Origin of the sequence: Sphingomonas adhaesiva, assembly GCF_036946305.1 — a bacterium.
Classification (GTDB): Bacteria; Pseudomonadota; Alphaproteobacteria; order Sphingomonadales; family Sphingomonadaceae; genus Sphingomonas; species Sphingomonas adhaesiva_B.
Genome location: NZ_JAQIJJ010000004.1, coordinates 404,097 through 516,053 on the forward strand (window position 1 = coordinate 404,097; position 111,957 = coordinate 516,053).

The 111,957-nt window shown below is 69.1% G+C and carries 110 protein-coding genes and 4 pseudogenes (2 of these 114 running past the window's edge); 49 read left to right on the forward strand and 65 right to left on the reverse strand.

All coding sequences use genetic code 11. The annotated features are described in order from the left end of the window. A protein-coding gene (locus PGN14_RS08260; protein WP_335299011.1) for an NAD(P)H-dependent flavin oxidoreductase crosses the window boundary here: on the reverse strand, window positions 1-43 show its start. It extends 956 nt beyond the left edge of the window; only the first 43 of its 999 coding nucleotides appear in the window; it begins with the start codon at window positions 41-43; its stop codon lies off the left edge, out of view. Between the two features lie 167 nt (window positions 44-210). Then, entirely contained in the window at window positions 211-1,572 is a 1,362-nt protein-coding gene (locus tag PGN14_RS08265) for an acyl-CoA dehydrogenase family protein (RefSeq protein ID WP_335299012.1), read from the reverse strand. Between the two features lie 69 nt (window positions 1,573-1,641). Between PGN14_RS08265 and PGN14_RS08270 the strand changes: the two genes are divergently transcribed. The 5 genes from PGN14_RS08270 to PGN14_RS08290 all read left to right on the forward strand — a co-directional run bounded on the left by PGN14_RS08270 (window position 1,642) and on the right by PGN14_RS08290 (window position 5,339). After that, window positions 1,642-2,658, forward strand: coding sequence for a phosphotransferase family protein (locus PGN14_RS08270; RefSeq protein WP_335299013.1), 1,017 nt, complete (start codon window positions 1,642-1,644; stop codon window positions 2,656-2,658). Continuing rightward, window positions 2,652-2,996 (forward strand): DUF6285 domain-containing protein, encoded by a 345-nt coding sequence (locus PGN14_RS08275; protein WP_335299014.1) that lies wholly within the window; start codon window positions 2,652-2,654, stop codon window positions 2,994-2,996. The genes PGN14_RS08270 and PGN14_RS08275 overlap by 7 nt, the downstream gene beginning before the upstream one ends. Window positions 2,997-3,080: 84 nt before the next feature. Then, complete coding sequence (locus PGN14_RS08280) at window positions 3,081-3,470, forward strand: PilZ domain-containing protein (protein WP_335299015.1); 390 nt, start codon at window positions 3,081-3,083, stop codon at window positions 3,468-3,470. A 186-nt stretch (window positions 3,471-3,656) separates the two neighbouring features. Then, a complete protein-coding gene (locus PGN14_RS08285) occupies window positions 3,657-4,778 on the forward strand; it encodes a CaiB/BaiF CoA transferase family protein (protein WP_335299016.1) in 1,122 nt (373 codons plus the stop codon). 15 nt (window positions 4,779-4,793) lie between these two features. Then, window positions 4,794-5,339 carry a (2Fe-2S)-binding protein gene (locus PGN14_RS08290; RefSeq protein ID WP_335299017.1) on the forward strand — a complete coding sequence of 182 codons (546 nt, stop codon included), beginning with the start codon at window positions 4,794-4,796 and terminating at the stop codon, window positions 5,337-5,339. A 54-nt stretch (window positions 5,340-5,393) separates the two neighbouring features. Here PGN14_RS08290 and PGN14_RS08295 read toward each other — a convergent pair whose 3' ends face one another. After that, entirely contained in the window at window positions 5,394-6,668 is a 1,275-nt protein-coding gene (locus PGN14_RS08295) for an MFS transporter (RefSeq protein ID WP_335299018.1), read from the reverse strand. Window positions 6,669-6,768: 100 nt separating this feature from the next. Here PGN14_RS08295 and PGN14_RS08300 point away from each other — a divergent pair, with 100 nt between their 5' ends. Then, the gene (locus PGN14_RS08300; protein WP_335299019.1) at window positions 6,769-9,906 is read left to right on the forward strand and encodes an acetyl-CoA carboxylase family protein; all 3,138 of its coding nucleotides are present in this window, start codon (window positions 6,769-6,771) and stop codon (window positions 9,904-9,906) included. Window positions 9,907-9,917: 11 nt separating this feature from the next. After that, complete coding sequence (locus tag PGN14_RS08305) at window positions 9,918-10,553, forward strand: glutathione S-transferase family protein (RefSeq protein ID WP_335299020.1); 636 nt, start codon at window positions 9,918-9,920, stop codon at window positions 10,551-10,553. A gap of 72 nt (window positions 10,554-10,625) precedes the next feature. On the opposite strand, the gene PGN14_RS08310 is transcribed toward PGN14_RS08305, so the two are convergent. The 5 genes from PGN14_RS08310 to pgsA form a co-directional block, all read right to left on the reverse strand. Further along, complete coding sequence (locus tag PGN14_RS08310) at window positions 10,626-11,348, reverse strand: gamma-glutamyl-gamma-aminobutyrate hydrolase family protein (RefSeq protein ID WP_335299021.1); 723 nt, start codon at window positions 11,346-11,348, stop codon at window positions 10,626-10,628. 1 nt (window position 11,349) lies between these two features. Beyond that, on the reverse strand, window positions 11,350-12,321 hold the full coding sequence (gene epsC / locus PGN14_RS08315) for a serine O-acetyltransferase EpsC (protein WP_335299022.1): 972 nt from the start codon (window positions 12,319-12,321) through the stop codon (window positions 11,350-11,352). Between the two features lie 79 nt (window positions 12,322-12,400). Then, window positions 12,401-12,838: a molybdenum cofactor biosynthesis protein MoaE gene (locus PGN14_RS08320; RefSeq protein ID WP_335299023.1), complete on the reverse strand. Its 438-nt coding sequence runs from the start codon at window positions 12,836-12,838 to the stop codon at window positions 12,401-12,403. After that, complete coding sequence (gene moaD, locus PGN14_RS08325) at window positions 12,835-13,086, reverse strand: molybdopterin converting factor subunit 1 (protein ID WP_335299024.1); 252 nt, start codon at window positions 13,084-13,086, stop codon at window positions 12,835-12,837. Before moaD ends, PGN14_RS08320 begins: the two co-directional genes overlap by 4 nt. A gap of 158 nt (window positions 13,087-13,244) precedes the next feature. Continuing rightward, window positions 13,245-13,811 (reverse strand): CDP-diacylglycerol--glycerol-3-phosphate 3-phosphatidyltransferase, encoded by a 567-nt coding sequence (gene pgsA / locus PGN14_RS08330; RefSeq protein WP_335299025.1) that lies wholly within the window; start codon window positions 13,809-13,811, stop codon window positions 13,245-13,247. A 125-nt stretch (window positions 13,812-13,936) separates the two neighbouring features. On the opposite strand from pgsA, the gene PGN14_RS08335 reads away from it, so the two are divergent. Then, window positions 13,937-15,232: an MFS transporter gene (locus PGN14_RS08335; protein ID WP_335299026.1), complete on the forward strand. Its 1,296-nt coding sequence runs from the start codon at window positions 13,937-13,939 to the stop codon at window positions 15,230-15,232. Window positions 15,233-15,239: 7 nt separating this feature from the next. Here the strand turns inward: PGN14_RS08335 and PGN14_RS08340 are convergent, their stop codons facing one another. Further along, window positions 15,240-15,410 carry a hypothetical protein gene (locus PGN14_RS08340; protein ID WP_335299027.1) on the reverse strand — a complete coding sequence of 57 codons (171 nt, stop codon included), beginning with the start codon at window positions 15,408-15,410 and terminating at the stop codon, window positions 15,240-15,242. A 92-nt stretch (window positions 15,411-15,502) separates the two neighbouring features. On the opposite strand from PGN14_RS08340, the gene PGN14_RS08345 reads away from it, so the two are divergent. Continuing rightward, complete coding sequence (locus PGN14_RS08345; protein ID WP_335299028.1) at window positions 15,503-16,027, forward strand: gamma carbonic anhydrase family protein; 525 nt, start codon at window positions 15,503-15,505, stop codon at window positions 16,025-16,027. 156 nt (window positions 16,028-16,183) lie between these two features. Then, window positions 16,184-17,158, forward strand: a complete 975-nt coding sequence (locus PGN14_RS08350) for an NAD(P)H-dependent flavin oxidoreductase (protein ID WP_335299029.1) — start codon at window positions 16,184-16,186, stop codon at window positions 17,156-17,158. A 110-nt stretch (window positions 17,159-17,268) separates the two neighbouring features. Here the strand turns inward: PGN14_RS08350 and PGN14_RS08355 are convergent, their stop codons facing one another. Together PGN14_RS08355 and PGN14_RS08360 are read right to left on the reverse strand one after the other, a co-directional pair. Beyond that, window positions 17,269-17,730: a DUF1465 family protein gene (locus PGN14_RS08355; protein ID WP_335299030.1), complete on the reverse strand. Its 462-nt coding sequence runs from the start codon at window positions 17,728-17,730 to the stop codon at window positions 17,269-17,271. Window positions 17,731-17,825: 95 nt separating this feature from the next. Beyond that, a complete protein-coding gene (locus tag PGN14_RS08360; protein ID WP_443019482.1) occupies window positions 17,826-18,035 on the reverse strand; it encodes a YdcH family protein in 210 nt (69 codons plus the stop codon). A 202-nt stretch (window positions 18,036-18,237) separates the two neighbouring features. On the opposite strand from PGN14_RS08360, the gene PGN14_RS08365 reads away from it, so the two are divergent. Continuing rightward, window positions 18,238-18,396: a YdcH family protein gene (locus PGN14_RS08365; RefSeq protein WP_335299031.1), complete on the forward strand. Its 159-nt coding sequence runs from the start codon at window positions 18,238-18,240 to the stop codon at window positions 18,394-18,396. 56 nt (window positions 18,397-18,452) lie between these two features. On the opposite strand, the gene PGN14_RS08370 is transcribed toward PGN14_RS08365, so the two are convergent. The 6 genes from PGN14_RS08370 to PGN14_RS08395 are packed head-to-tail and all read right to left on the reverse strand — an operon-like array spanning window position 18,453 to window position 23,005. Then, entirely contained in the window at window positions 18,453-19,562 is a 1,110-nt protein-coding gene (locus PGN14_RS08370; RefSeq protein WP_335299032.1) for a membrane dipeptidase, read from the reverse strand. Continuing rightward, entirely contained in the window at window positions 19,559-20,131 is a 573-nt protein-coding gene (locus PGN14_RS08375) for a nucleotidyltransferase family protein (protein WP_335299033.1), read from the reverse strand. The genes PGN14_RS08370 and PGN14_RS08375 overlap by 4 nt, the downstream gene beginning before the upstream one ends. 3 nt (window positions 20,132-20,134) lie before the next feature. After that, entirely contained in the window at window positions 20,135-21,547 is a 1,413-nt protein-coding gene (locus tag PGN14_RS08380) for a coniferyl aldehyde dehydrogenase (RefSeq protein WP_335299034.1), read from the reverse strand. A gap of 30 nt (window positions 21,548-21,577) precedes the next feature. Then, window positions 21,578-22,015 carry a hypothetical protein gene (locus tag PGN14_RS08385; RefSeq protein WP_335299035.1) on the reverse strand — a complete coding sequence of 146 codons (438 nt, stop codon included), beginning with the start codon at window positions 22,013-22,015 and terminating at the stop codon, window positions 21,578-21,580. After that, window positions 22,012-22,764 carry a prepilin peptidase gene (locus PGN14_RS08390; protein ID WP_335299036.1) on the reverse strand — a complete coding sequence of 251 codons (753 nt, stop codon included), beginning with the start codon at window positions 22,762-22,764 and terminating at the stop codon, window positions 22,012-22,014. The genes PGN14_RS08385 and PGN14_RS08390 overlap by 4 nt, the downstream gene beginning before the upstream one ends. Beyond that, window positions 22,757-23,005 carry a hypothetical protein gene (locus PGN14_RS08395; RefSeq protein WP_335299037.1) on the reverse strand — a complete coding sequence of 83 codons (249 nt, stop codon included), beginning with the start codon at window positions 23,003-23,005 and terminating at the stop codon, window positions 22,757-22,759. The genes PGN14_RS08390 and PGN14_RS08395 overlap by 8 nt, the downstream gene beginning before the upstream one ends. Window positions 23,006-23,124: 119 nt before the next feature. Between PGN14_RS08395 and PGN14_RS08400 the strand changes: the two genes are divergently transcribed. Continuing rightward, complete coding sequence (locus tag PGN14_RS08400) at window positions 23,125-24,312, forward strand: thiolase family protein (protein ID WP_335299038.1); 1,188 nt, start codon at window positions 23,125-23,127, stop codon at window positions 24,310-24,312. Between the two features lie 226 nt (window positions 24,313-24,538). On the opposite strand, the gene PGN14_RS08405 is transcribed toward PGN14_RS08400, so the two are convergent. Further along, on the reverse strand, window positions 24,539-26,638 hold the full coding sequence (locus tag PGN14_RS08405; RefSeq protein WP_335299039.1) for a prolyl oligopeptidase family serine peptidase: 2,100 nt from the start codon (window positions 26,636-26,638) through the stop codon (window positions 24,539-24,541). Window positions 26,639-26,691: 53 nt separating this feature from the next. Here PGN14_RS08405 and ppk2 point away from each other — a divergent pair, with 53 nt between their 5' ends. Next, entirely contained in the window at window positions 26,692-27,441 is a 750-nt protein-coding gene (gene ppk2 / locus PGN14_RS08410; RefSeq protein WP_335299040.1) for a polyphosphate kinase 2, read from the forward strand. Window positions 27,442-27,540: 99 nt separating this feature from the next. Here ppk2 and nadA read toward each other — a convergent pair whose 3' ends face one another. From nadA to leuC, 11 genes are all read right to left on the reverse strand, one after another. Further along, a complete protein-coding gene (nadA, locus tag PGN14_RS08415) occupies window positions 27,541-28,539 on the reverse strand; it encodes a quinolinate synthase NadA (RefSeq protein WP_335299041.1) in 999 nt (332 codons plus the stop codon). A gap of 194 nt (window positions 28,540-28,733) precedes the next feature. After that, window positions 28,734-29,444 (reverse strand): DUF4230 domain-containing protein, encoded by a 711-nt coding sequence (locus PGN14_RS08420; protein WP_335299043.1) that lies wholly within the window; start codon window positions 29,442-29,444, stop codon window positions 28,734-28,736. Beyond that, on the reverse strand, window positions 29,441-30,301 hold the full coding sequence (locus tag PGN14_RS08425; protein ID WP_335299044.1) for an MBL fold metallo-hydrolase: 861 nt from the start codon (window positions 30,299-30,301) through the stop codon (window positions 29,441-29,443). Before PGN14_RS08425 ends, PGN14_RS08420 begins: the two co-directional genes overlap by 4 nt. Before the next feature lie 126 nt (window positions 30,302-30,427). After that, the gene (locus PGN14_RS08430) at window positions 30,428-32,128 is read right to left on the reverse strand and encodes a M56 family metallopeptidase (RefSeq protein ID WP_335299045.1); all 1,701 of its coding nucleotides are present in this window, start codon (window positions 32,126-32,128) and stop codon (window positions 30,428-30,430) included. Then, window positions 32,125-32,493, reverse strand: coding sequence for a BlaI/MecI/CopY family transcriptional regulator (locus tag PGN14_RS08435; RefSeq protein WP_335299199.1), 369 nt, complete (start codon window positions 32,491-32,493; stop codon window positions 32,125-32,127). Before PGN14_RS08435 ends, PGN14_RS08430 begins: the two co-directional genes overlap by 4 nt. A gap of 419 nt (window positions 32,494-32,912) precedes the next feature. Then, a complete protein-coding gene (gene grxD / locus PGN14_RS08440) occupies window positions 32,913-33,242 on the reverse strand; it encodes a Grx4 family monothiol glutaredoxin (protein ID WP_335299046.1) in 330 nt (109 codons plus the stop codon). Between the two features lie 27 nt (window positions 33,243-33,269). Continuing rightward, window positions 33,270-33,503: a BolA/IbaG family iron-sulfur metabolism protein gene (locus tag PGN14_RS08445; protein WP_335299047.1), complete on the reverse strand. Its 234-nt coding sequence runs from the start codon at window positions 33,501-33,503 to the stop codon at window positions 33,270-33,272. 5 nt (window positions 33,504-33,508) lie between these two features. Further along, a complete protein-coding gene (locus PGN14_RS08450; protein WP_335299048.1) occupies window positions 33,509-33,832 on the reverse strand; it encodes a DUF1476 domain-containing protein in 324 nt (107 codons plus the stop codon). Between the two features lie 153 nt (window positions 33,833-33,985). Next, window positions 33,986-34,987, reverse strand: coding sequence for an NADPH:quinone oxidoreductase family protein (locus PGN14_RS08455; protein WP_335299049.1), 1,002 nt, complete (start codon window positions 34,985-34,987; stop codon window positions 33,986-33,988). Further along, window positions 34,950-35,579, reverse strand: coding sequence for a 3-isopropylmalate dehydratase small subunit (leuD, locus tag PGN14_RS08460; RefSeq protein ID WP_335299050.1), 630 nt, complete (start codon window positions 35,577-35,579; stop codon window positions 34,950-34,952). The genes PGN14_RS08455 and leuD overlap by 38 nt, the downstream gene beginning before the upstream one ends. Before the next feature lie 126 nt (window positions 35,580-35,705). After that, window positions 35,706-37,136, reverse strand: a complete 1,431-nt coding sequence (gene leuC, locus PGN14_RS08465) for a 3-isopropylmalate dehydratase large subunit (RefSeq protein ID WP_335299051.1) — start codon at window positions 37,134-37,136, stop codon at window positions 35,706-35,708. A gap of 165 nt (window positions 37,137-37,301) precedes the next feature. On the opposite strand from leuC, the gene PGN14_RS08470 reads away from it, so the two are divergent. After that, window positions 37,302-38,579 carry an MFS transporter gene (locus PGN14_RS08470; protein WP_335299052.1) on the forward strand — a complete coding sequence of 426 codons (1,278 nt, stop codon included), beginning with the start codon at window positions 37,302-37,304 and terminating at the stop codon, window positions 38,577-38,579. 91 nt (window positions 38,580-38,670) lie between these two features. Here PGN14_RS08470 and PGN14_RS08475 read toward each other — a convergent pair whose 3' ends face one another. The 6 genes from PGN14_RS08475 to PGN14_RS08500 all read right to left on the reverse strand — a co-directional run bounded on the left by PGN14_RS08475 (window position 38,671) and on the right by PGN14_RS08500 (window position 43,747). After that, window positions 38,671-39,399 (reverse strand): glutathione S-transferase family protein, encoded by a 729-nt coding sequence (locus tag PGN14_RS08475; RefSeq protein WP_335299053.1) that lies wholly within the window; start codon window positions 39,397-39,399, stop codon window positions 38,671-38,673. Continuing rightward, window positions 39,396-40,031: a CoA transferase subunit B gene (locus PGN14_RS08480; protein WP_335299054.1), complete on the reverse strand. Its 636-nt coding sequence runs from the start codon at window positions 40,029-40,031 to the stop codon at window positions 39,396-39,398. Before PGN14_RS08480 ends, PGN14_RS08475 begins: the two co-directional genes overlap by 4 nt. Beyond that, entirely contained in the window at window positions 40,032-40,958 is a 927-nt protein-coding gene (locus PGN14_RS08485) for an HAD family acid phosphatase (protein WP_335299055.1), read from the reverse strand. Window positions 40,959-41,089: 131 nt separating this feature from the next. Further along, the gene (locus tag PGN14_RS08490; protein WP_335299056.1) at window positions 41,090-41,809 is read right to left on the reverse strand and encodes a CoA transferase subunit A; all 720 of its coding nucleotides are present in this window, start codon (window positions 41,807-41,809) and stop codon (window positions 41,090-41,092) included. 214 nt (window positions 41,810-42,023) lie between these two features. Beyond that, entirely contained in the window at window positions 42,024-42,674 is a 651-nt protein-coding gene (locus tag PGN14_RS08495) for an HAD-IA family hydrolase (RefSeq protein ID WP_335299057.1), read from the reverse strand. Between the two features lie 152 nt (window positions 42,675-42,826). Continuing rightward, complete coding sequence (locus tag PGN14_RS08500; protein ID WP_335299200.1) at window positions 42,827-43,747, reverse strand: SMP-30/gluconolactonase/LRE family protein; 921 nt, start codon at window positions 43,745-43,747, stop codon at window positions 42,827-42,829. Between the two features lie 87 nt (window positions 43,748-43,834). Between PGN14_RS08500 and PGN14_RS08505 the strand changes: the two genes are divergently transcribed. Further along, window positions 43,835-45,481, forward strand: coding sequence for a thiamine pyrophosphate-binding protein (locus PGN14_RS08505; protein WP_335299058.1), 1,647 nt, complete (start codon window positions 43,835-43,837; stop codon window positions 45,479-45,481). A gap of 190 nt (window positions 45,482-45,671) precedes the next feature. Here PGN14_RS08505 and PGN14_RS08510 read toward each other — a convergent pair whose 3' ends face one another. Together PGN14_RS08510 and thiS are read right to left on the reverse strand one after the other, a co-directional pair. Then, a complete protein-coding gene (locus PGN14_RS08510) occupies window positions 45,672-45,854 on the reverse strand; it encodes a CsbD family protein (protein WP_335299059.1) in 183 nt (60 codons plus the stop codon). A 91-nt stretch (window positions 45,855-45,945) separates the two neighbouring features. Then, window positions 45,946-46,938 carry a sulfur carrier protein ThiS gene (gene thiS / locus PGN14_RS08515; protein ID WP_335299060.1) on the reverse strand — a complete coding sequence of 331 codons (993 nt, stop codon included), beginning with the start codon at window positions 46,936-46,938 and terminating at the stop codon, window positions 45,946-45,948. A gap of 84 nt (window positions 46,939-47,022) precedes the next feature. Between thiS and aroQ the strand changes: the two genes are divergently transcribed. The 12 genes from aroQ to bfr all read left to right on the forward strand — a co-directional run bounded on the left by aroQ (window position 47,023) and on the right by bfr (window position 58,927). Beyond that, a complete protein-coding gene (aroQ, locus tag PGN14_RS08520) occupies window positions 47,023-47,457 on the forward strand; it encodes a type II 3-dehydroquinate dehydratase (RefSeq protein WP_335299201.1) in 435 nt (144 codons plus the stop codon). A gap of 35 nt (window positions 47,458-47,492) precedes the next feature. Then, entirely contained in the window at window positions 47,493-47,978 is a 486-nt protein-coding gene (gene accB / locus PGN14_RS08525) for an acetyl-CoA carboxylase biotin carboxyl carrier protein (RefSeq protein ID WP_335299061.1), read from the forward strand. Window position 47,979: 1 nt separating this feature from the next. Continuing rightward, on the forward strand, window positions 47,980-49,341 hold the full coding sequence (gene accC / locus PGN14_RS08530) for an acetyl-CoA carboxylase biotin carboxylase subunit (RefSeq protein WP_335299062.1): 1,362 nt from the start codon (window positions 47,980-47,982) through the stop codon (window positions 49,339-49,341). Window positions 49,342-49,547: 206 nt separating this feature from the next. After that, window positions 49,548-50,606 carry a DNA-methyltransferase gene (locus tag PGN14_RS08535; protein WP_335299063.1) on the forward strand — a complete coding sequence of 353 codons (1,059 nt, stop codon included), beginning with the start codon at window positions 49,548-49,550 and terminating at the stop codon, window positions 50,604-50,606. After that, the gene (locus PGN14_RS08540; RefSeq protein WP_335299064.1) at window positions 50,606-51,490 is read left to right on the forward strand and encodes a NotI family restriction endonuclease; all 885 of its coding nucleotides are present in this window, start codon (window positions 50,606-50,608) and stop codon (window positions 51,488-51,490) included. The genes PGN14_RS08535 and PGN14_RS08540 overlap by 1 nt, the downstream gene beginning before the upstream one ends. Window positions 51,491-51,569: 79 nt before the next feature. Continuing rightward, window positions 51,570-51,890, forward strand: a complete 321-nt coding sequence (locus PGN14_RS08545; protein WP_335299065.1) for an arsenate reductase family protein — start codon at window positions 51,570-51,572, stop codon at window positions 51,888-51,890. Then, window positions 51,887-53,311, forward strand: coding sequence for a phospholipase D-like domain-containing protein (locus PGN14_RS08550; RefSeq protein ID WP_335299066.1), 1,425 nt, complete (start codon window positions 51,887-51,889; stop codon window positions 53,309-53,311). Before PGN14_RS08545 ends, PGN14_RS08550 begins: the two co-directional genes overlap by 4 nt. A gap of 168 nt (window positions 53,312-53,479) precedes the next feature. After that, window positions 53,480-55,690 (forward strand): phosphoribosylformylglycinamidine synthase subunit PurL, encoded by a 2,211-nt coding sequence (purL, locus tag PGN14_RS08555; RefSeq protein ID WP_335299067.1) that lies wholly within the window; start codon window positions 53,480-53,482, stop codon window positions 55,688-55,690. A 181-nt stretch (window positions 55,691-55,871) separates the two neighbouring features. Further along, window positions 55,872-56,663 (forward strand): enoyl-CoA hydratase/isomerase family protein, encoded by a 792-nt coding sequence (locus PGN14_RS08560; RefSeq protein ID WP_335299068.1) that lies wholly within the window; start codon window positions 55,872-55,874, stop codon window positions 56,661-56,663. A 199-nt stretch (window positions 56,664-56,862) separates the two neighbouring features. Then, window positions 56,863-58,086 (forward strand): DUF418 domain-containing protein, encoded by a 1,224-nt coding sequence (locus PGN14_RS08565; protein ID WP_335299069.1) that lies wholly within the window; start codon window positions 56,863-56,865, stop codon window positions 58,084-58,086. 75 nt (window positions 58,087-58,161) lie between these two features. Next, entirely contained in the window at window positions 58,162-58,332 is a 171-nt protein-coding gene (locus tag PGN14_RS08570; RefSeq protein ID WP_335299202.1) for a (2Fe-2S)-binding protein, read from the forward strand. A 100-nt stretch (window positions 58,333-58,432) separates the two neighbouring features. Continuing rightward, window positions 58,433-58,927: a bacterioferritin gene (gene bfr, locus PGN14_RS08575; protein WP_335299070.1), complete on the forward strand. Its 495-nt coding sequence runs from the start codon at window positions 58,433-58,435 to the stop codon at window positions 58,925-58,927. A gap of 201 nt (window positions 58,928-59,128) precedes the next feature. Here the strand turns inward: bfr and PGN14_RS08580 are convergent, their stop codons facing one another. The 9 genes from PGN14_RS08580 to PGN14_RS08620 all read right to left on the reverse strand — a co-directional run bounded on the left by PGN14_RS08580 (window position 59,129) and on the right by PGN14_RS08620 (window position 66,469). Beyond that, window positions 59,129-59,539 carry an Hpt domain-containing protein gene (locus PGN14_RS08580; RefSeq protein WP_335299071.1) on the reverse strand — a complete coding sequence of 137 codons (411 nt, stop codon included), beginning with the start codon at window positions 59,537-59,539 and terminating at the stop codon, window positions 59,129-59,131. An 80-nt stretch (window positions 59,540-59,619) separates the two neighbouring features. Further along, complete coding sequence (gene der / locus PGN14_RS08585) at window positions 59,620-60,987, reverse strand: ribosome biogenesis GTPase Der (protein WP_335299072.1); 1,368 nt, start codon at window positions 60,985-60,987, stop codon at window positions 59,620-59,622. Between the two features lie 265 nt (window positions 60,988-61,252). Further along, the gene (locus PGN14_RS08590) at window positions 61,253-62,587 is read right to left on the reverse strand and encodes a PQQ-binding-like beta-propeller repeat protein (RefSeq protein WP_335299073.1); all 1,335 of its coding nucleotides are present in this window, start codon (window positions 62,585-62,587) and stop codon (window positions 61,253-61,255) included. Further along, complete coding sequence (locus tag PGN14_RS08595; RefSeq protein WP_335299074.1) at window positions 62,584-63,297, reverse strand: tetratricopeptide repeat protein; 714 nt, start codon at window positions 63,295-63,297, stop codon at window positions 62,584-62,586. Before PGN14_RS08595 ends, PGN14_RS08590 begins: the two co-directional genes overlap by 4 nt. Window positions 63,298-63,378: 81 nt before the next feature. Further along, entirely contained in the window at window positions 63,379-64,257 is an 879-nt protein-coding gene (gene panB / locus PGN14_RS08600; RefSeq protein WP_335299075.1) for a 3-methyl-2-oxobutanoate hydroxymethyltransferase, read from the reverse strand. 23 nt (window positions 64,258-64,280) lie between these two features. After that, the gene (locus PGN14_RS08605) at window positions 64,281-64,700 is read right to left on the reverse strand and encodes a hypothetical protein (RefSeq protein WP_335299076.1); all 420 of its coding nucleotides are present in this window, start codon (window positions 64,698-64,700) and stop codon (window positions 64,281-64,283) included. A 158-nt stretch (window positions 64,701-64,858) separates the two neighbouring features. Next, on the reverse strand, window positions 64,859-65,206 hold the full coding sequence (locus PGN14_RS08610; protein WP_335299077.1) for an ArsC family reductase: 348 nt from the start codon (window positions 65,204-65,206) through the stop codon (window positions 64,859-64,861). Continuing rightward, the gene (gene bla / locus PGN14_RS08615; RefSeq protein WP_335299078.1) at window positions 65,203-66,048 is read right to left on the reverse strand and encodes a subclass B3 metallo-beta-lactamase; all 846 of its coding nucleotides are present in this window, start codon (window positions 66,046-66,048) and stop codon (window positions 65,203-65,205) included. The genes PGN14_RS08610 and bla overlap by 4 nt, the downstream gene beginning before the upstream one ends. A 43-nt stretch (window positions 66,049-66,091) precedes the next feature. Continuing rightward, complete coding sequence (locus PGN14_RS08620; protein WP_335299079.1) at window positions 66,092-66,469, reverse strand: (deoxy)nucleoside triphosphate pyrophosphohydrolase; 378 nt, start codon at window positions 66,467-66,469, stop codon at window positions 66,092-66,094. Between the two features lie 39 nt (window positions 66,470-66,508). Here PGN14_RS08620 and PGN14_RS08625 point away from each other — a divergent pair, with 39 nt between their 5' ends. Further along, window positions 66,509-66,700 (forward strand): Flp family type IVb pilin, encoded by a 192-nt coding sequence (locus tag PGN14_RS08625; protein WP_335299080.1) that lies wholly within the window; start codon window positions 66,509-66,511, stop codon window positions 66,698-66,700. Window positions 66,701-66,835: 135 nt separating this feature from the next. Then, window positions 66,836-67,003 (forward strand): Flp family type IVb pilin, encoded by a 168-nt coding sequence (locus PGN14_RS08630; protein ID WP_335299081.1) that lies wholly within the window; start codon window positions 66,836-66,838, stop codon window positions 67,001-67,003. 228 nt (window positions 67,004-67,231) lie between these two features. Here PGN14_RS08630 and PGN14_RS08635 read toward each other — a convergent pair whose 3' ends face one another. From PGN14_RS08635 to PGN14_RS08650, 4 genes are all read right to left on the reverse strand, one after another. Next, the gene (locus tag PGN14_RS08635) at window positions 67,232-68,182 is read right to left on the reverse strand and encodes an acetyl-CoA carboxylase carboxyltransferase subunit alpha (protein ID WP_335299082.1); all 951 of its coding nucleotides are present in this window, start codon (window positions 68,180-68,182) and stop codon (window positions 67,232-67,234) included. A gap of 9 nt (window positions 68,183-68,191) precedes the next feature. Further along, on the reverse strand, window positions 68,192-69,112 hold the full coding sequence (locus PGN14_RS08640) for a tyrosine recombinase (RefSeq protein ID WP_335299083.1): 921 nt from the start codon (window positions 69,110-69,112) through the stop codon (window positions 68,192-68,194). Between the two features lie 112 nt (window positions 69,113-69,224). Continuing rightward, a complete protein-coding gene (locus PGN14_RS08645) occupies window positions 69,225-71,006 on the reverse strand; it encodes a hypothetical protein (protein WP_335299084.1) in 1,782 nt (593 codons plus the stop codon). Then, the gene (locus PGN14_RS08650; RefSeq protein WP_335299085.1) at window positions 70,987-71,124 is read right to left on the reverse strand and encodes a hypothetical protein; all 138 of its coding nucleotides are present in this window, start codon (window positions 71,122-71,124) and stop codon (window positions 70,987-70,989) included. Before PGN14_RS08650 ends, PGN14_RS08645 begins: the two co-directional genes overlap by 20 nt. A gap of 95 nt (window positions 71,125-71,219) precedes the next feature. Between PGN14_RS08650 and PGN14_RS08655 the strand changes: the two genes are divergently transcribed. From PGN14_RS08655 to PGN14_RS08665, 3 genes are all read left to right on the forward strand, one after another. After that, window positions 71,220-71,774 carry a shikimate kinase gene (locus tag PGN14_RS08655; protein ID WP_443019483.1) on the forward strand — a complete coding sequence of 185 codons (555 nt, stop codon included), beginning with the start codon at window positions 71,220-71,222 and terminating at the stop codon, window positions 71,772-71,774. Beyond that, window positions 71,771-72,859 carry a 3-dehydroquinate synthase gene (gene aroB / locus PGN14_RS08660; RefSeq protein WP_335299087.1) on the forward strand — a complete coding sequence of 363 codons (1,089 nt, stop codon included), beginning with the start codon at window positions 71,771-71,773 and terminating at the stop codon, window positions 72,857-72,859. The genes PGN14_RS08655 and aroB overlap by 4 nt, the downstream gene beginning before the upstream one ends. A gap of 171 nt (window positions 72,860-73,030) precedes the next feature. Continuing rightward, window positions 73,031-73,855, forward strand: coding sequence for an alpha/beta fold hydrolase (locus PGN14_RS08665; protein ID WP_335299088.1), 825 nt, complete (start codon window positions 73,031-73,033; stop codon window positions 73,853-73,855). Between the two features lie 95 nt (window positions 73,856-73,950). Here PGN14_RS08665 and serB read toward each other — a convergent pair whose 3' ends face one another. Continuing rightward, window positions 73,951-74,832, reverse strand: a complete 882-nt coding sequence (gene serB / locus PGN14_RS08670) for a phosphoserine phosphatase SerB (protein ID WP_335299089.1) — start codon at window positions 74,830-74,832, stop codon at window positions 73,951-73,953. On the opposite strand from serB, the gene miaA reads away from it, so the two are divergent. The 6 genes from miaA (at window position 74,831) to PGN14_RS08700 (ending at window position 81,312) form a co-directional block, all read left to right on the forward strand. After that, a complete protein-coding gene (gene miaA, locus PGN14_RS08675; protein WP_335299203.1) occupies window positions 74,831-75,745 on the forward strand; it encodes a tRNA (adenosine(37)-N6)-dimethylallyltransferase MiaA in 915 nt (304 codons plus the stop codon). The genes serB and miaA overlap by 2 nt on opposite strands. A gap of 79 nt (window positions 75,746-75,824) precedes the next feature. Further along, entirely contained in the window at window positions 75,825-77,585 is a 1,761-nt protein-coding gene (gene ilvB, locus PGN14_RS08680) for a biosynthetic-type acetolactate synthase large subunit (protein ID WP_335299090.1), read from the forward strand. 139 nt (window positions 77,586-77,724) lie between these two features. Next, window positions 77,725-78,240, forward strand: a complete 516-nt coding sequence (ilvN, locus tag PGN14_RS08685; RefSeq protein WP_335299091.1) for an acetolactate synthase small subunit — start codon at window positions 77,725-77,727, stop codon at window positions 78,238-78,240. Window positions 78,241-78,415: 175 nt separating this feature from the next. Beyond that, the gene (ilvC, locus tag PGN14_RS08690) at window positions 78,416-79,435 is read left to right on the forward strand and encodes a ketol-acid reductoisomerase (RefSeq protein ID WP_335299092.1); all 1,020 of its coding nucleotides are present in this window, start codon (window positions 78,416-78,418) and stop codon (window positions 79,433-79,435) included. A gap of 390 nt (window positions 79,436-79,825) precedes the next feature. Further along, window positions 79,826-80,605 carry a hypothetical protein gene (locus PGN14_RS08695; RefSeq protein ID WP_335299093.1) on the forward strand — a complete coding sequence of 260 codons (780 nt, stop codon included), beginning with the start codon at window positions 79,826-79,828 and terminating at the stop codon, window positions 80,603-80,605. A gap of 92 nt (window positions 80,606-80,697) precedes the next feature. Further along, a complete protein-coding gene (locus PGN14_RS08700; RefSeq protein WP_335299094.1) occupies window positions 80,698-81,312 on the forward strand; it encodes a YceI family protein in 615 nt (204 codons plus the stop codon). Window positions 81,313-81,445: 133 nt separating this feature from the next. On the opposite strand, the gene PGN14_RS08705 is transcribed toward PGN14_RS08700, so the two are convergent. After that, a complete protein-coding gene (locus PGN14_RS08705; protein WP_335299095.1) occupies window positions 81,446-81,835 on the reverse strand; it encodes a BLUF domain-containing protein in 390 nt (129 codons plus the stop codon). A 287-nt stretch (window positions 81,836-82,122) separates the two neighbouring features. On the opposite strand from PGN14_RS08705, the pseudogene leuA reads away from it, so the two are divergent. Together leuA and PGN14_RS08715 are read left to right on the forward strand one after the other, a co-directional pair. Beyond that, window positions 82,123-83,782 (forward strand): annotated as a pseudogene (gene leuA, locus PGN14_RS08710) (2-isopropylmalate synthase). Continuing rightward, window positions 83,779-84,444: an HAD-IA family hydrolase gene (locus PGN14_RS08715; RefSeq protein WP_335299096.1), complete on the forward strand. Its 666-nt coding sequence runs from the start codon at window positions 83,779-83,781 to the stop codon at window positions 84,442-84,444. The pseudogene leuA and the gene PGN14_RS08715 overlap by 4 nt, the downstream one beginning before the upstream one ends. On the opposite strand, the gene PGN14_RS08720 is transcribed toward PGN14_RS08715, so the two are convergent. The 4 genes from PGN14_RS08720 to PGN14_RS08735 all read right to left on the reverse strand — a co-directional run bounded on the left by PGN14_RS08720 (window position 84,384) and on the right by PGN14_RS08735 (window position 86,519). Beyond that, the gene (locus PGN14_RS08720; protein WP_335299210.1) at window positions 84,384-84,977 is read right to left on the reverse strand and encodes a hypothetical protein; all 594 of its coding nucleotides are present in this window, start codon (window positions 84,975-84,977) and stop codon (window positions 84,384-84,386) included. The two genes, PGN14_RS08715 and PGN14_RS08720, sit on opposite strands and share 61 nt — an antisense overlap. Before the next feature lie 76 nt (window positions 84,978-85,053). Continuing rightward, on the reverse strand, window positions 85,054-85,494 hold the full coding sequence (locus PGN14_RS08725; protein WP_335299097.1) for a DUF1178 family protein: 441 nt from the start codon (window positions 85,492-85,494) through the stop codon (window positions 85,054-85,056). A gap of 7 nt (window positions 85,495-85,501) precedes the next feature. Further along, a complete protein-coding gene (gene grxC / locus PGN14_RS08730; protein ID WP_335299098.1) occupies window positions 85,502-85,759 on the reverse strand; it encodes a glutaredoxin 3 in 258 nt (85 codons plus the stop codon). 31 nt (window positions 85,760-85,790) lie between these two features. Next, entirely contained in the window at window positions 85,791-86,519 is a 729-nt protein-coding gene (locus PGN14_RS08735) for a double zinc ribbon domain-containing protein (protein ID WP_443019484.1), read from the reverse strand. Window positions 86,520-86,568: 49 nt separating this feature from the next. Between PGN14_RS08735 and PGN14_RS08740 the strand changes: the two genes are divergently transcribed. Continuing rightward, window positions 86,569-87,432, forward strand: coding sequence for a class I SAM-dependent methyltransferase (locus tag PGN14_RS08740; RefSeq protein ID WP_335299099.1), 864 nt, complete (start codon window positions 86,569-86,571; stop codon window positions 87,430-87,432). On the opposite strand, the gene PGN14_RS08745 is transcribed toward PGN14_RS08740, so the two are convergent. The 7 genes and pseudogenes from PGN14_RS08745 to PGN14_RS08780 form a co-directional block, all read right to left on the reverse strand. After that, window positions 87,429-87,815: a response regulator gene (locus tag PGN14_RS08745; RefSeq protein ID WP_335299100.1), complete on the reverse strand. Its 387-nt coding sequence runs from the start codon at window positions 87,813-87,815 to the stop codon at window positions 87,429-87,431. The two genes, PGN14_RS08740 and PGN14_RS08745, sit on opposite strands and share 4 nt — an antisense overlap. A gap of 66 nt (window positions 87,816-87,881) precedes the next feature. Next, on the reverse strand, window positions 87,882-89,597 hold the full coding sequence (locus PGN14_RS08750; protein ID WP_335299101.1) for a sensor histidine kinase: 1,716 nt from the start codon (window positions 89,595-89,597) through the stop codon (window positions 87,882-87,884). Window positions 89,598-89,790: 193 nt separating this feature from the next. After that, a pseudogene (locus tag PGN14_RS16860) lies at window positions 89,791-89,970 on the reverse strand (hypothetical protein); the annotation flags it as partial. 310 nt (window positions 89,971-90,280) lie between these two features. Next, window positions 90,281-91,576 carry an EAL domain-containing protein gene (locus PGN14_RS08760; RefSeq protein ID WP_335299103.1) on the reverse strand — a complete coding sequence of 432 codons (1,296 nt, stop codon included), beginning with the start codon at window positions 91,574-91,576 and terminating at the stop codon, window positions 90,281-90,283. Between the two features lie 395 nt (window positions 91,577-91,971). Beyond that, window positions 91,972-93,442, reverse strand: a pseudogene (locus PGN14_RS16865) (flavin-containing monooxygenase). Window positions 93,443-93,516: 74 nt separating this feature from the next. Beyond that, window positions 93,517-97,748, reverse strand: a pseudogene (locus PGN14_RS08775) (translocation/assembly module TamB domain-containing protein). Then, window positions 97,748-99,859, reverse strand: a complete 2,112-nt coding sequence (locus PGN14_RS08780) for an autotransporter assembly complex protein TamA (RefSeq protein ID WP_335299205.1) — start codon at window positions 99,857-99,859, stop codon at window positions 97,748-97,750. The pseudogene PGN14_RS08775 and the gene PGN14_RS08780 overlap by 1 nt, the downstream one beginning before the upstream one ends. A gap of 230 nt (window positions 99,860-100,089) precedes the next feature. On the opposite strand from PGN14_RS08780, the gene PGN14_RS08785 reads away from it, so the two are divergent. From PGN14_RS08785 to PGN14_RS08810, 6 genes are all read left to right on the forward strand, one after another. Beyond that, on the forward strand, window positions 100,090-101,256 hold the full coding sequence (locus PGN14_RS08785; protein ID WP_335299106.1) for an acyl-CoA dehydrogenase family protein: 1,167 nt from the start codon (window positions 100,090-100,092) through the stop codon (window positions 101,254-101,256). Then, window positions 101,253-102,026: an enoyl-CoA hydratase/isomerase family protein gene (locus PGN14_RS08790; RefSeq protein ID WP_335299107.1), complete on the forward strand. Its 774-nt coding sequence runs from the start codon at window positions 101,253-101,255 to the stop codon at window positions 102,024-102,026. The genes PGN14_RS08785 and PGN14_RS08790 overlap by 4 nt, the downstream gene beginning before the upstream one ends. A gap of 159 nt (window positions 102,027-102,185) precedes the next feature. After that, window positions 102,186-103,415, forward strand: coding sequence for an efflux RND transporter periplasmic adaptor subunit (locus PGN14_RS08795; protein ID WP_335299108.1), 1,230 nt, complete (start codon window positions 102,186-102,188; stop codon window positions 103,413-103,415). An 8-nt stretch (window positions 103,416-103,423) separates the two neighbouring features. Then, the gene (locus tag PGN14_RS08800; protein WP_335299109.1) at window positions 103,424-106,723 is read left to right on the forward strand and encodes a multidrug efflux RND transporter permease subunit; all 3,300 of its coding nucleotides are present in this window, start codon (window positions 103,424-103,426) and stop codon (window positions 106,721-106,723) included. After that, complete coding sequence (locus PGN14_RS08805) at window positions 106,720-108,252, forward strand: efflux transporter outer membrane subunit (protein ID WP_335299110.1); 1,533 nt, start codon at window positions 106,720-106,722, stop codon at window positions 108,250-108,252. The genes PGN14_RS08800 and PGN14_RS08805 overlap by 4 nt, the downstream gene beginning before the upstream one ends. Window positions 108,253-108,313: 61 nt before the next feature. Next, complete coding sequence (locus PGN14_RS08810; RefSeq protein WP_335299111.1) at window positions 108,314-108,814, forward strand: GNAT family N-acetyltransferase; 501 nt, start codon at window positions 108,314-108,316, stop codon at window positions 108,812-108,814. Between the two features lie 242 nt (window positions 108,815-109,056). On the opposite strand, the gene PGN14_RS08815 is transcribed toward PGN14_RS08810, so the two are convergent. Both PGN14_RS08815 and PGN14_RS08820 read right to left on the reverse strand, forming a co-directional pair. Then, window positions 109,057-109,884: a hypothetical protein gene (locus PGN14_RS08815; RefSeq protein ID WP_335299112.1), complete on the reverse strand. Its 828-nt coding sequence runs from the start codon at window positions 109,882-109,884 to the stop codon at window positions 109,057-109,059. Continuing rightward, entirely contained in the window at window positions 109,830-111,080 is a 1,251-nt protein-coding gene (locus tag PGN14_RS08820) for a TIGR04063 family PEP-CTERM/XrtA system glycosyltransferase (RefSeq protein WP_335299113.1), read from the reverse strand. Before PGN14_RS08820 ends, PGN14_RS08815 begins: the two co-directional genes overlap by 55 nt. An 83-nt stretch (window positions 111,081-111,163) precedes the next feature. On the opposite strand from PGN14_RS08820, the gene PGN14_RS08825 reads away from it, so the two are divergent. Together PGN14_RS08825 and PGN14_RS08830 are read left to right on the forward strand one after the other, a co-directional pair. Then, complete coding sequence (locus tag PGN14_RS08825) at window positions 111,164-111,304, forward strand: hypothetical protein (protein ID WP_335299114.1); 141 nt, start codon at window positions 111,164-111,166, stop codon at window positions 111,302-111,304. Beyond that, window positions 111,297-111,957 carry the 5' end (the start) of a putative O-glycosylation ligase, exosortase A system-associated gene (locus PGN14_RS08830; protein ID WP_335299115.1) on the forward strand. Its footprint extends 698 nt past the window's final position, so 661 of the gene's 1,359 nt are visible here — the first part of the coding sequence; it begins with the start codon at window positions 111,297-111,299; its stop codon lies off the right edge, out of view. Before PGN14_RS08825 ends, PGN14_RS08830 begins: the two co-directional genes overlap by 8 nt.

Genomic DNA, 111,957 nt, shown 5'->3' on the forward strand with positions numbered 1-111,957 from the left:
ATTCCACCCCGAACGCCTCGGTGAACCGCGTCTTCAGCATCATCCCTCTCCCGCCGATTGGCTGTACGTAACGTTTGTTATGCTGGGTTGGGGCGGGCCGCAAGTCCCCCCACGACCGTCACCCCGGGCTTGACCCGGGGTCCCGCTTCTTCTGCAACGTCGACGAGAAGCGGGACCCCGGCTCAAGGCCGGGGTGACGGGTGAAGAATTTCACCCCAGCGCCTGCCACCCCGACCGAGGCCGGATCTGCGACTCCACGCGATAGTCCACGTCGCTCCAGTCCAGCTCGGCGAACGCCTTTCGCTTCGGCCCCATATAGCCGAACAGGAACGCCGCCACCTTGCGCATCTGGATCTCCTCCGCACCCTCGGTGATGCGATAGCGGCGGTGGTGGCGATAGATGTGCTCGAACGGCTTGTGCCGCGAATAACCGATCCCGCCATGCACCTGCATCGCGCGGTCCGCGGCCTCGCAGCAGAGGCGATTGCCCCAGTAATTGCACATGCTGACCTTGTCGGAGAGGCGCTTCTCCACCTCCGGGTGCGGCATCTGGTCCATTTCCCACGCGGTCTTGCGGATCAGCAGCCGCAGCATCTCGGCCTGCGTCGCCAGCTCCACCAGCGGGAACTGGATCGCCTGGTTGCGCGCCAGATCCTCGCCGAACGGCTTGCGCTGCCGCGCGTACCGCACCGCTTCCTCGATGCAATAGACCGCCGCGCCCAGCGACCCTGCCGCCTGGCGGATGCGATTCTCGTGGACGAAGCTCTGCGCCAGCGGCAGCCCGTTCTCCGGCTCGCCGAAGATCGCGGTGTCGGGCACCCAGACGTTGCGAAACGCGACGCGCGGATGGTCGGTCGGCATGTTGAAGGTCCAGAGATATTCCTCCACCTCCACGCCGGGCGCATCGGCGGGCACCAGGAAACAGGTGATGCCGCGCGCCGCGCCATCCTCCCCGCTGGTGCGCACGAACAGGGCGCAATGCGTCGCCGCATGCATGCCCGTCGTCCACATCTTCTCGCCGTTGATGCGCCAGCCGGCGACGCCGTCCTTCTCCTCGCGCACGCCCCGCGTCTCCATATGCGTCGCGTCGGAGCCATGGTCCGGCTCGGTCAGGCCGAAGGTGATCCGCTTCGTCCCGTCCAGCATCCCGCCCAGGAACTCGGCCTTCTGCGCCTCGGTCCCGAAATCGTCGAACATCTTGGCGAAGGGGTTGTTGGCGACGATCGAATGCTCGTTTTGCAGATCGTTGTGCAGCCCCAGCCCCTTGCCGGCGAGATATTCGCGGATCACGCACATCCACAGGTTCGATCCGCCCTTGCCGCCGAACTTCGGCAGCATCGCGAAGCGCAGATGCCCCGCCTTGTCCGCACGCCGCCGCGCCTCGCGCAGCAATTCCTCCCATTCGTGCCGCGGCAGCCCGCCCTTCTCGAAATCGGTGCGCGCATATTCGCGGCGATGGTCGAAGAAGCGGATGTTGTCGTCGGCATCCTCCAGCGGCTTGATCTCCGCCTCGATGAAGCGGTCCAGCTCCGCCAGATAGTCCTTCAGCTCCTGCGGCAATGCGAAATCCATGGCGCCTCTCCGATCTAAGTCGATTCTTTTAACTTGCGTAGCGCGGGTCGGCGCGATTTACATCCCCCCATGACGGAGAGGCTGAACGAAACCGAGGCGGGGCGTCGGCTGGGCGCGATCGCCCGCACGCTGGCGCCGGGCGCGACCCGCGTGGAGGGCGTCACGCGGCTGACCGGCGGCGCGAGCATGGAGACATGGTCGTTCGACGCGATCGGCGAGGCCACGTCCGTCCCGCTGATCCTGCGCCGCCGCGCCGGCGCGATGGAGGACGCCACCCGCACCAAGCCGCCGCTGGCGCGCGAGGCGCAGGTGATCGGCGCCGCTGTCGCCGCGGGCGTCCCCGCGCCCGACGTGATCCGCGTGTGCGAGGACGGCGACGATCTGGGCGAGGCCTATGTCATGCGCCGCCTGTCGGGTGAGACATTGGGCAAGCGCATCGCCACCGACCCGGCGTTCGCGCCGGCGCGCGCGAAGCTGGCGCGGCAATGCGGCGCGGCGCTCGCGCGCATCCACGCCACCCCGCCGCCACCCGGTCTCGATACCGCCGATGCCGCGCAGACGCTGGCGGGGTATGAGGCGACGTGGCGCGCGTCCGGCGCGGTCCGCCCCACGATCGAGGCCGCGTTCCGCTGGCTCGAGCGCCGCCTGCCCGTCGAGCGCGTCGCGCCGCGCCTGGTCCATGGCGACTTCCGCAACGGCAACATCATGGTCGATGCCGATGACGGGCTGGTCGCGGTGCTCGACTGGGAACTCGCGCATCTCGGCGACCCGGCGGAGGACATCGGCTGGATCTGCACCAACAGCTGGCGCTTCGGCCAGCCGCAAAAGCGCGTCGGCGGATTCGGCGATCTCGACGACCTCCTCGCCGGCTATGTCGAGGCGGGCGGCGCGCCGATCGACCCGGCGCGGATCGATTTCTGGCAGATGGTCGGCAGCCTGAAATGGGGCGTCATGACGACGCAGATGCACGCCAGCTTCGCCGCCGATCCCGCCGCCGGGCCGGAGCGCGGCGTCATCGGCCGCCGCCTGTCGGAAACCGAGGCGGACATCGTCGCCATCATCGAACGGAGCGCGGCGTCATGCTGACCCATCCCACCGCGCAGGCACTGGTCGCCGGCGTCGCCGCCTGGCTGCCGGTCGACGGAAAGGCCGGCGCGTTCGCGATGCGCGTCGCGCGCAACGCGCTGGAGATCGCCGCGCGCGACCTGTCGCTCGGCCCCGCGGCCGACGCGCGTGCCGCGGATCGCCTGCGCGCGCTGCTGGGCGAGGACGGCGGCACGCGCGACTCGCTCGACGCCGCGCTGGTGGCGGCACTGCGCGACGGCCGCATCGCCCCCGACGACCCCGCGCTGGTCGCGCACCTGCGCGCCTGCGCGCTCGACGCGCTCGCGATCGACCAGCCGAAATACGCCCACGAACTCTGACTCCTTCCCCTCCCTTTCAAGGGAGGAGGAGCAAAAACGCCCCCGTTTACCGTCCGTTGACCCGATCCACGCTACCCCGCGCGCATGTCGAGCGCCCCCGTCCGTGAGCCCCGCAGCAGCGTCATCCTTTACGCCTGCATCGAAAAGGGACCGGAACCGGCCGAATGCCGCGTGCGCAACCTGTCGGCGTCCGGCGCCTGCCTCGACAACAATGCCGGGCTTGTGCAGGGCGACATCGTCACCGTCACGATGGGTGCGCTGCGTCCGCTCTCGGCCGAGGTGATGTGGGCCAATCCGCGGCTCGCCGGGCTGCATTTCGACAAGCTGATCGACCTTGCCGCCGCCCGCCGCCCGCGCGCGCGCGCGGGTGCCCCCGCGGTCGCGGCCCCCGCGGCGGTGCCCGTGCCACGCCCCGGGACGACGCCGTCCGCCGGCTGGATTCAACACATCCACGATCCGTACCGGCGTAGCTGACAAAAGCCCCTCTCCTTTAGGGGAGGGGTTTGGGGTGGGGCAGTCACGAGCGGCAGTCTCGGTGAGACCTCCCCCCACCCCAACCCCTCCCCTGAAGGGGAGGGGCTTACCTCTCCATAACTTTTGTTGTGCTCGCCCGCCGGGCGCGATAGGCATCGCGCAGACGAGGAAAACGGGAGAGTGGATGTGGGCACGGGACCGCTGGACGGCCTTCGCGTGGTGGAATTCGCCGGGATCGGTCCGGGGCCGTTCGCGGGGATGATGCTGGCCGATCACGGTGCGGAGGTGATCCGCATCGATCGCGGTCGCCCGGGGCTCAGCTTCTCCGCCGACGCGCGCGACCCGCTGCTGCGCAACCGCCGTTCCGTGTCGCTCGACCTCAAGAACCCCGCCTCGATCGAGGCGGTGCGCCGCATCGTCAAGGATGCCGACGCGATCATCGAGGGGTTCCGCCCCGGCGTGATGGAGCGGCTCGGCCTCGGCCCCGACGTGCTGATCGGCGACAATCCGAAACTGGTCTATGGCCGCATGACCGGCTGGGGCCAGACCGGGCCGATGGCGCCCGAGCCGGGGCATGACATCAACTATATCGCCATCTCCGGCGTCCTCCACGCGCTGGGCCGTGCGGGCGAGAAGCCGACGCCGCCGATCAACCTCGCGGGCGATTTCGGCGGTGGCGGCATGTTCCTGGTCTTCGGGATGCTCGCCGCCCTCCTCCATGCGCAGCGCACCGGCGAGGGTCAGGTGGTCGACGCCGCGATGACCGAGGGGTCGTCGGTGCTGATGAGCATGATGTGGGGCTTTCGCGCGATGGGGCGGTGGAGCGACGATCGCGGCACCAACCTGCTCGACACGGCCGCGCATTTCTACGACACCTACGAAACCGCGGACGGCAAATACGTCTCGCTGGGCGCGATCGAGCCGCAATTCTACGCCGAGTTCCGCAAGGTCGTCGGCCTCGACGACGCGAAATGGGATGCGCAGATGGACGCGCGCCAATGGCCCGCGCTGAAGGAAGAGGTCACCGCGCTGTTCAAAGGCAAGACGCGCGACGAATGGGTGGCGCTGTTCAAGGGCCACGACATCTGCTTCGCCCCCGTGCTGGGGTTCGAGGAGGCGCTGGCCGATCCGCACAATGTCGCCCGCGGCGCCTTCGTCAATGCCGGCGGCGTCGACCAGCCCGCCCCCGCCCCGCGCTATTCGGTCAGCGCCACGGTCACGCCGAAGATGGCCGGCGAGCGCGAGGATGCCGCGGTGCTGCGCCACCTCGGCTTTTCCGACACGGAGGTCGCAGCACTCGGCTTCTGACGCTAGAACGGTCGCATGACCCGCCTGACCGTCAACAACGAGGCCGTCCAGTATCTGATGGCCCCCGACACCCCGTTGCTATGGGCGTTGCGCGATGCCAGCAACCTGACGGGGGCCAAATACGGCTGCGGCAGCGGATCGTGCGGGGCGTGTACCGTCCATGTCGACGGACGCGCGGTGCGCTCGTGCCAGATGCCCCTGTCCAGCGTCGAGGGCACGTTCGTCACCACGATCGAGGGGCTGTCGCGCGAGCGCACGCACCCGGTGCAGCTCGCGCTGATCGCCGACAACGTGCCGCAATGCGGCTTCTGCATCCCCGGCATCGTGATGGCGGCGGCGGCACTGCTGAAACGGGATCCCTCGCCATCGGAGGAGGCGGTCGCCGCCGCGATCACCAACATCTGCCGCTGCGGCATCTATCCGCGGCTGGTCGATTCGATCCTGCGCGCCGGCCGCGCGATCCGGGGCGAGGAGACGATCCCCGCCGGCCCGCGCCCCGGCATCGACCCCGCCGACGCCGCCCGACTGGTTCCCGCGCTGGACGCCGGCACGCGCCGCTGAGGCTCCGCTTCCGTCGTCACCCCGGACGTCATCCGGCATGACGGCGAGGTCACCTCAATCCTCCACGATCCGGCTGTTGGCGCGCGTGTCCTTCATCCGCAGGTACACGATCAGCGACACGCCGATCATCGCGGTGACATACCAGTAGAAGCCCTGCTCCCACCCTGCCTTCTTGAACTGCAATGCCACCGCCTCCGCGGTCCCGCCGAAGATCGCATTCGCCACCGCATAGGGGAAGGCGACACCCAGCGCGCGGACGTGCGCGGGGAACAGCTCCGCCTTCACCACCGCGTTGATCGATGTATAGCCGGTCACGATCACGAGCGCCCCCAGCACGATCAGGAACGCCGCCGTCGCGCTCGACGTCCGCTCCAGCGTGGAGAAGATCGGATAGGTCAGCAGCACGCCCGCGACCCCGAACGCCACCATCAGCGGCTTGCGCCCGACCCGGTCGGACAGCGCCCCCGCCAGCGGTTGCAGGCACATGAAAACGAACAGCGTGCCCGCGCTGATCCAGCTCGCCGTCTCGCGCGTGAAGCCCGCGGTATTGGCCAGGAACTTCTGCATGTAGATCGAATAGGCATAGAAGGCGAGCGTGCCCCCCGCGGTCAGCAGCAGCACGGTGACGAACTCGCGCGGGTGATGGCGCAGCAGCGCGGTCAGGCTCGACCTGGGCGTTGCGTCGCCCGCCTTCTGCGCATTGGCGAAACTCTCCGTCTCGGCCAGCCGCCGCCTGAGCCAGAACACGCCCACCGCCAGCACGCCACCGATGAAGAACGGGATACGCCAGCCCCACGCATCCAGCGCCACCTCACTCATCGTCGCCTGCAGGATCAGCAGCACGCCCAGCGCGGTCAATTGCCCCGCGATCAGCGTGACGTACTGGAACGACGAGAAAAAACCGCGATGGTGCTTCCCCGCCATCTCCGACAGATAGGTGGCGCTCGCGCCATATTCGCCGCCTACCGACAACCCCTGCATCAACCGCGCGAGGATCAGCAGCGCGGGCGCCAGCCACCCGATCGTCTCGCGCGTCGGCGTCACCGCGATCAGCAGCGAACCCGCGCACATCAGCGTCACCGACAGCGTCAGCCCCGCCTTGCGCCCCTTGCGATCGGCATAGATCCCCATGATCCACCCGCCGATCGGCCGCATCACGAAGCCGACCGCGAAGACGATCGCGGTGTTCAGCAACTGCGTCGTCCGGTCCTCCGCAGGGAAGAAATGCGGCGCGAAGTACAAGGTGAACGCCGAATAGGCGTACCAGTCGTACCATTCGACCAGATTGCCCGCCGATCCGCCCAGAATCGACTTCAGCCGGTGGTTCATGCTGCCCCCCTTCGCGATGCGCCGCGACGGTAGCGCGCCGGAAAGGGCTTGCCCATCCGTGTCGCGTGCCGCGATGATGCGGAAAAACGAAGGAGACAGGATGCACCGGCTGCTGATCGCCAACCGCGGCGAAATCGCGATCCGCATCGCGCGCACCGCCGCCACTTTGGGGATCGCCACCGTCGCGGTCCATGCCGCGGACGAGGCCGACGCGCTCCATACCGCAATCGCCGATGCCGTCGTCGCGCTGCCCGGCAGCGGTCCCGCCGCCTATCTCGACATTGCCGCAATGGTCGCCGCCGCGCGCGCCGCGGGGTGCGACGCGGTCCATCCCGGCTATGGCTTCCTCAGCGAAAGCGCCGCCTTCGCCACCGCCTGTGCCAAAGCGGGCATCACCTTCATCGGCCCCGCCCCCGCCGCACTCGCACTGTTCGGCGACAAGGCCGCGGCCAAGGCGCAGGCGCGCGCCGCGAACGTCCCGGTGCTGGAGGAAGGCGCCGCCGCGCTCGCGGAGGGTGCGGTGGTGGTGAAGGCGGTCGCAGGCGGTGGCGGGCGCGGCATCCGCATCGTCCGCGACGCCGCCGCGCTCGATGCCGCCATCGCTGCGGCGACGCGCGAGGCGCAGGCCGCGTTCGGCGACGGCGCGGTCATCGTCGAGCGTCATCTGGCGAACGCGCGCCATATCGAGGTGCAACTGGCCGGCGACGCGCACGGCCATGTCGCCGCACTCGGCACGCGCGATTGCTCGCTCCAGCGCCGCCACCAGAAGTTCGTCGAGATCGCGCCGGCGCAGGCGCTCGCCCCCGGCCTCGCCGACCGGCTGGGCGATGCCGCCTGCCGCCTGCTCGCGGGCACCGGCTATGTCGGCCTGGCCACCGCCGAATTCCTGGTCGACGGCGAGCATTTCTACTTCCTGGAGGTGAACCCCCGCCTTCAGGTCGAGCATACCGTGACCGAGGAAGTGACCGGCCTCGATCTGGTCGCGCTCCAGCTACGGCTGGCGCAGGGCGAGGCGCTTCCGCCGGTGCCGCCGTCGCACGGCGTCGCGATCCAGTTGCGCATCACCGCGGAGACGCTGGCGCCCGACGGCTCGGTCCATCCCGCCGCCGGCACCGTCACCCTTTATGCCGCCCCCGGCGGGCGCGGCGTGCGCGTCGATGGCGCGGTGGCGGGCGGCAGCGCGATCGACCCGCGGTTCGATTCGCTGGTCGCCAAGCTGGTGGTGCGCGGTGACGACTGGAACGATGCGCTCGCCCGCGCGCGGCTGGCCGCGCGCGAATGCGCGATCGACGGCGTCGCCACCAACCTGCCGCTGCTGTGCGCGGTGCTGGCGCGCGACGAGGTCGCCGGGCACCGCATCGACACCGGCTGGTTCGACCGCACGATCGCCGACTTCGCCACCCACGCCGCACCGCCACCCGCCGCTGACGCGAGCGCCGCCACCGCACCGCTGTCGGGCGTGCTGGTCGATGTCGCGGTCGCGGTCGGCGACCGGGTCGCCGCCGGCGCGGAGGTCGCCACGATCGAGGCGCTCAAGATGCAGCATGCGGTGCTCGCCCCCGTTGCCGGCATCGTTCGCGCGCTGCCGGGCACGCGCGGGCAGGTGGTGGCGCAGGGCACGCCCATCGTCCTGCTCGACCCGATCGAGGAGGACGGCAGCGCCGCCGCCACCGCCGCCGTGCTCGACCCTGACACGATCCGCGCCGATCTGGCCGAAGCCATCGCCGCGCATGCCCACGGCCTCGACGCCACCCGCGCCGATCGCGTCGCGCGCCGCCATGCCGCCGGACAGCGCACCGCGCGCGAGAACCTGGCCGACCTGTTCGATCCCGACAGTTTCGTCGAATATGGCGCGCTCGCCATCGCCGCGCAGCGCCGCCGCCGCTCGCTCGACGATCTGGTCGCCAACACGCCGCACGACGGGCTGGTCGGCGGGGTCGGCACCGTCAATGCCGGAACGTTCGGCGCCGACGCCACCGCCTGCCTCGGCCTCGCCTACGATTATATGGTGCTGGCCGGCACGCAGGGGCACAACAACCACCGCAAGACCGACCGCATGCTGATGGTCGCGGAGGCGCAGAAACTCCCCATCGTCTTCTATACCGAGGGCGGCGGCGGGCGCCCCGGCGATGTCGATGCGCTGGGCGTCTCCGGCCTCGACACGCCGACCTTCCGCAGCTTCGCCGCATTGTCCGGCATGGCGCCGCGGATCGGCATCACCACCGGCTTCTCCTTCGCGGGCAATGCCGTCCTCTACGGCTGTTGCGACATCACCATCGCCACGCGCGACGCGCATCTCGGCATGGGCGGCCCCGCGATGATCGAGGGCGGCGGGCTGGGCGTCTTCGCCCCGACCGAGGTCGGCCCGGCGGCGGTGCAATGGGCCAATGGCGTCATCGACCTGTTGGTCGAGGATGAGGCGGAGGCGACCGCACAGGCCAAGGCGCTGCTCGGCCTCTTCCAGGGCCGCCTCCCCGACGTGACCTACCCGGACCAGCGCCTGCTGCGCCACGTCATCCCCGAGAACCGCCTGCGCGTGTTCGACGTCCGTGCCGCGATCACCGGGCTGGTCGATACCGGCACCTTCATCGAGCTGCGCGGCGGGTTCGCCCCCGGCATGGTCACCGGCCTCGCGCGCGTCGACGGGCGCGCGGTCGGCGTGCTCGCCAACGACTGCCGCCACCTCTCGGGCGCGATCGACAGCGACGGCGCGGACAAGGCTGCGCGCTTCATGCAGCTGTGCGACGCGTTAGGCTGGCCGATCGTCTCGCTGTGCGACACGCCCGGCTTCATGGTCGGCCCCGATGCGGAAAGGACCGCGCCGATCCGCCACGGCGCGCGCATGTTCCTCGCCGCCGCGCAATTGTCGGTGCCGGTCTTCTGCGTCGTGCTGCGCAAGGCATACGGGTTGGGCGCGCAGGCGATGGCGGGCGGGTCGCTTCAGGCTAACGGCTTCACCGTCTCCTGGCCGACCGGCGAGTTCGGCGGCATGGGCCTCGAAGGCGCCGTCCGGCTGGGCTATCGCAAGGAACTGGAGGCGATCGACGACAGGGACGCGCGCGAGGCACGTTACCGCGAGCTGGTCGCGCACAGCTACGATCGCGGCAAGGCGATCTCGATCGCGCGCGTGCTGGAGATCGACGCGGTGATCGACCCCGCCGAGACGCGCGCCTGGCTGACGCGTGGCCTGTCCGCATCGCCCGCGCGCCGCTCCGCGCGCTTCATCGACAGCTGGTAGAGGCTTCCCCCATGATCGAACTCTGGCATTGCGCCGACGCGCGCTCCTTCCGGCCGCTCTGGGCGCTGGAGGAACTGGGCGTTCCGTATCGCCTCCACCTCCTCCCCTTCCCGCCGCGCGTCCGCCAGCCCGACTATCTGGAACAGAATCCGCTCGGCACCATCCCGCTATTGGTCGACGGCGCGACGCGGATGACCGAATCCGCGGCGATCTGCGACTATCTCGCGCACCGTCACGGCCCCACGCCTCTCGCGGTCGCGCCGGACGAGGCGGATTATGGCGCGTATCTCGACTGGCTCCACCGCGGCGAGGCGACGCTCACCTTCCCGCAAACATTGGTGCTGCGCTATCGCCTGCTGGAGCCGGAAGAACGCCGCTTGCCCCAGGTCGCCGACGATTACGCGCGCTGGTTCCTGTCGCGGCTGCGCTCGGTCGATGCGGCGCTGGCGGACGGACGTGCGTATTTGTGTGAAGATCGCTTCACGATGGCCGATATATCCGTCGGTTACGCACTACTGCTGGCACGAACGCTGAAGCTGGACGGCGACTTTTCGCCGGCGATCGCCGCCTATTGGCAGCGCCTGTCCGCCCGCTATCGCTACAAGGCCGCCCGCGCCGCGCAGAAAAACCCGTCACCCCGGCCTTGAGCCGGGGTCCCGCTTTCGCGGCGTCGTGGAAGAAGAAGCGGGACCCCGGCTCAAGGCCGGGGTGACGGGGATCTATTCCCCTCGCAACGCCGTCCCCACCAATCCAAAGAACCGCTGGCTCGCCGCACTCGCCGCCACATCCCATTCTGGATGCCATTGCACCGCCAGCACATCCGCGCCGCACGGCCGTGCGGCGATCGCCTCGATCACGCCGTCGTCCGCCGCGCGCGCCTCGATCGTCAACCCGCCGCCCAGCCGGTCGATCGCCTGCTCGTGTACCGAATTGACCGTCAGCCGCCGCTCGCCGGTCGCGCGTGCCAGCACGCCACCGTCGGACAGCCGCACCTCGTGCCGGTGATCGAACAGCGTCTCGTAATCATGATGCTGCCACCCACCGTTCAGATGGCTGGAACAGCATCGCGCCAGCGAGCCGCCGAACAGCACGTTGATCTCCTGCAATCCGCGGCAGATGCCGAACACCGGCTTCCCCGCCTCGATCATCGCGCCTGCCAGCGTCAGCGCCACCTCGTCGCGCGCGGGGTCCAGCGCCGCCTCCTCCGCTGTCCCGCCATAGCGCGCCGGCGCCACGTTGGAGCGCGATCCCGTCAGCAACACGCCGTCCAGCACCCCCGTCAGCGCCGTCGCATCGCTCGCCTCGATCACCGCCGGCACCAGCAGCACCGTCGCGCCGGCCCATTGCGCCAGCGGCGCCACGAACCGCGTCGCGACCGACTGGATCGGCCGCTGCGCCACCTCGTTGCAGCACAGCACGCCGATCACCGGCCTGCGCGCCACGTCAGGCGTCCAGCAGCGCGGCGCGCACCTCGGCGCCCTCGCCGCGCGGCAGGATCCGCGCCTCCGGCTGCACCACCGTCGCGCCCGCCGCGACATCCTCCAGCAGCCAGACATTGCCGCCGATCACCGCGCCCGCGCCGATCGTGACGCGCCCCAAGATCGTCGACCCGGCATAGATCACCACGTCATCCTCCACGATCGGATGCCGCGCGAAACGGTCGCGCGGCCCCGGCGCGGCATCCGCCAGCGGCGTCCGCGCGCCCAGCGTGACATGCTGGTACAATCGCACCCGCGCGCCGACGATCGCGGTTTCCCCGATCACCACGCCGGTGCCATGGTCGATGAAGAACGCCTCGCCGATCGTCGCGCCCGGGTGGATGTCCACCCCCGTGCGCTCATTGGCCAGTTCCGACACCAGCCGCGCCGCAATCGGCGCGCCCAGCGCGTAGAGCCGGTGCGCGATGCGATGATGCAGGCTGGCGATCGCGCCCGGATAGCAGACCAGGATCTCGTCCACGCTGCGCGCCGCGGGATCGCCCAGGAATGCGGCCTCGACATCGCTGTCGATCAGCCGGCGGATCTCGCCCAGCTCGGCGACGAACAGCCGCACGATCGTCGCCGCCTGATCGCGCTCGAACCCTGCGCCCCGCGCCTCCGCCTCCCAATAGCCCAGCTCCGCCGCGACCTCGCGCTCCAAGATCGTCGCCGCGGCCAGCAGCTTGGCGGCGACGAACCCGTCCTCCTCGCCCTCGCTTCCACGAAACTGCCCCAGCCGCCGCGGATAGAGCGCTGCCGACACCAGCTCCACCGCCGCCTCGACCGCGCCGCGCACCGGGAAGCTGGCGGGGCGGCGCCCGGCGTCGTGGCGCGCGCGCCAGTCGGACCGCGCCTGCCGCAACGACTCCACCGCGCCGCCGATCGCGGACGGCGGCGGCGCGGACCAGCCCTGTGCATCAACCAACGTCGGGATCATCGCTCACCTCCACCGGCGGCGATCATATCCCACTACATCGCTGGGGTATGAAAGAATTGCTTGGCGTGCGAATAGCCGGTCAGTCGCCCCACTTCCGCGCCGCCGCATCGTCATGCGCGCGCGCCTCGACCCAGCGCGTCGCATCGCCCACCGTCTCGCGCTTCCAGAACGGCGCATCGGTCTTCAACCGGTCGATCAGATAGGCGCACGCCTCCAGCGCGGCGGCACGATGCACCGACACGGTGCCCACGAACACGATCCGCTCGCCCGGGCGCATCGCGCCGACGCGATGCACGATCGTCGCCGCGGTCAGCCCCCAGCGCGCCCGCGCCGCCTCGGCGAGCCGCACCAGCGCGGCCTCGGTCGCGCCGGGATAATGTTCCAGTTCCAGCACGCTGACCCCGTCGTCGGCGCGCACCAGCCCGGTGAAGGTCGCGACCGCGCCGCCGTCCGCCTCCAGCGCCGCCATCTCCGCGGTGCTGTCGATCGGGGCGGCGAAAACCAGCACGCGAATCATCCGCCCGTCACCGGCGGAAAGATCGCCACCTCGCGCGCGCCCGCGATCGCGGTGTCGAGCGGCACGAACGCCTGATCGACCGCCGCGCGCAGCTTCTGGCGATCGACGAAGGCGGCGGCGTGGCCATCGCTCTGCGCGGCGAGCCAGTCGACCAGCGCGGCCACCGTCGTCACGTCCGCGGGCGGCGACACCTCCTCTTCCGCAACCCCGACACGCTCGCGCACCCAGGCGAAATAGAGAATTTTCACGGTGTCGATCTGCCTTTTCTCAACGCCCCCGCCCCACGTGCCGTCACCCCGGGCTTGACCCGGGGTCCCGCTTCTTCTCACACCGGCCGTAGGCAGCGGGACCCCGGGTCAAGCCCGGGGTGACGGGAACATACGGCGGTCATGCCCCACGAAACCCCTCAATCCATATGCTTCAGCCCGACGCGCAGATAGTCCCAACCCGTCACCACCGTCAGCGCCGCCGCGCCCCACAGGCTGGCGAGGCCGATCAGCTTGATCCACGCCTCCTCCGGCAGCGCGCCCGACAGGATCAGCGCGCCGAGCGAGACGAGTTGCAGCGTCGTCTTCCACTTCGCCAGCTTCGACACCGGCAGCGACACCTGCAACCCGGCCAGGAATTCGCGCAGCCCGCTGACCGCGATCTCGCGCAGCAGGATCACCAGCGCGGCGATGATATGGATGCCGGTGATCGCCGCGACATCGTCGTGCCGCGTGCCGACCAGCATCAGGATCACCGCCGCGACCATGATCTTGTCCGCGATCGGGTCCAGGAAGACGCCCAGCTTCGACACGGTGCCCTGCGCACGTGCCAGATAGCCATCGAAATAATCGGTGATCCCCATCAGGCAGTAGAGCGCGAAAGCCACGCCGAACCCCGCCCGCCAGCTGGGCCACCACAGGAACGCCACCAGCAGCGGCACCATGACGATCCGCGACAGCGTCAGCAGGTTGGGCAGCGACAACATGGACCGGGAGGTGGACCGCCCACGCGCGCGGCGCAAGCCAAGGCCAGCAAAAATCAACGTTTGGATCGCGCGGGCGCACCCGCTATGCCGCCCGCGGGAACAACAACGGGGGCCGGTCCGGCGTCATGATAAATGCCCTCGGGCTCCTGAAACGGCGACGATTCCTGCCGCTTTTCACCACCCAGTTCCTCGGCGCGTTCAACGACAATCTCTTCAAGACCGCGATGGTCCTGTTCGCCACCTATGAGATCTTCGCCGACGAAACGCAGGAAAGCTTCTTCAACGCGCTCGCCGCCGCGCTCTTCATCCTGCCCTTCTTCCTGCTGTCCGCGCTGGCGGGCCAACTCGCCGACAGCATGGACAAGGCGCGCATCATCCGCATCGTGAAGACCGCGGAGATCGGCATCATGGCGCTGGGCGCGGCCGGGCTGATGCTGGCGCGCGCGGGCGTGCCGACGCTGCCGGTGGTGCTGATGCTCGCCGCGGTCGTGGGGCTGGGCATCCACTCCACCTTCTTCGGCCCGATCAAATACGCCATCCTGCCACAGCATCTGGACGAGGACGACGTACTGGGCGGCACCGGGCTGGTGGAGGCGGGCACGTACCTCTCCATCCTGCTCGGCACGATCGTCGCCGGCTTCATCTATCATTCGACCACCCTGGTCGCGGCGCTGACCTTCCTGGTCGCGGTGGCGGGGTGGCTGACGGCGCGCGCGGTGCCCCCGGCGCCGCGGCTGGGGCCGAAGCTGGCGCTCGACTGGAACCCGGTGCGCGCCTCGTGGCGGCTGGTGTCGGGGACGATGCACATCCCGCGGCTGTTCCTCGCGATCTGCGCGATCAGCTTCTTCTGGACGATCGGCTCGGTCCTGATCATCATCTTCCCGCCGCTGGTGAAGAACGTGCTGACCGCCGACGCCAGCGTCGCCAGCCTGGTGCTGGCAGTGTTCTCGATCGGGGTCGCGATCGGCTCGGTCGTCATCAACCTGTTGCTGCGCGGGCAGATCTCCGCGCGCTTCTCGCCCGCCTCGGTGATCGCGATGGGCGTCGCGGTGCTCGGCTTCCGCTTCGCCGTGCAGGGGTGGGAGCCGGCACCCGCCGGGCGCCTCTACGACATGGCCGCCTTCGTGACGCAGCCGCACGCGATCGTCGTGCTGGCGGCGCTGCTGGGGGTGGCGGTGTTCGGCGGGATGTTCGTGGTGCCGCTCTACGCCTTCCTCACCACCACCGTGACGAAGGACCAGACCGCGCGCACCGTCGCCGCCAACAACGTGGTCAATGCGGGTGCGATGACGATCGGGTCGGTGGCGGTGGCCGGGATCACCGCGATGGGGGTGACGCCGTCGCAGATGCTGCTGCTGGTGGTCGCGATGTGCGGCGTGTCGGCGCTGATCGCGCAGCGCCTCCACCGCGCCTGCGACTGACGGCGGCTTACGCGATCAGCGTGTAGAAGCAGATGAAGAACGCGAAAAAGCTCAGCACGAACAATTTCCAGTCCTGATCGTCGCGCCGCGCCGGCGCCTCCACGCGCGGCGGCGGCGGCAGCGACCGGCGGAACGGATGCCCGGCGGCTTCATGGGTCAGGACGAGTCGGCGTTGCATGGCGGCGATCTTAACGTTTCATTGACCATTTGGCCCATGTCGCCGAACAGTTAACGGACATCCCGCAACGGGACGATCCCGAGGAGAGACACATGCCGCTCTACGCCTTCAAGGGGAAGCGCCCCACCCGCCATCCCAGTGCCTGGGTCGCGCCCAGCGCCGACGTGGTCGGCGACGTGGTGCTGGGCGAGGATGTCGGCGTGTGGTTCGGCGCGGTGATCCGCGGCGACAACACCACTATCCCGATCGGCGCGCGCAGCAACGTGCAGGAAGGCGCGATGCTCCATTCCGACCCCGGCAGCCCGCTGACCGTGGGCGAGGATTGCACCATCGGCCATCACGCGATCCTGCACGGCTGCACGATCGGCAACCGCGTACTGATCGGCATGGGGGCCACGATCCTCAACAATGCGGTGATCCCCGACGACTGCCTCGTCGGTGCCGGTGCCCTGGTGACCGAGGGCAAGACCTTCCCCCCGCGCAGCCTCATCATCGGCAGCCCGGCGAAGGCGGTGCGCCAGTTGGACGACGCCGCGGTGGCAGGGCTGAAGGTGTCGGCCGCGCACTATGTCCACAACGCCCGCCAGGCAGCGGAAGGCTTGGTAGAAGTAGAGTAAGCCCTCTCCCCTCCGGGGAGAGGGTTGGGTGAGGGGCCGCCCCAAGCGCTGCTCTCGGTGAGACCCCGCCCCCTCACTCCGACCCTCTCCCCGCAGGGGAGAGGGAGGCGCTTGCACCTCTTGCCTCGTTCAACCCCAATCGACATAACCCGCGTTATGTCGATTCCGCCCGTCCTCTCCCGCCTGCGCCTCCCCGTCATCGGGTCACCGCTGTTCATCATCTCCGGCCCGGAACTGGTGATCGCGCAATGCAAGGCCGGGATCGTCGGCTCCTTCCCCGCGCTCAACGCGCGGCCGCAGACGCTGCTCGACGAGTGGCTGCACCGCATCACCGAGGAACTGGCGGCGCACAACCGCCAGCATCCCGACCGCCCCGCCGCCCCCTTCGCGGTCAACCAGATCGTCCACAAGTCGAACGACCGGCTGGAGCAGGATCTCGCCACCTGCGAGAAGTGGCAGGTGCCGATCACGATCACCTCGCTCGGCGCGCGCGAGGAACTGAACCAGGCGGTGCACGGCTGGGGCGGCATCACGCTGCACGACATCATCGACGATCGCTTCGCGCGCAAGGCGGTGGAAAAGGGCGCGGACGGCCTCATCGCGGTCGCCGCGGGCGCGGGCGGCCATGCCGGGCGCACCTCGCCCTTCGCGCTGATCCAGGAAATCCGCCAGTGGTTCGACGGCCCGCTCGCGCTGTCCGGCTCGATCGCCAGCGGCGCGGCGGTGCTGTCGGCGCAGGCGATGGGCGCCGACTTCGCCTATATCGGCTCCGCCTTCATCGCGACGGAGGAGGCCAACGCCGATCCGCGCTACAAGCAGGGCATCGTCGACAGCCGCGCCGCCGACATCGTCTATTCGGACCTCTTCACCGGCGTCCACGGCAATTACCTGCGCGGCTCGATCGTCGCCGCGGGGCTCGACCCCGACAATCTGCCCAAGGGCGATTACAAGACGATGGACTTCGGCAGCGGCGGCAACGACGGCACGGTCAAGGCCAAGGCGTGGCGCGACATCTGGGGATCGGGCCAGGGCATCGGCGTGGTCGATCAGGTCGAACCCGTCGCCGCGCGCATCGACCGCATGGAACGCGAGTATCAGGCGGCGAAGGACCGGCTGCGGCTGGTGGCCTGACCTCTACCGTCATGCCGGGCTTGACCCGGCATCCATGGTTCCACGAACGCTGACGCCATTGCGTTCACCGCACGATGGACCCCGGGTCAAGCCCGGGGTGACGCACACGATCAGAACGACGTCGCCAGCCGGTCCAGCATCGTCCGCGCCGGGCTGACCATCGGTGCCTGCATCTCCTGCGCCTCATCCAGCCGCGCGACGCGGCGGTGGAGGTCGATGCTCGCCAGGATCATGCCGCGCGCCTGCCCGGGCAACGTGTCCAGCACCGCCGTCTCGCTGACCGGGGCGCTGCCCAGCCGCCGCTGCTCCTGCAACGCCTGCCCCAGCGTCAGCTCGCCCGCGATCACCGCGCGCTGCGTCAGCAGCCAGGCGATGACGTGCATCAGCCGCGTCGTCACCTTCAGCGATTCGCAACTGAACGCGACGCGATCCATCGGCGACAGCGCCTCGCGCTCGGCACGGCCGCCCTCGTCGAAATAGCTGCGCGCTTCGTCCGCCAGCAACATCGCCTCCATGTAGAAGGAATCGATCAGCCGGCGGTGCATCCGCGGGTCGGTCAGGAACTCAGCCATGCCCGCGCTCTGCCACGAACGCCGCACGCCGGCCAAGCCAAGTATATGCTGAACGCGGGTCCGTTCGTCTCATTTCGCCCCACCCATGCCGCCGGTCAGGCGATGATATCGGGGATCAACTGGTCTTCCAGCGCGGAAATCTCGTCGCGCAGCCGCAGCTTTCGCTTCTTCAGCCGCATCATCTGCAACTGGTCGCGCGTCGCACTGCCCCCCAGCGCGACGATCGCGGCATCCAGATCGCGATGCTCGACGCGCAACAGGTTGAGCCGTGCCATCGCCTCGGCCTCGTCCAGCGTATCGTCCATCGCGTCCCCCACCAGCGCCCGAATTTCCCCTTAGCGCAGCCGGGGCGACGGCTGTCATCCTCTTTTCGCCCGTCATCCCCTTTTCGCATGTCGTCGCACCTCTGCCGCGACCGGTCGAAAGCGACGAAAAGCCGCGCGACTTATCGGGCGTTTCGTGGTTCACTGTTCGACCCTTGGTTCAACCACGAAGGAGGTAACTGCCATGCAGACCGCGCACATCTCGGCTCTTGAGGCCAAGCATGCGACCCTCGACCAGCGCATCGCCGCCGAGTCGCAGCGTCCCATGCCGGACAATGTGGTGCTCGCGGACCTGAAGAAGCAGAAACTGAGGCTGAAGGAGGAGATCGCTTCCTGCCACTAGGCGCTCACGCCTGATGGCGAAGCGGCCCGGCGGAACCCTCCGCCGGGCTTTTTCGATTATCCCAGCACGTCGGTGAGCACGCGGCGCCAGTTGCCGCCCATGATGCGGTCGATCTCGGACGGCTTGAACCCCGCGGCTTCCAGCGTGGAGGCGATCCGCGCCATACGGTCGATCCGGTTGAATTCGGGGATCACCACATGTTCCGGGGTCCATTCGAAACCGGGCACCCCACGCTGGCGCATCGCGCGCCACCAGTCGAGATATCCCTCCACCCCGCGACGGTTGTCGTTGCCCAGCTTCACGAGGTTCGCCTCGCCCGCCATCGGGAAGTCGTTGGCGATGCCGACCGCGTCGATCCCGCCGACCTTGATGACGTGCCGCAGTTGCGCGACATAATGCGCCGGCGTCGGCACGGAATCGCGCGTCAGCCAGAAGCTCATCATGAACACCCCCATCATCCCGCCCCGCTCGGCGATGGCGCGGATCACGCTGTCGGGCGCCGCACGAGGATGGTCGACGATCGCGCGCGCGGACCCATGCGACAGGATGATCGGCGTCGTGCTGCGCCTTGCGGCCTCCAGCATCGTCGGCACCGATCCGTGCGAGACGTCGGGCAGCAAGCGCAGCCGGTTCATCTCCGACAGCCCCTCGATGCCCAGCGGCGTCAGTCCCGTCTGCCGCGGCTCGATCGCACCGCCCGCGAACGGCGTGTCGTTGTGATGCGTGAACTGCAGCACGCGCAGCCCTTTGGCGTGGAAGGCCGACAGCCGCGACAGATCAGTCTCGATCATCTCGGTCGACTGGAATTGCAGGAAGGTCGCGCATCCCGGCCGCGTGCCGATATCGCTCCCGCGCAGCGCCACCCACGCCGGACCCGGCGATCGTAGCCGGGCGACCGCCTCATCGATCGCGGTCATGCTGGACGCATAGGTTCGCACGTAGCGCGGCGTCCCGTCGGCCGCCTTGACGGTTTCGACACGGGATACGTCGGCGATCATCGCCGACAGCCCCGCCGCCCGCACGTCGTCCAGATTGTCGGGAAGGAAGCTGAGCCCGTCGATCCACAGCGGCGGGCGTGGCGTCCCGGCCCGTGGCGCTCCCACCGCCGCCGAGGCGAGCGCCGCCCCAGCGCCGGCGAGGAAGGCACGCCTGCTGGTATTGGTCATGATTCGATGCTCCCCGATGCTTCGATCCGCAGCAGAGGATAGCGCACCAGCCAGCGCTTCGTCGCTACCCTCTCATCGAAGATCGCGCGCTTTTCCGCCGCGAAGTGCGGGGTCGGGCGCAGTACCGGCGCGAACAGATCGTCGAGCCCCAGCGGCGCGTTTACGCCGATCGCGCCATCCGCCTCCAGACGCACCGCGACCGCGGTCGCCGTCTCCGGCCAGGCGCGCATCGCCGCCGCGACGTCGGCATAGGGCGCATCACCGTTGCGCGCGTGCATCCGTGCCTGGTTCTTGACCGACCAGTCGTATCCCGGCAGCCGCCCGCGCAGCGCCCGCTCCCACGCGCGGTCCACCACCGCATCGGCGCGCGACGGGTCGTGCCACAGCACGTCGACATCGCCCCCGGGTAGCATCGGCGGGCGCCCGTGCAGCCGGTCCCATATCGCATCGCGCACGAACCCTGCGCCGATCCAGCCATCGCGCAGCGCCAGCGCGCGCACCGCCGACAGCGCCGCCATGCGCGCGTCGTCCGCCGCCAACAGCGCGGTGAGCGCCGCGAGATGACGCATCGCCTATCGCTTCATCTGCCCGGCCACCGCGCGGCGCGTGGCGGCGCCATAGGGCGGCTTCAGCCCCGCCAGCTTCGCCACGTCGATCTTCGGCTGGCGGTACACCGCCTTGGCGTGGCTGAAGGTCTTGAATCCGTCGACGCCGTGATATGCCCCCATCCCCGACGGCCCCACGCCGCCGAACGGCAAATCCTCCATCGACACGTGGAAGATCACATCGTTGATCGTCGCCCCGCCGGAGATGGTGCGGTCAAGCACGCGGCGCTGCTCGCCCGCATCCTGCCCGAAATAATAGACCGCGAGCGGCCGGTCGCGCGCATTCACCGTCTCGATCGCGGCATCCACCCCGCCGGTGTAACGGCGGATCGGCAGGACCGGGCCAAAGATCTCCTCCTGCATCAGCGTCATGTCGTCGGTCACGTCGCGCACGATATGCAACGGCATCTTGCGGCTGTTCGACGCGGCGAAATCCTCCCCCGCGGGATTCACCGTCTCGATCGTCGCGCCCTTGGCGCGCGCATCCTCGATCCAGTCGGTCAGCCGCTGATGGTGCCGGTCGTTGATGATCGCGGTATAGTCCGGATTGGACAGCAGGGTCGGGTACATCGCCGTCGCCGCGGTCTTCAGCCCCTCGACCACCGCGCCCTCCTGCTCGGCGGGCACCAGCATGTAATCGGGCGCGAGGCAGATCTGCCCGGCGTTGAGCATCTTGCCCAGCGCCACGCGCTCGGTGGTGCGTGCGATATCGGCGCCCGTGCCGACGATCACCGGCGACTTGCCGCCCAGCTCCAGCGTGACGGGCACCAGATGGTCGGCGGCGGCATGCAGGATGTGCTTCGCGATCCCCGTCGCGCCGGTGAAGATCAGGTGATCGAACGGCAGCCCCGCAAACGCCTTGCCCACCTCCGGCCCGCCAGTGACGAACGCCAGTTCGTCGGGCGAGAAATAGCGTGCCGCCACCTCCTCGAACACTGCGGAGGTCGCGGGTGTGAACTCGCTGGTCTTCACCATGGCGCGATTGCCCGCGGCGAAGATGCCCGCCAGCGGCGACATGACGAGGTTCACCGGGAAATTCCACGGCGCGATCACCCCCACCACGCCTTTGGGCTGATATTCGACCGCCGCCTTCGCCCCCAGCAGCCCCAGCGGGAACTGCACCTTGCGCCTTTCGGTCCTGGCCCAGCGGTCGACATGCTTCATCGCATGCGTGATCGGCGCGATCGACCCGCCGATGTCGGTCAGCATCGACTGGTCGCGGCTGCGATGTCCGAAATCCTCGCTCAGCGCGTCGCAGAAGCGGTCGGCATGATCGGCGATCATCGCCGCGGCGCGGCGCAGGCGGTCCTTGCGGACGGACAGCGGCTCGGGCAGCGCCGCCATGAATGCGGTGCGCTGTGCCTCCAGTATCTGCTTCATCGCCCTCTCCTGTTGATGCCCTCTTGTCCGTCAGTTCGTACAGCCCACCAGCCCCGCCATCGGCACCACGATCGTGTCGCGCCCGGTGCGATCGATGCGCAGCGTCGCGGTCGGCACCGCCGCCCCCTGGCCCAGCGTGGCGCGCTGCTCCACGCGCATGTCCAGCGTCGCGCTGACGTCGCCGGCCGCAAAGCGCGCGTCGGGCGTGAAGCCCAGCGTCGCGGCGCGCCCGCTTGCGCCGTCGACGCGGGGATAATCGGCGATCGTACCGTCCAGCGCGATGCGCAGGCTGCCGGGATCGGCGGTCACCATCGCGGCCAGCACGCGCGTTTCGCCGGTGGTGAACAGATAGGCCGCGCACCCCTTAGTCGGCAGCGCCTGCTGCGGCAGCGCCCCCAGCGGCAACCCGTCGATGGAGGCGGGAGTCACGACAGCCTGGAGCAAGGCCAGGAGGAGCGCGATCGTCATGCCACCTGCAATATCATGACCAGCCACGCCGGGTAAGCCGCGATCGCCATCAGCGTGCCGAGCGGCAGCGCCTCGTCGCGCGCCACCGCCTGGCCGCGCACCCGCCGCCACGCGATCCAGCCCAGCCCGACCATCCCCGCGACCAGCAGCGCCGCGGGCAGCATCCGCCATCCCAGCCACAGACCGATCGCGCCGAACAGCTTGGGATCGCCACCGCCCATCCCGTCCACCCCGCGCCATGCGCGATAGCCCGCGGCCACCAGCCACAGCAGCGCGAAGCCACCGACGCCGCCGATCGCGCGTGCCGCCACGTCGGGCGGCGCGACCATCGCCGCCGCCGCCCCGGCCAGCGCCAGCGCCGCCGTCAGTTCGTCGGGCAGCCAGAAATCGCGCGCGTCCATCACCGCCAGCGTCAGCAGCAGCCAGCCGAACACCGCGCCCGCCACACCGACGATATCGGGCGCGGCCAGCGCACTCGCCGCGCCGATCGCCGCGCAGCCCGCCTCCATCGCCGGATGCCGCAGGTCGATCCGCGCCCCGCACGCGCGGCATCGCCCCCGCGCCGCGCCCCAGCTGACCAGCGGCACCAGGTCGCGCGCGCGCAGCGTCCGCCCGCACCCGTCGCATGCCGACCGCCCGCGGAGCACCGAGCGTTCCTGTGGCCAGCGTACCGCGATCGTCGCCAGAAAGCTGCCCGCGATCGCGCCCAGCACCGCCAGCACGACCGCCGCCGGCGCGGCGTCAGTCACGACGCCGGATCAGGTAGCGATAGACGCCGAACGAATTGATCCCCAGCAACACGGCGTTCTGCACCCCCAGTGGCTCGTCCTGCGACAGCACAGCGCCCGTGATCCACGCGATCGAGGACGTGACGAAGATCGCCATGCCCCAGCCGGTGACCCGGCGCCCCGAATCCAGCGATACCATGAAGGCGGCGGCGATCCCGCTCAAGGCGGCATACCATTTCAGCGTCTCGATCAGCGTCTGCATAGGTGCCGTCGTAGCGGCATCGCGGCACGCCCGCGTTGACGCGCGTCACGTTGTATTACGGTTCGCCAGGGTTTATGTGCACCGCAACATCGCAAGAGTGTCGAGAGGAACCTTCCGTCATGGCCACCGATCCCGTCGTCATCCTGTCCTATGCCCGCACGCCGATGGGCGCGATGCAGGGATCGCTGGCCGACGTGTCCGCGACCGATCTGGGCGCCACCGCGGTGAAGGCGGCGGTCGAGCGGGCCGGGGTCGATGGCGGCGATGTCGAGCGGATTTACATGGGCTGCGTGCTCCCCGCCGGCCTGGGCCAGGCGCCCGCGCGCCAGGCGGCGATCAAGGCGGGCCTGCCCAAGTCGGTGCAGGCGACCACCGTCAACAAGGTCTGCGGCTCGGGCATGCAGACGGTCATCATGGGCGCAGAGGCGATCGCCGCCGGGTCCGCCGACCTGATCGTCGCGGGCGGGATGGAGAGCATGACCAACGCGCCCTATCTGCTCAAGAAGCATCGCTCCGGCGCGCGCATCGGCCATGACACCGCCTATGACCATATGTTCCTCGACGGGCTGGAGGACGCATACGAGGCGGGCCGCGCGATGGGCACCTTCGCGCAGGACACGGCGAACGACTATCAGCTGACCCGTCAGGCGCAGGACGATTATTCGATCGAGTCGCTGCGCCGCGCGCAGGACGCGATCAAGACCGGCGCCTTCGCGGACGAGATCGTCCCCGTCACCGTCAAGACGCGCAAGGGCGACGTGACGGTCGACACCGACGAGGCGCCCGGCAAGGGCATGCCCGACAAGATCCCGACGCTGAAGCCTGCCTTCGCCAAGGACGGCACGATCACCGCGGCGACCAGCAGCTCGATCAGCGACGGCGCCGCCGCCTTGGTGCTGACGCGCGAGAGCGTCGCCACCGCCAAGGGGCAGAAGCCGGTCGCGCGCATCGTCGCGCATGCCGCGCACGCGCAGGAGCCGTCCGCCTTCACCACCGCGCCGGTGGGCGCGATCCAGTCGCTGCTGAAGAAGGCCGGCTGGACGATCGACGACGTCGACCTGTTCGAGATCAACGAGGCGTTCGCCTGCGTCGCGATGTTCGCGATGCAGGACCTCGGCATTCCGCACGACAAGATCAACGTCCACGGCGGCGCCACCGCGCTGGGCCACCCGATCGGCGCATCGGGCGCGCGCATCGTCACCACGCTGATCGGCGCGCTCAAGCACCACGGCAAGAAGCGCGGCATCGCCTCGCTGTGCATCGGCGGCGGCGAGGCCACCGCGCTGGCGGTCGAACTGGTCGACTGATCGCCATATCGTCACCCCGGGCTTGACCCGGGGTCCCGCTTCTTCCTCGACGATCGCGTAAAGCGGGATCCCGGCTCAGGGCGAGACCTTTATGCCGGACTTGTTCCGGCATCTACTGTGCCGCGTACTCACAAGCCGTTGTGTTCGCCGAAGAGTGGACCCCGGAACAAGTCCGGGGTGACGGACCTCTTTGAGGTGGACGAAGCCACTTTTGCAAAGGCCCGGCTCAGGGGCGGGCTGACGGGAGGCCCATCAATTCCTTGCGCAGGAACGCGTTCAGGATCGCCGCACGGCGCGCGTCCTCGGCATGGTCGGCGCCGACCGAATGGCCGCCCTCCAGATATTCGCGATAATAAACGCGATTGCCGTTCGCCTTCAGCAGCGCCGCCAGCTTGCGCGCATGCCCCGGATGCACGCGATCGTCCTTCGTCGACAGATAGAAGAACACCGGCGGATAGGCGACGCCCGGCTTCACGTTCTGATACGGCGAATAGCGGCTGATGAACGCCCAGTCCGCGGGCTTGTCTGGATCGCCATATTCGTCGATCCACGACGCGCCGGCGGACAGGTGCGAATAGCGCTTCATGTCCTCCAGCGGCGATCCCGCGATCACCGCGCCGTACAAATCGGGGCGCTGCTGCATCGCCACGCCCACCAGCAGCCCGCCGTTGGACCGGCCGGAGATGGCGATCCGCTTCTTTTCCGACACGCCGGTGCGCACCAGATCCTCGGCGACCGCGTGCAGATCGTCGAACACGTTCTGCCGCTTTTCGCGCAGCCCCGCCTGGTGCCAGCGCGGGCCATATTCGCCCCCGCCCCGCAGGTTGGCGAGCACATAGGCGCCGCCTTCCTCGACCCAGAACAACCCCAGCGGCCCGGCGCGATACGGCTGATCGGTCAGATAGGTCGGCGTCTGCGCGTTGCGAAAGCCGCCATAGGCATGGATCAGCGCCGGCCGCGCGCCCGTCACCCCCTTCCGGGTGACCAGGAAATAGGGGATGCGCGTGCCGTCCTTCGAGGTCGCGAACCGCTGCACCACGTCGAACGTTGCCGCATCGAACCGTGCCGGCAGCGATTGCACCGCGCGCGGCGGCTGCTTCGTGTCGATCCAGTACAATGTCGGCGGCGTCAGCATCCCCTCCACCGTCACGAACGCCGCGTTGCGCGCCCCCGCCGCCTTGTCCAGATGCACCGTGCTGTTCGCCGGAAGCGCGACCGGCGTCGACGCCCAGCGCCCGTCCGCGCCCCGACGCAGCGCCAGCAGCCTGCCCGACACGTCGTCCAGCACCTTGACCCACAGCGCGTCGTCGCTGGCGGCCACTTCCTCGATCGCCTGCGTCGCGCCCGGCGCCATCACCAGTTCGCCCGCGGGTTTGCGGCCCGCGGCGATGTCGCGCAACGACCACGCCACCAGCGAGCCGACCGGGAAATCGCCGACCGCGCGGTTCAGCCGCGCGACGGCGCGGCCGCCGATCACCGCCTGCACATCGGCTCCCTGCGGCAAGCCCAGCGGCACCAGCCGCCCGTCGGGCATCACCAGCGACCGGTCGCGATCGAAGAACGACCGCCCCACTGTCACCATCGGCCAGCGCCGCTCGGCATCGACGAACCCGGCGACGTCCACCTCCACCGCCGACGCCGGCGATTCATGCACCGTCCGCGCCGCCGACAGCGGGGTGCCGCGCGTCCACAGCTTCGCGATCCGCGGGTAGCCCGACGTGGTCAGCGATCCCCGACCCCAGTCGGTCGCGACCAGCAGCGTGTCGCGCGTCACCCAGGTCGCGTCGCCCTTCGCCGCGGGCAGCACGAACCCGTCCTCGACGAACCGTCCGCTCGCCAGGTCGAACTCGCGGACCACCTGCGCATCGGTGCCCCCCGGGCTCAGCCGCACCAGACAGCGCGCATAGTCCGGCTCCAGGCAGCTGGCGCCGTGCCATACCCAGCTCTTGCCCTCCGCCTTGCCCAGCGCGTCGACGTCGATCAGCGTGCGCCACTGCGGCTTGCCCGCGGCATAGCCGTCGAGCGCGGCGACACGCCACAGCCCGCGCGGATGCGCCGCGTCGCGCCACAGGTTCAGCACGCGGTCGCCCAGCACGTCGTCGGGTTGCGCGATCTGCGCCGCATCGTCCAGGATCGCCTTTGCCCGCGCGCGATCCTGCTCGAACCGGGGCGTCCGGGTCAGCGCCGCCTCGGTTTCCGCATTCCACGCGCCCACCTGTTGCAGCGCGCGCTGCCCCTCCACCGCCTCCAGCCAGAGGTACGGATCGGCCGCCGGGGCAGCGGCCAGTATGACGGGAAGGAACGCGAGCGATATGAAGGCTTTCATCCCGCAGCGACTAGCCCCCGCGATCGGGGGCGGCAACCCGGACGGAGACGTGCATGGCCCATGACAGCGACGACGACGACGACACGCTCCAGCTGGGGCTGGTGCGGATGCAGGCGGCGATGGCGAAGAGCGGCGAGCGCGCCATCGTGGTGCTGGAGGGGCGCGACGCCGCCGGCAAGGATGGCACGATCAAGGCGATCACGAAGCATCTGTCGGTGCGCAACACCCGCGTCGTGGCGCTGCCCAAGCCCAACGATCGCGAGCGCACGCAATGGTATCTGCAACGCTACGTCGCGCATCTGCCCGCGGCGGGCGAACTCGTGATCTTCAACCGCAGCTGGTACAATCGCGCCGGGGTGGAGGTGGTCAACGGCTTCTCCACCGCAACGGAACAGGCGCAATTCCTGCGCGACGTGCCCGATTTCGAGCGCATGCTGATCGAAAGCGGCATCCGGCTGGTCAAGCTATGGCTCGATATCGACCGCGACGAACAGGCCAAACGACTGGAAAAGCGCCGCACCGATCCGCTGAAGGCGCTCAAGGTATCCGACCTAGACCTCGTCGCGCAGGACAAATGGAAGGGCTATTCCGCCGCGCGCGACACGATGCTGGCGCGCACCTCCACCCCCGTGGCGCCCTGGACCTGCGTCTTGGCCGACCACAAGAAGCGCGCCCGCCGCGCCGTCATCCGCCACCTGCTCCACGCGCTCGCCCCGGAAAAGATCGCCGCCGACATCCCCGCGCCCGACCCGGACGTGCTGTTCGGCTATGATCCGACGACGGCGGACCGGCTGGCGAAATAGGCCGCGGTCATCCTCACCTTCCGGCGCTTCGCACCTCCCTCTCTCTCCCCGCGAGAGAGGGCGGGAAGCCCGTCGGCGAAGCCGGGTGGAAAAGGCCTGTCAGTCTCCCGTCACCTTTGCCGGCCCGAGATCGCCCTGCCCCACACTGCCGCCGGCCATCGCCAGCATCGCGTCGAGGCTCTTCTTCGCGCGCAGGCGGAGGTCTTCCTCGATCTCGATCCGCGGCGTCAGGTCGCGCAGCGCGACGTACAATTTCTCCATCGTGTTGAGCGCCATATACGGGCAGATGTTGCAGTTGCAGTTCCCATCCGCGCCCGGCGCGCCGATGAACGTCTTGCCCGGCAGCGCCTTTTCCATCTGGTGGATGATGTGCGGCTCGGTCGCGACGATCAGCGTGTCACCCGGCATCGCCATCGCGAATTCCAGGATGCCGCGCGTCGATCCGACGTAATCGGCATGATCCAGGATCACCGCCGGGCATTCCGGATGCGCCGCCACCGGCGCGCCGGGATGCTGCGCCTTCAGCTTCAGCAGTTCGGTCTCGCTGAACGCCTCGTGGACGATGCACACGCCGGGCCACAGGATCAGGTCGCGCCCGGTCTTGCGCGCCAGATAGCCGCCCAGATTGCGGTCGGGACCGAAGATGATCTTCTGGTCGGCCGGGATCTGGCTCAGGATCTTCTCCGCGGAGGAGGAGGTGACGATGACGTCCGACAGCCCCTTCACCGCGGCGGAGCAGTTGATGTAGGTCAGCGCGATCGCATCGGGATGCTGCGCGCGGAACGCCGCGAACTGCTCCGGCGGGCAGCTGTCCTCCAGTGAGCAGCCGGCATCCATGTCGGGCAGGATCACCGTCTTCTCGGGCGACAGGATCTTCGCCGTCTCCGCCATGAAGCGCACGCCGCAGAAAGCGATCACGTCCGCGTCGGTCGCCTGCGCCTTGCGGCTGAGGTCCAGACTGTCGCCGACGAAATCGGCCAGGTCCTGGATCTCTGGCTTCTGATAATAATGCGCCAGAATCACCGCGTTGCGCTCCTTGCGCAGGCGATCGATCTCGGCACGCAGGTCGAGGCCCTTGAGGCTGGTCGGCTGTTCCATGTCCGTCAGATGGCCCGCATCGGCGGCGGGATCAAGCCGCGCTTGGGGCTGATCGATATTCATCCAAGAAGCCGTTCGTGCTGAGGAGAGGCTGAGCCTGTCGAAGCCTCGTCTCGAAGCACATGCCCTTCGAGACGCCGTTTCGACAAGCTCAACGGCTCCTCAGGGCGAACGGAAGTGAATGTCGATACGTCCTACCGCGCATTCCCCATCGCGTCCTGCCCCAGCACTTCCTGTAACGAGCGCGTCAGGTCCCATTGCGTGTCGTCGCCGCGCCGCGGCTCGCCCGCGAAGCGCACCTTGACCGTCACCGGCAGTCCCGCGGCCGACAGCGTCCCCGCGAACAGCCGCTCCAGCGCGGTGCGACCATTCTCGCGCGCCTTGGCGATATTCTGCGGCTCGCGCGCCTTGGCGGCGACCACCTGCGTCGCGGTCTGCGACACGCGCTTCTGCATCTGCGCCATCGCGTCGCGCCCCACGAACAGCCCGGAGGTCTGGTCGACCGTCACATTCGCCTCGTCGACGTTCGGGTGGCCCACCGTCACGTCGGGCACCTCGACCAGCAGCATGCGCGCCTTCGCATCGTAGCGGAAGTCGCCGGGATCCAGCGGGCGCAGGTCGACGAAATAATCGACCTCATAGGGCGCCTTCACCACGCGCGACGCCTTCAGCCAGCCCCACCAGCGGCTGCTCCCCGCGGTCGCCTGCACCGTTCCCGACAGGCGGCTGACGCGCAGGTCGCTGCTGCCGTACAGCCGACCCGCGACGACGCGCGCGACCGCCAGCCCATTGTCGTCGGTCGCGACGGTATAGTCCTGCGTATAGCGGCGATAGCCGATCAGCGCGGCGATCACGATCACCACCGCCAGCGCCACCGCGAGCGCGGTGCGGCCGACGCCGGTCAAGCGATCACCCGCCAGTCGTCGCCCGCCGCGGCCACCAACTCGCGCCGCTCCAGATCGATCAGATGCGCCAGCACCGACCGTTCCGCCGCGCCGAACAGCCGCGGGTCCAGCCCGACGTACATCTTGCTCACCATCGCCGGGATCGCGCGCGGCGCCTCGGCCAGCAGCCGCAGGATCTGCCCCTCGCGTTGGCGGCGATGCCCCAACATCCCGCGCACCAGCCGCTCCGGCCGGTCGATCTCCAGACCGTGGCCCGGATAGAAGACGCGATCCTCGCGCCCCATCAGCTTCTCCAGACTGGCCATGTAGTCGGTCATGTCGCCATCGGGCGGCGAGACGACGCTGGTCGACCAGCCCATGACATGATCGCCGGAGAACAGCGCGCGCGTCTCCGGCAATGCAAAGGCGAGATGGTTCTTCGTATGCCCCGGCGTCGTGATCGCCTGCAACGTCCAGCCCGCGCCGCCGAGGCTGTCGCCCTCCGCCAGGACGCGATCGGGGGCGTAATCCGGATCGAACGCATCGTCGGCGCGCGGCCCTTCGTCCATCAGCGCGAAGGGCGCCGCGCCGACGATCGGCGCGCCCGTCTCCGCGCGCAGCCGGATTGCACCGGGCGAATGGTCGCGATGATGATGGGTGATGACGATCGCCACCACCGGCCGCCCCGCGACCACGCGCAGCAGCGTGTCGTGATGCGCGGCATCGGCCGGGCCGGGATCGATGATCGCCACGTCGCGCTCGCCGACGACATGCGTCTGGGTGCCGGTATAGGTATAAGGCGACGCATTGGGCGCGAGCACCCGCGTCACCAGCGGCTCCAGCGTCATTGGCACGCCGGTGGGAATGTCCTCTGCCATCCATCCCGACATGGCGAAGCGCCCCATGGGGCGCAAGGGTCAGGTTGCCCTCCGTCCTGGCGGACCCGTCTTGACGCCGGCCGTGCACCGGGTTGCCCCGGGGGTCATGCACGGCCGGCGGAAGGCTCAGTCGTCCTGCGACGACCGCGCCTTCATCTCGTCGATCGAGCGATCGATCCCGTTCAGCGCCCGGCGACGCTGGTCATCGGTGAAACCACGGCTGACCAGCACGCTTTCCCGCGCACGACGGAGCGAGGCCAACGACACCTGCTGCGCGTCCATCGCCCTGGCCGCGGCATCCTTCGCCATCGCCTCGATCCGGTTGGTGCACACGATCGTGACGCGGCGCTCGCCCTGCTGGGTGTTGATGACGGTCTGGCGCAGGCTGCGGCCCTCGCCGTCGCCGCAGGGGCGCTGCACCACCGTCGGCGTCCGCGCGACCATCGTCCGCACCTCGCGGGCCTGACGCTCGGCGTCGCGAGCCTCACGCTCCACGTCGCGCGTCTGGCGCTCCACATCGCGCGTCTGGCGCTCGATCTCGCGGGCGTGGCGTTCCATGTCGCGGGCGAACGCCGCGCTGTCCCATGCCGGCGGTGCCGGCGGGGCGGGCGGCGCCGGCGGTGCGGCACCCTCCGGCGGCAGCGGCGGGGCGGGCGGCACCGGCAGCGGATGCGCGGCGAGATAGCGCTCCGCCGCCGCGCCTTCATAGGTGTGCGTCATACCGTCCTTCACCACCGTGATCCGGTGGTGCTTGCCCCCGGACGCGACCGGCGGCGCGGCCGGCGCCTGGGGCGGCTGCGGCAGCGCAGGCGCGGCGGGCACCGCCGGCGCCGCGATCGTGCGCAGCGCCGCGACCGGCTTCAGTGCGGCGATATCGACCCCCGTCGTCTCCTCCACGGTGGTGCGCACCCGCTCCGCGGCCTGCGTGCCCGACGCGGTCGCCCCCAGCGCGGTCAGCGCCAGCACCGCGATCGCGCCGCCTCCGGCCGCCACGCGACGACGCGACGCCCCCTTGTTGCCCAGCATCCTCAATCTCCCCTTCAGATCCTCGACGGTGTTCAGGTGGCATGCCGGCGACACCGCGCGGCCATGCGCCGCCTTCACGATCGCGCAGCCATAGGCATGGCGCGCCTCCGCCCCGCAGCGCGCCAGTACGTGCGCGTCATTGGCCAGTTCCTGATCGGCACGGAACGCGCGAAAGGCGATCCAGGCGAGCGGGTTGAACCAGTGCAGCGCCAGCATCGCCAGCGCGACCCAATTGGCGATCAGGTCGCCGCGCGCATGATGCCCCAGTTCGTGTTCCAGCGTCAGCGCGCGCTCGTCCGCATCGAAGCGCGCCGCGAAATCGCGCGGAAAGGCGACGACGCGATCCAGCACCCCGAACGCCAGCGGCCCGCTCGCCGCCGCGCTCTGCACGATCGTGACCGACTTCACGCGGTCCACCGCCACGCCATGGTGCAGCACGCGCCAGCGGAACCGCCAATAGCCCACGATCTGCCACGCCAGCAGCGCGAACGCGCCCGCGCCCCACAGCAGCAGCGCCGCCTCCGCCCAGCCGATCGGCGCCCCCGCCTCCGCGACCGGGGGCAGCGTCACCACCGGCACCCCCAGCGAGATCGTCAGCGGCTCCGGCACGGGCAGCACCGGCAGCGCCTCGCCGCGCCATCCGGCGGGCAGCGGGGGCAGCGCCATCCGCGCCACCGGGATCGCCCATAAGGCATAGGCGACCTGCGCCCCGAACGCGCGCCGCACCGGCACCCGCACCACCAGCACCGCCGCCATCAGCAATGCCGAGGCAAGGATCGCCTCCACCAGCAGCGCGCTCATTGTTTCAGCGCCTTCAACAGCGCCTCGATCTCGGAAATGTCCTGATCGGTCAGTGCGTCGCGTTCGGCCAGATGCGCGACCAGCGGGGTCAGCTTGCCGCCGAACAGCCGGTCGATCAGCCGCCGCGATTCGCCCGCGACATAATCCTCGCGCGCGACCGCGGGACGATAGAGGTAGCGTCGCCCGTCGACGTCATGCGCCACCGCCTGCTTGGCGAGCAGCCGCCCGAGCAGCGTCTTGACGGTCGCGGCACTCCAGCCGCGCGCGGGATCGACGCGCTCCGCCACGTCCTGTGCGGTCAGCGGGCTGTCGTCCCACAGGACCTCCATCACCGCATGTTCGGCATCGCTGATCCGTTCCGCCACGACTCGACCCTCCATCAACTACGCCTGTAATCGTATCGATTACGTCCGTAGTCAATGGCCGTTTTCAACGGGGTGTCGGTCTTCCTTACAACCTGTCGGCGGCGCCGGGCGGGGTTAACCATCGCGATCCCCGGCGGTGCGCGGTTCGCCGCGTCTGGCACGCGCCCTGCTACATGATGGGGGCACCGAGCGTGGACACGCTTCAGCCGGGCGGGGTGTCGCTCTTCGATCTCGCGACCCCCGCCCGCACCCGGTGCTTTTCCCAAATTTTCCGTCACCCCGGACTTGATCCGGGGTCCCGCTTTCTCCGCCCACGTCGCTGAAGAAGCGGGACCCCGGATCAAGTCCGGGGTGACGACACACAACAAAAACGGCGCGCCCTGTCGGACGCGCCGCCGTCAAAAACCCTGCGAAAGCGATTACTTCGCGGTCGCGAACAGCTCCGCCAGCTCGCCGGATTCGTACATCTCCATCATGATGTCTGAACCGCCGACGAACTCGCCGTTGACGTACAGCTGCGGGATCGTCGGCCAGTCGGAATAGGCCTTGATCCCCTGTCGCACGCCCTGATCCTGTAGCACGTCGACGCTCTCGAACTCGGCGCCCAGCCGCTCCAGGATCGCGACCGCGCGGCTGGAGAAGCCGCATTGCGGGAACAGCGGCGTGCCCTTCATGAACAGCACCACATTGTTGTTCTTCACCACCGCATCGATGCGGGCGTGGGCCCCGTCCAGGCTATCGTCGGTCATCGTCTTGTCCTCGGAAATCATGCGCCGTTATTTCGGGACGGCGGTGGTCAACTGCAAGGCGTGGAGCACGCCCCCCATCCGCCCCCCCAGCGCGGCATAGACCGCCTGATGCTGCTTCACGCGCGGCATCCCCGCAAAGGAAGCGGCGGTGACGCGTGCCGCCCAATGATCGTTGTCGCCCGCCAGATCGGTCATCTCGACCTCGGCATCCGGGATGCCGGCCTTGATGAGCGCCACGATCTCGTCGCCCGCCATCGGCATCGCCGCTACTCCGACTGCATCAGTTGGCGGCGCGCCTCGACGGTCTTCTCGTCGAGCGCCTGGCGCACCTGCGCCTCGTCCACGTCCAGCCCCGCGGCGGTCAGGTCGCCGAACAGCTTGCGCACCACATCCTCGTCGCCGGCCTCCTCGAAGTCCGCCTGCACCACCGCCTTGGCATAGGCGTCGGTTTCCGCCGGTGTCAGCCCCATCAGCTCCGCCGCCCATTGCGCGGTCAGCCGGTTACGGCGCGCGGTGATGCGGAACGCGACCTCCTCGTCGCGCGCGAACTTGGCTTCGAAGGCGCGTTCCCGGTCCTCGAACGTGGTCATGGTGGCTCCCGTTGTCCTGTTGGCCCCGGGCTTAGAGCCACTCCGTCCGCCAAGCAACAACCCGTCACCCCGGGCTCGACCCGGGGTCCCGCTTCTTCGCCCTCGGTCGTCGAGAAGCGGGACCCCGGCTCAAGGCCGGGGTGACGAGGAAGGCTATTCCGCGACCCGCACCACCAGCTTCCCGATCGCGCCGCGTGCCGCCATCTTGGCGATCGCGTCGCCGCCCTTCTCGAACGCGAACACCTCGGTCACGCGCGGGGCGATCTTGCCTGCCTGCCACAGGTCGAACAGCTGCTGGATGTTGGCGCGGTTCTTCTCCGGCTCGCGCGCGGCATAGGCGCCCCAGAACACGCCGCACACGTCGCAGCTCTTCAGCAGCGTCAGGTTCAGCGGCAGCTTGGGGATGCCGGCGGGGAAGCCGACCACCAGATAGCGCCCTTCCCACCCGATCGAGCGCAGCGCCGGCTCGGCATAATCGCCGCCGACCGCGTCATAGACCAGCTGGAACCCGGCCTTGCCGCCCTTTTCCTTGAACTGGTCGGCCAGCGCCTTGCTCTCGTCCTTCGAAAACGGTGCGCGGCCATAGATGATGACGTCGTCGGCGCCCGCGTCGCGCACCGCCTGCGCCTTCTCATCGCTCGACACCGCACCGACCACGCGCGCACCGAACGCCTTGCCCAGCTCGACCGCGGCCAGGCCGACGCCGCCCGCGGCGCCCAGCACCAGCAGGCTGTCGCCTTCCTTGATGTGCCCGCGATCGACCAGCGCATGGATCGTCGTGCCATAGGTAAGCAGCATCGACGCGCCTTCCTCGAACGAGCGCGCGTCGGGGATCGGGTAGATGTTGTCGGCCTTCGCGACCAGCTTCTCGACCAGCGCGCCGTTGCCGCTGTTGCCCATCACGCGGTCGCCGACCTTGAAGCGGGTGACGCCCTCGCCCACGCTGTCGACCACGCCGGAGAATTCGCCGCCCGGCGCGAACGGGCGCGGCGGCTTGAACTGGTACTTGTCCTCGATCATCAGCACGTCGGGATAGTTGATCGCGCACGCCTTGACCGCGACCAGCACCTCGCCCGCGCCTGCCACCGGATCGGGCAGGTCGCCGATCTCCAGAGTTTCAGGTCCGCCCGGCGCCCTCGACAGCAAGCCCTTCATATCCGCTCTCTCCCTTGATCCAGGGCCGCTCGCTATCGAGCCGCTCCTCGAATTTCGAAATCGCGGTATCCTTTGCCAGCGTCAGGCCGACTTCGTCCAGCCCCTCCATCAGGCAGCGCCGGCGGAACGGGTCGAGTTCGAAGGCGAAGCGGTCCTGGAACGGGGTGGTCACCGTCATCGTCTCCAGGTCGACGGTGACGGGCTGGTCCTGCGCGGCTTCCAGCAGGCGATCGACCTGCTCCTGCGGCAGGACGACGGGGACGATGCCGTTCTTGAACGCATTGCCCGAGAAGATGTCGGAGAAGCTGGGCGCGATCACCGCCTTCACGCCCATGTCGGCCAGCGCCCAGGCGGCATGTTCGCGGCTGGAGCCGCAGCCGAAATTGTCGCCCGCGATCAGGATCGGCGCACCGGCGTAGCGCGGATCGTCGAAGATGTTGCCCGGCTGCGCGCGCACCGTCTCGAACGCGCCCTTGCCCAGCCCCGATCGCTTGATCGTCTTCAGCCAGTGCGCGGGAATGATGACGTCGGTATCGATATTCTTGGCACCCCAGGGATAGGCGGTGCCCGATACCTCGCGAACCGGCTCCATCGCGTCAGCGCGCCGGGCGGCTGGCGGGCAGTGTGGGGCGCGCGATCGCGGCATAGGCCGCGACCCCGCTCAGCACCGATCCCGCGATCAGGAACACCAGAACCTTCTTCATCGTCCGTCCCCTCTTCAACCCATCAGATCGCGCACGTCGGCCAGCCGCCCCGTGACCGCCGCCGCCGCCGCCATGGCCGGCGACAACAGATGAGTGCGCGCACCAGGCCCCTGTCGCCCGACAAAATTCCTGTTGCTGGTCGAAGCGCAACGCTCGCCCGCGGGCACCTTGTCCGGGTTCATCGCCAGACACATCGAGCATCCCGGCTCGCGCCATTCAAACCCGGCCTGCACGAAGATGCGGTCCAGCCCCTCGGCCTCCGCCTGCCGCTTCACCAGACCGGAGCCGGGAACGACCATCGCGCGCACGCCGTCGGCGACATGCCGCCCCCCCGCCACGGCGGCGGCAGCGCGCAGATCCTCGATCCGGCTGTTGGTGCAGCTGCCGATGAAGACGTGCTGGACCGGCACGTCCTGCATCCGCGTGCCCGGCGTCAGCCCCATATAGTCGAGCGACTTGCGCGCCGCCTCTCGCTTCGACGGATCGGCGAAGCTGTCCGGCTCCGGCACCACGCCGGTGATCGCGACGACATCCTCCGGGCTGGTGCCCCAGGTCAGCGCCGGGGCGATATCCGCCGCGTCGAGCACCACCGTCCTGTCGTAGCGCGCGCCCGCATCGCTCGGCAGCGTCCGCCACCACGCAACCGCCTTGTCCCAGTCCGCGCCCGTCGGCGCCATCGGACGGCCCTTGAGATAGGCGAAGGTCGTCTCGTCGGGCGCGATCATGCCGGCACGCGCGCCGGCCTCGATCGACATGTTGGCGACCGTCAGCCGCCCCTCGACCGACAGGTTGCGGATCACCTCGCCGGTGAACTCGATGACATGGCCGGTGCCGCCCGCCGCGCCGATCCTGCCGATGATCGCCAGCACCACGTCCTTGGCGCTGACGCCATAGCCCAACGTGCCATCGACGCGGACCTCCATCGTCTTCGACGGCGACAGGATCAGCGTCTGCGTGGCGAGCACATGCTCCACCTCGCTGGTGCCGATCCCGAACGCCAGCGCGCCCAGCGCGCCGTGCGCGCTGGTGTGGCTGTCGCCGCAGACCATCGTCGTCCCCGGCAGCGTGAAGCCCTGCTCCGGCCCCACGACATGGACGATCCCCTGCCGCGCCGACAGCGCGTCGATATAGGGGACGCCGAACTCCGCGACATTGGTGCGCAGCGCGCCCAGCTGCTCCGCGCTCTCGCGGTCCGCGATCGGCAGCTCGCGCCCCGCCGCATCGACGCGCGCGGTGGTCGGCAAATTGTGGTCGGGTACCGCCAGCGTCAGGTCGGGACGGCGCACGCGGCGGCCGGCGGCACGAAGCCCCTCGAACGCCTGCGGGCTGGTGACCTCATGGACCAGATGGCGGTCGATATAGATCAGGCAGGAACCATCGTCGCGACGCTCCACGACATGGGCGTCCCAGACCTTCTCGTACAATGTGCGCGGTGCCGTCGACATGATGGCCCGCGTTAACCCACTTGAGCGCCGCCGCGAACCCGAAAAAACGCATTATTCGTGCGTGCCGGCGCGATCCGGCTGATCGAAAGCGCGCGTTGGGGCACCAATGTTGCTGATCGACGTTAACGCCGCCGACGCCGCGTTCGCGTCGACCGGAGGATCGCCATGGCCACGCTCGCCCCCGCCCCGCCGTTGCGCCCGCGGCCCACCCCGGCCCCACCGATGGGCGGCGCCGGGCGCGCGCTGGACTGGCTCAACTTCTTCCTTGCCGACGTGCGCGACGGGCTGGGGCCGTATCTCGCCATCTATCTCGTCTCCGTGCGCGGCCCGACGCAGGGCTGGAACGAGGCGACGACGGGATTGGTGATGACGATCGCCGGCCTCGCGGGGCTCGCCGCCACCGCGCCGGCGGGCGCGCTGGTCGACCGGTTGCGGGCCAAGCGCGCACTGCTGGTGGTCGCCGCGCTGCTGGTGACGGTCGCGTCGCTGGCGCTGCCGTTCGTCTCCGGCTTCACCGCGGTCGCCGCGACCCAGGCGCTGGCCGCGATCGCGGGTGCGGCCTTCGCGCCCGCGATCACCGGCATCACGCTGGGCATCGTCGGCGCGCGCGCGTTCACCGCGCGCGTGGGGCGCAACGAGGCGTTCAACCATGCCGGCAATGCCGTCTCCGCAGGGCTGGCGGGGCTGCTGGCGTGGAAGCTGGGGCCGCAGGTGGTGTTCTGGCTGATGGCGCTGCTCGCCGCCGCCTCGATCGCCGCGACGCTGGCGATCCCCGGCGACCGGATCGACCATGACGTCGCGCGCGGGCTGTGCGCCGAGGACGAGGATCCCGATTGCGACGCCGCGCCGCAATCGATGTGGCACGTCCTGCGCCACACCCGCGGGCTGTCGATCTTCGCCGCGGCGGCCTTCACCTTCCACCTCGCCAATGCCGCGATGCTGCCCTCGGTCGGGCAATTGCTCGCGCACCGCGTCGGCGGCGGCGCGGCGACCTCGCTGATGTCCGCCTGTATCGTCGGCGCGCAGCTGGTGATGGTGCCGGTCGCGATCCTGGTCGGGGGCCACGCCGACCGCTGGGGACACAAGCCGATCTTCCTCGCTGCCTTCGCGGTGCTGGCGGCGCGTGGGCTTCTCTACACGCTGTCGGATGCCGCGCCGTGGCTGCTGGTGGTCCAGCTGCTCGACGGCGTCGGCGCGGGGATCTTCGGCGCGCTCTTCCCGGTCGTGGTCGCGTCGCTGACGCGCGGCAGCGGGCGGTTCAACGTGGCGCAGGGCGCGGTGGCGACGGTGCAGGGGCTGGGCGGCGCGCTCAGCGCGTCATTGGCGGGATGGCTGATCGTGACCGGCGGGTACGATCTCGCCTTCCTGACGCTGGCGGTGATCGCGGGCGCGGGGCTGGCGCTGTATGTGGTGGCGATGCCGGAGACGGCAGATCGCCCATGACGTTCGCGCGTCCGTCATGCCGGACTTGATCCGGCATCCATGGCACCGCAAGTGCTGAAGCGGCAAGGTACGCGGTAAGCTGGACCCCGGGTCAAGCCCGGGGTGACGACGTAGCCCCGTGTTCGTCAGCGGAACTCACCGCCCGATCGTCGCGCGTCACCGTGCCATAGGCCGTGACCTCCGCCTCATGCCCGTCCTCGCGGAACGTCTCCGCCAGCGCGGCGCGTTCCCATTCCTGCATCGCCGGATGCACCAGCACCGTCTCCACCCAGCGCGCGCCGGCCGCGCCGACGTCGATCCCCCAGGTCCGCACCCGGAACGCCACCGGCGCATAGAAGGCGTCGACCGCGCCGAACGCCTCGCCTGCCAACCACGGGCCACCGAACCGTGCCAGCCCATCGGCCCACAATTCGGCCAGCCGTGCCACGTCGCGCGCCAGCGCCTCCGACCCGCGCGTCGCGGTCACCCGTTGCCCGACCGTCATCGTCCGCTCGCGCCGCAGCGCGCCGAACCCGCCGTGCATCTCCGCCACCGCGCACATCGCCCAGGCGCGCGCCGCCTCGTCCGCCGGCCACACGCCGTCGTGACGCTCGGCGAGATACAGCGCGATCCCCAGCGAATCCCAGATCGTCCGCTCGCCATCCAGCAGCACCGGCACCTGCCCGGTCGGCGAAAAGGCGCGAAACGCGGCATGATTGTCGAGCGTCGCGAACGGCTCGACGCGATCCTCGAACGGGATGCCCAGCGCACGCATCAGCAGCCACGGGCGCAGCGACCAGCTGGAATAGTTCCGGTTGGCGGTGACCAGCGTATAGCTCATGACTCGTAACGTGCGGTCGTCTTCGCCTTCACCTCGTCCGCGGTGACGCCGGGCGCCAGCTCGACCAGCCGGAACGGCGACCGGTGATCCGGCCGCTGGAACACCGCCAGGTCGGTGACGATCATGTCGACCACGTTCTTGCCGGTCAGCGGCAGCGTGCAGGCGGGGATGAACTTCGGCGTGCCGTCCTTCGCGACATGCTCCATCACGACGATGATCTTCCTGACGCCCGCGACCAGGTCCATCGCGCCGCCCATCCCCTTGATCATCTTGCCGGGGATCATCCAGTTGGCGATGTCGCCATTCTCCGCCACCTCCATCGCGCCCAGCACGGTCAGGTCGATATGCCCGCCGCGGATCATCGCGAAGCTCTGCTCGCTGCCGAAATAGGCGCTCTGCGGCAGCTCGCTGATCGTCTGTTTCCCGGCGTTGATCAGGTCCGGATCGACCTCGTCCTCATAGGGGAACGGGCCGATGCCCAGCATGCCGTTCTCCGACTGGAGCGTCACCGTCATGCCGTCGGGGATGTTGTTCGCCACCAGCGTCGGGATGCCAATGCCCAGGTTGACGTAATAGCCGTCGCGCAGCTCCTTCGCCGCGCGCGCCGCCATCCCGTTGCGATCCCAGCTCATTCACTTCGCTCCTTCGGCCGGGGCGTCGTCGCGCCAGCGCTTGTCCTGCGGAAAGGTATCGTCCCATCCGGTGCCCAGCCCGGTGCCATAGACGGGGTTGGGCAGCACGAACCATCCCGCGCCCCATTTGCCGCGTAGCGCCGCGACGCTGGGCAGCATCCGCCGCCCCAGCGCCGGGGCCGGGCCGGGCGGATTGAACAGGTCGGCGAAATCGCCCAGCTGGTCGCCGACCAGCGCCAGCACGCAATAGCGCGCCGCGATCGCCTGCCGCCGGCCGTCCTTGCCCGACTTGCCGTCCGCATCACCCTTCAGGAACAACGTCTCGCCGTGGCGGAACGCGCCCAGTCCGGCATCGGCGAGCGCGCGCGCGCTATCCTCCGCATACGCGGCGGAGCGGTTGGTGTTGACGACCATCGTCACCCCCATGGCCCGCAGCGTGCGGAACGCCGCTACCGCGCCGGGGACCGCGACCACCTTGTCCGCGCCCCCCGTCTCCCACCGCTCCCACCGCTTGCCGTCATAGGGCGCGCCGGTGCGGGCGTCGTTATATTCATAGCCGAGGTTCAGGACCGCGGTCTCGTCCATGTCGAGCACCACCGCCGGCGGCAGGGTGCCGCACGGCAGCGTGTCCGCCACCGCCGCGGTCGCGCCGGGCGCCAACACCACCGATCGCGGCCAGCGCGGCAACGTTCCCTCGCCACGCTGATGCGGCAGCCGCCCGCGTGCGTCGCGCGCCTTGTCCAGCGTGGCGCGGACGTAGGCGGTCAGCCCGTTATACGTCTGCTCGCTCAACGCCGCGGCTTCGGCGGAGCCGTAGAGATAGGCCATGCCGGGGGGGACGACGTCGCTGGCGGGCGCGGGCGGCGCGGGCTGTACCGGCGGTGACGCATTCGTCGCGCACCCCGCCAGCAACAGGAGCGCCCCCAAAGCCCCCCTCCCTCTCAGGGAGGGGTTGGGGGTGGGTAGAGGCCGGGTGGTACGGACCAGCTGGGCAGCGCGGCGCGGTGTCGCCCGGCCTCCACCCACCCCCCGCCCCTCCCTGACAGGGAGGGGAGTGGTCACGCCGCCACCCGCGGGCGCGTCATGCGGAACTCGATCTTCTTGTCATAGGGCGCGCCGACGATCATGCGCTTCACATAGATGCCGGGCAGATGGATGTGGTCGGGGTCCAGCGTGCCGACCGGCACCACTTCCTCCACCTCCGCGACGCACACCTTGCCCGCGGTCGCCATCGGCTGGTTGAAGTTGCGCGCGGTCTTGCGGAAGATCAGGTTGCCGCTCTCGTCCGCCTTCCATCCCTTGATGATCGACACGTCGGCGCGAATACCGTGTTCGAGGATATAGTCCTCCGGGCCATTTGGGCCGTCGAAGGTCTTCACCTCCTTGCCCTCGGCCACCAACGTACCGACGCCGGTCTTCGTATAGAAGCCGGGGATCCCCGCGCCGCCCGCCCGGCAGCGCTCGGCGAGCGTCCCCTGCGGGCAGAATTCCACCTCCAGCTCGCCGGAAAGATACTGCCGCTCGAACTCCTTGTTCTCGCCGACATAGCTGGAGATCATCTTCCTGACCTGCCGGGTGCGCAACAGCTTGCCCAGCCCCTCGCCGTCCACGCCGGCATTGTTGCTGGCGATCGTCAGCTCCTTCGTCCCGGCCGCCTGGATCGCGTCGATCAGCCGCTCCGGAATGCCGCACAGCCCGAACCCGCCGGCGCAGATCGTCATCCCGTCGAACAGCAGCCCGTCCAGCGCGGCGGCCGCGTCGGAATAGAGCTTCTTCATGCGCGTGACCCTCTTTCGATGATGGCGGTGGACTAGCCGGGGTGCGGGAGGTGGGCAAGCGAGGGCGGAGAGGTTTTAGCCCCTCTCCGTTCGTGCTGAGGAGGCATTGAGCTTGTCGAAATGCCGTCTCGAAGCACATGCCCTTCGAGACGAGGCTTCGACAAGCTCAGCCTCTCCTCAGGGCGAACGGACGAGGTAGGTACGAGACGAGGGATCAAAAATGCCCGGCGTCGATCTCCAGCGCCTCGCACAAGGCATCCAGCGCAGGCCCCTCGCCGGTCACCTTGATCGCGATCATCCCCAGCTCCGCCGCCGGCTTGCAGTTGATGCCGAGGTCGTCGAGATACACGCACCGCTCCGCCGCACGATCCAGCGTCTCGCACATCATGCGATAGATGCGCGGATCGGGCTTGCGGATACCGACCTTGCTCGATTCGATGACATGGTCGAACTTCGCCAGCACCTGGCCGACCAATGCCGCCTTCTCCGCGGTGCGCGACATGCCCGCCCCCTCGCCCGCGGGCACGTTGTTGGTGATGCAGCCCAGGCGGTAGCCATTGGCCTTCAACCAGTCGAGCGCATGCACCATCCGCGGCCGGATATCGCCCGACAACAGCGCCAGCACGTCCTCGCCGCGCAGCTCGTGCCCCAGCACGCGCGCCTCCTGCGCGAACAAGGCGTCGAACCCGGCGGCGTCGATCTCCGCACGCTCGAACCGCGCCCAGGCGTTCGTGTCCGGGTCGGTAGCGTTGATCCGCCGCACCAGATCGTGCGGCAGCCCGCGCTCGCGCTCCATCCGGTTGAACGCCTCGAACGGAGAGGAGGTGATGACGCCGCCGAAGTCGAAGATCACGGTATCGCGCATGTAGGTTCCTTGGTTGGACGACAGAATCGCACTCCCTTAACCGTCATTCCCGCGAAGGCGGGAATCCATAAACGCTGTCGGCGCGACCTTTGCGAAGACCTGCGCGTATGGATCCCCGCCTCCGCGGGGATGACGGTCTTGGGAGAGGCCGATCAATATTGCAGCTTCAGTCCCGGCCGTGCCCAGCGCGTCTTCACCAGCTTTCCCGTGCCCGACAGCGTGATGTACGCGTCGCGCATGTCCTCGCCGCCGAAGCAGATGTTGGTGGTGAAGATGTCGGGCGTCGCCACGAACTCGACCAGCTCGCCGGTGGGCGAGATCACGCTGATCCCGCTTTCTCCGATGGTCGCGACACAGACGTTGCCGCTCTCCTCCATCCCCAGCGAATCGAAGAACTTGTACCCCGCCGGGCGGTAGAGCGGGATACCCGGGCCGCCCGGCCCCGCGTCCGGCGCGACCTTGCCCGGCGCGGTCACGTTGAACTTCATCAGCCGGCAGGTGTAGGTTTCCGCGGCGTAGAGCGCACTGCCGTCGGGCGACAGGCCGATGCCGTTGGGATTGTTCGACGGGAAGACCACTTCTTCGATGAAGCTGCCGTCGGCCTTGGCATAGAAGATGCCGACCACGTCGTGGCAGCGTGCGGCATAATCCACCTTGCCATGGTCGGTGAACCAGAAGCCGCCATGCGCATCGAACACGATGTCGTTCGGCCCGCGCAGCGTCACGCCGTGGTCGCCGCTCTTGTACAGCACCTCGACCGTGCCGGTCTCCGGGTCGATCCGCTCGATCCGGCCGCCCGAATAGTCGCTGGCGATGCCGTGCGGCGCGAGCATGCCGTTGTTCTCGTTCCAGTCGAACCCGCCGTTGTTGCAGCAATACAGCTTGCCGTCCGGCCCCATCGCCAGCCCGTTGGGGCCGCCGCCCGGCTCCGCCACCGTCTCCTTGCGGCCATCGGGCCGGACGCGCGTGATCCGGCCCGGCTCGATCTCCACCAGCACGATGCTGCCGTCGGGCATCGCCACCGGGCCTTCGGGAAAGCGCAGGCCATCGGCGACCAGCTCGAACTCCGCCATCATCCTCTCCTTCGTTCTTGTCGCCGATCAGGATCGACCAACCGCAAGGCCTTCGCAAGCCCGCCGCGCGCCGCTACACCCCCCGGCATGGAGAGCACACGCACCGGCGGCCGTATCCTGGTCGACAACCTCGTCGCGCAGGGCTGCGACCGGATCTTCACCGTACCGGGGGAGAGCTTCCTCGCCGTCCTCGACGCGCTGCACGACACGCCGGCGATCGACGTGGTGACCTGCCGGCAGGAAGGCGGCGTCGCCTTCATGGCGTGCGCCGACGGCACGCTGACGCACCGCCCCGGCGTCGCCTTCGTCACCCGCGGACCGGGCGCGACCAACGCCTCGGTCGGCGTCCATGTCGCGATGCAGGATTCGCAGCCGATGATCCTGTTCATCGGCGACGTCGACCGCGGCACGCGCGACCGCGAAGCGTTTCAGGAGGTGGATTTCCAGGCGATGTTCGCGCCGCTCGCCAAATGGGCGGCGCGGATCGACGACGCGCGGCGCATCCCGGAATATGTCGCGCGCGCCTATGCGGTGGCGATGAACGGCCGCCCCGGGCCGGTGGTGCTGGCGCTGCCGGAGGACATGCTGCTCGACGAGGTGGTCGCCACCGACCGCGCCCGCGTCGAACCGGTGGCGCAGGCGGTCGATGCCGATGCGCTCGACCATCTGCGCGACCTGCTGGTCACTGCGGAGCGTCCGGTCGCGATCATCGGCGGCGCGGGGTGGGACGAGGCCGCGTCGGGCGCGTTCGCGGTATGGGCGGCGCATGCCGGCGTGCCGATCGTCGCCGCCTTCCGTCGTCAGGATGCGGTGCCCAACGATTGCCCCGCCTATGCCGGCAACCTCGGCTACGGCCCCAACCCGGCGGTGCTGGAGCGCGTGCGCAGCGCCGACCTGCTGCTGGTCGTCGGCGCGCGGCTGGGCGAGGCGACCACCGACGGTTATACGCTCATCACCCCCGATCATCCCGGCCAGCGGCTGGTCCATGTCCACCCCGATCCCGCCGAGCTGAACCGCACCTATGCCACCGATCTCGCGATCTGCGCCGGCATGGCGGAGTTCGCGGAGGCGCTGCTGCCGATCGACGGCCCGGTCACGCCGACGATCGTGGAAGCCAATGCCGCCTATCGCGAATGGACCACCGCGCGACCGCGCGAGGGCGTGACGCTCGACCTCGGCCCGTGTGTCGCGGCGATGCGCGCGCGGCTGCCTGCGGACACGATCATCTGCAACGGCGCGGGCAATTTCTCGGGTTGGTGGCACCGCTACTGGCGCTATGCCGGGCCGGGGACGCAGCTGGCGCCGACTGCGGGCGCGATGGGCTATGGCGTCCCCGCCGCGGTCGCCGCGTCGCTGCGCCGTCCGGGGCGCAGCGTGGTCGCGGTGGCGGGCGACGGCGATTTCCTGATGAACGGACAGGAACTGGCGACCGCGGTCCAGCATGGCGCGGACCTGCTGGTGATCCTGGTCGACAACGGCACCTATGGCACGATCCGCATGCACCAAGAGCGCGAGTTTCCGGGACGCCCGTCGGCCACCCGTCTCGCCAACCCCGACTTCGCCGCGCTGGCGCGCGCGTTCGGCGGCTGGGCGGAGACGGTGGAGACGACTGCACAATTCGCCCCCGCGCTGGAACGCGCGATGGAGCAGGGCGGCGTCCGGCTGCTGCATTGCAAGACCGACGTGGAGCAGATCACAGCCGCCACGACGCTGACCGCGATCCGTAGCCGCTAGTCGCGTTCTTGCGACACCGGCGCGGTGGCAATAGTAATCGTCACCCCGGCCTTGAGCCGGGGTCCCGCTTCCGTGAGAGGCTCGAAGAGAAGCGGAACCCCGGATCAAGTCCGGGGTGACGGAAAGAAATCAAAAGAAAAAGCCGCCCCGGTCACCCGGAGCGGCTTCGTCTCGGATCACGTGTCGACGATCAGATATCGTCGCCCAGCGCGCCCTTCACCTTGCCCTTGAACTGCTCGCCCTTGCCCTGCACCTGCTGTGCCTGACCTTCGGTCTTCAGCTTCTCGTCGTGATTGTGATCGCCCAGCGCTTCCTTCGCCTTGCCGACCATTTCGTTGACGTTGCCCTTGATCTTGTCGACCAGCTCGCCCATAAGAAATCTCCTTTGCGGTGGGCCGGATAACGGCCGCGTTCCCGGTACGGACTGAACGTGGATATTGGGCGGAGGTTCCCGTTTTCCTTATTCAGATCAACCCGGCGAGCGGACTGGACGGATCGGCGTAGCGCCGCTGCCCCATCCGCCCCGCGCGATAGCTCATCCGCCCCGCCGCGACCGCGCTTTTCATCGCCGCCGCCATTAGCACCGGATCCTTCGCCTCCGCGATCGCGGTGTTCATCAGCACGCCGTCGCAGCCCAGCTCCATCGCCACCGCCGCGTCCGATGCGCAGCCGACGCCCGCATCGACCAGCACCGGCACGCCCGCGCCCTCGACGATCAACCGCACCGTCACCCGGTTCTGGATCCCCAGTCCGCTGCCGATCGGCGCGCCCAGCGGCATGATCGCGACCGCGCCGGCCTCCTCCAGATGCTTCGCCGCGATCGGATCGTCGACGCAATAGACCATCGGCTTGAAGCCTTCGCGCACCAGCACCTCGGTCGCCTTCAGCGTCTCGCGCATGTCGGGGTACAGCGTGCGCGCCTCGCCCAGCACCTCCAGCTTGACCAGATCCCAGCCGCCCGCTTCCCGCGCCAGCCGCAGCGTGCGGATCGCCTCGTCCGCGGTGAAGCAGCCCGCGGTGTTGGGCAGATAGGTGATCTTCTTGGGATCGATGAAGTCGGTCAGCATCGGCGCCTTGGGATCGCTGACGTTCACGCGGCGGACCGCGACGGTGACGATCTCCGCGCCCGATGCCTCGACCGCGGCGGCATTCTGCGCGAAATCCCTGTACTTGCCGGTGCCGACGATCAGTCGCGAACGAAACGTCCGTCCGGCGACGGACCACGTATCGTCATGGTCGCCACCGCCGACGAAATGGACGATCTCCAGCTCGTCGCCATCCTCCACCATCACCTGCGCCAGCGTGGAGCGCGGCACCACCTCCAGGTTGCGTTCCACCGCCACCTTCTCGGGCACCAGCCCCAGCTGCTCGGCCAGCTGTGCGATGGAAAGGCCCGCGGAGACGCGCTTGTGCTCGCCGTTCACGGTGATGGTGATGGTGCCGTCGGTATGTGCCATGCGCGCCATCTAGGGCGCACCGTGGACAGGGGCAACGTTGCACCGAACGCCCGCCGGTGCGATGACGCCGCGATGACCGACACCGTGCCAGATACCGTATACGTCCTGAACGGCCCGAACCTCAACCTGCTCGGCACGCGCGAGCCGGAGATCTACGGCCATGACACGCTGGACGACATCGCCGGCCAGCTGGAGGATCGCGCCCGCGAACTGGGGCTGTCGATCGACATGCGCCAGTCCAACCACGAAGGCCATCTGGTCGACTGGCTGCACGAGGCGCAGGCGCATGACGCGCGCGCCGTCATCCTGAACGCGGGCGCCTTCACCCACACCTCGATCGCGGTCCACGATGCGATCAAGTCGATCCGCACCCCCGTCATCGAGGTGCATCTGTCCAATCCGCACCGGCGCGAGGATTTCCGCCACGTCTCCTTCGTGGGACAGGCGGCGAAGGGCACTATCGCCGGGTTCGGCGCATTGTCCTATATGCTCGCGCTTGAAGCAGCGGCGCGCTTCTGACAGGAGGCGCGCCCTAATCAGGGAAATGGGGTCGCATGACCGACAAGAACGATAATAACGGGGCGATGCAGGTCGATGTGGAGCTGGTGCGCCAGCTCGCCCAGCTGCTGGACGCCACCCAGCTGACCGAGATCGAGGTCGAGGACGGCGATCGCAAGATCCGCGTGGCGCGCAAGGCCGCTGCGGTGACCGCCGCCCCCGTCTCGCATTATGCACCGGCGCCGGCCGCCGCCGCGCCGGTGGCGCCGCCGCAGGTCGACACCGCCGGCCCGTCCGCGCCGTCGAACGCCAATGCGGTGCGCTCGCCGATGGTCGGCACCGTCTATCTCGCCGCCGAGCCGGGCGCGAAGCCCTTCGCCGCGATCGGCCAGACGGTCGCTGCGGGCGACACGCTGGTGATCGTCGAGGCGATGAAGGTGATGAACCCGATCACCGCGCCCAGTGCCGGCGTGGTGAAGGCGGTGCTGGTGGAGAACGGCCAGCCGGTCGAATTCGACCAGCCGCTGGTGGTCGTCGAATAACATGGCCCCGAACACCGGCCCCATCCGGAAGCTGCTGATCGCCAACCGCGGCGAGATCGCGCTGCGCATCCATCGCGCCTGCCGCGAAATGGGGATCAAGACCGTCGCAGTGCATTCCACCGCCGATGCGGACGCGATGCACGTCCGCCTCGCCGATGAGGCGATCTGCATCGGCCCGCCGTCGGCGACCGACAGCTACCTCAACATCCCCAACATCATCTCCGCGGCGGAGATCAGCGGGGCGGATGCGATCCACCCCGGCTACGGCTTCCTGTCCGAGAATGCGAAGTTCGCGGAGATCGTGGAGCTGCACAACCTGATCTTCGTCGGGCCGAAGCCGGAGCATATCCGGATCATGGGCGACAAGGTGGAGGCCAAGCGCACCGCGGGCGCGCTGGGGCTGCCGCTGGTCCCCGGCTCCGACGGCGCGATCGACGACGTGGCGGAGGCGAAGAAGCTCGCCGCCGAGATCGGCTATCCCGTGCTGATCAAGGCCGCCAGCGGCGGCGGCGGGCGCGGCATGAAGGTGGTGCCGAGCGAGGACCAGCTCGAAACGCTGATGGCGCAGGCGGGCAGCGAGGCGAAGGCGGCGTTCGGCGATGCCACCGTCTATATGGAGAAATACCTCGGCAACCCGCGCCATATCGAGTTCCAGATCTTCGGCGACGGCAACGGCCAGGCGATCCATCTGGGCGAGCGCGACTGCTCGCTCCAGCGCCGCCACCAGAAGGTGCTGGAGGAGGCGCCCTCCCCCGTCATCTCCGCCGAGGAGCGCGAGCGGATGGGCGGGATCGTCGCCAAGGCGATGGCCGACATGGGCTATCGCGGCGCGGGGACGATCGAGTTCCTGTGGGAAGACGGCGAGTTCTACTTCATCGAGATGAACACCCGGCTTCAGGTCGAGCATCCCGTGACCGAGGCGATCACCGGCCTCGACCTGGTGCGCGAGCAGATCCGCGTGGCGGAGGGCCATTCGCTGACGCTGCGGCAGGAGGACGTGATCTTCCGCGGCCATGCGATCGAATGCCGCATCAATGCCGAGGATCCGCGCACCTTCGCGCCCTCGCCGGGGCTGGTGAAGCAATATCACGCGCCGGGCGGGATGCACGTCCGCGTCGATAGCGGCCTCTATGCCGGCTACAAGGTGCCGCCTTATTACGACAGCATGATCGCCAAGCTGATCGTCTATGGCACCACCCGCGAAGGCGCGCTGCGCCGGCTGCGGCGCGCGCTGGAAGAGTTCGTGATCGAGGGGATGAAGACCACCATCCCGCTCCACCAGGCGCTGCTCGACGATCCCGAGTTCCGCGAGGGGCAATATACGATCAAGTGGCTGGAGGAGTGGTTGGCGAAACAGGGGTGAACTGGCCGGCATCCACTACCCGACCTTCCGTCATTCCTGCGACGGCGGGAATCCATACGCCCTCAGGTCGCGACTCTATCGACAGGCGTGCGCATATGGATCCCCGCCTCCGCGAAGATGACGCATCACGCAACGACGCAGTCCTAAATCCGTTCATCCTCGCCTTTGCAGGAGACAAATTGACGGGGGGCGGATAGGCATCACCCATGGTGGTGCATCTCCCGACCCGACATGTGAAAGAGACTTTATCGTCTCCCTGCGCCGAAGTACTCGAGGGCGACGCACTTGCCGTGTTGCGCACGCTGCCAAGCGAGTCAGTCGACATGTGCATGACATCCCCACCTTATTGGGGACATCGCGAATATGATGCAGAGGGTATTGGTCGCGAGGCCACCTTGTCTGCATACATCGGAAATCTGGCCGCCATTCTGGGTGAAGTGCGACGTGTCCTGACGCCGCGGGGATCACTCTGGTTGAATTTGGGCGACACCTACCGGGACAAGTCGCTGTTGGGCATACCATGGCGGATCGCTTTGACCCTCATCGACGAAGGTGGCTGGCTGCTACGCAACGACGTCATTTGGAATAAGGTGAAAGGCGCGCCGGATCAGTCCAAGGACAAGCTACGCAACATCCACGAATTCTTGTTTCATTTCGTGAAGCAGCGCTCGTATCATTACGACGCCGATGCGATTCGATCCAAACCGCGACCGTCTTCGATCGTGAACGGTTCGGTAGTTTCCGCAACCGGCGTGACCGGCATTCGCTACAAGCGTCAGATTGAACTATCCACCGCTCTCACGCCAGCCGAAAAGGTTGCGGCGCTCACAGCGCTGAACAGTGTTCTCACCGACGTGCGAGAGCAGCGTATCTCGGACTTCAGGATGGTCATCCGCGGTCAGCAACGGGCAACACACTCAGATAGCGTCAAGGTATCCGGCCGCGCCAAGGAACTGCGGAACAAGGGCTTCTACTTCCTCAAATATCATCCAAACGGTAGCAAGCCGAGCGATGTCTGGGATATTGTGCCAGAGGACAGCCAGCGCCGAGGCTCACATTTCGCGCCATATCCAATGGACCTTTGCCGCATCCCCATCCTCGCGACCTGCCCGCCGGGCGGTACGGTGCTCGATCCCTTCTGTGGCACGGGCACGACTCTCGTCACGGCGCTCGAACTCCGGCGTCATGGCATCGGGATCGACATCTCGCCTGTCTATGCCGACATGACCCGACAGCGGATTTCCAGCGCGCTTGCGGTCAATTGATGACCAGAATCGTCGACCTTTTTGGACATGACGCCGACGCAATGCCGGAACCAGACTGGGCCGATATCGTCGCCCGGCAGCATTGTCCCTTTACGGAACGCCACTGCTACAAGACGCGAAAGAGTCAGCCGGAGATTGCGATCGGTACCTGTACCGTCGAATTCGGTAAGGCTCCGATCATGATATGCCCGCTTCGCCTGCTCGAACGTCGCCAAATCTTCATCGATTGCCTTCACCTGCTTACCGGACACGAACCCGGTAACGAGCTTCATATCGTTTCCGAGGTCAGCGTTCCGGGCGGTAACATCGACTACATTCTTACGTCGATCCGTAACGGCATGGTCCGCGATTTCGTCGCGATCGAGCTTCAGACCCTCGACACCACCGGCACCGTCTGGCCTGAGCGCCAGCGCTTCATCACCGAAAAAGGCATTCCCGGTGCATCAGCCGACGACCTTGCGAATACGAAATCTTACGGCATGAACTGGAAGATGACCACCAAGACCATCATGGTTCAGCTTCATCACAAGATACAAACACTCGAGGCACTCAACAAACATCTCGTGCTGATCGTTCAGGATCGCCTTCTTGCCTATATGAAGCGTGAATTTTGCTTTGATCACGTGGTCGCCGCCCGAGTTTCGGATCCAATGCATTTTCATGCTTACGAATTGACCCGCAGTGCGAACGGCACGCATTCGCTATCGTTGGCAACACGATTGAGCACTGACAGCGAGGGGGTAGCGAAGGCGTTAGGCCTCCAGAACGAAGCCACGGTCGACTTGGAGGTCATTCATCGGGCGATCGAGAGGCGGATCACTCAAAGCACACGCTTCGACTTCCGTCAGCCGCCGTCACCGCTTCATTTGGAGGCCGATGAGTGAGAGCTTGCACCCCAAGTACCACCGTGCAAGCCTGCACCAGGGCTGGACCCGCGGTGTCCATGCTGTAGGACACACGCCCATGAAGGCGACCATCTGGCACAACCCGCGCTGCTCCAAGTCGCGGCAGGCACTCGATTTGTTGCGCGAGGGCGGCGCCGAGGTGACGGTGGTCGAGTATCTCAAGACCCCGCCGACGCGCGACGAGCTGGCGCGCCTCTACGCCCGCGCCGGTCTTCGCCCGTGCGATGCGTTGCGCAAGGATGCACCCGCGGTCGCCGGCGACGACGAGGCGCTGGACCTGATGGCGCGCGATCCCGCCACGATCGAACGCCCGCTGGTGGAAACCGACAAGGGCGTCCGCCTCGCCCGCCCGCCCGAACTGGTGCGCGACCTGCTGTGACGCTCCCGAAGAGCAGCTACTGGCGGATCGCGCGCGCCACGCGCGCCAGCGTCATCGTCGATGCCGACGCCTATTTCCGCCGCGCGCGCGAGGCGATGCTGAACGCACGGCACCAGATCCTGCTGGTCGGCTGGGATTTCGACGCGCGCATCACGCTCGCCTTCGACGACGATCACCCGGAGGCGCCGACCACCGTGGGCGAGTTCATCGGCTGGCTGGTGAAGCGCACGCCGGGGTTGCAGGTCTATATCCTGCGCTGGGACAAGGGCGCGCTGAAGACGCTGTTCCGCGGCAAGACGCTGTGGACGCTGTTCAAATGGCGCTTCTTCCAGAAACGCATCCACCTGTTGCTCGACGGGCATCACCCGGTCGCGGCATCGCACCACCAGAAGATCGTGGTGATCGACGACGACCTCGCCTTCTGCGGCGGGATCGACATGACCGACGAGCGCTGGGACACGCGCGCGCATCGCGACGACGACCCGCGGCGCACCTCCCCCTCCGGCACGCCGTACAAGCCGTGGCACGATGCGACGACCGCGCTGGAGGGGCCGGCGGCGGTCGCGCTGGGCGAATTGTGCCGCACCCGGTGGGAGATTGCGGGCGGCGATACGGTTGCGCCGCCCCCGCCGCGCGCCGGCGCCTGCTGGCCCGCCAGCCTCGCACCGGACTTCACCGATGTCGACGTCGCGCTGTCGCGCTCGCAGCCCGAACATGGCGGACTGCCCGCGATCCGCGAGATCGAGGAATTGTACCTCGCGCTGATCGCGGGCGCGAAGCGGTGCATCTACGCCGAAAGCCAGTATTTCGCCTCGCGGCGCATCGCCGAGGCGATCGCGAAGCGCGTGACGGAGGACGACCCGCCCGAGATCGTGATCGTCAACCCGACCACGGCGCAAGGCTGGCTGGAGCCGCTGGCGATGGACACCGCGCGCTCGCGGCTGGTGGCGGAGATCGAGCGGCGCGACCATCGCGACCGCTTTCGCCTCTATCATCCGGTCACCGCCGGGGGCGCAGCGATCTATTGCCATGCCAAGGTGCTGGTGGTGGACGATGTCGCGATCCGCGTCGGTTCGTCCAACTTCAACAACCGTTCGCTGCGGCTCGACATCGAATGCGACGTGACGATCATGCAGGAGCCGGCGACGATCACCCGGCTGCGCGACGATTTGATCGCGGAGCATCTGGGGGTCGAGGTGGAGACGGTGGCGGCAGGCGTGGCGGCGGACGGGCTGATCGCGACGATCGAACGGCTGCGCGGGCACGGACGCACGCTGGTGCCGTATGAGCACAAGGACCTGAGCGAGGTCGAGGCGTGGCTGGCGGACAACGAGGTGCTCGATCCCGAGGGGCCGGCGGAGATGTTCGAATCCTTCGCGGCGCGACCCGGGTTGTTGCGGCGGTTGCGGCGGCGACGTTGAGCCTTACCGTCATCCCAGCGAAAGCTGGGATCTTCCGCTTGGCGGGCGTGACACCCACCCCACAAAGACCCCAGCCTTCGCTGGGGTGACGTCGCGGAAGCACGACGCGCGCGCGATGCGCCACCGTCACGCTGGCATCCCCGCCGCCATCCCGCTATGCGCGCGCCCATGAGCCAGATCACCCCCGAGATCGTCGCCGACCACGGCCTGTCCCCCGAGGAATATGACCGCGTCCTCCACGCGCTCGGCCGCGAGCCCAATCTGGTCGAACTCGGCATCTTCTCGGTCATGTGGTCGGAGCATTGCAGCTACAAATCCAGCCGCATCCATCTGAAGAAGCTGCCCACCACCGGCCCGCAGGTGATCTGCGGTCCCGGCGAGAATGCGGGCGTGGTCGACATCGGGGACGGGCAGGCCGCGATCTTCAAGATGGAGTCGCACAACCACCCCTCCTATATCGAACCCTATCAGGGCGCGGCGACCGGCGTGGGCGGCATCCTGCGCGACGTGTTCACGATGGGCGCGCGCCCGATCGCGAACATGAACGCGCTGCGCTTCGGGCGGCCCGATCATCCGAAGATGCGCCACCTCATCAGCGGCGTGGTGCACGGCATCGGCGGCTACGGCAATTGCGTCGGGGTGCCGACGGTTGGGGGCGAGGTGAACTTCCACCCCGCCTATGACGGCAACATCCTGGTCAACGCCATGACGGTGGGCGTCGCGCAGACCGACAAGATCTTCTATTCGGCCGCGTCGGGCGTCGGCAATCCGATCGTCTATGTCGGCAGCAAGACCGGGCGCGACGGCATCCATGGCGCCACCATGGCCTCGGCCGATTTCGGCGAGGATGCGGATGCCAAGCGCCCCACGGTGCAAGTCGGCGACCCTTTCACCGAGAAATTGCTGATCGAGGCATGCCTGGAGCTGATGGCGTCCGACGCGATCGTCGCGATCCAGGACATGGGCGCGGCGGGGCTCACCTCCTCCTCGGTCGAGATGGCGTCGAAGGGCGGCGTCGGCATCGAACTGACGATGGACGACGTGCCGCAACGCGAGGAGGGCATGACGCCCTATGAAATGATGCTCTCCGAATCGCAGGAGCGCATGCTGATGGTGCTCAAGCCCGGGCGCGAGGCGTTCGCGCAGGCGATCTTCGAGAAGTGGGAGCTGGACTTCGCGGTCATCGGCCATGTCACCGATACCGGGCGCATGGTGCTGAAGTGGCAGGGCGAGGTCGTGTGCGACATCCCGCTCGCGCCGCTCGCCGACGACGCGCCGCTGTACGACCGTCCGCACGTCCCCACCCCGCCGGCCAAGGCGTTGGTCAACGTGCCCGAAAGCAAGGATCCGGCCGCCGACCTGCTGGCGCTGATGGGTTCGCCCGATATCGCGTCGCGGCGCTGGATCTGGGAGCAATACGACCACATGGTCGGCGCCGACACCGTCCAGCGCCCCGGCGGCGACGCCGCGGTGGTGCGCGTCCACGGCACCGACAAGGCGCTGGCGATCACCACCGACTGCACGCCCCGCTATTGCTTCGCCGATCCCGTAGAGGGCGGCAAGCAGGCGATCGCGGAAGCGTGGCGCAACCTGACCGCGGTCGGCGCGAACCCGCTCGCGGTGACCAATTGCCTCAACTTCGCCAACCCGCAGCGCCCCGAGATCATGGGGCAGATCGTCGGCTGTCTGGAGGGGATGAGCGATGCGTGCCGCGCGCTCGACTTCCCGATCGTGTCGGGCAACGTCTCGCTCTACAACGAGTCGAAGGCGACCGGCGGCGGCTCCGCGATCCTGCCGACGCCTGCGATCGGCGCGATCGGGCTGCTGGCGGACTGGCAGAAGAACATGACGATCGCGTTCAAGCAGGCGGGCGACATCATCGTCGCGGTCGGCACGCGGCGCGGCGACCTGGGCCAGTCGCTATGGCTGCGCGAACTGCACGGGCGCGAGGAAGGCCCGCCGCCGCGCGTCGACCTGGCGGCGGAGCGCCGCACCGGCGACTTCATCCGTGCGCAGATCGAGGCAGGGCATCTGGGCGCGGTCCATGACGTGTCCGACGGCGGCATCGCGGTCACGCTGGCGGAGATGGCGCTGGCGGGGAACATCGGCGCGATGATCGACCGCGCGCTGCCGTTCGACACCGCAGCCTCGCTCTTCGCGGAGGATCAGGGCGTCTATATCGTGACGGTCCACGACCACGCGCTGCTCGATTTCCTCCAGGCCGCACTGGATGCGGGCATCGACGCCGACCCACTGGGGCGCACCGTCGGCACGCGCCTGATCTTCGAGCTGCGCGACGGCGACTATTGCGTGCCGCTCGACGAATTGCGCGCCGCGCACGAGGGATTCTTCCCGAAGCTGATGGGGGCGGCGGTCTAAGGTCACCCTCACCCTTCCGGCGCTGCGCGCCTCCCTCCCTCTCCCGCTGGGAGAGGGAAGGGGCCTGCCCGGCGCAGCCGGGTGGGAAGGGTGAGGGTGACGTGACTGGCAGGGATGCCAGCTTCCCCTCGCCCGCCCGCCATGCCACCTGTGTCTTTTCAACGAGATCGGGAGAGGCACGATGAGCGACGACATCCGCTACGAGGTCAGCGAGCATATCGCGACGCTGACGCTGAACCGGCCGGAGCGGATGAACACCATCTCCGGCCCCATGCTCGACCAGATGGGCGAGCTGCTGGTGCGCGCCAATGCCGATCCGGACGTCCGCGTCGTCATCCTGACCGGCACGGGGCGCGCCTTTTGTGCCGGGCTGGACCTCAACAGCGCGGTCAAGGGCGACGGCATCGGTTCCTCCGGCGCAGCGCAACCCGCGACGATCGACCTGCGCACCGCGCCGCCCACCGTGCTGTTCGCGATGGACAAGCCGGTGATCGCCGCGCTCAACGGCTCCGCCGCGGGCTATGGCATGGACATCGCGATCGGCTGCGACATCCGCGTGATGGCTGAGGATGCGAAGCTCGCCGCCGCCTTCGTCAAGCGCGGCGTGGTGCCCGAATCGGGCGGCACCTGGCTGCTGCCGCGGCTGATCGGCTGGGCGAAGGCGGCGGAGCTGGTCTTTACCGGCCGCACGCTGACCGCGGCGCAGGCGCTGGAACTGGGCCTCGCCAACCACGTCGTCCCCACCGCCGACGTCGCCGCGACCGCACGCACGCTGGCGCAGGAGATCGCCGCCAACGCGCCGCTCGCGGTACAGGCCTCCAAGCGGATGATGCGCATGGGATTGGACGAGACGTTCGAGACGCATGTCCAGCATGTCTATCTCCAGCTCCTGCCGCTGTTCCGGTCGCAGGATTTTCAGGAGGGCATCCGCTCGTTCCTGGAGAAGCGCGCGGCGACATTTTCGGGGCGCTGAGCTACTCCCTCTTGCTCCCCGGCGAAGGCCGGGGTCCAGTTGGAAGCGGTTTCAGCATCTTACGAACCGGTCGCTACCGGACCCCGGCCTTCGAGACGGGGTCCGCACGTGTTCTGCGTCAGAGGGAATTAGCGCGGCTGCGGCGCGGTGCCGTCGGCCACATCATATTTCCGCCTTCCTCGTCCCGCACGTTCCGCGCATGTCGTCTCCACCCGCCACCCGCATCGGACAGCTCGACTTCATCCGCGGGCTCGCGGTGATGGGGATCCTGCTCGCCAACCTCCCCGCCTTCGGTCTGCCCGCCGCCTCCTATTTCTCCCCGCTGGCCTGGGGCGGGCACCATGGCGCCGACCGCGTCGCGTGGTTCGCCAATTTCGTGCTGGTCGAGGGCAAGATGCGCGGGCTGTTCTCGATGCTGTTCGGCGCGTCGATGCTGCTGGTGATCGATCGCGCGGCGGCGCGCGGCGCCTCGCCGCTGGCGACGCACCTGTCGCGGATGGCGGTGCTGCTCGTGATCGGGCTGGTCCACCTCTACCTGATCTGGTGGGGCGATATCCTGGCGCATTATGCCCTGGTCGGCGCGATCGCCTTTCTCTTCATCCGGCTGCCGGTGCGGCTGCTGCTGTTCCTGTCGGTCGTGCTCCTGCTGCTCGACCTGCTGCTGTCCGGCACGATGGCGGCGATGCTCTATGGCGCGGCACCGCCCGCGCGCGATGTCGTGGACGAGATCGTCGCCGCCTTCGGCCAGCCGCCGCGCGCCGCGCTGCTGGCGGAGATCGCCGCCTATCGCGGGTCCTTCGTCACCGCCGCGGCCTATCGCTGGGCGCATGCCGGTTCGCCGCTCGACGAATTGTGGATCTTCGGATTGCAGACGTTGAGCGCGATGCTGCTCGGCATGGCGGGCTATCGCTCCGGCTTCCTGACGGGTGGCTGGTCGCGGCGCGCCTATGCGTGGATCGCCGCGGTCGCGATCGGCGTCACGCTGCCGCTCTACGTCGCGATCGCCGCGCACTCGGTGGCGAGCGGGTTCGACTATCGCTGGATCTTCACCGCCTCGGTCATCCTCGGCCCCGCGCTGCGCCCGGTCACCACGATCGGCTATGCCGCGCTGGCGCTGCTCGCGTTCCGCCCCGATGGCCGCTGGACCGCGCGCATCGCCGCCACCGGGCGGATGGCGTTCAGCAACTATCTGGGCACGTCGCTGCTGATGCTGATGCTGTTCACCGGCGCGCACCGATTCGCGACGCTGCCGCGCGCGACGCTCTACCTGCTCGCCCCGCCGCTGTGGGCGATCATGCTCGCCTGGTCGCAGCCGTGGCTGGCGCGATTCGCCTATGGGCCGATGGAATGGCTGTGGCGGTCGGCGTCGCGCGCACGCTGGGCGCCGATGCGTGTACAGGTTGCGACACGCCGCGGCGAATAATTGCGAACGAGACGCAATCCTCCTTGCGACCAACTCTCAATAGCGCTATCGATGATGCATAGCGAGGGAGCTTCCATGGTCGTCTGCGTTTGCAATGCCATACGGGAATGCCAGGTGCGCGAGGCCGCCCGTTCCGGCGCGACGACGGCCTGTCAGGCGTATCGCAGCGTCGGCTGTCAGGCGAAATGCGGGCAGTGCGTGCCGTTCGCGCGAGACATTATCGCTCAGGAACGTGCGGCTGCCTGACACTCGCAGCTAGTAAAAAGCGCGGAAATCCGCGGTTTTCGACTGTCGCACGGCGCCGATCGGCGCTAAGGCGCTTGCCATTCGCGCATCGGAGGCAAGCATGAAGGGCGACCCCAAGGTCATCGAATTCCTGAACGAGACGCTCAAGAACGAGCTGACCGCGATCAATCAATATTGGCTCCACTACCGGATGCTGGAGCATTGGGGCGTGTACAAGCTCGCCGAGTTCGAGCGCCACGAATCGATCGACGAGATGAAGCACGCCGACTGGCTGGCGGAGCGCATCCTGTTCCTCGACGGGCTGCCCAACTTCCAGCTGCTCGGCCGCCTGCGCATCGGCGAGACGGTGGAGGAAGTGCTCAAGGCCGACCTCGCGATCGAGATCGAGGCGGTGGCGCAGCTGAAGGCCGCGATCGCCTATTGCGAGGAGATCAAGGATTACGTCAGCCGCGACCTGTTCGCGCGCATCCTCGCCAGCGAGGAAGAACATGTCGACACGCTGGAGCGCCAGTTCGAGATGATCGAGCGGATGGGCATCCACAATTACATCCAGCTCAATTCCATCAGCGAGCACGACAAGCCGTCGAAGGATTGAGAGTCCACCACGTCACCCCGGGCTTGACCCGGGGTCCATGGTCCCGCGAGCGCAGCGGCGTCAGTATTCGCGGCCCCCTGGATGCCGGGTCAAGCCCGGCATGACGATCGAAATTTCCACGTGTTCCTGCGCATGCAGGAACCCAGGGTCGCAGGCGCGTCGTTCGTGCTCTGGGCTCCTGCGTTCGCAGGAGCACCTTATCTACCCCGCCTTGCGCCCGAACCCGCCCGGCCGGCGTACCGCCAGCGGGTTCGCGTCGCGCTCCAGCACCGCCAGCGTCTGCAGGAACAGCGGGCGCAGCGCGACCACATCCTCGATCGCATCCTGCGGCGAGTCGTGATGCTCGACGCAGGTGCGCGCATGATCCTCGATCTTCTCGGCCAGCGCCGCCAGCGGGTTCGCGCCGAACTGGCGCGCCTCCCCCTTCAGCGTGTGCGCGGGAATGACGAGCGCGGCGGCATTGTCCTTGCGCATCGCTTCTTCGATCGCAACGACCGACTTCGTCCCATCCTCGCGAAAATAGCCCAGGATCCGCACGAACCCGGTGCCCAGCTCGCTCCGCGCGCGCGCCAGCGCGTTCCGATCGACCAGAATTCCGCCCTCGAACGACACCTTACGTCTCCCGCACGGCGACGGTCACGCCGCCCCAACCCGCGGGATGCTAACCAAAGATCGTCACTGGCCGGTTAACGTCACTTGCCGAACGGGTTCTTCGGCGCGCGCAGCATCAACCGCACCGGCACCGCCCCGAACCCCAGTTCGCGCCGGATACCGTTGATGAGGTAGCGCTGGTAGCTCATCGGCAGCTCGTCGACGCGCGTGCCGAATAGCACGAAGCCGGGCGGCCGCGTCTTCGCCTGGGTCAGGTAGCGCAGTTTGATGCGCTTGCCGCCGGGTGCGGGCGGCGGATTGGCCTCGATCGCGCGCTCGAACCAGCGGTTCAGCTCGCCGGTGCCGACGCGCCGCGACCAGGCCGCGCGCGTCTCGAACGCCGCCTGCAACAATTGGTCGATGCCGCGTCCGGTCGCCGCCGACACGGTCAGCAGCGGCACGCCCTTCACCTGCGCCAGCCCTTCGTCCAGCGCCTTCTTCACGCCGTTGAACAGGCTGGAGGCATGTTCCGCCACGTCCCATTTGTTGAGCGCGATGACGAGCGCGCGGCCCTCCTCCAGCACCTTGTCGGCGATGCGCAGGTCCTGCGCCTCCAGCCCCAAAGTGGCGTCGAGCAGCAGGACGACGACCTCGGCGAAATCGACCGCGTGGAGCGCGTCGGCGACCGACAATTTTTCTAGCTTGTCCTGCACCTTGGCACGCTTGCGCATGCCCGCGGTATCGATCAGCCGCACGTCGCGCGGGCCGTCCGGCCCCTGCCACACCCAGTCGATCGCGATCGAATCGCGCGTGATCCCGGCCTCCGGCCCGGTGATCATGCGATCCTCGCCCAATATGCGGTTCACCAGCGTCGATTTACCGGCGTTCGGGCGCCCGACGATCGCCAGCTTCAGCGGCGCGGTTTCGCTGTCGAAATCGGCCGCTTCCTCCTCTGCGGGGGGCTGGAGCGGTTCCAGATGCGGCAGCAGCGCCTCGAACAGCTCGACCACGCCCTCGCCATGTTCCGCCGACAGCGCGACCGGATCGCCGAAGCCGAGCGCCATCGCTTCGATCATCCCCGCTTCGCCCGCGCGGCCCTCCGCCTTGTTGCCGACCAGCACGATCGGCGTATCGGAACTGCGCAGCCAACGCGCGATCTCCTCGTCCAGCGGCACCACGCCGGCGCGCGCATCGACCAGGAACAGCGCGACATCGGCGGCATCCACCGCCGCCTGCGTCTGCCGCCGCATCCGGCCGGGCAGCGTGTCGGGATCCTCATCCTCGTAACCGGCGGTATCGATGATGCGGAAGTCGAGACCGAGGAGGTGCGCATCGCCCTCGCGCCGGTCGCGGGTCACGCCGGGGCGGTCGTCGACCAGCGCCAGCTTCTTGCCGACCAGACGGTTGAACAGCGTCGACTTGCCGACATTGGGACGGCCGACGATCGCGACGATGGGAAGACGGGACATGCGCCGCACCTAGGCGGTGGGACGCGAAACGGCAACGGTGACGGTACTCCGTGTTCCGGCGAACGCCGGAACCCAGGGTCAGGCAGATCGACGAGCGTGGCGTGCGTGGCCCTGGGCTCCTGCGTTCGCAGGAGCACAAGGTGGGAGCCTGCCTGACGCCGTCATGCCGGGCTTGACCCGGCATCCAGAGTTCCGCGCACACCACTTACGGGATTGCGTGGCACCCTGGATGCCGGATCAAGTCCGGGGTGACGTGCGGAAGACCTCACCGATAGGCGGTGATCCGTCCCTTCACGTCCAGCGTGTACAGCGTCTGGTTCGCGACCACCGGGCCGAGCGAGAAGGCTTCCTTCCCCTTCAGCGTGGTCTGCACGCTGCCGTCGGCCGCGGACACGCCCACCGTCTCGCCGCGCGAGTTGGTCAGCCACAGCCGCTCGCCCGCCAGCACGGGGCCGAACCAATTATACGGATCGGACTTCTTCTTCTCGTTCTTGTACTGCTGCAACTGGCTGATCCAGCGCACCTTCCCGTTGGCGCGCGACAGGCAGACGAGGCGCGAATCGTCGGTGACGACGAAGATCCACTCGCCCGCGATCCACGGCGTCGCGATCCCGGCCAGGTTCTGCTCCCACAGCCGCTGCCCGGTGGCGATGTCGAGCGCGACCATGCGCCCGCCCTGCCCGATCGAATAGACGCGCCCGTCCTCGATCACCGGATCGGCATCGATGTCCGCCAGGCTCGACACCGATGTGGTGATCGAGGTGCGCGACAGCGCATCCTGCCACAACGTCCGCCCGTTTTCGTAGCGATAGGCGTTCAGCTCGCCGCTGGAGAAGCCCGCCACGATCGTCCCCGCGCTCGCCGCCGGTGCGGCGACGCCGAAGACGCCCTGCGTCTCCAGGCTGGCGGTGGAGGTCCACACGACCTTCCCGTTGCCCTGGTCGAGCGCGTAGATCTGATTGTCTTGGCTGAGCACATAGACCTGGCCGTTGGCGACCGTCGGCGCACCGCGCAGCGGGCCGCCCGGCTTGGAACGCCACACCACCGCGCCGTCCGCGGCGTTGATCGCGACCACGTCGCCCAGCCCGTCGGTGGCATAGACCTTCCCGCCGTCGACGCTATTGTCGTAGCTGGCGCCGCCGCCGAAGCGCGCGTTGCGGTTTTCGTCCCCTTCGGACAGCGCGCGCGTCCACAATTTCGCGCCGGTGTCCGCGGCGAAGGCGTGGAGCACCGCGTCGACATCGACGACGAACAGCTTGTTCTCCGCCACCACCGGCGCCGCGGCGAGCCGCGCGCGGTTGCTGCCGCCGTTGATCTCCGCGCTCCACAGCCGCTGCGGCGTGGCGGCGAGCAGCAGCTGCCCCATCGACTTTGAGGCATTGCCGCCCGGCTGCGTCCAGGCGTCGTTGGCGACCGGGGTCGGCAACAGCACCTGCACCTCGGCGATCGACTTGTCGACCTCGGCACGGTTCTCCGACATCAGGATCGGCACGCGCTGCCCCACCGTCGGGGTCTTCTTGGGCGCACCCTTGAACACGCCGCAGCCGCTCACCCCCACCAGCGCGGCGAGCGCCAGGCCGGTCGCGAAACGCTTCTTCATCGTGCTGTCTTGTCCTTGTTACCGGCGGCGCCAGCCGCATTGGTGCCCGCTCCCATGGCGCCGGCCATCTGAACCGCGCGTTGACGCAGGGACGCGGGCACGCCGTCATCCTCCGCGATCCGCGCGAACGTCTGCCCGGCGAGGTCGCGGCGCCCCTGCCGCAGATAGGCCGCCGCCATCAGCTCGCCGGCGCTGCCCAGCCACGGATTGCCCGACACCGCCAGCGGGCGCATCCGCTCCACCACCACGTCGGGCTTCAGCGCGTCGAACTCGGCGCTGGTCTGGCGGATCAGCGCCAGGTCGCGGAACGGCTGCGCCAGCGACGTGTCGCCCGCCACCGCGGCGAACCTGGCCGCGGCGCCCTTCAGGTCGTTCTTCTGGAGCAGGATGTCGGCCTGGGTGAATTGCGCCAGCGCACGATAGCCGTCGCGCTTCGACTGCGCGAGCGTGGCCAGCGGCGCCGACGCGCCCTTCACGTCGCCTGCGCCCAGATCGTCATACGCCTTCTGGAGCTGCTCTCCCTCGCGCCCCGCCGCCTCGTTCTGGCGATGCTGCCAGAAGAGGAAGCCCGCGAACGCCGCCAGCGCCACCACCACCGCGACGATGATCCACCGCCCATAGGTACGCCAGACGTGCAGCGCCTGGTCGCGGCGCAGCTCCTCGTCGACCTCGCGCAGGAAGGCTTCATTGTTCTGGGGCGTCAGGGCCACCGATCACTCCGGGTACAGATGGGGGAAACCGACGTGCCTTAGACGCCCCGATGCCCGAGCGAAAGGGTGCGCAGGCGCGCGTCACGACTTGGGCGCGTAGGTCTGTTCCGCGGAGGGAAAGGCGCGGCTTCGCACCTCGCCCGCATATTCCTCCACCCGTTCCGCAACAAATGCCGCCATGTCCCCGTAACGCTTCACGAAACGCGGCGTCCGCTCGAACAGGCCCAGCATGTCCTCGGCCACCAGCACCTGCCCGTCGCATTCCGCCGACGCGCCGATGCCGATCGTCGGCACCGTGATGGCGCGCGTGATCTCGACCGCGATCGGCTCCACCACGCCCTCGATCAGCACCGCGAAGGCGCCGGCATCGGCCATCGCGCGCGCGTCGCCGACGATCTTCTCCGCCTCCGCCGCGCTGCGCCCGCGCGCGCCATAGCCGCCCAGCGCGTTGACCGCCTGCGGCGTCAGCCCGACATGGCCGATGACGGGGATGCCGCGCTCCGACAGGAAGGCGACCGTCGGCGCCATCGCCGCCCCGCCCTCCAGCTTCACCGCCGCGGCGCCGGTCTGCTTCAGCAGATAGGCGGCACTCTCGAACGCCTGCTGCGGCGACGCCTCGTAGCTGCCGAAGGGCATGTCGATGACGACCACCGCATGATAGCTGCCGCGCACCACCGCCGCGCCATGCGCCGCCATCATCTCCAGCGTGACCGGCACGGTGCTGGGCAGGCCGTAGATCACCTGCCCCAGGCTGTCGCCGACCAGCAGCAGGTCGCAATGCGGATCCATCAGCTGCGCCATGCGCACGGTATAGGCGGTCAGCATCACCAGCGGCTCGCCCTTGCCCTCCGCGATCGCCGCCTTGCGGTTGCGGATCGCGGGCACGGTCAGCCGCTTCATCGGCGCGGCGACGGGATTGGCGCGGCTGGTCGCGCTGTCGATCGTGAAGGTCGTTGACATGAAGGCCTCTTAACCCCTTGTCCTCACGCGATCCACCTGCGCCGACGCGCGAGATGCGCCAGCCGCAGCGCGACCGCGGCGATGGCGGTGATCAGCAGCGGGAAATAGATCGTCCAGATGCCCTTTGCCGCGATGATGTCGGTCATCGCGAACATCCAGCCGAACTGGATCATGACAGCCACCAGCGAGATCGTCAGCAGCGGGATCGCGAGCACCGAGCCGGCGAGCAGCGCGAGCGCCCCCAACAGCGCGGTGCCCGTCGCCACCGCATAATCTGCCATGTACCAGATCGGCAGCCGCGCGAAGAGCGCGCGATCGTAATCGCTCGCCGGCCCCATCGCCTCGGCACCCAGCCGGAACTGCTGGATGCAGGCGAACACGCCCATCAGCGCCCATAGCAGGAAGGCGATCGTCGCCAGTCTGAACCACCACGGCCCGCGCATGTTCGTGTCCCCTCCCCTTGATCGGGGTGAGGATGATGCCGGTCGCGGGCAAAGGCAACCTCGTGTTCCGGCGAACGCCGGAACCCAGGGCCACGCAGAGCGACGCCGTTCGGAACAGGCCACCCTGGGCTCCTGGGTGCGCAGGAGCAGGACGGCACCTACCCGAACAGCGTGGCGTAACGCTCCGGCTTGAACCCGACCTCGATCCCGCCGTCATGCACCAACACCGGGCGCTTGATCATCGACGGCTGCGCCAGCATCAGCGCCGTGGCCCGCGCGCGATCCACGCCCTGCCGCTGTTCCTCGGGCAGCTTGCGAAAGGTGGTGCCGGCACGGTTGAGCAGCACCTCCCACCCCATCACATCGATCCACCCGTCGAGCGTCGCGGCATCGATGCCCGCTTTCTTGTAATCGTGGAAGGCGAACGCCACGCCCGCCTCCTCCAGCCAGGTTCGCGCCTTCTTGATCGTATCGCAATTGGGGATGCCGTACATCGTCACGGTCATCGCGCGGTCCTTCCCTGTCGCAGCCACTCGCGGTCGAAATCGTCGCGTGCCTTCAGCACGATCTGGCGCAGCAGCCCCGGGGCGACCAGCGTCCCCGCCTTCGCGCGCTCCAGCACGTCGGCCATCTCGGGATGCGCGGGCAGCACCACGTCGGCATGCAACGCCGCCAGCCGCGCGATGCTGGCGCGATAATCCTGCACGATCCGCGGATAGCGCGCGTTGCCGAACAGCTTGTTGCCCGCCACCGTCACGCTGCACGGAAAGACGATGTCGAGCGGGCGCCCGCGCTGTGCGATCCGCATCGTCCAGGTGAAGCAGCCCGGCGTATGCCCCGGCGTCGCCACCGCGCGCAGCGTGACGCCGCCCAGCGTCACTTTGTCGCCGTCGCGCACCCGCCGTGCGACGGGCACCGCGGGGAAGCGGACCACGCCATAGTTCGTCTCGCCGGGCGGGATGCCCGTCTCCAGCGCCTCGACATCGCCCGCGCCGGCAACCACCTGTGCCCCGGTATCGCGACGCATCGCGGCCAGCCCGGCGGCATGGTCGAAATGCGCGTGGCTGACCAGGATCAGCTTCACGTCGCGCAGCCGCACGCCCAGCGCCTGGATGTTGCGCTCGATCGCGGGCGCGTTCTCCGCCATCGTCGCATCGATCAGGATCGCGCCGTCACGGGTGCGGATCAGATAGGCCGCCAGCCCCTGCGTACCGACATAGTCGACCGGGCCGATCAGCCGGACCGGCGGGATCGGCCGCGTCCAGGCGGGCGGGTCGAGCTGCGCCGCGGCGGGGGCGGCGAGCAGAACGGCGGCCGGCAGAACGGCAGCGAGCAGGAGGCGCTTCATCCGCCCGGTTATGGGCGAAGCGCGCCGCCCGCGGCAACCACGATCATCCGCACAACACCGCCACCAGCGGCACGTCCACCGGCGGCATCGGCAAGGCGGCGAGACGCGCCGGCACGTCCCAGCACAGCGCATCCGCCGCCAGCGCGCGCGGCATCCCCTGCCAGCGCGTACAGCGATACAGCAGCATCAGCACCGCGCCGTCGGTGGCGAACGACAGCGGCGCCAGCGCATCGGGTGCGACGACGATGTCCAGTTCCTCCGCCAGTTCGCGCACCAGCGCCGCCGCGGGCGCCTCGCCCGGCTCCACCTTGCCGCCGGGGAATTCCCACAGCCCGCCATGCTGCTTGTGCGCCGGGCGGCGCTGCATCAGGCAGCGGCCCTGCGCGTCGGTCAGCGCCGCCGCCACCACCAGGATCGTCATCGACCGTTCCTTAACCCGCTACCCATTATGACGCGGACCATGCTGCGCCCGCTCCGCCTTGTTGCCCGCCTGATCCGCGTCGCTGCCGATTCGCGCGGTGCGACCGCGATCGAATATGGCATGATCCTCGCCGTGATCGCCCTCGCGCTCGTCACCGCGATGAACAACTGGTCGGCCGCCAACAACAATTTGTGGGACTATGTCGCCAGTTATCTGGTTGTCGCGCGTTAAGCATCTTTTCACCGTCGCAGCCGTCGCAGCTTAAACCTTTGTCAACCGAGCCTGCTTAGATCGGCTGTTGCTGAAGCCGCTTTCGAAGGGTGGCTGGCCGGGTAACTGAAGCTTCAAGTGTCCATGGAGATCGACATGCAGTCCATTCGCAAGTTCATCAAGAACAACAAGGCCGCCACCGCGATCGAGTACGGCCTGATCGCCGCGCTGATCGCCGTCGCCGCCATCGCCGCCATGAAGGGCCTGGGCAACCAGCTGCAGAACACCTTCGGCTCCGTCACCACCAAGATGGCGACCGCGTAACACGCGTTCGATCCATCGCGGATCACGAAGGGCGGCGGAACTCCGGTTCCGCCGCCCTTTTCGTTTGGCCCTTGGTGACGGCGCAACTGCTCCCCTGTTCCCCGGCGCAGGCCGGGGTCCAGTCGGCAGCGGCTTCGGCATGTTGCAGACGTGTCCGCGACTGGACCCCGGCCTGCGCCGGGGAACAGAAGTTGCGGCGGATCGGCGCGTGCCGATCGCCGGGGTGGGCTAAGCCACGCGCCCCATCTTCAGGAACTTCTGCCGCCGATCCTTGCGCAACGCGTCGGCGCCCATGCCGGTCAGGTCGCGCAGCTGCGCCTCCATCGCATCGCCCAGCGCCGCGATCGCCGCGGCGGGGTCGCGATGCGCACCGCCGACCGGCTCGGGCACGATCCCGTCGATCACACCCAGCGCCTTCAGGTCCTGCGCGGTCACCTTCATCGCCTCGGCCGCATCCGCCGCCTTGTCCGCGGTGCGCCACAGGATCGAGGCGCAGCCCTCGGGCGAGATCACCGAATAGACGGCATGTTCGAACATCAGCACGCGGTTGCCGCTGGCCAGCGCGATCGCGCCGCCGGAGCCGCCCTCGCCCACCACCGCGGCGACCATCGGCACGCCCAGTGCCAGGCACGCCTCTGTCGAACGTGCGATCGCCTCGGCCTGGCCGCGCTCCTCCGCCTGGATGCCAGGGAAGGCCCCCGAAGTATCGACCAGCGTCAGCACCGGCAGCCGCGCACGATCGGCCAGTTCCATCAGCCGGATCGCCTTGCGATAGCCCTCCGGCTTGCCCATGCCGAAATTGTGGCGCAGCCGGCTGGCGGTGTCGTCGCCCTTCTCATGCCCCAGCACCATGACGCGCTGCCCGCGGAAGGTGGCGAACCCGCCCAGGATCGCCTGATCGTCGCCGAACGCGCGATCGCCCGCCAGCGGCAGGAACTCCTCGAACAGCGCGGCGACATAATGTTTAAAGTGCGGCCGCTCCGGATGGCGCGCGACCTGCGTCTTCTGCCACGGCGACAGCTTCGCGAACGTATCCTTCAACAGCCGGTCCGACTTCGCCTGCAACTTGGCGATTTCGGCGGAGATATCGACGCCGCCATCGGCACCGGTGTCGCGCAATTCGTCGATGCGCGCCTGAAGCTCCGCAATGGGCTTTTCGAAGTCGAGGAAACTGGGCATCGCGCGCCGTTACGTCCGCGACACCGATGCGTCAACGAGCGCGGCTTCCAGCGCCTCTTCCAACGGATGCCGCTCGTTGACCAGATCGACCAGCCGGCGGCGGTCGACATGGGTGTAGATTTCGGTCGTGGCGATGTCGGCATGGCCCAGCATCGTCTGCAACGCGCGCAGGTCCGCCCCGCCTTCCAGCAGGTGCGTGGCGAAGGCGTGGCGCAGGACGTGCGGGCTGATCCGGTCGGGCGGGATGCCGGCCTCCGCGGCGAGCGCGCGGACCAGTTGGAACAGCCGCACGCGCGAGATATGCGTACCGCCCGACGGGAACAGGAACGCGGCGGTGGCGGGGACATGACCGCGCCACGCCGCCACCGCGGCACGCGCACGATCCGACAGCGGCACCAGCCGCTCGCGCCCGCCCTTGCCCTTCAGGATCAGGAACGGGCGGTCGGGATGGATCGCATTACGCGGCAGCGACACCAGCTCGCTGGCGCGCAGCCCGCTGCCATAGAGCAGCTCGATCAGCGCGGCGAGGCGCAGGTCGGTGGCGATCGGCGGATCGCGCGCCAGCCGCGCGGCGACGGCGGCGAACAGGCGATCGACATCGGCATGGCTCAGCGTGCGCGGCAGCGCGCGGCGCGTGCCGGGGCGCGGCAGCGCGGGCGACGGATCGTCCGTCCGGTCGCCCTCGTCGTGCAGGAAACCGAAGAAGCGCCGCAGCGCCGCCGCCTTGCGCGCGACGGTGGCGCGCGACAGGTCGCGCCAGCCCTCCGCCAGCCGCGCCAGCGCATCGGCGTCCGCGTCGGCCAATCCGCCCTCCAGCACGTCGGACGCGAGCGTCAGGTCGCGTCGATACGCCGCCAGCGTATTCGCCGCCGCACCGGCCTGCGCCGCCATCATCTCCAGAAAGCGCTCTATGGCGTCGCGGTCGGTCATGGGATCCGTGTTCCGGCGAACGCCGGAACCCAGGGCCAGGCAAAGCAACACGGGTCACCGTGCGCAACCCTGGGCTCCGGCGCTCGCCGGAGCACACGCCCGGGGGCGCCCATCACCCCACCCGCGCGATCGCCTCCGCGGCGATCATCCGCGCCTCGCCGTCCAGCCCGACCGCGCGCAGGCTGGAGACGACGCGGTACAGCGCCGCCGGCGGGATGCCGCTCCAGCGCCCGCTCTGCATCCCCACCGCGGACAGCAGCAATACCGTACCCGCCTGCCGCTCGCGCGCGGCGCGGTCGATCGCGCGGGTCCAGCTGTTCTCCGCGCCGATGCGCACGTCCAGCGCCGACGCGCGCTCCTCCATGTCGGACGACGACAGCCGCCCCAGCCCCGCCAGCGCGGCGAAGAACAGCTGTCGCTTGCGCTCCGCCAGCGGCCCTTCGGGCGCATAGCTGCCGACGATGCCGCCCGGCAGCCGCGCGATCGCATCGGGATCCGCCAGCAGCAGCATCGCCCAGCCGTCGCCGCCCTCCTTCACATGCCCGCTCCAGCGCATCGCGGTGCGATCCAGCCCCGCGGTCAGCATCGACGCGACCAGCCGGTCGGCGCGCGCATTGCCGTCGGTCACCGGCAGCCGCGCCGCCGCGCGCGCGGTCAGCACCAGCCGGGCGTAGCGCGCCGCGGGCGTCTCCGCCTCGTCCCACAGCCGCTGCATCGCATCGGCACGCGCGCCGGCGTCGCTCGCGGCATAGGCATCGCGCAGCGCGTTGGCGGTGCGCGCCTGCGCCGCCGGGGTCTCGTCCGCGTCCGCCAGTGCGGAATACAGGTCGACCAGCGCCGCGTTGGAGATCACTCCCATCGCCGCCGCCGCCTCCGCGGGTGCGGCGCGCTCCGCCAGCGGCACGGCGGGCGCCAGCGCGCGCCACGCCACCACCTGCGGCCCGACCGTGGCATAGAGTTCCGCCGGGATCGCGACCCCCGTCGCGGTCGCCAGCCCGAATCGCCACGCCGACAATTCGGTGACGGGCGCCCATTCGATCGTGATCGCCTGGCGGCTGTTGAGCCCGGCGCCCATCACCTTCTGCGCCAGTTGCAGGTCCACCCCGCTCGCCACGCGGCGGCGGCGCACGTCGGCGATCAGCGGCTGCGCCTTCGCATTGCCGGTCAGCCCGGCGCACATCGCGCGCGCCACGATCCACCCGCGCTCGCTGTTGCCCGCGCCGTCCGCCAGCGGACACAGGCCGGCGGGATCGGCGGTGGCGAGCGCCGCCTGCATCCACACCTGCCGCAGCTTGGGCGTGACGCGGTCGGTGTCGACCGCCTGCACCACGGCGCGCGCGCCGCTCGCCTCGCCCATCCGCAGCAGCAGCCACGCGCGTTCCGCGGCGAAATCCGCACCGTCCACCCCGGCGGGCGTGTCGACCCGCGCCACCAGCATCCGGCGCAGCGCGATCGACAGCCAGCGCGACGGCAGCGGCGCCGACAGCCGCCGCATCAGCGCCTCCAGATAGCGACCGTCCGCCGCACCGAAGGCATCGCCCGCGAAGGCGTCGCTCGCCCCCACCCGCGTCAGCGAGCGGCGCGCGAAGGCCGGCATCTCGTAACGCGGGGTCGGCAACGGCGACGGGCTGGCGGTGGGGGAAGGCGATGGCGACGAAGCGGGCGTCGGCAGCGGCTGCACCATCGGCACCGCACCCGTCGTCGACGGGCCGGTCGTCGACGCGCCGGTCGCCACCGGCACAGGCGTGCGCGGTGCGGCGCCGGACGCGGGCGACGGATCGGAGAAACCCGGCGGCAGCAGCGATTCGGGACGGTCCTGCGCGACCGCGGCGGCCGCGATGGCCAGCGCCGTGGCGCCGGCCAGCAGCGCGCGCCTAGCTCGCGAGGTTGCCAAGCTCGACCGCCTTCTCGACCCGCGTCGTCGGCTGCTCGGTGGCGCGCCCGGCGAGGAAGAACAGGGCACCCAGCACGATGGCCAGCAGCACCACGACGGAGACGATCAACCGAGACATCAACATTTCCCCGTCACGCTAATACGGCCACGTCAGAACAGTCACGCTCGCGGTCTGTTGCCGACGCCGACCCGCGCTGTATAGCCGGGTGAACGATGTTGCAAAGCCCACCCGTGACCAAACCGCGCCCATCCCCGCTCTGGACCGGCCAGCCGATCGTGCTGGTGGGGCTGATGGCGACCGGCAAGTCGACGGTCGGGCGGCGGCTGGCAACGCGGCTGGGGCTGCCGTTCGTCGATGCCGATACGGAGATCGAGACGGCGGCGGGCATGTCGATCAGCGACATCTTCGCCAAGTTCGGCGAACCGTATTTCCGCGACGGCGAGCGCCGCGTGATCCACCGCCTGATGGACGGGCGGCCCAAGGTGATCGCGACCGGCGGCGGCGCCTTCGTCAACGACGAGACGCGCGCGCTGATCCTGGCGGAGGCGCTGACGATCTGGCTCGACGCGCCGGTCCATGTGCTGGCGGAGCGCGTCGGGCGGCGCGACACCCGTCCGCTGCTGCGCGGCAAGGACCCGCTCAAGGTGCTGGGCGAGCTGGCGGCGGTGCGCAACCCGCTCTACGCGCAGGCCCCGATCCGCATCGAAAGCGGCCATGCCCCGCACGAAACGACCGTGCGCGCGATCCTGGAGGCGATAGGCAAGTGACGATCATTCCGGTGGCGCTGGGCGAGCGCAGCTACGAGGTGCGCATCGAAAGCGGCCTGCTGGCGCGGGCTGGCGAGCTGCTGGCGCCGATCGCCCGCGGGCGCGCGATGACGATCGTCGCGGACGAGAATGTCGCACCCCATCTCGCCACGCTGACGCGCTCGCTGGACGCCGCGGGGGTCGCGCATCACCATATCGTGCTGCCCGCGGGCGAGGGATCGAAGAGCTGGGCCACGCTGGAGCGGCTGACCGACCGCCTGCTGGAGCTGGGGACCGAGCGCGGCGATCATGTCATCGCGCTGGGTGGTGGCGTGATCGGCGATCTGGTCGGCTTCGCCACCGCGATCCTGAAGCGCGGGTGCGGCTTCGTGCAGATCCCCACCACCTTGCTGGCGCAGGTCGATTCGTCGGTCGGCGGCAAGACCGGGATCAACGCGCGCGCGGGCAAGAATCTGATCGGCGCGTTCCACCAGCCGCGCATGGTGCTGATCGACCCCGACGTGCTCGACACCTTGCCCGCGCGGCAGGTCCGCGCCGGCTATGCCGAGGTGGTGAAATACGGGCTGATCGACGACGCCGGTTTCTTCGCCTGGTGCGAGGCGAACGGCGCCGCGCTGCTGGCGGGCGACGCGGCGGCACGCACCCATGCGATCGCGCATTCGGTCGCCGCCAAGGCGCGGATCGTTGGCGAGGACGAGTTCGAGACCACCGGTCGCCGCGCGCTGCTCAACCTGGGGCATACCTTCGGCCATGCGCTGGAGGCGGAGGCGGGCTTCTCCGACCGGCTGCTCCACGGCGAGGCGGTGGCGGCGGGCTGCGCGCTGGCGTTCGGCTTCTCCGCCGCGACCGGGCTATGTCCGCGCGAGGAGGCGGAGCGGGTGGCGGCGCACTGGCGCGCGAGCGGGTTGCCCGATGGCCTCGCCGCCGCCGGGATCGACGCGCCCGCGGCTCGGCTGGTCGAGCATATGCGCCACGACAAGAAGATGGCGGCCGGGACGCTGCCGTTCCTGCTGGCACGGGGCGTAGGACAGACGTACCTCGACAAGACGGTCGATCTGGCGAAGGTCGAGGCGTTTTTGACTTAAAAGCCCCCCCTCGGGGGAGGGGTTGGGGTGGGGCAGTCAAGAGCCAAGGGCGCTGGTCTCGGTGAGACCTCCCCCACCCCCAAACCCCTCCCCTGAAGGGGAGGGGCTTAAAAGGCGGAACGCCCTCCGCCACGGCCCGTTACCGCACCTGATCCCCATCAGGAGCCTCCCATGCCCTATGTCACCACCCGCGACGGCACCGACATCTATGTGAAGGACTGGGGCCAGGGCCGCCCCGTCGTCCTGATCCACGGCTGGCCGCTGTCGTCGGACAGTTGGGACCCGCAGATGAAGGCGCTGGCCGATGCCGGCTTTCGCGCGATCGCCTACGACCGGCGCGGGTTCGGGCGGTCGGGGCAGCCGTGGTCGGGCTACGATTATGACACGCTGACCGACGACCTGCGCGACGTGATGGAAGCCGCCGGCGCGACCGAGGACGTGACGCTGGTCGGCTTCTCGATGGGCGGCGGCGAGGTCGCGCGCTACATGTCGCGCCATGGCGGCAAGGGCGTCGTCTCCGCCGCGCTGATCGGGTCGGTCGTGCCCTATATGCTCAAGACCGACGACAATCCCGACGGCGTGCCGGAGGACGCGCTGGCGCAGATCGCCGAAGGCATCCTGAAGGACCGACCCAACTTCTTCCGCACCTTCTTCAAGGACTTCTTCGGCGTCGGCTATGTCACCAGCCCGGTCAGCGAGGCGCAGCTCGACTGGGCGTGGCGGCTGGCGATGCAGGCGGGATTGCAGGGCACGCTGAAATGTGCGGAGAGCTTCGGCCACACCGACTTCCGTCCCGACCTGCCCGCCTTCCGCGTGCCGACGCTGGTGCTGCACGGCACCGGCGACAAGACGGTGCCGATCGATGCCAGCGCGCGCCAGGCCGCACGCGGCATCGCGGACGCGCAGCTGGTGGAATATGACGGCGCACCGCACGGCCTGTTCGCGACCGAAAGCGACCGCCTGACGCGCGATCTGCTGACCTTCCTGGGGCGGTAGACACTCCCGCGCTCCTGCGAACGCAGGAGCCCAGGGTTACGGGCGACAACGGCTGTCGTTCTGCGTGGCCCTGGGTTCCGGCGTTCGCCGGAACACTAGACGGAAACCCAATCGCTTCTCGGCACCCCCTGCGCCCAGAGCAGCGCGGTCAGGTCGCCGTGCTCCACCCGCGTCGCCGCCGCCGCGGCGACGACCGGCTTGGCGTGGTAAGCCACCCCCAGCCCCGCCACGCCAATCATCGCCAGATCATTGGCACCATCGCCCACCGCCAGCGTCTGCGCTGCCGTCAGCCCGAGCGCGGCGCGCGTCTCCAGCAGCGTGGCGCGCTTCGTCTCCGCCCCCACGATCGGGCGCGCCACCGTCCCCGCCAGCGCGTCGCCGTCGATCTCCAGCACGTTGGCAATCGCACGATCGAAGCCGATCTCGCGCGCCACCGGCTCCGCGAAGCGCGTGAAGCCGCCCGACACCAGCACCGCCTGCGCGCCCCACGCGCGCATCGTGCGCACCAGCTCGCGCGCGCCGGGCATGATCGTCACCCGCTCGCGCAGGCATTCGTCGATCACGCCCGCCGACAGCCCCTTCAACAGCCCGACGCGGGCGTCCAGCGCGCCCTCGAAATCCAGTTCGCCGCGCATCGCCGCCTCGGTGATCGCGGCGATGCGTGGCTTCAGCCCGGCGTAATCGGCCAGTTCGTCGATGCACTCGACCGTGATCATGGTCGAATCCATGTCCGCGACCAGCAGCATCTTGCGCCGCCCCGCCGCCGGCTGGACCACCACGTCGACCCCGTCGAACGCGCCCTCGATCGCGCCGCGCGCCACCGCCGGATCCTGTGCAAAGGGAATGTCCGCCGCATCGCCGGCATCGATCCACGCCACCTCGCCGGGGGCGCATCCCACCGCCGCCAGCCGCGCGCGCGCCGCGTCCGCGATGCTTGGCGTCAGCCGCCCTGCTGCTATCAGCGTCGCCGTGAACATGCCTTCCCCCGATCGTCCGAAGGTCGCGCTCATCGCAGGGCCGACCGCCAGCGGCAAGAGCGCCGCCGCGATCGCGCTGGCGGAGCGGATCGGCGGCGTGGTGGTCAATGCCGATGCCAGCCAGGTGTATCGCGACCTGCGCATCCTCTCCGCCCGGCCCGATGCGGCGGACGAGGCGCGCGTGCCACACCGGCTGTTCGGCTATATCGACGGGGCGCAGGCCTGTTCCGCCGCCCGCTGGGCCGCCGACGCGCGTGCCGTCATCGCCGAGGTCCATGCGGCGGGACAGGTGCCGATCCTGGTCGGGGGCACCGGGCTCTACCTGCGCACCTTGCTGGACGGCATCGCCCCGGTGCCGGAGATCGACGCCGCCGTCCGCGCGGCGGTGCGCGCCCTCCCCGTGGCGGCGGCGCACGCCGCGCTGGTGCGCGAGGACCCCGGTGCCGCCGCACGGCTCGCGCCGGCGGACACCGCGCGGGTGGCGCGCGCGCTGGAGGTGATCCGCAGCACCGGGCGCCCGCTCGCCGACTGGCAGGCGCAGCGCAGCGGCGGCATCGGTGACACGGTCGATGTGCGCGCGCTCGTCCTGCTGCCCGATCGCGCGACGCTGATGCAGCGCTGCGACGCGCGGCTGACCCAGATGTTCGACGGCGGCGCGATCGCGGAGGTCGAGCGCCTGCTCGCCCGTAGCGACCTGCCCGCCGACGCCCCGGTCCGCCGCGCGATCGGCGTGCCGGAGATCGCCGCGATGCTGTCCGGCGCGATCGACCGCACCACCGCGCTGGACCGCGCGCAGCTCGCCACGCGCCGCTATGCCAAGCGGCAATATACGTGGTTCCGGCACCAGCCGCCGCCGACATGGCACCGCTCCGCCGATGCCAACTCGCAATTTTATTTCACAGAAAGCGTTTGACGTGCAACTTTCGATGCCGTAGCGCGCCGCGACCATCGCGGCTAAGGAAGGCCGCGCATTCCCGAAGAGGAGAAACGACGTGACCGAGAAGAGCGGAGCAGACATCCTGGTCGAGGCGCTGTGCGATCTCGGCGTGGAGGTCGTGTTCGGCTATCCGGGCGGCGCGGTGCTGCCGATCTACGACGCGCTGTTCCGGCATACCGCCGGCGGCACGCCGCGGATCCGCCACGTGCTGGTGCGCCACGAACAGGCCGCGACCCATGCCGCGGAGGGCTATGCCCGCGCCACGGGGAAGCCGGGCGTGGTGCTCGTCACCTCCGGCCCGGGCGCGACCAACGCGGTCACCGGCATCACCGACGCGCTGATGGATTCGATCCCGATGGTCGTCATCACCGGCCAGGTGCCCACGACGCTGATCGGCTCGGACGCGTTTCAGGAGGCCGATACCGTCGGCATCACGCGCCACTGCACGAAGCACAATTATCTGGTGAAGGATCCCGCGCGGCTCGGCCCCGTGATCCATGAGGCGTTCCATATCGCCACCTCCGGCCGCCCCGGCCCGGTCGTGGTCGACATTCCGAAGAACGTGCAGGTCGCCACCGCGAAATATCAGAAGCCCGGCCCGATCCAGCACAAGACCTATCGGCCCGCGCTGAAGGCGGACCGCGCCGCGATCGAGCAGGTCGTCGACATGCTGGCCGCCGCCGAGCGTCCGGTGTTCTACACCGGCGGCGGCATCATCAACGCCGGCCCGGCCGCGTCGCAGCTGTTGCAGGAACTGGCGCGGATCACCGGCGCGCCGGTCACCTCGACGCTGATGGGGCTGGGTGCCTATCCCGCCAGCGGCCCGCAGTGGCTGGGCATGCTGGGGATGCACGGCACCTACGAAGCCAATATGGCGATGAACCAGGCCGATCTGGTCGTCGCCATCGGCAGCCGCTTCGACGATCGCGTCACCGGGCGACTGGACGCGTTCAGCCCCAACAGCCGCAAGGTGCATATCGACATCGACCGGTCGAGCATCAACAAGACGGTGCGCATCGACCTCGCCATCGTCGCCGATGCCGGGCACGCGATGGAGGACATGGTCCGCATCTGGAAGTCGCGTCAGCATCCGAAGCCCGACACGTCGGAATGGTGGCGGCGTATCGACGGCTGGCGTGCGGTGCGCTGCCTCGACTTCCCGGAATCCGGAAAGGAGATCATGCCGCAACGCGCGATCCGCGCGCTGTGGGAGGCGACGCATCGTCAGCAGCCGATCATCACCACCGAGGTGGGCCAGCACCAGATGTGGGCCGCGCAGCATTTCGGCTTCGACCTGCCCAACAAATGGCTGACGAGCGGAGGGCTGGGCACGATGGGCTATGGCCTGCCCGCCGCGATCGGCGCGCAGCTGGGCAATCCCAAGGCGCTGGTGATCGACATCGCGGGCGAGGCGTCGATCCAGATGAACATCCAGGAACTGGCCACGGCGACGCAATATCGCCTGCCGGTGAAGGTCTTCATCCTGAACAACGAATATATGGGGATGGTCCGCCAGTGGCAGGAGCTGACCTATGAGAGCCGCTACGCCGAAAGCTATTTGGATTCGCTGCCCGATTTCGTGAAGCTGGCCGAGGCCTATGGCTGGAAGGGCATCCGTATCGAGCAGCCCGACCAGCTCGACGCAGGCATCGCGGAGATGCTGGCGCACGACGGCCCGGTGATGGTGGATTGCATGGTGGCAAAGCTCGCCAATTGCTTCCCGATGATCCCGTCGGGTGCGGCGCACACCGACATGATCCTCCAGGCGAACGAGGTCAGCGGCACCATGGACGACGAGGCCAAGGCGCTGGTTTAAGGGAATTGAGATCCTCCCCGGCACGGGGAGGGGGACCATGCGGAGCATGGTGGAGGGGGAGTGCCGCAGACGGATCGCTGGTGGAGAACCCCCTCCACCAGCCTGCGGCTGGTCCCCCTCCCCGTTCCGGGGAGGAATAATGCACATCAGCGAAGAGAGAGCCGAGCGCCATACGCTGGCGGTCATCGTCGACAACGAACCCGGCATCCTGGCGCGGATCGCGGGCCTGTTCACCGCGCGCGGCTATAATATCGAGAGCCTGACCGTGTCGGAGGTGACCGCCGACAAGGCGGTCAGCCGGATCACGATCGTCACCTCCGCGTCGCCCACGACGCTGGAGCAGATCGTGGCGCAGCTCGACCGGCTGATCCCGGTCCACCGCGTCCACGACCTGACCGCAGAAGGCCCGCACGTCGAGCGCGAACTGGCGCTGGTCAAGGTGCGCGGCACCGGCGACCACCGGATCGAGGCGCTGCGCCTCGCCGACGTCTATCGCGCGCGCGTGGTCGATGCGACCACCAGCAGCTTCGTCTTCGAGGTGACCGGCGGGATCGAGAAGATCGACAAGTTCGTCGAGCTGATGGGCGAAGTCGGCCTGATCGAGGTCGCCCGCACCGGCATCGTCGCCATCGCCCGCGGCAAGGACGCGGCGTAAGAATTCCCCTCTCCCATCGGGAGAGGGAGGGGCCCATCGCGCAGCGATGGGAGGGTGAGGGCGAGGGTCCTCGCGCCCCGCACCACCCTCACCAACTCCGGCTAGGCCCGGCTACGCCGTGCCAAGCCTTCGTATCCTCTCCCACCGGGAGAGGAGAGCAAAGGGAACGAACATCATGAAGGTCTATTACGATCGCGACGCCGATCTGAACCTGCTGACGGGCAAGAAGATCGCCATCGTCGGCTACGGCTCGCAGGGCCATGCGCATGCGCAGAACCTGCGCGATTCGGGCGTCAAGGACGTCGCGATCGCGCTGCGCGAGGGCTCGGCCACCGCGAAGAAGGCCGAGGGCGCCGGCTTCAAGGTGATGAGCAACAAGGACGCCGCCGCCTGGGCCGACATCATCATGATCCTGGCCCCCGACGAGCATCAGGCCGCGATCTGGGAGAACGACCTGAAGGGCAACGTCCGCCCCGGCGCCGCGCTCGCCTTTGCGCATGGCCTGAACGTCCACTTCGGGCTGATCGAGGCGCCTGTCGACATCGACGTCATCATGATCGCGCCCAAGGGTCCGGGCCACACCGTCCGCAGCGAATACGTCAAGGGCGGCGGCGTGCCGTGCCTGATCGCGGTGCAGCAGGACGCCAGCGGCAACGCGCACGACATCGCGCTCGCTTATGCCTCGGGCGTTGGTGGTGGCCGTTCGGGCATCATCGAGACGAACTTCAAGGAAGAGTGCGAAACCGACCTGTTCGGCGAGCAGGCGGTGCTGTGCGGTGGCATCACCCACCTGATCCAGGCCGGGTTCGAGACGCTGGTCGAGGCCGGCTACGCCCCCGAAATGGCCTATTTCGAGTGCCTTCACGAGACGAAGCTGATCGTCGACCTGCTGTACGAGGGCGGCATCGCCAACATGCGCTATTCGATCAGCAACACCGCCGAATATGGCGACATCACCACCGGCCCGCGGATCATCACCGACGAGACGAAGAAGGAGATGAAGCGCGTGCTGGCCGACATCCAGTCGGGCCGCTTCGTGAAGAACTTCGTCCTCGACAATCGCGCCGGCCAGCCCGAGCTGAAGGCCGCACGCAAGGCGGCAGAGGTGCATCCGATCGAGAAGACCGGTAGCGAGCTGCGTGCGATGATGCCGTGGATCGGCGCCAACAAGCTGGTCGACAAGGAGAAGAATTAAGCGCCGCGCGGCTGGGAGCAGCGAAGCTGCCCCCAGACTCGCGCAAGCTCGGCCGGCCCGGCAAGCCGGCCCATCGGGCACGGCTTTGCCGGGTCCGACGGGCCGGCGGGTTGGTTCGTTCCTTCGTCATCCCGGGCCAGACCCGGGGTCCCGCTTCTTCCGCTATGGTGGAAAAGAAGCGGGACCCCGGATCAAGTCAGGGGCGACGTGTGTCTACCTCCCCCCTCCCTTTCAAGGGAGGGGTCCGGGGTGGGTGGCGGCTTGATGATACGGATAGCACTGGTCCCACGGCCGCCGTACCACCCGGACCGCACCCACCCCCAGCCCCTCCCTTGAAAGGGAGGGGAGTTTGGTTGCTGCCACCTTCCTCATAGTCTAAGCGCCCGCGGCATGCGGGCGGCGGCGTTCCATACTTCGTCGTACCGGACCTCCGCCTATCGCGCGCAGTCCAGCCCCGGCAGCCGCGTCGTCTCCGCCGCGCTGTCGATCGGCATCGCCGCGCTGATCCTGTTCGCGCTGCTGCGGTTGAGCGGGATCCTCCCGCCCGCCGATTTCGGCAACGGCCGCCCGCTTTCCACCTTCGACGTCCGCTCCGAAGGCACGCGTGCGCAGCAGCCGACGCGCGAGAAGACCCGCGAGCAGGTCCGCAAGGCCGCCGCCCGCGCCGAGGCGCCGGCCGAACGCGTCCGGCCCGACGTACCGCAGCCGCCGGCCCCCACCCCGCCGCTGGTGCTGCCCGGCGTCATGATCCTGAGCCAGTCGGATTATGCCGCCAGCGACGTGTCACGGATCAAGGGCACCGCACCGGCGCGCAGCACCGATCCGGACGAGACGACGCAGACGGCGGATTCCGCGCCGATCGGCCGCGGTCCCGGCAATGCCGCGGTCTATGCCGGCGACTGGGTCCGCCGCCCGACCGCGGCGGAGATGCATCCCTATCTGTCGAAGCGCGCGCGCACCGGCATCGGCGTGATCCTGTGCCGCACCGCGCCGCGCAACCGCGTCGACGATTGCCGCGAGGTAGGGGAGACGCCGCCCGGCACCGGCCTCGCCGGCACCGCGCGGCAGGCGGCGTTCCAGTTCCTGATCCGCCCGCCCTCGATCGGCGGCAAGCCGGTCATCGGCGCCTGGGTGCAGATCACCTACGACTTCACGCTGATCGAGCGCTGACACGCGCCGCGAAATCGATCGTTTCGTACCTGCCTCTTTCCACCGGCCCGCACGTTGTGCAGCATCGGGGGAACAACAGGAGGATCAATATCATGCGTCATGCCATCGCCGCCGCGCTCGCGTTCGCGGTCGCCGTCCCCGCGGTCGCCCAGATCGCCAGCACGCCGCAGATGCCCGGCCAGGCCAGCGGCAAGGTCGCCGCCGGCACCTATCAGGTCGACCCCGCACACACGCAGGTGACGTGGACGGTCAACCACATGGGCTTCTCGATGCTGCAGGGGCAGTTCGGCGCATCGGAAGGCTCGATCACGATCGATCCGGCGAAGCCGGCGCAGACCAAGGTCGACGTCACCTTTCCGATCGACCAACTTTCGGTCACCAATGCGAAGTTCGCCGAGCATCTGAAGTCGAAGGACTTCTTCGACGCCGCGACGAACCCGACCGCGCGCTTCGTCTCCACCGCGGTCACGCCGAAGGGCGCCAATCGCGCGACGATGACCGGCAACCTGACGATCAAGGGAATCACCAAGCCGGTGACGCTGGAGGTCACCTTCGTCGGCGCGGGCGCCAATCCGATGAGCAAGAAGACCAACTTCGGCTTCACCGGCACCGGCACCGTCAAGCGCAGCGACTTTGGGCTGGGCATGGCCGTGCCGATCGTATCGGACGAGGTGAAGCTGACGGTGAACGCGGCGTTTTCTCAGTGAATTGACCAAAGCCCCTCCCCTTCAGGGGAGGGGTCGGGGGTGGGGCGTGTCTCACCGAGACCAGCGCTCGTGGCCTCTGACTGCCCCACCCCAACCCCTCCCCTGAAGGGGAGGGGCTAATCCCCCCAACCTCTTACGCTGCGCGCCTTACCTGCACGAAGCCATCGAACGTCGCGCGCACCGCGGGCGAGGCGTTCGCGACCAGCGCGCTCACCTGCGCGACGAAGGCGTCGCCGTCGACGCCGGGAGCGCGCTCCGCCATCGTCCATGCACCGAACTCACGCTGCGCCACCTCGGTGCGCGACAGCACTACCGCTGCGCGATGCCGCCGGTCGGTCAGGATCCGCGCATAGGTCCGCTCGACCGCCAGCCGCTCACCCTCCAGCGCCTGGAGGAAGCGGCGCCCATCGAAATAGAGCAGCCCGGTGATCCCGTCGCGCGCATTGTTGCGGCGCGACACGTCCAGCACCTCACGCGTGTGCAGGGAACCGACGGCACTACTGATATAGACGAGTTGAAACATCGATCGCTTCCCTGGCTTCCGGCCCCCGTCCGTTCGTGCAACGAATGCCGTTTCATCTTCTTAAACAAGGGGTTGATCCAGATCAAAGGCGATAGCGCGGCAATCCGCTGGACAAGCGGCCCCGCCACGGGCTACGCGTGCCGCCATCATGACGCGGACGATCGGCCTCCTCCTTCGACTTACGCGCCCTTAGGCGCGCATCCGCCGTCGCGTGGGGATCGCCCCGCGCGCCCCGCGCCTAAGGGACGATCCGACCACCGCCCCCTTCGACAAGCGAGCCGACCGTCATGCTGCGCGATCCTTCCGCCAAATACCGCCCCTTTCCGACAATCGACATTCCCGACCGTAGCTGGCCGTCGAAGACGATCACCCCGCGCCCCGCGCTGGCTGTCGACCGACCTGCGCGACGGCAACCAGGCGCTGATCGATCCGATGGATGCGGAGAAGAAGACGCGCTTCTTCGACCTGCTGGTAAAGGTCGGCCTCAAGGAGATCGAGGTCGGTTTCCCCAGCGCGGGCGCAACCGAATTCGACTTCATCAGCGGGCTGGTGCGCACCGGCCGCGTCCCCGACGATGTCGCCATCCAGGTGCTGACCCAGTCGCGCCGCGACCTGATCGAGAAGAGCTTCGAGAGCCTGGACGGCGCACACAGCGCGATCGTCCACCTCTACAACGCCGTGTCGCCGGCGTGGCGCAAGATCGTGTTCGGCATGTCCCGCGACGAGGTGAAGACGATCGCGATCGAGGGCGCGAAGGTGCTGCGCGACGAGGCCGCCAAACGGCCGAACACGCGCTGGCAGTTCGAATATTCGCCGGAGACCTTCTCCACCGCCGAGCTCGATTTCTCGGTCGAGGTGTGCGAGGCGGTGATGGACGTGCTGCAACCCACGCCCGACGCGCCGATCATCTTCAACCTGCCCGCCACGGTCGAATGCGCGACGCCCAACGTCTATGCCGACCAGATCGAGTGGTTCGGGCGTCACATCCGCAACCGCGACGCCTGCGTCATCTCGCTCCACACCCACAACGACCGCGGCACCGGCGTCGCCGCGGCGGAGCTGGGATTGATGGCGGGCGCGGACCGGGTCGAGGGCTGCCTGCTGGGCAATGGCGAGCGTACCGGCAATTGCGACCTGGTGACCGTCGCGCTCAACATGTACACGCAAGGCGTCGATCCGCAGCTGGACCTGAGCGATATCGACGCGGTGGTGAAGACGGTGGAATATGCCACCAACATCACCGTCCATCCGCGCACGCCCTATGCCGGCGAGCTGGTGTTCACCGCCTTCTCCGGCAGCCATCAGGACGCGATCAAGAAGGGCTTTGCCGCACAGGCCGCGCGCAACGACGATCTGTGGGAGGTGCCCTACCTGCCGATCGATCCCGCCGACCTGGGGCGCAGCTACGAGGCGGTGATCCGCGTCAATTCGCAGTCCGGCAAGGGCGGCGTCGCCTGGGTGCTGGAGCAGGACAAGGGGCTGAAGCTGCCCAAGCGGCTCCAGGCCGATTTCAGCCGCCATGTCCAGGCGCTGGCGGACGAGAGCAGCCGCGAGCTGAACGCCGCCGATATCTGGGGCGCGTTCGAGCGCGCGTACCTGCCCGGCGGCAGCGACCGTTTCGTGCTGCGCGACTATGACGAGACGGGTGCGGCGGGCGACCGCATCTTCGTCGGCCGGCTCGCGATCGGGGGCGAGGAGCGCTCGATCTCCGGGCGCGGCAACGGCCTGATTTCCGGCGTCATCGCGGCGCTGGCGGAGAGCACCGGGCCGACGATGGACGTGGTCGATTATTCCGAACATGCGATCGGCCATGGCGCTGGTGCGCAGGCGGTCGCCTATCTCGAATGCCGCACGGCCGACGGGCGCGTGGTGTGGGGCGTCGGGATCGACACCGATATCGCCACCGCCAGCGTTCGCGCGGTCCTGTCGGCCGCCAACCGCACGTGACGGTGCCGCGCCGCTACGCCGCCTTCCTGTTCGACATGGACGGGACGCTGCTCGACAGCATCCCGTCCGCGATCCGTGCTTGGACCGGCTGGGCGACGCGACACGGCATCGACACCACCGAACTGCTGCGCGTGATGCACGGCGTGCGCGCGATCGAGACGATCGCGCGCTTCGCCACACCCGGGATGGATATCGACGCCGAATATGCGGCGCTGACCCGCGCCGAGATCGCGGACGTCGACGATGTTGTCGAGATTCCGGGCGCGGCGGCGTTCGTCGCGCAGCTGCCCGCCGACCGCTGGGCGATCGTGACCTCCGCGCCACGCGCGCTGGCGCTGCGGCGGCTGGCGGCGGCGGGGCTGACGGCGCCGGCGGTGCTGGTCACCGCGGAGGATGTCACCACCGGCAAGCCGGCGCCGGATTGCTTCCTCGCCGCGGCGGACCGGCTGGGCATCGCGCCCGGCGACTGCCTGGTATGGGAGGATGCTCCGGCGGGCGTGGCCGCCGGGCTGGCCGCGGGGGCGGACGTGATGGTCATCACTGCCACCCACGCCACCCATGCGACCCCGCTCACCACCGACCAGCCATCGGCGCGCGACTTTCATGCGCTACGCGTCGCGGTGGCGAACGACGGCTGGCTGGCGCTGGACGCGGCCGGCTGAGCGAGGCCGTTCGTCAGCGATCCCGCGGGCGCGGCGGCGCGTAGGAGGGGGGGATCGCTGGCGGGAAAGGATTCGTCCGATCCCTCGTCGACCGCGTCCCAGCTGCGCTCGCGGTCGCGCATCTGCTCCGGCCCGGCGTCGCGCACGCGCGCGAAGGCTCCGTCCGCCGCGACAGGATGCGCGAACGCCGCATCGTGCGGCACCACACGCTCGCGCCGTCGACGCCAGCGCTGCCCCGCCGCAAAGCCCAAGGTGGCCGCGATCACCAGCGGCCACAGCGGCACCGCCCGCACCACGCCGCGCGATGGAGCGGCACGCGGCGCGCTCATCACCGTGCCCGTCGCCTCGGCATAGGCCAGCCCTGACTGCTCCTCCACCTCGACCCGGCGACTGCCGTCGAGCGAGACGCGATGCCGCCAGCCGGCATCCGCCTCGGGCGTCGCATTGCCTTCTCCGCGCATGCCGCCGGCCGCGGGTGCCTGATCCATGTCGTGATCGGGGGTGCCGTACAGTCGCAGACCATCGTCCGCCATCGCCCGCCTCCTACCATACCGTTGTTTTCATTGGCGTATCGTCACCAACGAACCGGATGGCAGAAGTTTCACCGCGTCAGTTGACGCGATCGGGCGGGGTGACGGGGACCAGCAGCGGCGCGATCGCCACGCCATCGTCGACCAAAGCGCGCGCCTCGTCGGGTGTGGCCTGACCATGGATCAGCGCCTGCGGTGCCTCGCCATCGTGCATCGCGCGCGCTTCCCGCGCGAAATCGCGCCCGACCCAGCGCGAGTCGGCCAACGCCTTCGCCTGCGCGGCGGCCACCTGCGCCAGCAGCGCCTTGGCATCCTGCGGCGACGCCGGCGCCGCGCCGCCGCCGGTGCGATTGCCCTTGGCGCCGACATTCGGCGCCATCACCGCCTTGTCGATCCGATCGTCGCCGCAGACCGGGCAGTTCACCAGCAGCCGCGCGCGCTGCTCCTCGAACGCGCGCGACGAGCCGAACCATGCCTCGAACACATGCCCTGCGGCGCAGCGCAGGTCGAAGACGATCATGCGCGCATCACGCCGCCAGCATCGCGTCCAGCTTGCCGGCCCGCTCCAGCGCGGCGAGGTCGTCCGACCCGCCGACATGCGTGCCGTCGATGAAGATCTGCGGCACGGTGGTACGGCCGTTGGCACGCTGGATCATCTCCTGCCGCTTGGCGCTGTCCATCGTGATGTCCGTTTCCGCCGGCTCGACGCCCTTCGATGCCAGCAGGTTCATCGCGCGCGAGCAATAGGGGCAGAACGCCTTCGTATAGATCTCTACCTGTGCCATCCGGCCTAGGTGTGGTCGCGGCCGGGCGCTGTCAATCCGTCTCGTCGGCCTCGTCCAGCACGCGTGCCCATGCCAGCACGGTGACGCTGGCCGCTCCCGCCGCGCGCAGGACGGCGATGCACGCGTCGGTGGTGGCGCCGCTGGTGTAGATATCGTCCACCAGCACCATTCGCTGCCCCGTGACCGCCGCCGCATCGCGCACCGCGAACGCGCCCTTGACCGCGCGGCGCCGCTCGGCGGCGCTCCGCCCGCGCAGGATCGGCGTTCCGCGCGTCCGCACCAGTATGTCGACCCGATGCGGCACGCCGCCGGCGCGCGCCAGATGCGCGGCGATCAGCGCCGCCTGATTGTAGCCGCGCGTCCAGATCCGCCATCGATGCAGCGGCACCGGCAGCAGCAGCGTCGCGTCGGCGGGCAGATGTCGCGCCATCAGCCGCGCCATCGTCGCCGCGAAGGCGGTGCGGCGATTGTATTTCAGCCGCAACGCGATCGTGCGCGACACGGTGCCATAGGCGACCGCGGCACGCACCCCGTCGTGTCGCGGCGGCACCGCGAGGCACGCGGCGCATTGCGCGCCCGCGCCGCGATCCGTCTCGAACGGCCGCTGGCACGTCGCGCACCAGGGCGGCCCCAGAAAGCGCAGCGACCGCCAGCAATCGACGCAGAAGCGATCCGTCCCCGCCACGATCGCGCCGCACGCCGGGCAGCGCGGCGGCAGCGCCAGATCGAGCACCGTGTGGAGCAGGGCGGAAAGACGCACCGCGATCTTGTGGCAAGCACCGCGACACGGCACAAGCCGCGCCAGCGACATGTCGACCCCTGCCATCTTCTCCGCCGCCGCACGGCGCCGCGCGCGCGACCGCGCCGCGGGGCGCTTCGCCGAGCATGATTTCCTGCGCGCGCAGATGCTGGACGGCATCGCCGACCGGCTCCTCGCGGTGAAGCGCGACTTCGCCGACGTGCTCGACTTGGGCTGTTTCGATGCCGCCTTCGCGCCACCGCCGGGCGCGCGTGTGGCGCGGCTCGACCCGGGTTTCGCCTTCGCGCGCGCCGCCGGGGGCGTACAGGGCGACGAAGACCATCTCCCCTTCGCCGATGCGGCGTTCGACCTCGTCGTCGCGGCGGGTACGCTCGACACGGTCAACGACCTGCCCGGCGCGCTGGCGCTGATCCGCCGCGTGCTGCGCCCCGACGGGCTTTTCCTGGGCGCGTTCGTCGGCGCGGGCAGCCTGGCGACGCTGCGCGCGGTGCTGCGCGCGGTGCTGCGCGCGGCGGAGGAAGAGCAGGCCGTCGCACGGCTCCATCCGCAGATCGACGTGCGCTCGGCCGGCGACCTGCTGGTGCGCGCGGGCTTCGCCCTGCCGGTGGCGGATGTGGAGACGCTGACGGTGCGTTATTCCGGGCTGGGCCGCCTGCTCGACGACCTGCGCGGCATGGCGGCGGGCAATATCCTCGCCGAACGTCACCCGTTGCGCCGCGACACCCTGGCCCGCGCCGCCGCCGCCTTTGCCGCGCGTGCAGAGGCGGACGGGCGCACGTCGGAACGCTTCGATCTGGTGTTCCTGACCGGATGGTCCCCCGCGCCCGACCAGCCGAAGCCGGCACGTCGCGGCAGCGCCACCACCTCGCTCGCCGCCGCGCTCCGGGCGGGGGATGGCGGCGCCGGGCGTTAGATCAGCAGTTCGTCGTCGTCGCCCGCCAGCACGCGGCGGATCGCCTCGAACAGCGCGTCCATCGCCACCGGCTTGAAGATGATATCGTCGGCGCCCGCGCGCAGGCAACGTTCGCGCAGGTCGACCGCGGTATCGGCAGTCACGACGATGATCGGCAGTCGCGCCTTCGCATCGGGTCGCGCGCGGATGTGGCGGATCGCGGTGATGCCGTCCATTCCCGGCATCCGCAGGTCGACCAGAATGACGTCGAAATCGTTCGCGTCGATCAGCCCCAGTCCGATCTCGGCGCTTTCGGCCTCCACCATCTGCGCGCCCGCGACGTCCAGCATGTCGCGAACGACCCGCCGGTTCATCCGGTCATCTTCGATGAAAAGGACGTTCATCGCCGCCATTCAGATGTTGACCTTCCCCATCAGACCGGCGTCGAAACGATTCCACCCCCTATCGACCTACGCCGCCGCCAGCGCAAGTCGTGATGACAAGCCGTCGACCAGTACCACCAATTCCTTCTTTCCGATCGGTTTTTCAACCACCTGCGTGGCACCATCGTGAAAATGTCGCGCGCGGGCCTCGACGTCGCCGGCGGCGTGGAGCACCAGCACCGGCGCCTCGCCCGCGGCGGCCACCGCCGTCGCGATATCGGTCGCGGATGCGCGGCGTGATCGATCAGCACCCGCTCCGGCGCCAGCCGCGCGATCTCGGCCCCCGCCTCGCCCGGCCCGGCGAAGACGATGGCGCCGATCCCGTCGAACAGCGTCGCAAACATCGCGCGGCGGATCGGATTGTCCTCCACCACCAGCAGTGCGGGCCGTGCCCCGACCCCGACCTGATCGCACGCCTCCGCGGGGCGTAGCGGCACGTCCAGAACGAAGGTCGCGCCCGCGCCCCTCGCTGCTGCTGACGGTCACGTCGCCGCCCATCGCACGCGCCAGGTTGCGACAGATCGACAGCCCCAGCCCGGTGCCGCCATATTGGCGCGTGGTGCCCGCGTCCGCCTGACGAAAGGATTCGAAGATCAGCTCATGCGCCGCGGGCGCGATGCCGATCCCGCTGTCCTCCACGATCAGCCGGATCCGCTCGCCCACCGTCCGCACGGTTAGCGCGACATGCCCCGTGGCGGTGAACTTCACCGCATTGGACAACAGGTTGAACACGATCTGGCGCAGCCGTGCGCTGTCGCCCAGTACCCAGCCGGGCGCCTCGTGCAGCGACACGGCATAGGCCAGTCCCTTCGCCGCGGCCGGCTCGCGCCACAGCCGCGCCGCTTCCTCGACCGTGGCACGCAGGTCGATCGGCGCGACCTCGATCGTCATCCGCCCGGTCTCGATCTTCGCGACGTCCAGAATGTCGTCGACCAGGGCGCGCATCGTGACGCCCGCACCATGGACCACCGACAGGCGGTCGCGCATCGTCGCATCAATCGCGCCGTCCGCGATCATCACCTGCGTCATCCCAAGGATGCCGTTCAGCGGGGTACGGATCTCGTGGCTGGTGGTGGCCAGGAACTCGGTCTTGATCCGCAGCGCCTTGGCCAGTTCCGCGTTGCTCGCCGCCAGATCGTCGTTGGCGGCACGCACCTCGTTGCGGCTGCGGCGCAGCAGGAACAGTCCGGCGGCCAGCATCGCGACCACCAGCAGCGCGGTGATCGCGACCACGCCGAAGATCGTGCGCTGGGTCTGCGCGGTCGCCCGCTCGAACGCCACCGTGCGCGACAGATCGTCCGCCTTCAGCTTGGCGATGCGCAGTTCCTGATTGGCATAGTCGAACCGGGCCGCGGCGAGCGCCGCGCTGTTCGACCGCGCGATCTCGGTCGCCTGATCGTCCAGCCGCTTGAGCGCGGCCAGATGCGACAACGCCGCCTCGTCATCATGCGCCGCCAGATAGACGCGATAGGCGATCTCATGCGCGTCGCGGTCCGGCAGCAGCGTATGCTTCAGGTCGACGTCGGCAAAGCGCCGCTCGATCAGCGCGCGCGCGTGCGCGACCTGACCCTGTCGCAGCGCAATCGCGGCGTCGGTCGCGATCAGCACCTGCCGGATCGTCGCCACCGCCGGATCGTTCGCGAACGCCAGTCCGCGCTCCACCGACAGATGCGCGGCGTCGACCTGCCCCATTTGTAGCTGCGCATCCGCCATGCTGGCGAGCAAACTGCGCGACCGCCACATCGCTCTTCATCGCGCGCGCGATCGACAACGCGCGGCCGAATTCGTCGACCGCCTCGGCCGCCCGCCCCATCGCGCCCAGCGCCTGCCCGCGGCCGCCGTGGATCGCCAGCGACAGCCCGGGATCGGCGCTCGTCGCCTCCGACGCACGATCGAAATAGCGCAACGCACCGGCATGATCGCGCGCGCGGTCATACAGCAGCGCGATCAAGATCAGCGCCTTCGCCTGATTGCGCGGCTGGTCGAGCCCCTGGAACAGCATATGCGCGCGCTGCAGCGTCGCCAGCGCCTCGGTGATGTCGCCCGTGTCGGTCAGCGCGCCGCCCAGCGACAGCAACAGGTCCGCCTCCAGCTGCGATCCGGGGGGCGCTGACATCCACCTCGCGCCGCGCGCGGTGCAGCAATTGCAGCCCGCGCTGTGCCTGCCCCAGCCGGATCGCGCCCTCGCCGGTCAACCAGTCGATCGTCGCACGCCGGCTGAGACGTTCGCGTCCGGTCGTGCCCTGCGACACCTGCGACCGTGCCTGTTCCGCGATTGCGATCGCGCGCTGCGGCTCGCGCCAGCATCGCGGTCTTGGCCTGGTCGATGCGCTTCTGGAACGTGTCCGGCGCCGCGCTCGCGCTGGTCGCCGCCACGATCGCCAGCAGCGCGATCGCGGCCCGTCGTGCTCGCGTCGGCGCGCCCGTCAGGCGCGCTTCCATGCGCTCGCCAGCCGCAGGAAGGACGTTCGCGTATCCTGTGTGGTGTGGCGGCGGGTGTCGTCGCGCAGGAAATCGACCAGCGCCTCCAGTGCGATCGGCCGGCTGATGAAATAGCCCTGCACCATGTCGCACCCCATGACGCTGAGCAGCGCCAGCGCGGCGGCGGTTTCCACTCCCTCGGCCACCACCTCCATGTCGAGCGCATGCGCCAGATCGATCGTCGAACGGACGATCAGCGGATCGCGATTGGAACTGGTCAGCTGGGTGACGAACAGTTTGTCGATCTTCAGCTCGCGCGCCGGCAGCTGCTTCAGATAGGCGAGGCTCGACAGACCGGCGCCATAATCGTCGATCGAGATGCGGATGCCGATCTCGTCGAACCGCTTCAGGTTGGCGATCGCGCCCGCGGGGTCGCGGATCACCGACGTCTCCGTCACCTCGAAGCCGATGCTGGTGTCGGGCGCCGCCTGCACCAGCGCACACACTTCCGCCACGAAGCGGGGATCGGCCAGCAGCTGGCCGGAAATGTTGATGAAGATGCGCAGCGGATGGCCACGCTCGCGCAACGTGCGCTGGTCGCGGATCGCGCGCTCGACCGTCCACAAGGTCAGCCGGTCGATCGTCTGGGCCTGCTCCGCGGCGGGGATGAAATCGCCCGGGAAGATCATGCCGCGCTCGGGGTGCCGCCAGCGGATCAGCGCCTCCGCGCTGGTGATCTCCTGACGACGGACCTGGATCTTGGGCTGATACATCAGCATCAGCTCGTCCTCCGCGATCGCGCGCTCCAGCTCGATCGCGATCGACTGCGCCTCGCTCGCGACGTGCATCAGCCCGCCGCCGGGTTCGCCGCCACACGCCTCGGCCAGCCGCGCCTCGGTCGCCTCGCACAGCGCGACCTCGTCGCCGCCGATCGCGCCGGTCGCACCCGCCACCGATACGATCACCGTACAGCAGCGATCGTCGATCTCGATGGGTCGATCGCATGCCGTCCGGACTGCCGCGAGGGCATGGTCGAGCGCGTCCGGCCCCACTGCGCCATCGATGGTCACCTCTACGAGATCGCGAGAGATGGCATGGACGTCCGCGGTTGCCAGCGTGGTCGCGATACGCTGCGCCAGCGCCTCCGCGACCCGATCCGCCCCCGATCGGCCGAGCCGGCGACGCAACGCGACGAAGTTCCGGACCGCGACCAGCAGGCGGACGCGACACGGCAATTCCGTGGACGACACGTGCACGATCGCATCGCGCGGCAAACGCTCGGCGTCGGCAACATGTGTCATGCAAGCCATATCGTTCCCGGCGTTAGGTCGAATTCTTGAAGATTGGCTTAAATCCGACACGGTTCACGGTTAATAGATGGTTAACGAAGTTGAGGCGTGGTGGATGCCGGGTTAACCCTGTGACGCCCCGATCGGGGCTAAAAAACAGGGAGAAAGCCCATGCTCGCGTTCATCATCGCGCTCGTCACCGGCGTGAACATCAAGCCCTGGTGATGGGTTGACGTCGTCGGTCCGGCCGGGGACGCGCGCGGCCACCGCCGCCCGCACCCCGACCGGCCGGCTTCGCTCCCTCTCTTCGATGATTGCGGCGCGCCGCCACACCGGCCGCACCGCCCCTGCCGCGTCCCCACGCGGTCGGCAGCCAACCCGTTACGATCGCCGTCTATTCAGCGCGGTCACGCCGCGCGGCGGCTGGCCCCGGCGGGGTTGGAAAATTCCATGCTGTCGTCGACCGATCCGAACCGCAGCGCCATCACGTCCAGCGCGTAATTCTGGTTCAGCCGCCACGGCTTGCGATCCCCCTGCTTGGGCAGCTGGTCGATCGCGCGCTGGATATAGCCGGAGGTGAAGTCGACGAACGGCTCCGCGGCGACGCCGTCGTTGCCGATCCGCGGCGTCGCCTGGCGCAGGCCCCGCTTCGCCATCGTGTTGAGCAGACGACACAGATACATCGCCACCAGATCGGCCTTCAGCGTCCAGGACGCATTGGTATAGCCGAAGGTGAAGCTGAGGTTGGGCACCTCGGAGAACATCATCCCCTTGTACTGCAACGAATCGGCCAGCCGCACCGCCGCGCCGTCGCGGGTGAAGCGGACGCGGTCGAACAGCGACATCTTCAGCCCCGTCGCGGTGACGATGACGTCGGCCTCCAGCTCCCGTCCTGAGGTCAGCAGGATACCGCGCGGCGTGAACCGCTCGATCGTGTCGGTCGCGACGTCCGCCTTGCCCGCCTTGATCGTGTCGAACAGGTCGGCGTCGGGCACCAGGCACAGCCGCTGGTCCCACGGATTGTAGCGCGGGGTGAAATGCGTCGCGACGTCGTAGTCGGGGCCGAGGTGCTCGCGCACCATCCCGATCAGCCGTTCCTTGGTCTGCTGCGGCTTCTTGCGCGTCATGCGGTAGAAGACCATGCCCATCGTCACGTTCTTCCACCGCGTCAGGCCGTAAGCGGTCTTCGCCGGCAGCTTGCTGCGCAGCCAGTTGGCGAGGCGATCCTGCGCCGGGCGCGACACGACATAGGTGGCGAGCGCTGAAGCATCGTGACATGCCCCGCCTGCTTGGCCATCGACGGCACCAGCGTCACCGCGGTCGCGCCGCTGCCGATCACCACCACCTTCTTGCCCGCGTAATCGAGGTCCTCGGGCCAGAATTGCGGGTGGACGATGCGCCCTTCGAACGTCTCCTGCCCGCGAATTCGGGCGCATGGCCCTGATCATAATCGTAATAGCCCGAGCACATGTGCAGCCAGGTGCAGGTCATCGTCGCGCGCGACCCGTTATCGCGCTGCACCTCGACCCGCCAGCAGGCGTCCGCGGTCGACCAGTCCGCCGCCACCACCTTGTGCCGTAGCGGATGTGGCGATCGATCCCGCCGTCGCGCGCGGTATCCTCGATATAGCTGCGGATCGACGGGCCGTCGGCGATCGACTTCGCCGCCGTCCACGGGCGGAAGCTGTAGCCCAGCGTGTGCATGTCGGAATCGGAGCGGATGCCGGGATAGCGGAACAGGGTCCCACGTCCCGCCCATCGCCTGGCGCGCCTCCAGGATCACGTAGCGGCGATCGGGGCAGCGCTGCTGCAAATGCCACGCCGCGCCGATGCCGGACAGCCCGGCGCCCACGATGACGACATCGACGTGATCGGTCATGCGATCTCCTCTTCCTGCCGCCATGCTAACGCAGATGTCAGTAGCGGAAAAGAACGGATTTCGCGGCCGACCGATCAGAAATCCTTCGAATACCGCAATTGCACGTTCGACCGCCGAACGATCCGGCCTGCGACAACAGGCTGATCGCCTTCGTCAGCGCGATCGTCAGCTGGGTCGCGGTGAAGCCTCGGGCGTCGGTGACGATCTCGATATAAACGTCGTTGGTCAGGTACTTGCCCGCCGCCAGCGCGGTCCCGCGCCCGGTCGCGTCGTCGGCGCCGAGCACGCGCAACCGGTCGAACCCGGTCGCCGAGCGCAGCTTGCCGAGCGGATTGAGCCCGCCCCCGCCCGACCCGCGCAGCGAGTTGAGCGCGGCGGCTAGCTGGATCGCCTCGGTCGCCGACAGATTTTCGGGGTTGGTCCCGAACAGCAGCCGGCTGACCACCTCGTCCTGCGGCAGCGAGGGCGTCGAGGTGAAGGCGATCTGCGGACGCTGCCCAGTGCCGGTGATCGCGATGTTGAAGGTCACGCCGTCGTTGGTCGTGGTCGCCAGGATGTTGATGTCGGGATCGGTCAGCGCGCCGCCGCGGAAACGCACCTGCCCGCGCGACACCTCGAACCGCTTGCCCGCGAAGGAATAGGTGCCGCGCACCAGATCGAGCCCGCCGTTGATCGTCGGCGCGGCGGAGGTGCCGCCGACGCGCAGGTCCATCTCCCATTCACTCTCCAGCCCCATGCCCGACACGAACAGCTGGTTGTCGGCATGGACGCGCAGGTCGAGGCGGAACAGCCCGACCGGCTCCGGCGCGGGGCGATCGGTCGGCCGCGGGGTGCGGATGTCGCTCTTGCGCCGGACGCCGGTCAGTTCCGGCACCTCGGCCGAGCCCTGGCGGATGATCTGGTAGCGCGCGTTGGGGATCAGGATGTCGCCGCTGATGACGCCGCCCTGCGCATTCTTCTGGATACGCACGTCGCCGTTGGCGGTCGCGCCGAGCGCGTCGGAGCGCGCGAGCTGCGCGTTGCGCATCGACACGCGGATATCCATCGGGAAGCCCTGCGCCGCGGCGAGGCTGACATTGCCCTGCGCCTGCACCGTCCCCTGCCCGGCGCGCGCCTGCATCTGGGTCAGTTCCAGCCGGTCGTTGTTGAACCGCGCCGCGATCCGCATCTGCGACAGCCGCGTACCATAGGTTTCGTTGTCGTAGGTCAGATTGTCGGCACGGATCAGGCCGTTGATGCGCGGCGCGGACACCGTCCCGCCGAAGTCGGCGGCGACCGCGATCGGGCCGGACAGCTGCTGCTCCGCCAGTCCGGCGAAGCTGAACAGCACGCCGGAAGGACCGTTGTAGCGGATGCCGCCCGACAGCGGCCCCTGCATCAGCCGCGTCGTCCAGCTGCCGCTGCCCGCCGGCGTCAGCGTCGCCACCATCCGCCCGACCGGGGTGCCGCCGCGCCGCACCAGCGCACGCGCCTCGCCCGCTGCCGCGGTCAGCCGACCCTGGAAGGCGATGTCGACCGGCTCCGATACCGCGGCGAGGCTGGAACGGGTGAAGTTGGCGATGTTGAGGCGCACATCGGCCTGCGGCACGGCGTCGCCGCGGCGCTGGACGTAATCGACGCTGCCGGTCGCCTGCCCGCCGACGCCCAGGTTGGGCACCAGCGCGCTGACCAGCGACAGGTCCATGCGGTCGAGCCGCATCTGCGCCTCGGTCGTTGCGCCACCGAAACGACCTGCCAGCCGCATCGTACCCTTGTCGAAGTCGAGCCGCGCCGGCTCCAGCCGGTAGCCGCCGCCGGTGGCGGGCACGATGCGCGCGGCATTGGGGGTGCGGAAGGAGACGCCGTTCGCCTGCCCCTGCAACGCCACCAGATACAGGTTCGGCGACAGCCGCGAGTTGAGCGCAAGGCGGAAGGGCACGCCGTTGGAGCCGGTGAACAGCCCCTGCGCGGTGCCCGAACCCGCGGCATAATTGACCTTCACGCGCCCCGACTGGAGCACCGTGGCGCCATAGCGCAGGTCCGCGATCTGCGCGTCGGCGCGAATCTGCGGCTTGTCGTAGAGGACGACGTCGGCGGCGATCAGCGCGCGGCCGATCGTGAAATCGACCATGCCGGGGATGGTCGCCGCATTGGCGCGCGCATCGATGCTGGCGTGCTGATATTTGCCCTGCGCGCTCAGCGCAACATGGCCGTTCAGCCCGGAGCCGGCGAAGCGCACCTGCCCCGCGAACGGCCCCGCCGTGGTCTGTACCACGCGGCCCGCGAACTGGATGCCCGCGAACAGCACGCGGCGGATATCCACCGCCAGCTGCCGCCCCGGCGTGACCAGCACGTCGGCGGTGAACGGGCCGTAGTTGGTGCCGCCGGTCGCATTGACCTGATACGCGCCACCACGCCCGACGACGCGCGCGTCGAGATTGGCGAGGCCGATCCCGACGCCCGGCCGCGGCGCGCGCAATCGCACGACGGGTGCCGCCGCACTGCCCGCAATGCGTGCGACCAACGGGCCGTATTGGGTTGAATAAGCGTCGGCATCGACCAGCAGCGCGCCGCTAGCGACATCGTAGCGCCCCTGCCCGCGCGTGATGCGGAATTGCGGCGCGTTGAGCTTCAGGCTCTGGAACGTCACCACCCCCTGCGGCGAATAGCCGAAGCGCGTGCTGAGCACCGCATTGCCGCCCAGCAAGTTGCGCACGCCTTCGTTGAACAGCTGCTTCGTCTGCACCGCGACGCGGCCGGTGATCCCGAAGCCGCCGTTGGCGGCCGTGACCAGATCGGCCTGGGTCTGGATGTTGACGATACCGACACTGTCGACCCGGAAGTTGTTGACACGCCCCTGTAGCGCACCGGTGTAGCGACCCGTCTGCATGTTGGCGGCGATGATCGCGGTGGCGTCGATCGTGTCGGAGCGGATGCGGAGGTTGTCCGACAGGATGTTGGGCATTTGCACCGCAATGTCGCCGTCGATCCGCGCGTTGGTCGTCAAGCCGCCCAGCGCCGGGTTCAGTCCGGTGATCCGCCGAGCGCGCGCATGGACCGGCACCAGGATGCGGTCAGCGTTCACGCGCGCCAGCCCCTCGGCATAGACGTTTTCGACGTTCGTCTCGGCAAAGCCCAGCGACGCGGCGCGCACCTTATAGTCGACCGTCGGCGTCGCGATCGCGCCGTTCAGCACCACGCGCGCCAGCACATCGCGCCCGCGCAGATTGGGGGCGATCGCGCCCGGCGTCTTCAGCATCGCATCGACCGCGAAATTGCCGAAGCGGCTGTTGGCGAGGTCGATGATGCCGCCCGCGTCCACCGCCAGCGCGGCGGAGGTCAGCTTGATCCGCGTATCGGCGCGCCGCTCCGCCAGCGTCGCGTCGAGCGCGACGTCGAGCTGCGGCGCGGTCAGCCGCTCGACCGGCCCCTCCAGATACAGGCCCGGGCGCGTCGGCCCGCGCACCTCGAAATGGCCGTTGCGCGCGGTGAGCGCGAGGTCGGCGAGCCGACCGCCGCCCAGCGTCGCCACCGCGCGGCCCTGCCACGCGCTCCAGCTGCCGCGTCCGCCCAGCGTCGCGATCAGCGGCGCCTTCAGCCCGGCGAGCCGCGCCACGACGCCGCCCGTCGGCGCGCTGAGCCGCACGTCGACGTCCAGCTTGTCGTCGTCGGGCACCGCGTCGAGCCGCACGCGCGCCACGTCGCCGCCACCCGCAGCCCCCTGCCCGCGCAGGGTCGCGGCATCGACGGTCAGCTGCGCGCGGCGATCCGCGATATGCGCCGCGCCGTTCAGCCGCGCGATATAGCGCGCGCCCGCGACCGGCGGCTCCATGACGAAGCGCGAGACGGTCAGCCGCCCGATATCGATGTCGAGGTCGGGCAGGATCGGCGCGTTGGGATCGGTCGGCTCGGTCGACGGCTTCAGCTCGGGATTGCGACGCAGCGTGATGAGGTCCGCGGCGGCGCTGCGCACGTCGACATGGTTGCGCGCGAAGGCGAACGGCCGCCAGTCGACATCGAGCCGCGGCGAGGTGAGGAAGACGCCCTTGGGATCGCTGACCCGCACGTCCGACAGCCGCATCTTGCCGTAGAGCGACCCGTCGATCCGCCCGACCTTGATGTTCAGCCCGGAGGCGGTGGTGTAGCCGCCGATCTGATCGGCGACGAAGCGTCGCCCGGGATCGGTGTTGATCCCCACCACGATCAGGACCAGCAGCAGCGCCAGCGCGCCGATCGCGATGCCGATCCACGTCAGCACGCGCTGCCACAGCGGACGCTTCACGACGACGACCTGCTCGGAAACCTGCCCGGACGTATCCTCGACCATCAGAATGCCTGCCCGATCGAGAGGTAGAGCGCGACGCGCGGATCGCCCGCGCGCCGATTGAGCGGCGTGGCGACATCGACGCGCATCGGGCCGAAGTTGGTGTAGAAACGCCCACCGATGCCCGCGCCGAAGCGCAGGTCCTTTCCGGTCGGCATCACGCTTTCATAGGCGTTGCCCGCATCGATGAACGGCACGATGCCGAAGTCGCCGAAGCGGTAGCGCGCCTCCAGCGAGAACTCATTGATGCTGCGCCCGCCGACCGGCCGCAGATCGGACAAATTGACGTTGCCGTCCTCGTCCGGCGTCAGCGAACTCAACGGCTCCATCGGCCCGAGCCGCTGGAAGCCATAGCCGCGCACCGATCCGCCACCGCCGCCGTAATAGCGCCGCGACGGCGCGATATCGTCGCGCGCGATGCCGAAGATGCTGCCGGCGCGCGCGCGCCCCGCGATCACCAGCGAGTCCGAGACGGGGTAATAGCCCGTCGCCTCCACCAGCGCGCGGCCATAGGGTCGCACCGCGCCCTGCACCGACGTCTCCGGGCTGAGGTTCAGCTTCAGGCGATAGCCCTTGGTGGGGTTGAGCAGGTCGTTCGACTGGTCGAACAGCACCTGCCCGGGCAGCGCCAGCACGCCATAGGTGCGCCGCGTCCGCCCGTTGAGGTCGAAATCGAACACGCTCTCGTTGGTGCCGACCAGCTCGAACCCGAAGGCATAGGTGAACTTCTTCTGCCAGATCGGGGTCGAATCGTAGCTGATCCGGCCGGACAGCGTCCCCGTGAACGCCTCGAACGCGTCGTAATTGGCGCGCAGCGCGCTCGCGATCAGCGTCACGGTGCGGTCGCGCTTGCCCGCATTCTGCCGCCGGAACGTCGCCGACAGCCCCTGCTGCTGCGTGCCAGCGATCGCGCCCAGGATCAGCGCACCTTCGGGCGGGAAGCGGTTGCGGTTGGTGAAGGTGCCCTCCGCGGTCACCCCCTGCCCGGTCTGGAAGCCGACGCTGCCCGCCAGGCTCCTGGCCGGCCCCCGGGTCTGGCGCACCATCAGGTCGACCTGCTCGGTGCCGTCCGGCCCGGGCACGCCGGTGCGCACCGGCTGGACGCCGACGCCGTTGAACAGCCCGGTCGCGACCAGCGCCTCGCGCAGGTCGTCGGTCATCCGCGCATCGTACAATTGCCCGCGGTCGAACCGCGGGAAGACGTTGAGGTGCTTCAGGTCGAACACCGCATCGCCCTCGGTCCGCAGCACCCCGAACGAGGAGCGCGGGCCGGTATCGACCGGCAGCGTATAGTCGCCCTTGTGCGTGGCATCGTCGAGCAGGACGTCGCGCTCGCCCACGTTGACGAAGGGATAGCCCTGCTGCGGCAGCTTCAGGCTGACGTTCGCCTCCGCGCCCTGGATCCGCGCCGCCTCGATCGCATCGCCCTCGCGCAGCGGCAGCTCGCGACGGACCAGATCGGTCGGAACGGTCGGCTGCGCGTTCACGGTGATCGTGCCCAGGCGGTAGATGGTGCCCGGCGTCGCGCTGACGATCGCGCGCAGCTTCGTGTCGGGCGTGTTCTCGATCGTGGAGATGGCGGTGCCGTCGTAATAGCCGAGCGACTTCATCAGCCGTACCGCCAGCGCCTCGTCCTCGCGGGCGCGGGCGGAAACCTGGGTCGCGTTCGCCGCCTTCCCCTTGCCCTCGCGCAGCGCGGACAGCGAATTGAATTCGTCGGTCAGCCCCAGCGGATCGAGCCCGCGTACCTCGGTGGCATAGGCGATCTCGGGCGCGTTCGCGTCCTTGACGTCGGCGACGGTCTGGAGCGGGACGGTGTCGAAGCTGCCGAGCGGCTCCAGCGGCTGCGCCAGCACGGGATCGACCGGGGCGACGGCGGGCAGCTGGCCGGGGACGATCGGGGGCTGGGTCGCGGTCGCCGGCTGTCCCGCGGTCGGCTGGCTCGCGGCCGGCATCGGCTCCAGCGGCGCGTTGATGTCGTTGGAGATGGCGGGGAGCGCCGCGTCGAACTCCGCATCGGGCACGATCGGCGCCTCGGGTGCCACCTGCGCCGGCGCATCGGCTGCGCTGGGCGCATCCGGCCCGCGTGCGGGGGCGGTGCCCGGCTTCTGCATCTGCGCCAGCACCGGGGCGCCCGACAGCGCCAGCGCGGAGGCGGCGAGCAGGAGATACGAACGACGGTCAGGAAAAGCCAAGAATCACGCCCCTTTAACGGGGAGGCGCCGGCGTTCCGTTACACCCCCGTATCCCGCCAACGTCCCAATCCGCATTCGGTTGCCACCATGGGTGGCGCATCGCGGATCGCGCGCCTAGGAAACGAGGAAGGCAAAGATTGGGAGAGATCATGAACTTCGATCTGGACGACGATCATCGCATGGTCGCGGACCTGGTCCGCCGCTTCGTGGACGACGAGCTGGTGCCGCTGGAAGGCGCCGTGCTGGCGCGCGATATCGCCGGCCAGGGGCTGGAACTCGCCCGCGAGGAGCGCGAGCGGATCGAGCGCATCTCGCGCGAGCTGGGGCTGTGGGGGCTCGACGCGCCGGAGAATGTCGGCGGGCACGATCTGCCCGCGGTGGCGATGGTCGCGGTGAACGAGGCGCTGGGGCGGACGATCGTCCCCTTCACGCTGCCGCCCGACTCCCCCAATTTGCGGATGCTGGCCGCGACCGTCGACGACCGCCAGCGCGAGGCGTATCTGGCGCCCTATGTGCGCGGCGAGACGATCAGCGCCATCGGCATCTCCGAACCGGGCGCCGGCGCGGACCCGGCGGGGATGAAGACGAGCGCGGTCAGGGATGGCGACGACTGGATCCTCAACGGGCGCAAGATCTGGATCACCAAGGCGGCGCGTGCCGACTTCACGATCGTGATGGCGGTGACCGACAAGGAGAAGGGCGCGCGCGGCGGCATGACCGCCTTTCTGGTCGATCGCGACGCGCCCGGCTTCAACGTGGTGCGCCCGATCCCGATGATCGGCGGCGAGACGACCTATGAAGTCGCGCTGGACGATTGCCGCGTGCCGGGGTGGAAGCTGCTGGGGACGGAGGGGCAGGGCTTCGCGCCGATGCAGTTGCGCCTCTCCACCCGGCGCTCCGAGATGGCGGCGAACGCGATCGGCATGGCGCAGCGCGCGATGGAGATGATGATCGACTATGCGCCGCAGCGCACCACCTTCGGCAAGCCGCTGTCCGAGCGGCAGACGATCCAGAACTGGATCGCGGAGGCCGCGATCGGCATCCATGCCGCGCGCCTGATGACCTATGATTGCGCGTGGAAGCTCGATCAGGGGCGCGACGTGCGCAACGAGGTGTCGATGATTAAGAGCTATGCGCTGGAAATGGCGTGGAAGGTGCTGGACCATGCCATGCAATGTTTCGGCGCGATGGGGATGACGCGCGAGATGCCGTTGCAGCAGATGGCGGCGCGCATCCGCCTGATGCGAATCTACGACGGCCCGACCGAGATCCACAATTGGGTCGTGGCCCGCAACCTGCTGGGGACCCGTGCATGAGAGAGCATATCACCGTCACGATCGAGGGCCATGTCGCCACCGTCGTCATCGACCGCGCGCCGCACAATCACGTCAATGCCGCGCTGATCGGCGCGCTGGCCGACGTGTTCGAGGAACTCGGACGCGACGATGCGGTGCGCGCGATCGTGCTCGCGACCGAGGGCAAGGTGTTCTGCGGCGGCGCCGACCTGACCGGGGACAAGCCGCTGGCGGACGAGAGCGGCGAGAGCGAGACGCCGGCGCTGTACCGCAATGCGGTGCGCCTGTTCGCGGCGACGAAGCCGGTGGTCGCCGCCGTTCAGGGCGCTGCGGTCGGTGCGGGACTGGGGCTGGCGCTGGTCGGCGACTTCCGCGTTGCTGCACCCGAGGCGCGCTTCTCGGCCAATTTCGTGACCCTGGGGTTCCATGCCGGGTTCGGCATCACCCACACGCTGCCGCGCGTGGTGGGCGAGCAGCATGCCGCGCTGATGCTGCTGACGGGACGGCGCGTGAAGGCGGAGGATGCGCTGCGCTACGGGCTGGTCGACGAGATCGCGCCGCTGGGCGAGCTGCGTGCCGCGGCGCAGCGGCTGGCGGCCGAGATCGCGGCCAATGCGCCGCTGGCGGTGGAGGCGACCCGCGCCACGCTGCGCGGCGATCTGGCCGAGGCGATCCGCGCCCGCACCGAGCATGAGCGCGCCGAACAGGACCGGCTGATGCAGACGGCCGATTTCCGCGAGGGGATCAAGGCGGTCGGCGAACGCCGCGCGGGGCAGTTCGTGCGGGGGTGATGCGCGAACCTCGTCACCCCGGGTCAGCCCGGGGTGACGTGACGAACGCCAGCAATTTTTCTTCCCCCTTGCGACACATTTGCGACAAATAGCCGTTAGGCCTCCGCAGCCGCGGGGGGCGTGCATCGATCGAGGACAAGGGTGACGAAGCGGATGCCTATGCTGCCGGGCCGGACGTCGTGGCACGTCACGGCCGCTTCGGGACTCTTCCTCCTCGCCGCCTGTGGTGGCGGCGGCGCGCAGAAGGACGCGCGCGGCGGGGCACAGCATCGCCCGACCAACGTCGGCTTCGTGATCGTCCAGCCCACGGCGGTGCCGCAGGTCAGCGAACTGCCGGGCCGCACCGTCGCCTTCCAGAGCTCCGAGGTGCGCCCGCAGGTGTCGGGCGTGATCCAGCGCCGCTTCTTCACCGAAGGCTCGATCGTGAAGCAGGGCCAGCCGCTGTACCAGATCGATCCCTCGCTCTACCGCGCCGCCGCCAACCAGGCGAGCGCGGGCGTCGCCAATGCGCAGGCGACCTATGAAGCGGCCAAGGTCCGCGCCGACCGCTATCGCCCGCTCGCCGAGATCGAGGCGATCAGCAAGCAGGATTATACCGACGCGGTCGCGACGCAGAAGCAGGCCGCGGCCAGCATCGGCGTCAATCGGGCGCAGCTCGACACCGCACGCGTCAACCTGCGCTTCACCACGGTACCCGCGCCGATCACCGGGCGGATCGGACGGTCGCTGTTCACGGTCGGTGCGCTCGTCACCTCGACGCAGGCCGATCCGCTGGCGACGATCCAGCAGCTCGACCCGATGTTCGTCGACATCCAGCAATCCGCCGCCGATCTGCTGACCCTGCGCCGCGCGCTCGCCAGCGGCGGCGCGGTGCCCGCGCGCGCGCAGGTCCGGCTGAAGCTGGAGGACGGCAGCGATTACGGCCAGACCGGCACGGTCGAATTCGCCGAGGTGGTCGTCGATCCGTCGACCGGGGCGGTGACACTGCGCGCGCGCTTCCCCAACGCGCAGGGGCTGCTGCTGCCCGGCATGTTCGTGCGCGCGATCTTCACCCAGTCGATCCAGCAGAACGCGTTCCTGGTGCCGCAACAGGCGATCACTCGCGATCCACAGGGCAATGCGACGCTCTTCCTGGTCGGCCCGGGCAACAAGGCGGTGCAGCGCACCGTCACCGCCGACCGCGCGCAGGGCGCCTTCTGGGTGGTGACCAAGGGGTTGAATGCCGGCGACCGTATCATCACGCAGGGGCTGCGCGACCTGAAGGCCGATGCGCCGATCAACCCCGTTCCCGCCAACGCGCCGCAGAAGATCGTCCCCCCCTCGCCCGAGCAGTTGAAGAAGATGGAGCAGGAAAAGGGCGGCGCAGGCGGCGCGGGCAAGGGCGGTTGAGCTAAGCCATGTCGCGCATCTTCATCGACCGGCCGATCTTCGCCTGGGTGCTCGCCATCATCGTGATGCTGGCGGGCGTGGGGGCGATCCTGTCGCTGCCGATCGCGCAATATCCCGACGTCGCCCCGCCGCAGGTGTCGATCCGCGCCACCTTCCCCGGCGCCAATGCGCAGACGCTGCAGAACAGCGTGACGCAGGTGATCGAGCAGCAGCTGACCGGGCTGGATGGCCTGCTGTACTTCCAGTCTTCGTCATCCAGCCGCGGTTCGGTGACGATCACCGCTACCTTCGACAAGGGCACCGATCCCGACATCGCGCAGGTGCAGGTGCAGAACCAGGTGCAGCAGGCGGTCGCGCGCCTGCCGCAGCAGGTGCAGCAGCAGGGGCTGGTCGTGCGCAAGTCCAACCCGGACTTCCTGCTGATCGTCGGCGTCTATGACGCGACCGACAAGCTGACCAACCGCGACGTCTCCGATTATCTGACGTCGAACCTTCAGGATCCGCTCAGCCGCATCAACGGCGTGGGCGACACCAACGTCTTCGGCTCGCAATATGCAATGCGCATCTGGCTCGATCCCGCCCGGCTGGCGAGCTATCAATTGATGCCCGGCGACGTCGTCACCGCGATCACCAATCAGAATGCGGAGGTCGCGGCGGGCGAGATCGGCGGCCAGCCCTCGCCCGATACGCAGATGCTGAACGCGATCGTCACCGCGCAGTCGCGGCTGACCACCCCGGCCGAATTCGCCAATATCATCCTGAAGACGCAGAACAGCGGCGCCACCGTGCGCCTGCGCGACGTCGCGCGGATCGAGCTAGGCGCGGAGAATTACAACGCGCGCAGCCGCGTCAACCGCCACCCCGGGGCCGGCCTGGCGGTGCTGCTGGCGCCGGGTGCCGACGCGCTCAAGACCGCCGAACTGGTGAAGGCGGAGGTGGAGCGCGCGTCGAAGAACTTCCCTGCCGGCGTCACCTATGCCTTTGCCAACGACACCACCGACTTCATCAAGCTGTCGATCGAGGAAGTGGTCAAGACGCTGATCGAGGCGATCATCCTGGTGGTGATCGTGATGTTCGTCTTCCTGCAAAGCTGGCGCGCCACATTGGTGCCGGCGATCGCGGTGCCGGTGGTGCTGCTGGGCACCTTCGCGGTCTTCTACGTCGCGGGATTCTCGATCAACACGCTCACCTTGTTCGGGCTGGTGCTGGCGATCGGGCTGCTGGTCGACGATGCGATCGTGGTGGTGGAGAATGTCGAGCGGCTGCTGGAGGAGAATCCCGGCATGTCGCCACGCGACGCCACGATCGAGTCGATGAACGAGATCACCGTCGCGCTGGTGGCGATCGCGCTGGTGCTGTCGGCGGTGTTCATGCCGATGGCATTCTTCGGCGGATCGACCGGCGTCATCTATCGCCAGTTCTCGCTGACGATCGTGTCGGCGATGGTGCTGTCGGTGCTGGTGGCGCTGATCCTGTCGCCCGCGCTGACCGCGACGCTGCTGAAACAGAAGCACGACCAGCATGGCGACCCGATCGAGGAAGGCTGGATCGGGCGGAAGATGCCGCGCGTCGAGCATGTGCTGGAGCGCGCGCGCGACGGCTTCAACGACCGCTTCGATCGCGGCGTGGCGCGGTACGAGGCGGGCGTGCGCCACGTCATCGACCGCAAGGCGATCTGGCTGCTGGTCTATCTGGGCACGGTCGCGCTGCTGGCGGTGCTGTTCCTGCGGATGCCGACGGGCTTCCTGCCGACCGAGGATCAGGGCAGCGCCAGCATCCAGTTCCAGCTGCCCGCCGGCGCGACGCAGGGGCGCACCTATGCGATCCAGAAGCAGGTCGAAAGCTATTTCGCGCAGAACGAGAGCCACAACCTGCGCACCATCTTCACCGTGTCGGGCGGTGGCGGTGGCGGCGCCAGCGGGCAGAATACGGGTCAGGGCTTTCTGAACTTCGTCGACTGGGCAGAGCGCAAGGGAGGACAGAACACCGCCGATGCGATCGTCGCGCGGGCGTCGGCGGCGTTCCGCGGCTTTCGCGACGCGCGCGTCTTCGCGCTGATCCCCCCCGCGGTGCGCGGGCTGGGCCAGTCGAACGGCTTCACGATGGAATTGCAGAACAGCGGCGGGCTGAGCGATACGGAATTTTCCGCCGCCAAGGACCGGCTGCTCGCGGCGGCGGAGGGCGATGCGGTGCTCGCCTCGGTCCGCCTGTCCGAGCTGCCCGACGTCGCCACGCTGAAGATCGATATCGACCAGCAGAAGCTCGCCGCGCTGGGGCTGACGCAGGCGGACGTCAACACCACGCTGTCGACCGCCTGGGGTGGGCGCTACGTCAACGACTTCATCGATCGCGGGCGGGTGAAGCGCGTGTTCGTGCAGGGTGACGCGCCGTATCGCTCCGAACCGACCGACCTCAACCAATGGTTCGTGCGCGGGTCGAGCGGGCAGATGGTGCCCTTCTCCGCCTTCGCGCGGATCGGCTGGACGCAGGCGCCGGTGACGCTGTCGCGGTTCAACGGCATCGCCTCGTTCGAGTTGCAGGGGCAGGCGGCGGCGGGCAAAAGCTCCGGCGACGCGATGACCCGGATCGAGGAACTGGCGGCGCAGATCCCGGGCACCAGCATCAGCTGGGCGGGCCTGTCCTATCAGGAGCGGCTGTCCGCCGGTCAGGCGCCGCTGCTGTACGGCCTGTCGATCCTGGTCGTGTTCCTGTGCCTCGCCGCGCTGTACGAAAGCTGGTCGATCCCGCTCGCGGTGCTGCTGGTGATCCCGCTGGGGCTGATCGGTGCGATCCTGTTCACGACGCTGCGCGGGCTGGTCAACGACGTCTATCTCCAGATCGGGCTGCTCACGACCATGGGGCTGGCGGCGAAGAACGCGATCCTGATGATCGAATTCGCGGAGCAGGAGGAGAAGAAGGGCAAGCGCGTCATCGACGCCGCGCTGTCCGCGGCGCGCATCCGCCTGCGCCCAATCCTGATGACCAGCCTCGCCTTCATCTTCGGCGTACTGCCGCTCGCCATCTCGACCGGGGCGGGCGCGAACAGCCGCATCGCGATCGGCACCGCGGTGATCGGCGGCATGCTGACCGCGACGGTGCTCGCGATCTTCTACATCCCGCTGTTCTTCGTGCTGGTGCGCCGGGGGTTCCGCGACGGGTTCAAGGGGCTGCGCGGCGGCAGCGGTCCGTCGGGGCCGGACGCGCCGCATGATGGCGGTAGTGACGGGGGCGGCGGCGATGGGTCGCCGCCGCAACTGCCCGCGCCGCTCGATCGCCCTGCCCTTCCTGCGCCGGAACCTGCCCGATGACGCGCCTGCTGGCCGCTTTTCCCGCCATGGTGGCGCTCGCGGGCTGTTCGCTCGCCCCCACCTACATCCGCCCCACCCCGCCGGTGCCGTCGTCGTGGCCGGTCGGCGACGCCTATCTGCGCCAGAGCGAGGCGGCCCTGCCCGCGGTCACCTATCGCGACATCTTCCGCGATCCGCGATTGCAGGCGATCATCGACCAGGCGCTGGCCAACAACCGCGACCTGCGCATCGCGGTCGCCAATATCGAAAGCGCGCGCGCGCAATATCGCATCCAGCGCGCCGATCTGTTCCCGCAGCTGAACGCGACCGCCGGCTACAGCTTCCGCGACGGCGGCAGTGGCACCGGCACCGCGACCGGCACCGGGACGGGCACCGGAGGCACCAGCGGTACAGGCACCGGGACCGGGACGGGCGGCACCGGGACCGGCAGCACCGTCGTCACCACCTCGGGCGCGCGCAGCACCTTTCAGGCGCAGCTGGGCGTGACCGCGTTCGAGATCGACCTGTTCGGCCGCGTCCGCTCGCTGACCGGTGCCGCGCTGTCGCGCTATTTCGCGCAGGAGGCGGCGGCGCGCGCCACGCGGCTGACGCTGGTCGGCGACGTCGCCTCGGCATGGCTGACCTATGGTGCCGACCGCAGCCTGCTGACCGTCGCGGAGGACACCGCCAAGGCGGCGGCGCAGAGCGTGCGGCTGACCGATGCGCGCCGCCGCGGCGGCGTCTCGCCGCGCACCGACGTGCGCCAGGCCGAGCAGATCCTGGCCACCGCCGAGGCCGATGTCGCCGAACAGCGCACCGCGCTGGCGCAGGACGTCAACGCGCTCCAGCTGCTGGTCGGCGCGCCGGTCGATGCGGCGCTGCTGCCCAAGGGGATCGAGGAAGCCGCGCAGCAGATCGGCGAACTGCCCGCCGGGATCGATTCGGGCGTGCTGCTGCGTCGCCCCGATGTGGTCCAGGCCGAATATACGCTGCGCGCCACCAATGCGGAGATCGGCGCGGCGCGCGCGGAGCTGTTCCCGCGCATCTCGCTCACCGGGCTGGTCGGCTTCGCCAGCACCGCACTGCGCACGCTCTTCTCGGGCGGGGCGTTCAGCTATTCGGTCGCGCCCAATGCCAGCTACCCGATCTTCCGCGCGGGCGCCGGGCGTGCCGGGGTCGATTACAGCGTGGCGCAGCGCGACGTGGCACTCGCCACCTATGAGCGGACGATCCAGACCGCGTTCCAGGAGGTGTCCGACGCGCTCGCGCGGCGCAGCACGATCACCGACCAGCTCGCCGCCAACCGCCGCTTCTACGAGGCGGCGCGCGACACGCTGACCCTCACCAATGCGCGCTATCAGGGCGGGATCGACACCTTCCTGTCGTCGCTCGACGCGCAGCGGCAGCTCTATTCGGCGCAACGGACGTTGGTGTCGACGCAGCTGGTGCGCGCGACCAATCTGGTGACGCTGTACCGCACATTGGGCGGCGACTCGCTGCTGGATGCGACCGGCCCCGCGCCGGTCGCGGTCGTGCCGCCGCAGCGGTAACGGGTTGACGCGCGCGCGCCGACCGCGGACGCTGCATTTTTCGGCCGGTGTGGAGAGGTGCATGGGTGACTACCGGATCCGCCGTTTCCGGTCGGAGGATCGCCAGGCAATGCAGGCGTTCGCCGCCGCGCTGCCCGAACACGATTTGCTGTTCCTGGGGCGCGACCTGCGCCGCCCGCGCGTGATCGCGGCGTGGCTGACCGCGATCGAGGATGGCTGGATCGACGGGCTGATCGCGGAGGAGGACGGTGCGCTGGTCGGCACCGCCGCGCTGGTGCGCGATCCGCTGGGCTGGAGCGCGCATGTCGGCGAGGTGCGATTGCTGGTCGCCGCGGAGAGCCGGGGCGCGGGACTGGGCCGCGACCTGTTGCAGGCGACGATGCGCGTCGCCGCCGGTCGGGGCGTGGAGAAGCTGACCGCGGCGATGACCGCGGACCAGCGCGCCGCGATCGCCCTGTTCGAGACGCTGGGCTTCGCCACCGAGGCACGGCTGGCGCGGCATGTGCGCGACAGCGGCGGTGGGACCCACGACCTGGTGGTGCTGGCGCATCATATCGGGTGAGTGAGTGGGGCGCCGAAAGCCGCCCCGCCGTCACCCCGGGCTTGAGCCGGGGTGACGGCTATAGGCTGATGATAGCGGGATGATCGCCTCGTCCTGGAGATTGTCGGGACGACGGCATCGTCCACACCGTGTTCCGGCGAACGCCGGAACCCAGGGTTGCGGGTCGTGTCAGGCGTTGCTCTGCTTGGCTCTGGGCTCCTGCGTGCGCAGGAGCACGGCTATACGACGAATAGCGACCGACCTTACCCCGTCGCCAGCCGCCGCAACCGCTGCAACGTCTCGTCCAGACTCACCGGCGCGGGCACGGGAGCGGCGACGGTCGCCTGACGCCGCGCGGCGCCGCGCTCCAGCCGCTCCAGCAGCGAGGCGATCGTCGCCTCCCCGCCCGGCAGCGGCGGCAGCGCGACCGATTCGAATCGCTCGCCCGGATCGATCAGCGTCGGGCGCGTGGCAGGTGCAGGCGGCGGCGGCGGCACCGTCAGCGACGGCAGCGGGCGCGCCGGCTCCATCGGCGCGGCGGGCACCGCACCGGGATCGAACACGCTCATCGGCAGGTCCAGATCGCGCGGCAGCCGGCGCTCCGGCGGGGGCGACATCCATGGCAACGGCGGCTCCGGCACCTCGGCGCCCGATTCGTCGTCGTTGGTGGCGATGATCGGCAGCGGCTGGCCCAGATCCTCGCTGGCACGGATCGGGCGGCGCGGCGGAGCATCGGGATGCGCGTCGGCGCGGCGCACCACCGGCGCATCCGGCAGGAGGCGGTGCAGCGACGCTCCGGCCGGCAGCAGCCAGCGCCGCAGGTGCGCGGCGCAACCGATCAGCGCCACGATCGTCCCCAGCCCCAGCGCCAGCATACTGCGCGCCGTCGCCCCCAGCGGCGGCGCCGCGGCGGGCAGGATCGCGGCGAGATCGAGCCGCGCGACCACGCCGTCGAGCGTCTCGGACGGCGCGGTGGCGATCCCCGCGGCGACGCCGATCCCCGCCAGCATGGCGGCGGCGGGAATCATCCAGTCGCTCAGCGACGAATCGAGCTGCCGGAGGAGCGGGCGGGGAAGAAGGGTCGCAACCATGACGCACGGTCATACGTGCGATCCGTAAGCCGTTGGTAAACGGCGTCGTAGCGATGAACATTGGTCGCCCAGTCGCGCTCCGCGGCGACGAACGCCCGCGCCCGCGCGCGCCGCGCGTCCCATCCGGAGCGATCCGCGAGCAGCCCCGCCAGCGCCGCGGCGAGCGCCGCAGGATCGTCGGCCCGGAACAGCGTCGCGGTCTCGCCGTCACGGATCAGCTCGCGGTGCCCGCCGACGTCGGATGCCGCGACCAACCGCCCCTGCGCCATCGCCTCCAGCGGCTTCAGCGGAGTGACCAGATCGGTCAGCCGCATCCGCTTGCGCGGATAGGCCAGCACGTCGACGACGCCGTAATAGCGCTCCACCTCGCGATGCGGCACGCGCCCGACGAAGCAAATCCGCGACGCCACCGGCGACGCCGCCGCCTGTGCCGCCAGCGCGTCCGCCATCGGCCCGCCACCCACCAGCAGCAATTGCGCGCGCGGGCGCGCCGCCACCAGCGCGGGCATCGCCGCGATCAGGTCGTCCAGCCCCTCGTAATCGTAGAAGCTGCCGATGAAGCCGATGACCTCGTCGCCCAGCCCCAGCGCCTCGGCCAGCGCCGCATCGCGCGCCGGCGGGGCGCCGAACAGCGTCAGGTCGACGCCGTTGGGCGACACCATGATCTTGTCCGTCGCCACGCCGCGCGCGATCAGGTCGGTGCGCAGCCCGTCACAGATCACCGCCACCGCATCGGCGCGCGCCACCGCCACATCCTCCAGCGCGCGCGTCGCGCGATAGCGCAGCGCCCCCTCGCGCGCGGTGCCGTTGCCGACCGCGGCATCCTCCCAGAAGGCGCGGATCTCGTACAGCAGCGGCACGCCGCGCCGCCGCGCCGGCCACCATGCCGCCACCGCGTCCAGCGCGGGCGAATGCGTGTGGATCACGTCGGGCCGGAACGCGTCCGCCACCGCGCCGATGCGCCGCGCGAAGGCCGCCACCTCCGCCGCCACGCCACCGCGCGTCGCGGGCATGGTGCGATGAAAATCGATCCCGTCGATCGTCTCGCACGCGGCATCGGCCGCGTTGTAGCGCGGCCCGGTGACCGCGGCGATCGCGTGCCCCGCCGCGATCTGTGCGGTCAGGATCGCACGGGTGCGGAACGTATAGCCGCTCTGCAACGGCAATCCGTGATCGAGGACGTGCAGGATGCGCATCGTGCCCCCATGCGCCGCGCGCGCTTAACGCCGCGTCAACCGGGCGCAGCTACATCGCAAAGGACGCGACGCACGGGGCCGGCATGATCGACAATTTCTCGCTGGGGCTGTGCCATGCGCTGATGATGCTGGCGGCGTGGCGGCTGTTGCGCGCGCCGCTGCTGGATCGCGAGCCATCGCCGCACGACACCCCTGCCCGTCGCGGGCGTCGCCCGCGTGCGTGATCTCGCCTTCATCGCCTTCCTGCTCGCCTTGTGGGGCTTCGGCCTGCGGCGGCCGTTCGTGTTCATCTGCTCTTATGTCTATATCGACATCGTCTCGCCGCAGCGGCTGACCTATTACCTGCTCAACAGTGTGCCGATCTCGCTGATCGCGGTGCTGCTGGCGATCGGCGGGTGGATGATCGCGGACGACAAGCGCGATTCGCGTTTCACCGCGCGCCAGGGGCTGATCCTGCTGCTGCTGCTCTATTGCTTCGCGACGACGCAGACCGCCGATTTCCCGGTCGAGGCGGCGGACAAATGGCAATGGGTGTGGAAAAACCTGGCCTTCGCCGCCTTCCTGCCGCTGACGCTGCGCACCCGCCTGCGCATCGAGTCGCTGCTGCTGTTCCTGACGCTGTCCGCCGCGACGATCATCATCGTCGGCGGGATCAAGACGCTGGCCTCGGGCGGCGGCTATGGCGAGCTGAACCTGATGGTCGACAACAATTCCGGCCTCTACGAAAGCAGCATCATCTCCACCGTCGCGATCGCGCTGATCCCGGTCATCCTGTGGCTGGTGCGCGACGGCACCTTGTTCCCGGCGGACTGGCGGGTGAAGGCGTTCGGCTATGCCCTGTGCTTCGCGTGCCTGCTGATGCCGGTCGGCACGTCGG

Coding starts and splice junctions, on each gene's coding strand:
- PGN14_RS08265 (WP_335299012.1), bottom strand. CDS start 1,572: ATGGATTTCGCATTGCCGCAGGAGCTGAAGGACTATCTGGCGGAGCTG.
- PGN14_RS08270 (WP_335299013.1), top strand. CDS start 1,642: ATGACGGAGAGGCTGAACGAAACCGAGGCGGGGCGTCGGCTGGGCGCG.
- PGN14_RS08275 (WP_335299014.1), top strand. CDS start 2,652: ATGCTGACCCATCCCACCGCGCAGGCACTGGTCGCCGGCGTCGCCGCC.
- PGN14_RS08280 (WP_335299015.1), top strand. CDS start 3,081: ATGTCGAGCGCCCCCGTCCGTGAGCCCCGCAGCAGCGTCATCCTTTAC.
- PGN14_RS08290 (WP_335299017.1), top strand. CDS start 4,794: ATGACCCGCCTGACCGTCAACAACGAGGCCGTCCAGTATCTGATGGCC.
- PGN14_RS08295 (WP_335299018.1), bottom strand. CDS start 6,668: ATGAACCACCGGCTGAAGTCGATTCTGGGCGGATCGGCGGGCAATCTG.
- PGN14_RS08300 (WP_335299019.1), top strand. CDS start 6,769: ATGCACCGGCTGCTGATCGCCAACCGCGGCGAAATCGCGATCCGCATC.
- PGN14_RS08305 (WP_335299020.1), top strand. CDS start 9,918: ATGATCGAACTCTGGCATTGCGCCGACGCGCGCTCCTTCCGGCCGCTC.
- epsC (WP_335299022.1), bottom strand. CDS start 12,321: ATGATCCCGACGTTGGTTGATGCACAGGGCTGGTCCGCGCCGCCGCCG.
- PGN14_RS08320 (WP_335299023.1), bottom strand. CDS start 12,838: ATGATTCGCGTGCTGGTTTTCGCCGCCCCGATCGACAGCACCGCGGAG.
- pgsA (WP_335299025.1), bottom strand. CDS start 13,811: ATGTTGTCGCTGCCCAACCTGCTGACGCTGTCGCGGATCGTCATGGTG.
- PGN14_RS08335 (WP_335299026.1), top strand. CDS start 13,937: ATGATAAATGCCCTCGGGCTCCTGAAACGGCGACGATTCCTGCCGCTT.
- PGN14_RS08340 (WP_335299027.1), bottom strand. CDS start 15,410: ATGCAACGCCGACTCGTCCTGACCCATGAAGCCGCCGGGCATCCGTTC.
- PGN14_RS08345 (WP_335299028.1), top strand. CDS start 15,503: ATGCCGCTCTACGCCTTCAAGGGGAAGCGCCCCACCCGCCATCCCAGT.
- PGN14_RS08350 (WP_335299029.1), top strand. CDS start 16,184: ATGTCGATTCCGCCCGTCCTCTCCCGCCTGCGCCTCCCCGTCATCGGG.
- PGN14_RS08355 (WP_335299030.1), bottom strand. CDS start 17,730: ATGGCTGAGTTCCTGACCGACCCGCGGATGCACCGCCGGCTGATCGAT.
- PGN14_RS08360 (WP_443019482.1), bottom strand. CDS start 18,035: ATGGACGATACGCTGGACGAGGCCGAGGCGATGGCACGGCTCAACCTG.
- PGN14_RS08365 (WP_335299031.1), top strand. CDS start 18,238: ATGCAGACCGCGCACATCTCGGCTCTTGAGGCCAAGCATGCGACCCTC.
- PGN14_RS08370 (WP_335299032.1), bottom strand. CDS start 19,562: ATGACCAATACCAGCAGGCGTGCCTTCCTCGCCGGCGCTGGGGCGGCG.
- PGN14_RS08375 (WP_335299033.1), bottom strand. CDS start 20,131: ATGCGTCATCTCGCGGCGCTCACCGCGCTGTTGGCGGCGGACGACGCG.
- PGN14_RS08380 (WP_335299034.1), bottom strand. CDS start 21,547: ATGAAGCAGATACTGGAGGCACAGCGCACCGCATTCATGGCGGCGCTG.
- PGN14_RS08385 (WP_335299035.1), bottom strand. CDS start 22,015: ATGACGATCGCGCTCCTCCTGGCCTTGCTCCAGGCTGTCGTGACTCCC.
- PGN14_RS08395 (WP_335299037.1), bottom strand. CDS start 23,005: ATGCAGACGCTGATCGAGACGCTGAAATGGTATGCCGCCTTGAGCGGG.
- PGN14_RS08400 (WP_335299038.1), top strand. CDS start 23,125: ATGGCCACCGATCCCGTCGTCATCCTGTCCTATGCCCGCACGCCGATG.
- PGN14_RS08405 (WP_335299039.1), bottom strand. CDS start 26,638: ATGAAAGCCTTCATATCGCTCGCGTTCCTTCCCGTCATACTGGCCGCT.
- ppk2 (WP_335299040.1), top strand. CDS start 26,692: ATGGCCCATGACAGCGACGACGACGACGACACGCTCCAGCTGGGGCTG.
- nadA (WP_335299041.1), bottom strand. CDS start 28,539: ATGGAACAGCCGACCAGCCTCAAGGGCCTCGACCTGCGTGCCGAGATC.
- PGN14_RS08425 (WP_335299044.1), bottom strand. CDS start 30,301: ATGGCAGAGGACATTCCCACCGGCGTGCCAATGACGCTGGAGCCGCTG.
- PGN14_RS08430 (WP_335299045.1), bottom strand. CDS start 32,128: ATGAGCGCGCTGCTGGTGGAGGCGATCCTTGCCTCGGCATTGCTGATG.
- grxD (WP_335299046.1), bottom strand. CDS start 33,242: ATGACCGACGATAGCCTGGACGGGGCCCACGCCCGCATCGATGCGGTG.
- PGN14_RS08445 (WP_335299047.1), bottom strand. CDS start 33,503: ATGCCGATGGCGGGCGACGAGATCGTGGCGCTCATCAAGGCCGGCATC.
- PGN14_RS08450 (WP_335299048.1), bottom strand. CDS start 33,832: ATGACCACGTTCGAGGACCGGGAACGCGCCTTCGAAGCCAAGTTCGCG.
- PGN14_RS08455 (WP_335299049.1), bottom strand. CDS start 34,987: ATGAAGGGCTTGCTGTCGAGGGCGCCGGGCGGACCTGAAACTCTGGAG.
- leuD (WP_335299050.1), bottom strand. CDS start 35,579: ATGGAGCCGGTTCGCGAGGTATCGGGCACCGCCTATCCCTGGGGTGCC.
- leuC (WP_335299051.1), bottom strand. CDS start 37,136: ATGTCGACGGCACCGCGCACATTGTACGAGAAGGTCTGGGACGCCCAT.
- PGN14_RS08470 (WP_335299052.1), top strand. CDS start 37,302: ATGGCCACGCTCGCCCCCGCCCCGCCGTTGCGCCCGCGGCCCACCCCG.
- PGN14_RS08475 (WP_335299053.1), bottom strand. CDS start 39,399: ATGAGCTATACGCTGGTCACCGCCAACCGGAACTATTCCAGCTGGTCG.
- PGN14_RS08480 (WP_335299054.1), bottom strand. CDS start 40,031: ATGAGCTGGGATCGCAACGGGATGGCGGCGCGCGCGGCGAAGGAGCTG.
- PGN14_RS08490 (WP_335299056.1), bottom strand. CDS start 41,809: ATGAAGAAGCTCTATTCCGACGCGGCCGCCGCGCTGGACGGGCTGCTG.
- PGN14_RS08495 (WP_335299057.1), bottom strand. CDS start 42,674: ATGCGCGATACCGTGATCTTCGACTTCGGCGGCGTCATCACCTCCTCT.
- PGN14_RS08500 (WP_335299200.1), bottom strand. CDS start 43,747: ATGGCGGAGTTCGAGCTGGTCGCCGATGGCCTGCGCTTTCCCGAAGGC.
- PGN14_RS08505 (WP_335299058.1), top strand. CDS start 43,835: ATGGAGAGCACACGCACCGGCGGCCGTATCCTGGTCGACAACCTCGTC.
- PGN14_RS08510 (WP_335299059.1), bottom strand. CDS start 45,854: ATGGGCGAGCTGGTCGACAAGATCAAGGGCAACGTCAACGAAATGGTC.
- thiS (WP_335299060.1), bottom strand. CDS start 46,938: ATGGCACATACCGACGGCACCATCACCATCACCGTGAACGGCGAGCAC.
- accB (WP_335299061.1), top strand. CDS start 47,493: ATGACCGACAAGAACGATAATAACGGGGCGATGCAGGTCGATGTGGAG.
- accC (WP_335299062.1), top strand. CDS start 47,980: ATGGCCCCGAACACCGGCCCCATCCGGAAGCTGCTGATCGCCAACCGC.
- PGN14_RS08535 (WP_335299063.1), top strand. CDS start 49,548: ATGGTGGTGCATCTCCCGACCCGACATGTGAAAGAGACTTTATCGTCT.
- PGN14_RS08540 (WP_335299064.1), top strand. CDS start 50,606: ATGACCAGAATCGTCGACCTTTTTGGACATGACGCCGACGCAATGCCG.
- PGN14_RS08545 (WP_335299065.1), top strand. CDS start 51,570: ATGAAGGCGACCATCTGGCACAACCCGCGCTGCTCCAAGTCGCGGCAG.
- purL (WP_335299067.1), top strand. CDS start 53,480: ATGAGCCAGATCACCCCCGAGATCGTCGCCGACCACGGCCTGTCCCCC.
- PGN14_RS08560 (WP_335299068.1), top strand. CDS start 55,872: ATGAGCGACGACATCCGCTACGAGGTCAGCGAGCATATCGCGACGCTG.
- PGN14_RS08565 (WP_335299069.1), top strand. CDS start 56,863: ATGTCGTCTCCACCCGCCACCCGCATCGGACAGCTCGACTTCATCCGC.
- PGN14_RS08570 (WP_335299202.1), top strand. CDS start 58,162: ATGGTCGTCTGCGTTTGCAATGCCATACGGGAATGCCAGGTGCGCGAG.
- bfr (WP_335299070.1), top strand. CDS start 58,433: ATGAAGGGCGACCCCAAGGTCATCGAATTCCTGAACGAGACGCTCAAG.
- der (WP_335299072.1), bottom strand. CDS start 60,987: ATGTCCCGTCTTCCCATCGTCGCGATCGTCGGCCGTCCCAATGTCGGC.
- PGN14_RS08590 (WP_335299073.1), bottom strand. CDS start 62,587: ATGAAGAAGCGTTTCGCGACCGGCCTGGCGCTCGCCGCGCTGGTGGGG.
- panB (WP_335299075.1), bottom strand. CDS start 64,257: ATGTCAACGACCTTCACGATCGACAGCGCGACCAGCCGCGCCAATCCC.
- PGN14_RS08605 (WP_335299076.1), bottom strand. CDS start 64,700: ATGCGCGGGCCGTGGTGGTTCAGACTGGCGACGATCGCCTTCCTGCTA.
- PGN14_RS08610 (WP_335299077.1), bottom strand. CDS start 65,206: ATGACCGTGACGATGTACGGCATCCCCAATTGCGATACGATCAAGAAG.
- bla (WP_335299078.1), bottom strand. CDS start 66,048: ATGAAGCGCCTCCTGCTCGCTGCCGTTCTGCCGGCCGCCGTTCTGCTC.
- PGN14_RS08620 (WP_335299079.1), bottom strand. CDS start 66,469: ATGACGATCCTGGTGGTGGCGGCGGCGCTGACCGACGCGCAGGGCCGC.
- PGN14_RS08625 (WP_335299080.1), top strand. CDS start 66,509: ATGCTGCGCCCGCTCCGCCTTGTTGCCCGCCTGATCCGCGTCGCTGCC.
- PGN14_RS08630 (WP_335299081.1), top strand. CDS start 66,836: ATGCAGTCCATTCGCAAGTTCATCAAGAACAACAAGGCCGCCACCGCG.
- PGN14_RS08635 (WP_335299082.1), bottom strand. CDS start 68,182: ATGCCCAGTTTCCTCGACTTCGAAAAGCCCATTGCGGAGCTTCAGGCG.
- PGN14_RS08640 (WP_335299083.1), bottom strand. CDS start 69,112: ATGACCGACCGCGACGCCATAGAGCGCTTTCTGGAGATGATGGCGGCG.
- PGN14_RS08650 (WP_335299085.1), bottom strand. CDS start 71,124: ATGTCTCGGTTGATCGTCTCCGTCGTGGTGCTGCTGGCCATCGTGCTG.
- PGN14_RS08655 (WP_443019483.1), top strand. CDS start 71,220: ATGTTGCAAAGCCCACCCGTGACCAAACCGCGCCCATCCCCGCTCTGG.
- PGN14_RS08665 (WP_335299088.1), top strand. CDS start 73,031: ATGCCCTATGTCACCACCCGCGACGGCACCGACATCTATGTGAAGGAC.
- miaA (WP_335299203.1), top strand. CDS start 74,831: ATGCCTTCCCCCGATCGTCCGAAGGTCGCGCTCATCGCAGGGCCGACC.
- serB (WP_335299089.1), bottom strand. CDS start 74,832: ATGTTCACGGCGACGCTGATAGCAGCAGGGCGGCTGACGCCAAGCATC.
- ilvN (WP_335299091.1), top strand. CDS start 77,725: ATGCACATCAGCGAAGAGAGAGCCGAGCGCCATACGCTGGCGGTCATC.
- ilvC (WP_335299092.1), top strand. CDS start 78,416: ATGAAGGTCTATTACGATCGCGACGCCGATCTGAACCTGCTGACGGGC.
- PGN14_RS08695 (WP_335299093.1), top strand. CDS start 79,826: ATGCGGGCGGCGGCGTTCCATACTTCGTCGTACCGGACCTCCGCCTAT.
- PGN14_RS08700 (WP_335299094.1), top strand. CDS start 80,698: ATGCGTCATGCCATCGCCGCCGCGCTCGCGTTCGCGGTCGCCGTCCCC.
- PGN14_RS08705 (WP_335299095.1), bottom strand. CDS start 81,835: ATGTTTCAACTCGTCTATATCAGTAGTGCCGTCGGTTCCCTGCACACG.
- PGN14_RS08720 (WP_335299210.1), bottom strand. CDS start 84,977: ATGGCGGACGATGGTCTGCGACTGTACGGCACCCCCGATCACGACATG.
- PGN14_RS08725 (WP_335299097.1), bottom strand. CDS start 85,494: ATGATCGTCTTCGACCTGCGCTGCGCCGCAGGGCATGTGTTCGAGGCA.
- grxC (WP_335299098.1), bottom strand. CDS start 85,759: ATGGCACAGGTAGAGATCTATACGAAGGCGTTCTGCCCCTATTGCTCG.
- PGN14_RS08740 (WP_335299099.1), top strand. CDS start 86,569: ATGTCGACCCCTGCCATCTTCTCCGCCGCCGCACGGCGCCGCGCGCGC.
- PGN14_RS08745 (WP_335299100.1), bottom strand. CDS start 87,815: ATGAACGTCCTTTTCATCGAAGATGACCGGATGAACCGGCGGGTCGTT.
- PGN14_RS08750 (WP_335299101.1), bottom strand. CDS start 89,597: ATGTGGCGGTCGCGCAGTTTGCTCGCCAGCATGGCGGATGCGCAGCTA.
- PGN14_RS08760 (WP_335299103.1), bottom strand. CDS start 91,576: ATGACACATGTTGCCGACGCCGAGCGTTTGCCGCGCGATGCGATCGTG.
- PGN14_RS08780 (WP_335299205.1), bottom strand. CDS start 99,859: ATGCAGAAGCCGGGCACCGCCCCCGCACGCGGGCCGGATGCGCCCAGC.
- PGN14_RS08785 (WP_335299106.1), top strand. CDS start 100,090: ATGAACTTCGATCTGGACGACGATCATCGCATGGTCGCGGACCTGGTC.
- PGN14_RS08790 (WP_335299107.1), top strand. CDS start 101,253: ATGAGAGAGCATATCACCGTCACGATCGAGGGCCATGTCGCCACCGTC.
- PGN14_RS08795 (WP_335299108.1), top strand. CDS start 102,186: ATGCTGCCGGGCCGGACGTCGTGGCACGTCACGGCCGCTTCGGGACTC.
- PGN14_RS08800 (WP_335299109.1), top strand. CDS start 103,424: ATGTCGCGCATCTTCATCGACCGGCCGATCTTCGCCTGGGTGCTCGCC.
- PGN14_RS08805 (WP_335299110.1), top strand. CDS start 106,720: ATGACGCGCCTGCTGGCCGCTTTTCCCGCCATGGTGGCGCTCGCGGGC.
- PGN14_RS08810 (WP_335299111.1), top strand. CDS start 108,314: ATGGGTGACTACCGGATCCGCCGTTTCCGGTCGGAGGATCGCCAGGCA.
- PGN14_RS08815 (WP_335299112.1), bottom strand. CDS start 109,884: ATGGTTGCGACCCTTCTTCCCCGCCCGCTCCTCCGGCAGCTCGATTCG.
- PGN14_RS08820 (WP_335299113.1), bottom strand. CDS start 111,080: ATGCGCATCCTGCACGTCCTCGATCACGGATTGCCGTTGCAGAGCGGC.
- PGN14_RS08825 (WP_335299114.1), top strand. CDS start 111,164: ATGATCGACAATTTCTCGCTGGGGCTGTGCCATGCGCTGATGATGCTG.